The sequence below is a fragment of the Paenalcaligenes sp. DL 309 genome (assembly GCF_057475285.1).
Genome location: NZ_JBYBKW010000004.1, coordinates 1 through 112,922 on the forward strand (window position 1 = coordinate 1; position 112,922 = coordinate 112,922).

Below are 112,922 nucleotides of genomic sequence, written 5' to 3' on the forward strand. Positions count from 1 at the left end.
CTTCTGCGTAGCGAGCTTGTTGCAACGCCAAGGCCTTATTGAATACAAAACGACACGACCCAGCGAAACGACGCATTGCGCGCTGTTGCTCGCCGTTTGGCATGAGTTCGTATTTAAAGGCTTGAAGTCGTTTCATAAATCAATCATACTTTGGTCTATGGAGAAAAACAATGACATTAGGCGCGGTAGACACTGTGTTTTCAATATGCACGTTCATCTGGTCTTTGTGACTAAATACCGCCGTGACGTATTTACAAAAGCCATCCTTAACGACCTTCAGAAAATTTTCGCTAGCGTGTGCGCTGACTTTGATGCTGAGTTAGTGGAGTTTGATGGGGAGGACGACCATGTTCACTTATTAGTGAACTACCCGCCCAAAGTCGCCATATCAAAACTGGTTAATAGCTTAAAGGGTATATCCAGTCTTCTTATCCGAAAAAAGAACTACCCCAGCATTAAAAAGAAACTGTGGAAAGGGGCTTTATGGTCGCCGAGTTATTTTGCTGGGAGCTGTGGCGGCGCGCCGATTGAAATCATTCGGCAGTATATCGAGCAACAGCAAACGCCACCGTAGCCTCAAACGTAGTATCAAAGGACGGCGTTGCCGTCCGCGCTATTCTTCCTCGCCCTAAACGACGAGGCTTTCCGCGCATTTTGGTAAAAACAAAAAAGCCCTTGATTATTAACTCAATCAAGGGCTTTTTAAAATTTGGCGGACAGGGAGGGATTCGAACCCTCGATACGCTATGAACGTATACCCGCTTTCCAGGCGAGCGCCTTCAACCACTCGGCCACCTGTCCGTATTTGCTTATGTATATCAGCAAAGAAAGTAATTTTAGCATAGAAAAAGGATAAAGCAACACCTATGCCTTAAAAGAGTGGCAGCTGCATTTGGTTTTTGATTTCCTTTAAGGCCACGATGGTACGCGTTTGGCGCACTCCCGGCAAATTGAAGAAAAAACTATGCATGAAATCATCATAGCTTTCAGGGCTGGGTACCACTATTTTCAACAAAAAATCCGCATCCCCAGTAACTGCATAACATTCAAGTATCTCTGGGGTATCACGTACTGCTTGGATGAAAGTATCCACCATAGTGGCTGAGTGCCTATCCAAACTAATCTGCGTAAACATACAGCTTTGCAAACCCACTTTATTACGATCCACCACGGCGTGATAGCCCGTAATCACTTTTTGTTCCTCTAAGGCCTTGATACGGCGCCACACGGGTGTGGCTGATAAGCCCACTTGATCTGCCACCTCCTGAACTGAAACTTTAGCGTCTTTTTGTAAGATTGTTAGTATTTGTAGATTTATTTTATCCATATTAGCCTCTTTTTAGTATATTTCTCTTATTTATTAGGGATTTTACGCCATCGTTAAGCAAAATAAATCTTAAGTTTTACTCGTATGATGAAGAATAAGGAGGAGGAGGCTTCGATCATGCAATCAATAATCAATCAAAACTACCAGCTGGAAGACAATATTCATGCCAGCACAGGCCGGATTTTTCTCACGGGCACTCAGGCCTTAGTCAGAATGTTACTCAGCCAGGCTAAACGGGATGCTGATGCCAAGCTCAATACGGCTGGCTTTGTGTCTGGTTATAGAGGTTCGCCGTTAGGAGGTGTAGACACCACTCTGTGGCGCCACAGTAAGGTGCTAGATGCCGCTAAAATTCGTTTTCAACCCGCTATTAATGAAGACTTAGCTGCCACCATGCTCATGGGAACGCAGCAGCTGGATACCCATCCCGATAAAAATGTAGAAGGCGTGTTTGGTATGTGGTATGGCAAAGGCCCAGGGGTAGACCGCGCGGGTGACGCTCTACACCACGGCCATGCTGCGGGTGCCAGTCATAAAGGAGGCGTACTAGTGGTGGTGGGTGATGATCACATAGGCGTGTCTTCCTCCATACCTCACAGCAGCGAGCAAGCCTTACGCCACTTGCGTATGCCCATGATCAACCCTAGCTCTGTAGAAGAATACGAGTATTTTGGCCTTTGGGGTTGGGCGTTATCACGGTATTCCGGGGCATGGGTGGGTTTTAAAGCCATTACGGAAACCATAGAAAGTGGCCGTGCGGTAGATATTATAGATGTGCCTGATTTTACAAAAAACCTCCCCCCTTCTCCTCATGCGCGTAGTTACGATGCCAAGGATTTTTTAACGCCGCAGATTGAAGAACACATGGAAAACCGTTTACGTGCGGTGCATAGTTTTGCACTACATAATCCATTAGATAGGTTATTAGATGTCGCTCCCGAGGCCAAGATAGGAGTTATTACATCAGGAAAAAGCACCTTAGATACCTTAGATGCACTTGAAGTACTACGCTCAAAACATGCCTTGCCCCCTATACGTCACTACAAGGTGGGTTTGATCTGGCCTATGGTGCCTGAGACGCTGCTGGATTTTGCACAAGACTTAGATCACATTTTAGTCATTGAAGAAAAAGGCGATTTCATTGAAACACAGGTGAAAAATCTACTTTTTCACCTAGAAAATCGCCCTAGGGTTTACGGTAAACGGGACCAAGCCAACCAAGAGCTGATCCCTAGTTTAGGTCAACTCAGCCCCTCTATCGTAAAAAAAGCATTAGGCCTCTGGCTGCAGCTCCCAAATAAAGAGGCAGCTCCTACGGTTAAAGCGCTCAACACCTTTGGCCTGAGCCGCAAGCCGTACTTTTGTTCTGGCTGCCCGCACAGCAGTTCTACAAAAGTGCCCGAAGGCAGCAAAGCCTTAGCGGGTGTGGGCTGTCATTATATGGCCTCATGGATGGACAGAAATACCCAAGGACTCACCCAAATGGGGGGTGAAGGCACGGACTGGATAGGTGCCTCTGCTTTTATGGATAATGCCCATATTTTTCAAAATATGGGCGAAGGCACCTATTTTCACTCTGGCTACTTAGCCATTCGTCAGGCTGTGGCTGCCAAGGCGAACATCACCTATAAAATTTTATTTAATGATGCGGTGGCTATGACAGGGGGTCAGCCTGTGGATGGCCCTATTTCCGTGCCTAATATTTGCCAACAGGTTATGGGCGAAGGCGTACAAAAAGTGGTGATTACCACAGATGAGCCTGAACGCTATAAAACCCTTTCTTTGCCTACCGGCGTTGAAGTACTGCATCGCCGTGAGCTAGACCGCATACAACGTGAGTTACGAGATATTAAAGGGGTAACGGTATTAATTCATGACCAAACCTGTGCGGCCGAAAAAAGACGCATGCGTAAGAAAAACGCCTACCCAAACCCCAAGCGGAGAATTTTTATTAACCCTGAAATCTGTGAAGGCTGTGGTGACTGTGGTGTGCAATCAAACTGTTTATCTATAGTCCCTTTAGAGACGGAACTAGGCCGTAAACGAGCGATTGATCAATCCAGCTGTAATAAAGATTACAGCTGTGTAGAGGGCTTTTGCCCTAGTTTTGTGTCTGTGCTGGGCGCTGAGCCCAAAAAAGCCAGCGGTATTAACAGTGAAAAACTCGCTCACCATTTGCATAGCGCTATTCAAGCACTACCTCCACAGCAATCGCAACGCCATACCTCACCTAAAGCGAATAACCTCATTGTGGCGGGAATTGGCGGCACCGGCGTGATTACTATAGGTGCCATTGTGGCCATGGCGGCGCACCTAGAGGGCCGCGCCGCTTCCGTACTCGATATGACGGGTTTGGCGCAAAAAGGCGGTACCGTGATTAGCCATGTGCGTATTGGGGCAGATGCCAACGCTCAGGGCGCGGTACGCATTGACCACCTACAAGCAGACACAGCCATACTGTGCGACAGCGTGGCAGCCAGTAATCCCGCGGCAGCCCACTGCATTGAACCTCACCGAACTCAGGTATTTATTAATAATTATCTGGCGCCCACCTCTGAATTTACCCGTGATGCCGATGTGGTTTTACCTAAAGGCGCCTTAGTGGAACAAATTATGCAACGCAGTGGCGTAGAGCACACTCATACGGTAAACGCCCATTACCTAGCAGAGCAATTGTTTGGTGACAGCATCTTATCAAATATGCTGATGTTAGGCATGGCATGGCAACAAGGAGCTATTCCCTTACAGTTAGTCTCTATAGAGCGAGCCATACATTTAAACGGGGTGGCGGTGGCCGAGAATCAGTTGGCCTTTGAAGCGGGGCGTTTATGGGTGGCTGATCCGGACAGGATCAAACAACTGTTACAACAACCCGAACCCACGGTAGCTCAGCGCCCCCAAACGCTGCAAGAGGCGATAAGCCTTTATAAACCACGCTTAACCGCTTATCAAAATGCTGCCTATGCGCAGAAATTTATAAATAGTATTAAAAACTTACACCAAGCCGAGCAACAGCTTGACCCCGAGAGCGAAACCTTAACCGTGGAAGCCGCGCACAGCTTATATAAACTGATGGCATATAAAGATGAATATGAAGTGGCTAGACTGTATAGCTCCAGCACTTTTAAAGCGCAGTTAGCGCAACAGTTTAAAGGCGACTTTACGCTGAACTTCCATATGACTCCCCCTTGGATAAGCCAAATGGGCAGTAATGGCCGCCCTCTTAAAAAACAACTTGGCAGCTGGATGCAAACGGTTTTTCCACTCTTAAGTAAAGCCAAGGTCTTACGCGGCAGCCCTTTAGATATTTTTGGTTATCAACGTGAGCGTAAAATGGAGAGAAAACTACGCGATGACTTTATCAATACACTTAATGCTATTAGCCTAGACTTAACGGCAGACAATTACCAAACGCAGCTGCAGTACGTACGTCTACCACAAAAAATTCGAGGTTTTGGCCCCGTTAAGCAGCAGGCGATGGCCCAGTTTGCAAGCTCAGCATACGCTCTACATAACGGGCAATCGCATCCACTTCAAGATTAACCTGGCTGCCCACTTGGAGATTTTTAAGCGTAGTGACTTCTACGGTATGTGGAATCAGATTTATGCTGATTTCACAGCCGGCTTCATCGGGCAAATCCACCACTTCATTAATTGTTAAGCTCACCCCATTAACGGTAACACTGCCCTTATAGGCTAAGTATTTAGCCAAGGCTACTGGCGCCACAATGCGCAATTCATACGACTCACCCACGGGTGTAAAAGCAGAAACCGTACCCACCCCATCTACATGGCCTAATACCATATGCCCATCTAAGGTGTCTCCTAAGCGCATGGCGTTTTCCAAATTCACTTCAGCGGCCTGATCTAAACCCACCGTACGATTTAAACTTTCACGAGAAATATCAATACTGAAAGCCTGGTCATGAAAAGCCACTACTGTCATACAAGCACCTTGTATAGCAATAGAATCACCTAACTTACAAGCGTTTAAATCAAAGTCAGTACCGCTGACATCGATGCGTAAACGTAAGCCTGCATCCGTATCATGGTCTGATAAGGGTTGAACGGCAGTAATTTTTCCTACGGCGCTAACTATACCGGTAAACATATGTATTTTTAATCCTGGTCGATGTGATTTTGATGTAACTGCTTCAGTTTTACGTATAATTGGCGCCAATGCTGCGCATGGCGCATAAATAAGCGCACGTCTTTTTCTATAACTCGGCTATGCAATAACTCGAAACGCGGCGCTAACTCTAAACTCGTTATATCAGACAGATTTGCGATGGCACGCCCCTCGCCTATCAACATAGGTGCCACATAAGACACTAAAGCATCCACATAACCTGCCTGTAATAAACCGCCATTTAGGGTAGCTCCTGCTTCTACATGCACTTCATTCACATGCTGCCCACCTAACCAACTCATTAAACTGTGTAAGTCCACTTGATCGTTGTCATCGGCTGGCAGGGTGATGATCTGCGTGTTTTTATCTGCTAAGCGCTGCCTAAAGGTCTCATCTATCTGTTCTACGGTGGTGAATAACCAAATGGGATACCCATCAAACAGCTTGGCTTTAGGGGTAATACGCAATTGGCTATCAAGTACGGCGCGTATGGGCTGGCGTCGCGTATCACAATGGCGCACATTTAACAGCGGATTATCATCTAAAACTGTATTAATACCGGTAAGCACCACACAACTACGCGCCCTAAAACGCTGACCATCAGCCCTAGCGCCGGCACCCGTAATCCACTTAGATTGACCATCGTTTAAGGCGGTACGCCCGTCTAACGATGAGGCGGTTTTAAGCCATAACCAAGGCAGACCACGCAGCATGCGCGCTACAAAGCCGATATTTAAATTAAAAGCTGCTTCTAACTCTTCTTCCGCAGAAAAAAGCACCTCTATGCCTGCCGCACGTAATTTTGCGACTCCTTGCCCAGCTACCAATGGGTTTGGGTCTAGCATGGCTATCACCACCGCTTGAGGCTGCGCCGCAATGAGCGCATCCACACAAGGAGGAGTGCGACCATGGTGCGAACAAGGCTCTAAGGTGACATAAACTGTAGCCCCTTGCAGATTTTTGAAGCCCGCTTCTTGGGCTTGACGCAAGGCCATAATTTCCGCATGGGCTTCGCCCGCTACTTGGGTGACGGCTTTGGCAATGATTTGCTCTTGATAAACAATCACGCAACCCACTCTGGGATTAGGACTGGTATTGAAAAGAGCGGAGCGAGCAGCATTTAAAGCGCGCTGCATGTAATAACTGTGTGTACTCATGTGGAGGAGGTGCTGGGATCAGAAATATCATCTTGCATAGCATTGATGGCTTCAACAAATTCACGGATATCATTAAAGCTTTTATAGACTGAGGCAAAACGTACGTAAGCCACTTGGTCTAGCTTTTTAAGCTGCTCCATGACGAGATCACCAATGCGCTCTGTGCTAATTTCACGCTCACCACACACCAACAAGCCTTCGGTGATACGCGCTACGGCGGCATCCACTTCTTGGGCAGGTACCGAACGTTTACGTAGTGCTAAGTCCATACTGGCACGCAAGCGACTCTCATCAAAGCCCATGCGACTACCGCTGCGTTTTACAACGGTAGGCATCATGAGATCTGCCCGCTCATAGGTAGTGAAGCGTTTCTCACACTTCGCACAGCGACGACGGCGACGAATAGTTGCACCATCTTCGGATACACGGGAGTCAACGACCTGAGTATCTTCAAAACTACAGAACGGGCATTTCATAGGCTATATGCCCTCGAGAGGGCGAAATAATTAGCGGTAAACAGGTAAGCGTGCGGTGAGTTCATGCACGCGCTTACGTACGTCTGCCAAGTTAGCTGCATCGGTGGGATTATCTAGCACGTCAGCAATTAAATTCGCGGTCAACACACAATCGGCTTCAGTAAAACCACGCGTGGTAACAGCGGGCGTACCCAAGCGTACACCACTGGTGACGAAAGGGGATTCAGGATCATTTGGGATAGCGTTTTTATTCACAGTGATATGCGCTTCACCTAGGGCCTCTTCCGCTTGTTTACCCGTTAGGCCTTTAGAGCGTAAATCAACCAGCATTAAATGGCTTTGTGTACCGCTAGAAACGATGCGTAAACCACGTTCTACTAAGGTTTTTGCCATCGCATCGGCATTTTTTACGACTTGTGCAGCGTAATCTTTAAAACTAGGCTCTAACGCTTCTTTGAAGGCTACGGCTTTACCGGCAATCACGTGCATTAAGGGACCGCCTTGAATGCCAGGGAATATAGCGGAATTAATGATGCGCTCGTGTTCAGCTTTCATCATAATGACACCACCACGAGGGCCACGTAGAGATTTATGAGTGGTAGACGTCACAAAATCAGCGTGTGGCACGGGATTTGGGTACTGACCACCTGCCACTAAACCAGCGTAATGGGCAATATCAACCATGAATAGCGCATTGTTTTCTTTAGCAATGCGGCTGATGCGTTCAAAATCAATATGCAAAGAGTAAGCAGAAGCACCCGCTACTATAAGCTTAGGCTTATGCTCTTTAGCTAGGGTTTCGATTTGATCGTAATCGATAACTTCATTTTCATCTAAGCCATAAGAAATGAAATTATAGAGTTTACCGGAAGCATTCACCGGTGAACCATGCGTTAAGTGCCCACCCTCGGCTAAGCTCATACCTAAAACGGTATCACCGGGCTTAAGGACCGCCATGTATACGCCTTGGTTCGCTTGGGAACCGGAATTAGGCTGTACGTTAGCGGCTTCAGCACCAAAGATCTCTTTAAGACGATCGATGGCTAGTTGCTCAATCACATCTACAAATTCGCACCCACCGTAATAACGACGGCCGGGGTAACCTTCAGCGTACTTATTAGTAAGCTGTGAACCTTGGGCCTCCATAACTGCAGGGCTAGTGTAGTTTTCAGAAGCAATAAGCTCAATATGTTGCTCTTGACGCTCATCTTCTTTCTGAATGGCGTCCCAAACGGCGGGGTCAGCAATATTTAGGGTATGAGAACGATCAAACATGTAAGATCCTAACTAAAAAATGGGCAATTAAAGCACGTATTTTACCTTTTTCGCCGCATTAAATCCGAATAATTGAATGTATTGTACTTAACTAAGTATGACACGAGCAAAACGACGTCTGCCTACCTGTACCACATAACTACCCGCAGCCAGCTCTAGGCCTCGGTCTTCAATGCGTGTACCATCAACACGCACACCACCTTGAGTGATATTGCGCTGCGCTTCACTACCTGAGGCGGCTAGACCGGACTCTCGCAGTACATGGATAATACCCATAGGGGCACCCGCTAAGGTAACTTCTGGTAAATCGTCGGGGATTTGTCCATGTTTAAAACGTGCCTCAAAGCGTTCTAGGGCTTTTTCAGCCGCGGCCCGATCATGAAAACGCGCCACAATTTCTTGGGCTAAAGCCACTTTAATATTGCGTGGATTTTCACCAGCCGCAATTTGATCTTTAAAGCCCTGTATGTCTGCCAAACTGCGGAAAGACAACAACTCAAAGAATGACCACATTAAAGTATCTGAGATCGACATGATTTTACCGAACATGGAATCCGCGTCTTCAGTCACCCCAATGTAATTTTTTTTAGACTTCGACATTTTTTCTACGCCGTCTAAACCCACCAATAAAGGCATAGTCAAAATACACTGCTGTTCTTGCTCGTATTCACGCTGCAGCTCACGCCCCACCAACAGGTTAAATTTCTGATCCGTACCACCTAGCTCTAAGTCTGCGTGTAACTGTACAGAATCATACCCTTGTAGAAGGGGATAGATAAACTCATGCACAGAAATAGGCGTATTCGATTTAAAGCGTTTAGTGAAATCATCACGTTCCATCATACGCGCTACAGTATAACGTGAAGCTAACTGAATTAAGCCGCGAGAACCCAGTTGATCTAACCAAGTGGAGTTATACATAATTTCGGTTTTGGATTGATCCAAAATCAAATTGGCTTGATCGCAATAAGTTTGGGCATTGGCTTTCACTTGCTCGGGCGTTAAAGGCGGTCGTGTGGTGTTACGGCCACTGGGATCACCAATGGTAGAGGTGAAATCACCAATGAGGAAAACCACATGGTGACCCAAATCTTGCAGCTGACGCATTTTATTGAGCACTACCGTATGCCCTAAATGTATATCGGGAGCCGTAGGGTCTAAGCCCAATTTAATGCGCAACGGCTTACCGGTGGCATGGCTTCTAGCCAACTTGCGAGCAAACTCAGACTCCACAATGAGTTCGTCGCAGCCACGCTTCACTATGGCTAAATCGGCTTCTACTGCCGCGGTAATGGGAGCTTCTTGTAATGACATAATTAACCTGATGAAAACTTTCTCGTAAAATGGCTCGAAAAAGAATTGTAAATAAGCTAGGATAACGCTTGGGTGTAAAATCTGCACGTTAATGTACGTGTACGCGCTTTATTCCTACACCTAAATCATCATTTTATCAAAACGTTCTAGCAGGCATAGCCCTGATAGCAGAAAGAGCGTTTTCTTTTTAATCCCAACATCTCACAAGGTTTTGGTCACATGCTCAATACAGGGAATAACGAGTCTACTAAGACCACCCTCCAGCACGCCAGCCCCAAAAAAAGTCAGTTCATCCAAAAGTCTCTGCTGATTATGGCTTTAGGTTTGTTTGCAGGTGCCGCAGCCATTGCGGTAGTAAAACCTCAAGACGAACCCGTCATCTATCAAGCATCGCAGGCCTTAGAACTGCCCGCCGGCGTCACTCCTTTAGGTCAATTATCCAACGATCCCTTTGTTCACGAAACTCGCATCCGTCGTGGTGATACCTTATCGGCCTTGTTAAAGCGCCTGCATGTAGAAGCCCCAGGGCTACAGGCCTTTTTAACACATAACAAAGATGCTCGTTCTATTTACAAACTTTACCCAGGCCGCGCCATTCAAGTGGCTTTAAATAGTGAAAACGATTTACTTTGGCTACGCTACATACACACGCCCGCTGATGCCCAAGCGGGTGAAACCGTTTCCAAATGGCTAGAAGTACGCCCTGAGGCAGACGGCTATATAGCGCAGGAAAAATCGTTAGCGGTAGAAACGCACACAAAAATAGCTGAAGGCGTAATCAATTCCTCTTTGTTTGGCGCCACCGACGCTGCGGGTATTCCAAACAATGTGGCATTGCAAATCCCTGAAATCCTCGGTTCTAAAGTGGATTTCATGAAACATATCCAAAAAGGCGATAAATTTCGCGTAGTCTACGAAACGTATAGCCATGATGGCCAGCAGGTAGGCGCGGGTAAAATTTTAGCGGTGGAGTTTGAAAATCGCGGTCAAGTACATAATGCGCTGTGGTTTGCCCCCGATAACAAAGGCGGTGGTTACTACGATTTTGACGGCAACAGCAGCCAACGCGCTTTTTTACGTAATGCGCTGAAATTTACACGTATTAGCTCTACCTTTGGCAGTCGTCGCCACCCTATCCATGGCAATTGGCGTAATCATAACGGTGTAGATTACGCGGCACCTACTGGCACACCTATACATGCCACAGCGGACGGTACCGTGAAGTTTGTGGGTAGCCAACGCGGCTACGGCAACACCATTGAGCTAGAACACCACAACGGTTACACCACGCTCTACGCCCATCAAAGCCGTTTTGCTCCTAAACTGAAAAAAGGCGATGTCGTATCTCAAGGGCAGCTGATAGGTTATGTGGGCTCTACGGGTTGGGCCACCGGACCGCATTTGCATTATGAGTTCCGCATTAATGGTAAGCCGGTAGATCCTTTATCGGTAGATTTGCCTGTACAACGCGCACTTAGCGATGAACAGCAAGCCGCTTTTAAAGTGGTAGCTGCACAATACCAGACCCAATTAGCAGTACTTAAAGGTCTTGGTGAGCCAGCAATTGCTGCCATCAATGCCGCTAACAACGACTAGTGCTTTTTATAGGTGTTATGTCGGGCACTAGTACCGATGGCGTGGATGCGGTGTTATGCCGCATTACTCACGCTGAGTCTGTACAGGTAGTAGCCCATGAGTCTTTAACTCTGCCTGCGGCTTTGCGGGCAGAGATTTTAGCGCTCAATAACTCAACTAATGATGAGCTGCATCGTGCAGCGTTGGTGGCTAATCAATTAGCACTGCTCTACGCTCAAGCATGCAATAATTTACTGCAGCGCACAGACTATAACGCCAAAGACATTACTGCTATAGGCGTACATGGCCAAACCGTGCGTCATGCCCCTCACCTCGGCTATACCATTCAGCTTAATGCGCCTGCGTTAATTGCTGAACTGACCGGTATGAATGTGATTGCTGATTTTCGCAGCAGGGATATTGCCGCTGGAGGTCAAGGCGCTCCCTTAGTGCCTGTTTTTCATCAAGCCGTCTTTAGCTTGCCTACCGCACCGCGCTTAGTGATTAACTTAGGTGGCATCGCTAATATCAGCATTCTACGACCGCAGCAGCCTTCACAAGGCTTTGATACGGGCCCCGCTAATGCATTGATGGACGAATGGACCAAGCAGCACAGAGGCCTGGATTACGATGAACAAGGTGCTTGGGCAGCTAGTGGTGTTGTTATTCCTGAATTGCTACAACGCTTACTGTCTGAACCTTGGTTAAAACTACCTCCACCAAAATCAACTGGCAGAGATCTATTTAATACCAAGTGGTTAAAAAAACATATCACAGGCAAAGAAAAAGTTATTGATATACAGGCAACCTTAGCGGCTTTTACAGTAGAAAGCATTGGTCAGGCTATTGAAGACTATGCCGATGATGCGGAGGAGGTTATTGTGTGTGGTGGAGGTGCGTACAATACGCACTTATTACAGCTGCTAGCAGCACGCACAAAAAAACCCGTGCGCTTAAGCGACGAGCTGGGGATTGGTGCGCAGCAGGTAGAAGCAGCTGCTTTTGCATGGCTAGCTTATGCTTATTGGCATAACCTGCCTGCTGGGCAGCCGGCTATTACGGGTGCGCGCCAACGTACAATTCTAGGTGCTTTATATAAAGCCTAAAAACACTTAGATGGTGAAAGACGAACCACAACCACACGTGGTGCTGGCATTCGGGTTACGAATGACGAACTGTGCCCCTTCTAGATCATCTTTATAATCAATTTCTGCACCGACTAGGTACTGAAAACTCATTGGATCGACCAGCAACTGCACACCGCCTTTGTCAATGGTGGTGTCGTCCTCGTTAATGACGTCATCAAAGGTAAAGCCGTACTGGAAACCCGAGCAACCACCACCCTGCACAAAAACACGTAGTTTCAGCTCAGGATTGCCTTCTTCGGTTAATAATTCACGCACTTTTTCTACGGCGGAATCACTAAAGTCTAAAGGAGAAGGTGGGGTTTGAAGGTCTACTGTTTGGGCTATGGTGTTCATAGGATACTCCTGCAACAACAAATAATAAGATCAGATCTATTTTAGCTTAAATCAACTTTGTGAGTAGCACGCAATTGTTTACCTTGATAGATATGTAGGGTGACTGCGTCAATTTTCAAATCTGGCGGTATCGCAAGCAAACCCGTCTTTCGCAAAAACTGATCAAACTGAATCGCAGTACTATCAGCAGGTTCAGCACCTGCCGTGTTTAATACCATAGTAACTGAACTACCGCCTTGCTGCCCATGTGCCGTAAATTGTATGTGGCCATTAAAGCTTTCTAAGCCAGCGGGACGCTGTAAAAGCAACCTATAATGCAGCAACCCATCACTTTGTTCCGTTAGCTCTACCGCACGTATATGCACGGTGCCTTTGTCTGATAAAGGCAACAAATGCTCATAAAAGGCGAGCTGCTCATTAAGGGTGCTAATTTCATCCTGCTTTTGCCGCAGGCTTTGTTCTAAGGCATCTAGGGTGGCTTTATCTAAAGCGAGCTGCGTTTCTAAGCTTTGGTTTTGTAAACGGGCTTGGGTTAAATCCGTTTTCAGCCCTGCTAGCTCTTGGTTCAGTTGCCGATGGGTGCTGGAGATCTCTTTAGTGTAGTAATAACCTACACTTATGGCTAATACCACACCCACCACTAAGCCACTGAGCGCGCCTAACCTCCAGCCCGTGCCTAGCGTCATGGCAGTATGGCTACTTGCTCTAAGCCGGTAGATTCAGGCAAGTTAAACATCAGATTCATATTTTGTACTGCCTGACCTGATGCGCCTTTTACAAGGTTATCTTGAGCCACCATAATAATCAACTGATCACCATGACGCTGTAATGCAATGCGTAGTTTATTAGAAGCCCGAACAGAACGCGTTTCAGGCACTGAGCCAGCGGGCATTACGTCCACAAAATATTCATTGGCATAGTGCTTTTCATACAGCGCTTGAAAATCAGTATCCATGGCCTCAGGCTGAATGCGCGCATAAATGGTGGAAAACATACCACGAATCATAGGTACCAAGTGAGGCACAAAGGTGAGCTCTACCTTGGTGTTATTGTTTAAATGCTGTAACTGCTCTGAAATCTCTGGGTGATGTCTGTGCCCCCCTACTCCATACGCTTTGAAATTATCACTGGCTTCAGGAAATAAAGTACCCACGGCAGCCTTACGCCCTGCTCCAGACACGCCTGATTTACAATCCGCCACGATGCGATTTTCTACTAAGGGCGTGCTGTGACCCCACAACGGTGCCGTACCTAAAATAACCGTAACCGGATAGCAGCCAGGATTAGCAATGACTTGCGCCTGGGCAATCTTGTGACGGTTCACTTCAACCAAGCCATAAACCGACTGCTTTAAAATATCTGGACAAGCATGCGGCATGCCATACCACTGTTCAAAAACCTCTGTGTCTTGCAAACGAAAGTCTGCTGCTAAATCTATGATTTTTACGCCTTTGGCGAGCAGCTCTTTGGCTTCACTCATGGCGACCCCATGGGGGGTGGCAAAAAATACCACATCGCATTGATCTAATTGGGCATTATCTGGCGTTTGAAACACGGCATCTACATGCCCGCGCAAGCTGGGAAACATATCGGCCACCGGCATGCCGTCTTCTTGACGCGAAGTAACCGCTGTTATTTCTGCTTTTGGGTGCTGCGCCAATAAACGTAATAGCTCTACACCGGTATAGCCTGTTGCACCTACAATGCCCACTTTGATCATTATTTTTTACCTTTATGACAGTAATGATACGAATATATATCCATTACTATAATCATATAGGAAAAAAAACAAAGCCCCAACCGAAGTTGAGGCTTAGCTTGTAGCAAACAGTATGAAAACGTATTAACGCTTACTGAACTGCTTACGACGACGAGCTTTGTGGAAGCCGACTTTCTTACGTTCGACTTCACGTGCATCGCGGGTAACAAAACCAGCTTGCTTGAGCGCGCCTTTAAGTGTTTCGTCAAAGTCAATTAACGCACGAGTAATACCGTGACGAATCGCACCCGCTTGGCCGCTATTGCCGCCACCGTGTACGTTAACTTTGATGTCAAAAGACTCTAAATGTTCAGTTAACTCTAAAGGCTGACGCACAATCATGCGGCCTGTTTCACGAGCGAAGTATTCATCTACTGGCTTACCATTTACAACAATAGCGCCTGTACCTTTTTTGATGAATACGCGAGCCACCGACTCTTTACGGCGGCCTGTACCATAATTCCAATTACCGATCATGACCTGTCCTTAGATTTCCAGGGGCTTAGGCTGTTGAGCAGAATGTGGATGCTCTTCACCAGCGTAAACCTTTAATTTCTTGGCCATGGCGTAACCCAATGGGCCTTTGGGAAGCATGCCTTTTACGGCTTTTTCCAGTGCGCGACCAGGGAAACGCTGCTGCATGGTTTCAAAGTTAGTCTCGCGTATACCACCAACATAACCTGTATGACGGTAGTAAATTTTATCTTGGGACTTGTTACCAGTAACGCGCAAATCTGCTGCGTTAATAATGACAATGTAATCGCCGGTGTCAACGTGCGGAGTGTATTCAGGTTTGTGTTTACCACGTAGGCGGCGTGCAACTTCGCTGGCCACACGACCGAGGACTTTATCCTTGGCATCAATCACAAACCACTCACGACGGACTTCATGCGGCTTGGCCACAAAGGTCTTCATGATAGGTTCCTAATAAAAAGGCATTACGCCATAAAATATATAAAATTAGCTAAGCTTGCCAAGACGTTATGATTCGACCGTGCAAGCTTTTGACTAAGGGTAGGATTTTAGCATAAATCCAGCACAATACAAATCATTTACTTATTTGCGTAGCGCTTGTGCTAAATAGTTATCGTAAGAACCTTCCGCAACCCGGAACCAAGGCACTAAATCATCACGGAATGCCATGTAGTTGTCTAAGATCTTCTTAAAACGCGCGTCTTTTTCACTAAATTCTTTATATAATTCATTCGTTGCTGCAAACGACGCGTCCATGACATCACGGGGGAAAGCTTTAAGTACAGCCCCATCCGCAATTAAGCGACGCAACGCCCCTGGGCTTTGGCTGTCATAAATGGTGAGCATATTACCGCCAGCCGCACGCGCCGCTGTAGCAACAAGATCTTGATATTGCTTGGGTAAATCGTTAAACGCATCTTGGTTCACATACAAAGATACCTGCCCAGCACCTTCCCACCAACCGGGATAATAGTAATACTTCGCTACTTTTTGTAGACCGAGTTTTTCATCATCCACCGGACCAACAAACTCCACCGCATCAAGCGTGCCCTTTTCTAGAGATGGGTAAATATCCCCTGGCGGTACCTGCTGTGGGATTACGCCTAAACGTGCTAATACCTCACCGGCAAACCCGGCAGTACGCATTTTTAGACCTTTAAGGTCTTCAACGGAGTTAATTTCTTTACGATACCACCCCCCCATTTGCGTACCGGTGTTGCCCATAGGGAAGTTCACGATATTACGCGTAGCAAAAAGCTCTCGCATGAGCTTCATGCCATCACCCTGGTACATCCAGGCATCCATTTGACGGGCGTTTAAACCAAAAGGCACCGCAGTATCAAAAGAAAAAGAGGGGTCTTTACCATAAAAATAGTAAGAGGCGGTTTGCCCCATTTCTACGGTGCGATTCTCTACCGCATCCATGACCTCAAAGCCCGGCACAATCTCGCCAGCGGGATAAAGACGTATAGAGAAATTACCGCCAGATGCCTCCTCGACCATTTTAACGAATAGCTCAGCAGTAGAAAAAAGCGCCGGTAAGGACGGTCCATAAGTGGACGTCATTTTCCAGCTGATTTTGGGCTGACTTTTAGCAACCACTGGCGCTGCAATCGCAGCAGTACCTGCCGCGGCCAAGCCGGCTTTTTTTAAAAACGAACGACGCTGCATAGCATAGCTCCTATATAAGTTGAAACATAATCATACACTAGGTGTAGAAATATTTTAATTGCTTAGCCAGCGTTTAGTTTCCGGCTACCGCCATGGATTCGATAAGAATAGAGCCGGTTTCTTTACCTCCACGCACGGTACGGTCAGCGCCTACCGCTACCATTTGTTGAAACATCTGGGCTAAGTTTCCGGCAATGGTGATTTCTTCTACGGCGTGTTTAATTTCACCGTCTTCTACCCAGTAGCCAAACGCTCCGCGGGAATAATCACCTGTGAGATAATTAACGCCTTGGCCAATAAGCTCTGTTACGTAAAGCCCGGTGCCCATTTTTTTTAACATAGCTGCCAAATCATCAGTGGGCTGCGTTTGGCTAGAAACCAAACTTAAATTATGTGCTCCACCCGCATTGCCGGTGGTTTTCATACCCAGCTTACGAGCGGTATAACTGGATAAAAAATACCCATCTAAAAGTCCACCCGCCACCACAGTGCGTGCTGTAGTACGTACCCCTTCGGAATCAAAAGGAGCACTGCTTAATGCACCACGCATATGCGGCCGTTCAATAATATGAATATGCGGTGAGAAAATAGGCTGCCCTAACTTATCTAAAAGAAAGGTATTTTTACGATACAGTGCACCACCACTGGCAGCGCGTGTAAATGACCCCACTAAACCGGCTGCCAAGGTAGCATCAAATAAAATGGGATATTTACCGGTTTTAATGCGTTTGGCATTAAGACGAGAAATAGTGCGTTGTGCCGACGTGCGACCTATGCTTTCAGGTGTGTCTAATAGACGTGGTTTACGGGCCACAGAATACCAGTAATCACGTTGCATACCACTGGCATCCGTGGCGATAGGTGAAGCAGAAATACTGTAACGACTAAATGGGTAGCCCCCTAAAAACCCACGGCTATTGGCCATCACAAAGTGGCCTACATTAGTGTCTACCGAAGCGCCTTCGCTATTGGTGATTAAAGGGCTGTACTGCACAGCTGCACGCTCAGCGCGTAGTGCCAAACGTGCTGCAGTGGCAGCATCTATTTGCCATGGGGAGTACAAGGCTAAGTCGGGGTAACTGCGTGCCAAGTCGGCCTCATCAGGCAAGCCGGCCAAAGGGTCTTCAGCAGTATAGCGCGCTATGTGCCAAGCCGCGGCCACTGTTTCCTCAAGAGCTTTAACCGAAAAATCAGAGGTAGACGCCGAGCCGCGTTTATTTCCGGAGAAAACCGTTACACTTAATGAACGGTCGCGTGTTTGCTCTACGGTCTCTACGTCTTGATGACGTACTGCTACCGATAGGCCTTGGTTTTCAGCCACTTGTACGGCGACATCAGATGCCCCTAACTGCTTAGCATGGTTTAATACATCTTCTGCCAATTGGCAAAATCGCGATTGATTTTCAGAGATGGGTAAAAAAGAAATAGAAGACTGACTCATGAATACTCTTATAAAATGAAGCGATAGCTATACTAACTACTGGTACTTATTATTTTTATTATGACCGAATCTCAGCTAGAACCCGATGAAAATGGTTATTTAGGCCCAAGTAAATCACAACGCAAACGTGATATGCACTCTTTGCAAGAGCTTGGCACTCAATTACTGGATCTATCTAACAAAAAACTGCAGCAACTACAACTCAACGATAACCTTTTAGAGGCCATCAAAGAAGCTCAACATATCAATGCACGTGAGGGCAAACGCCGTTTATTACAATATATAGGCAAACTCATGCGCTTCGAAGACGAAGACGCCATACGCCACCAATTGGATGTGTGGGAAAATGGCTCTAAAGAGCAGGCCAAAGCTATGCATCGTGTTGAAGCCTTGCGTGACGTACTATTACGTGATGATAACGCCTTAACAGAGTTTTTTGATGAATTCCCTCACGCAGACCCCCAGTCTTTTCGTACTGTGGTGCGTAATGCGCGTCGTGAGGTTAAACAAAACGAAGCGCTTATTGCTGCTAATAAAGAGCCAGTACGTAAACATTATAAACAGCTATACCAAGCTGTTAAATCCACACTAGAACATAAAGAGTGAGAGTAATTAACTATGACCATGACAACCGAATTAGAATGCATTGAAATTACCACTTCTACCCAGCCGGAGTTTAGCGTTATTTGGCTGCATGGCTTGGGTGCTGACGGCAATGATTTCGCACCCATCGTGCCCCAATTAGGGGTGGATGATATTCCCATACGCTTTATTTTCCCTCATGCACCCATTATGCCTATTACTATTAATAACGGCATGCAAATGCGAGCGTGGTATGACTTATACATGCTTGACTTAGTGCGTAAAGAAGACGAACAAGGCTTGCGTGACTCTCAGCAACTGGTGAAGTCTTTAATTGCCCGTGAAAACACACGTGGCATTCCTAGCGAAAACATTGTGCTGGCAGGCTTTTCTCAAGGCTGCGCCATGGCCTTGCAAACGGCACTACGCCTTGAAGAAAAGCTCGCAGGCATAGTGTGCCTTTCTGGCTACTTGCCTTTAGCGAGTAAAATAGAAGAAGAACGTCACCCGGCCAACCAAAACACCCCCATCTTTATGGCGCACGGTACCCAAGATCCGGTAGTGCCTTTTGCGCGTGCTGAAGAATCTCGGGAAGCACTAACAGCTTTGGGTTATGACGTTGAATGGCACAGCTACCCCATGCAACATGCGGTGTGTGCCGAGGAAGTCGCTGCTATTAGCACTTTCCTAAAAAAAGTCCTAAAAAAATAAACGCTATATAAAACATATATATGACCACAACCACAACTATTCGTACTCGTTTTGCCCCTTCGCCTACTGGCTACCTGCATTTAGGTGGCGCCCGTACGGCCCTTTTTTCTTGGGCTTTTGCCAAGCATCATAATGGGGTGTTTGTATTGCGCATTGAAGACACAGACGTAGAACGCTCCACCCCCGAAGCCGTAGAAGCCATCTTAGAAGGGATGGAGTGGCTAGGCATGCATGCAGATGAAGGGCCTTTCTACCAAATGCAACGCACTGAACGCCACCGTGAAGCTATTGAGCAACTCTTGGAGCAAGGCCAAGCGTATTATTGCTACAGCAGCGCAGAAGAAGTGGAAGCTATGCGTGAGAGCGCACGCGCCCGCGGTTTAAAACCACGTTATGATGGCACCTGGCGCCCAGAGGCTGGTAAAACCTTACCTGCTGTGCCCTCAGACCGTAAACCCGTTATCCGCTTCAAAACGCCCTTAGACGGCGCCACTAGCTGGGATGATATGGTTAAAGGCCGCATCACCATTGCCAATGAAGAGCTAGATGACCTCATCATCGCTCGGGCTGATGGCACGCCTACTTATAATTTCTGTGTGGTAGTAGATGACTGGGATATGGAAATTACCCACGTGATTCGCGGTGATGATCATGTGAATAACACGCCCAGACAAATCGTTATTTTGGAAGCCCTTGGTGCGCAAGTACCTGTGTATGGTCATGTGCCCATGATATTAGGTCCTGATGGTGAAAAGCTCTCTAAACGCCATGGAGCCGTCAGCATCATGGATTACGATGAGCAGGGTTATTTACCCGAAGCCATGGTGAACTATTTAGCACGTTTAGGCTGGAGTCATGGTGATGCTGAGCTATTTTCCGTAGAACAGTTTATTGAATGGTTCAATACTAAAAACCTCAGTAAATCTGCCTCACAATGGGATCCCAAAAAACTTAACTGGGTCAATGCGCATTATATTAAACAGCGTGATAACGCTGAATTGGCGTCTTTAGTCGCTCCACGCATTGAAAAAATGGGAGGCAACCCCCAAATAGTTAACTTAAGTACCGTCATGGAACTACTAAAAGGCCGCGCTGAAACCCTCAATGATTTGGCCCAAGGCGCCTTATTATTTTGTGCACCTTTTAGCCCCGCTGCTGCTGAGCTCCAAGCTGAAGTGCTCACTGAAGAAGCCAAAACTCTACTGGCTGATTTTGCCCAGCGCGCAGCAAATATAGCAAACACAAACTGGAATACGGAAAGTGTGGCCACCGTGATTAAAGAAACACTCACGGCCAATGATGTAAAAATGCCCAAACTGGGGATCCCTTTACGGGTGGCCGTAACCGGACAGAAACAAACCCCAGCAGTAGATACGGTACTAGCCTTAATAGGCAAAGAGGACGTATTACAACGCCTCCATGCTCTTTAATAATTACGATACCCGCTAAAAAGGCAGTCTGTAGCCTGGTGAGGTGCGTTCAGTATCATAAACGATGCCATCTGAGCCACTTAAGCGCAGTTTATCTGCGCTACTGTGTTGGATGCTGTAGTGGTTTGTATAGATGGGGTCTTCATGATCCACTTCTACGCCATTGGAGTTTAAAGTTTTAAGCACTAGCTGATCGCCTTCGCGCCACCAGCAGCCGCTTTCACTTAAACCTTGTGAAGGCTGGCGTGGACGCTTGAGCTGCTCAGTGTAAAGCATTTCTCCATCGGCCTTGAGTGTGAAAAGGGTACGTAACTCACCCATCACCCCTGGCTCTTTACGCTTATTAAGCCAATTACCAATGAGCGCTTCGTCTGCCGCTACGGGCTTACATAACAGCACCTCTTTAGGCTCTGGAGCGGGCGTGGGGGCGGGTGGGTAAGAACTACACGCCGCAATCACTCCACCTAGTATGACTACCCCCAGCCTGCGTAATATACGTAATGACATCATGCCACGTCCTTTTGGATATTTAAATAGTTGGTATTTGATGTGTGTATTTTAAGCGTTTTTTTTGTTAAATGTGGCTAGACCACATGAGTTACACTTTTAGATATATTTCTTAGCACTCTTACAAGGAGACTGAACATGGCAAACACAGGAAACCAACCCGCACAACCCGTTAAAACTGAACCCAACCCGGCAGGTAACTGGCCTTACCCTTATAATCACACAGACGAAGAATAGGCAGATCACGGCACAGTATGAACGAAATACTCTACTTTATATTACAGCTAGCTTTGTCTTTATTAGGCATTGCTTTTATTTTTCGGGCCTGGCTTTATGCCGTGCGCATGCCCCCTTTTAATCCGTACTCTCAAGCTGTTATTCAAGTCACAGATTGGGCGGTGCAACCCATACGACGTCTAATATCACCTCGCAAACACCTAGACCTACCCAGTCTGACGGCGGCTTGGCTTTGTGCAGTGATTTTTCTTTTAGGTAGTTGGGTACTATTAACCGGCAGTTTAATTCCAGCTAGCTACATACCCAAGCTACTACTGGCCGGCGTATTTACGGCGTTAAAATGGGCATTAAACACGGCACTTTGGTTAATTTTAATTCAAGTGGTGATGTCTTGGGTGAACCCTAATACACCAGCCATGCCTTTGTTAATGGCTTTAACCAATCCCATCATGGAGCCAGTACGCCGACGTTTACCGGCCACTGGCGCCATTGATTTCTCACCCCTACTAGTGCTGATAGTGCTGCAAGTGCTTACTATGGTGCTGCAAACGCTAAGCTTTTCACTACTAGCCGTTTAGGTGCGATAAGAATTAACTACACTCAAAGCGGTGTGACGCGTGTGGGGCCATTGCCGCTTAGCACGCGCACTCGCTGGCCAGCGGTAAACATCACATCTGCCTCTTGAGCAATGGCACGAGTTTCACCGTTATCCATACTCACAGTGATTTCTAAGCCTTGTTTTTTATCCACTTGATTTTCAATGGCATTACCGGCTAAACCACCTAAGATGCCACCACCTATAGTAGCCAGCACATTACCGCGCCCACCGCCAATAGTGCTACCTGCCACGCCACCTAGAGCGGCCCCTGAAAGGCCACCAAAACCAGAAGGCTTATCACTTTGAATGGTGACATAGCGTACGGACTGTACGGTACCTAGACGGACGATTTGCTCATTTTGTGCTTGACCATACGTGTACACTGAACTAGAAGCCGAGCGATTAGCACAACCGGTAACTAGTAATACAGAAGCCGCCATGGTGCCGACTACAGCTAAACGCATCCAAGGTTTTACCTTAGAGGTGATTGGCTGGGTGTGTGTAACAGCTTTTACCGCTGTTTTTGTATGTGCAATTTGATTCATTATTAAACCTCAAAGGTTTTTTCAACCCCATAATTATCTTTTAAAAGCTGTTGAATATGTGTCTGAGAAGGCCTGTGATTTTGAGGGCCTTTAGAAGCTATTTTAATGCTACCCATTACATTTCCCAAACATGCAGCTTCAAAAAGTGACCAACCTTGGGATAAGCCATGTAATAAACCCGCACGGTGCGAGTCACCACAACCGGTGGGATCGGCAATGCTATCTACCGCTATGGGAGCAATTTCTGTGGTTTGCCCTTGCTCGTATAGCGTAGCACCTTTAGCGCCTTTAGTGATAAGGGCAGCTTGTAAGGATTTGGCAATTTCATCAATAGAGCGGCCAGTACGCTGGCTGATAATATCTGCCTCGTACTCATTTGCCGTTAAAACGCTACACATAGATAACATCTGCGCTAGGTCTTCACTTTCAAACAGCGGCATGGCTTGGCCCAAATCAAACACAAATGGTGTGCCCTGCGCGTGTAAGCGTTTGGCGTGCGCAAACATACCATCTTTAGAATCTGGTGCCACTATGCCCCAAACTGCGCTTTGGTCTGTGAGGTCATTATCGGCCGAATACAGCATGGCGCCAGGGTGAAAAGAAGCGATTTGATTGCTGTCTAAGTCTGTGGTGATAAAGCATTGAGCAGAAAAATGATCGTTTAGAATCTGTACCATACTGGTATCTATGCCTAGCGCTTTAAACCTATCTAGGTACTCCACCCCGTCTACACCTAAGGTACCTACCGGTACAGCATGGCTACCTAGGAGGTTTAAATTATAGGCGATATTACCCGCACAACCACCATACTCTTTGCGTAAACCCGGCACAAAAAATGACACACTCAATGCTTGCACATTATCGGCAATAATATGATCTTTGAAGTGGCCTTCAAAAACGGCAATCGTATCAAAAGCCAAAGAGCCACACACCAAAATACGTTTAGACATAAAACAACCTTTATAAATCTTTAGAGATAATCTATGGATAATATTTTTCTACGGAGAAGCCGTTAATTTTTTTGCCCTGCACCCTCACAGGAACGCGAATGGATTGTTGCGCGCCGGCCTCAAAAGGCAAAGCCTCTTTCTCTACAGGCAAGTACTCAGCCGGCTCTATAGCAATGGTGGCCATACCCGCCGCTGCGGCATCGCTAAAGCTCAACACCAAAGTTGGCCACTCTTGAGGCCAGGCTAAGTTGTTTTTCAACTGTAACTGCAACTGATAGGCGTAGGTATTGCCTGAGCTCAAAGCCGGAATTTCTTGCAAGGCGCTTTGACGTACCTCTATGGCATCAATCTCACGCATATAAGGCAAATTACAATCTATGCCCTCACACAACCACTGTAATACCGGCCGAGTTAAGGGTACGCTATTAGCTATTTGCGCTCGGTAAACATACAGGAGCTGCGCCACTATAAACAACAGGAGTAAACCAAGCAAAAGGCGCCAGAGAAAACCAGTTTTTGCTTCATTTTTCTGCCCAGCATAATAGGGTTTAGGCCTAGGTATGGATGATACTGGTGCCGATACCAGGACCGGTTCTGGGGCAGCTACAAACTCAGGCTCTGAAGCGGTTGCTTCTAAATAAACACGTATATCACTATACGCATTTAACTCTGGCTGTATGGGTTGTGAGCTACGAATAGGCTGAGGTGGTTTTATGCCACTAGCTAAAGGCGTATCCCCGATGAAATGCGTACGCAAATGCGGCACGCGTAATAGCGAGGGGGATGGGATTGAAGTGGTGGCTGTACTTGTAGACGTAGTTACCGCACATTCATAAGCGTCAAAAATATGCGCGCACTGAGCACAACGCAATAAGCCTTTACGTTGCTGTAACTGCTCTAAGCTCACATCAAAACGATGCCTACATTGAGGACACTGTGTAGTTAGCTCAATCATACCCACACCCTATACGCCTAAACAGCTGGTTTTCGTGCTACTAAACAAACCCAACCTTCACGATCACGCCAAGGCTGCAAGGACAAAAATTCTTTATAAGCATCTTTCATTTCAGGCGTTTGCCACTCAAAAACCCCCGCTAAAACCAAGTGGCCACCCGGCTTAACACGGTTAGACAACATAGGCGCCAATATTTTTAACGGGTTAGACAGAATATTTGCTACCACCACATCGTACTGTGCATCCGGGAGCTCACCGGGCAACATGGCATTGACCTCTACGGCATTGTTTTCTGCATTGGCTTGAGTCGATAAAACTGCCTGTTTATCCACATCAACGCCATCGGTTTGGGCCGCGCCTAATTTTTTAGCCGCAATCGCTAAAATACCCGAGCCACACCCATAATCCAATACGCTTTGACCTGCTTGCAGATGCTCAGCCAACCACTCTAAACATAAATGAGTAGTGGCATGGCTACCGGTACCAAAGGCTAAGCCGGGGTCTAGTTGAATACATACTTTTTGCTCTGCTTGCGCCTGTTTACTGAACTCATCATCAGCATGCCAGCTGGGCACAATAAGGATTTTTTCCCCTACCTCTATGGGGCCAAATTGCGATTGCGTTAAACGCACCCAATCATGGTCAGGCACTTCACGCACCAGCCAATCATTATTATCTAAATCAATTACGGCCTGCTCTTTTAACTCATCTACTAACTCGGCAGCATCTACACCTTCTGGCAACAAGGCCACCACACGATTTCTGCGCCATGCTAATACCTCAGGCTCTAAACCAGGCTCACCGTATAAGGCCTGTTCTTGATCGGTGTTTTCATCCGCATCTTCTACAGACACAGATAACACCCCTAACTCTAACAACACATCAGAAACGTGTTCGGCCTCTAGTTCGGCACACATCAAAACAATTTCGCGCATAGTGATTTCCAAAAAAATAAAAGCAGAGGCGAACCCCTGCTTTGTATTTTACCGCGTGTTAGAGATTAAGTGCGTTTTGCGAGCATTTCTTCTAAATAATGGATACTAAAGGTACCCGCTTTGAAGTTTGCATCTTGCAATAACTCACGATGTAAAGGAATATTTGTTTTAACCCCTTCCACCACCATTTCTGATAAGGCAATATCCATTCTGGCAATGGCTTGCTCACGGGTGTCACCGTAACTAATGACTTTACCAATCATGGAGTCGTAATTAGATGGAACGGTGTAGTCGGCAAAAACGTGTGAATCAATACGTATGCCTGGACCACCCGGCATATGCCATTTTGTAATATGACCGGGACTAGGAATGAAATTAAACGGATCCTCAGCATTAATACGACATTCAATAGAGTGCCCTCTAAACTGAATATCACGCTGGCGTAGAGTGAATTTCTCACCCGCAGCAATGAGAATTTGCTGCTGCACTAAATCGATGCCGGTCACCATCTCAGTGATAGTGTGTTCAACCTGAATACGGGTGTTCATTTCGATGAAATAAAACTCGCCGTCTTCGTAAAGAAACTCAAAAGTACCTGCACCGCGGTATTGCAGCTTTTTACACGCTTCTACACAACGCTCACCGATGCGTTCGATTTGCTTTCTGGATACCCCAGGCGCGGGCGCTTCTTCGATGACTTTTTGATGTCTGCGTTGCATAGAGCAATCGCGTTCACCCAGCCATACAGCACGACTATCGCCGTCGCCCATCACTTGAATTTCAATGTGACGGGGATTCTCGAGGTATTTTTCCATATAGAGGTCAGGATTATTAAACACTGCCTCTGCTTCAGCTCGTGTAGTGGCCACTGCATTGAGCAAAGCCCCTTCTGCGCGCACTACCCGCATCCCTCTACCACCACCACCACCCGAAGCCTTGATCATGACCGGATAGCCAATATCACGGGCAATTTGCAACACCTCTTCAGGATCTTCGGGTAAAGCACCGGCAGAACCAGGCACCACGGGCACACCCGCGGCAATCATGGTTTTTTTGGCAGTGACTTTATCACCCATTAAGCGAATGGTTTCAGGGCGAGGGCCAATGAATACAAAACCACTTTTCTCTACCCGCTCAGCAAAATCCGCATTTTCAGCCAAAAACCCATATCCGGGGTGAATGGCCTCAGCATCTGTGACTTCAGCAGCGGCGATAATAGCGGGCATATTTAAATAGCTATCACGAGGATTAGCAGGCCCTATACAAACTGACTCATCAGCAAGGCGCACATATTTGGCATTTCTATCTGCCTCAGAGTGCACCACTACGGTTTTAATACCCAGCTCGCGACAGGCACGCTGGATGCGTAGGGCGATTTCACCCCGGTTAGCGATAAGGATTTTTTCAAACATGAAATTAGCCAATCACAAACAAGGGCTGACCGTACTCTACAGGAGCACCGTTTTCAACCAAGATTTCTTTAATAATGCCGGTTTTATCTGCTTCGATTTCATTAAGCAACTTCATAGCCTCAATAATACAAAGGGCATCACCCTCTTGTACGCTTTGCCCTACCTCCACAAAGGGAGCAGCACCCGGATTAGGGGAGCGATAGAGCGTACCGACCATGGGCGCCTTAACGGCATGACCTTCAAATGCTGCAGCCTGCTCAACAACTGGAGCCGCTGGTGCGGCGGCCGGAGCTGCCGGCGCAGCACTTGGTGCTGCAGCATAGACGACTTGCTGTTGGGCTGCAGGGTCTGACTTAACAATTCTGACCTTGCCTTCGCCTTCGGTGACTTCGAGCTCAGAAATATCAGACTCCGCAACGAGGTCAATTAAGGTTTTCAGTTTTCTAAGATCCATGCATATTTCCTGCCACACCACTGCTATATAAATCTAGCTTGGGTGTTGTAAAAATTGGATAAAATTTAAGCCATGGCATAACGCAGAGCCGCTTCGTAACCATAAGCCCCTAGACCCACAATGACACCTTGTGCCAAATCAGACAAATAAGAATGCTGTCTGAATGACTCCCGCTGATGCACATTAGACAAATGCACTTCAACAAAAGGAATAGCCACCGCGGCTAAGGCATCACGAATTGCCACACTGGTATGAGTATAAGCACCCGCATTAATTAAAATGTAATCAACTTGCTCTTGAGCTGCAGCATGGATACGATCAACAAGCTGCCCCTCAGAGTTACTTTGAAAGCTATTACATACCCCGCCTAAGTCAGACGCTAGCTGCACTAGATGATGATTAATATCAGCCAGTGTTTGCGCACCATAGATGTGCGGCTCGCGTGTGCCCAGCAGGTTTAGATTTGGGCCATGTATAACCAGTATATTGCGTGCCATTGCCAAATAAAAAATGTAAATTTGTAATGATTCTTCGCTTTTTTACGCTAAAAACACGTATTTGTCTACATAAAAAAGCGTAGATAATGGCTGTAGTTTAGTCTAAAAATCAGCAAATTGCCGATACCTCTACGATTAATTTTTTAAATTGTCTAACTTTGCGTCTAACTCTGCTTTATCTATTTGTCCTAAAATAGGTTCCACCACGTTACCATCGGCGTCAATAATAAGGGTGAAAGGTAAGCCCGCTTTGGGGTTACCCAACTCACGCATGTGTTTAACGCCCCCATGTCCAGGCACATACAAATCATACGTAACGGGAATCTGCTCTAAGAATTTTTTCACATTGCGTTTGGTATCAATGGCCAAGCCTACAAACTGCACATCAGTGTGACGTTGGCTTAATTCTTCTAAGTCCGGCATTTCTTTGACGCAAGGTGGACACCATGTAGCCCAGAAATTTACCACCATAGGTTTGCCTTGATACGGTGCTAAAGCTTGCTCTGTGCCTTCCAAATCATCAAAACTCAAATCAAATAATGCCGAAGGCTCTGCTTGAGCGGGATGAAAAAGCAAAGCCATCATCATTAATACAAAAACAACAATCTTGTCTAAAATGGGATAACTGGAGATTTTATGCATATTCATATATTAGGTATTTGTGGCACATTTATGGGGGGCCTAGCGCTTATTGCCCGTGCTGCAGGCCATAAAGTAACGGGGTGCGATACAGGCGTATACCCACCCATGAGCACCCAATTGCAAGAGCAAGGCATAGACTTAATTGAAGGCTATGGTGTAGAGCAATTAGCGCTAAAACCGGATCTATTTGTAGTGGGCAATGTAGTGAGCCGTGGCAATGCTTTAATGGAAGCTATTTTAGATCAAAACCTACCCTATATTTCAGGCCCACAGTGGTTAGGTGAAAACATACTAAACCATCAGCATGTACTGGCGGTGGCTGGCACCCATGGTAAAACATCCACTAGCTCTATGCTAGCGTGGATATTGGAATATAACGGCTTCAAACCGAATTTCCTCATTGGCGGGGTGGCGCCCGACTTGAAAGTATCGGCTCGCTTTGATGCGGCGCAGTCCTTATTTGTGATTGAAGCCGATGAGTACGACACCGCTTTTTTTGATAAACGCTCTAAATTTGTACATTATCGCCCTAAAACAGCAGTATTAAATAATTTAGAATTTGATCATGCCGATATCTTTGCTGACTTAGCGGCCATTGAAACGCAATTTCATCACTTAGTGCGTACCATACCTAGCAATGGTCTTATTATTCGCCCCACTGAAGCCCCCGCATTGGATAGAGTACTTGAGCGCGGCTGTTGGACACCGGTGCAAATGCTGGAATCCGTAGAAAAAAACATTGTAGGTCTGCTGCAATGGGATCTTAGCGGTGAACACAATAGATTGAATGCTTTAGCCGCGATTACCGCGGCCCAGCACGTAGGTATCACACCTGCACAAAGTTGCGCTGCCTTAAACCGTTTTCAAGGCATCAAACGCCGCATGGAATTACGTGCTACGGTAAATGATATTTTTGTTTACGATGATTTTGCCCACCACCCCACAGCTATAGCCTTAACCATAGAAGGATTACGTAAACAGTTAGGTACAAAGAATGGCCGTATTATTGCCATCTTAGAACCGCGTTCCAACACCATGAAACTAGGTGCCATGGCCGCCCGTCTCCCCGAGGCTTTAGCTCAGGCAGACCATACTTTTTGTTATAGTGAAAATCAAGGTAAGCATGCTTTAACTTGGGATGCAGACGCCACCTTGGCCCCCTTAGGCGCTAAGGCCACCGTCATCACTGATTTGTCTTCCTTAGCACAAGCGGTAATCTCCATGGCCCAACCTCACGATCATATAGTCATTATGAGTAATGGTAGTTTTGGTGGCCTACACGAACACATCATTCAAGGCTTGCAAGTTTAAACGGTCAGGGCATATTTATGATTTTATATTTACACGGTTTTAGGTCTTCACCCGGCTCATACAAAGCAAAGGTAGTAGAGCAAGCCATTACAGAAAAAGGCTTGGCGGCGCGGTGGGTATGCCCGCAGCTACCCCCTAGCCCCGCTGCTGCCATGGCCTTGTGCAATCAACTCATTAAAGAAGCAAAGCTAACAAACCCTTCTGAAGAGCTGGTAGTGGTAGGCTCCTCGTTAGGCGGTTACTATGCCCATGTATTGGCTGAACAATGGGGTTGCAAAGCGGCACTCTTTAATCCAGCTGTACAAGCCTCCCGTGATTTAGCCACCCAAGTGGGTGAGCATACGTATTATCACTCTGAGGCGCCATTTGTGTTTAAGGCCGAATACGTGGATGAGCTTAAAAAAATGCAACCAGCCCAAGCTACCCAACTGCAGCGCTATTATTTATTAGCTGCTACGGGTGATGAAGTGTTGGACTATCAAGAAATGCTAAGCACTTTTGCGGGCAGCCAAGGTTTATTGATTTTTGGTGGTGATCACGGCATTTCTGACTTTGCTCTTTACCTACCCTCTGTTTTACACTTTATTGCTCCCTCTACTCTATAAGCAGGTAATTGCGACTTATGTATGTCCTTTTTGAAGACAGCGGCAAATTTAAAGCCGAAAAGATTTTCTCTAATGCCGAAACCACCATGCAGGTGGAGTCCGCCACAGGTAAACGCAGTAAGATTCGTAAAAACAGTGTGTTTTTTGAGTTTGCTGAGCCAGAGCCCGCCGTATTATTAGAGCAAGCTGAGGAGTTAGCAGCCGGTTTTGATATTGATTTTTTATGGGAGCTGGCGCCTCAAGAAGACTTTGTGGCTGAGGAGTTTGCTGAGGAGTACTTTGGCCATAAACCAAGCGCTGTAGAAAAAACAGGACTGATCTTTGCCTTGCATGCCGCCCCCGCCTACTTTCATAAGCGAGGCCGAGGGATTTATAAACCAGCACCGCCAGAGATCTTAGAAGCCGCCTTAGCCGCCATAGAGAAAAAACGCCTACAAGCTGAGCAACAAGAAGCCTGGACTCAAGCCATGGTTAATGGTGAGCTTCCTGAGGCCATTGCCTCCATAGCAAATAGCTTGCTATCAGCACCTGATAAAAACACCTTAGAGTGGAAAGCCTTTGATGCGGCAGTGCAGCAATTAGGTGTGAGTCCAGAAAAACTCCTACTCGATCTAAATGCCTGGTCTAGCCCGTTGGCTCTGCATCGTCACCGCTTCTTTTCGCAATACTTCCCTCGTGGTCTGGAATTTCCTGAAATAGATTTCAGCAATGGCTGGGGTGCGGATTTGCCTCTGGCTAAGGTAGAAGCCTACTCAGTGGATGATGCCGGCACCACAGAGATTGACGATGCGCTTTCTATAGTTGCTCTAGGTGAGCATCAATGGCGAGTGGGCATTCATATTGCCACCCCCGCTTTAGCCATAGAACGTGATAATGCTTTAGATGAATTAGCTCGCAAGCGTTTATCTACGCTGTATACGCCTGGGCAAAAAGTACCCATGCTACCCGCTGTAGTCATTGAACAATTCTCCTTAGACGCTGGTTTAGAGCGCCCTGCTCTTTCTTTGTATGTGGATGTGGATTTAGAAAAAGGCGAGGTGCTACACCATGAAACGCGCTTAGAGCGTATTGTGGTCAAAGAAAACCTACGTCAGCATAATCTAGACCCTATTATTACGGTAGAAGAGTTAGAAAGTCCAGACAGCGACATTCCCTATGGTGATTGGTTACGTCCTCTGTGGGCAATCACCCAATTTTTTGCCAAGCAGCGCGAAGAAATACGTGGCCGCCCTGAATTTAATAACCGCGTAGAGTATGGTTTTGAGTTAGAAGGTCCCGCCGATGATCCTAATAGTAAGGTAATACTAGTACCACGCGTACGTAATGCACCGGTAGGTCTGATTACGGCTGAAATGATGATTCTAGCGAATAATAAATGGGGTGGCTTACTGGCTGAACATGATGTGCCCGGTATCTTCCGCTCGCAGCAAAACATGCGCACTCGTATGTCTACCCACCCCTTGCCACATGAAAGCATTGGGGTACCGCAATACGCGTGGTCTACTTCTCCGTTACGCCGCTATGTGGATTTAGTAAACCAAAGGCAAATTATTGCTGCGGCTGAACACGGCGTGTCTGCACGCTTAGTGGCACCATATAAGCCCAAAGAAGCGGACTTGTTTGGCATAGTGGGTGCGTTTGAAGCACAATACAGTGCTTGGAATGACTTCCAAAATCTCATCGAACGTTACTGGGTGCTACGTTGGTTACAGCAGCAAAACATAGAACACATGCCCGCTACGGTAATCAAAGAAGATTTAATACGTTTTGATTTAGCGCCTTTTGTAACTCGCGTGCCAAGTTTGGGGCAGTTAGAACGTGGCCAGCAACTCATTGTTGACATCTTATCCATAGATGAATTGGAGCTCACTGTAGAATGCAGACTACGGGAACTCATAGAGCCTGAAACCACTGATGCAGAGCAAGAATAGACGTCTCTTTTCTGATTATTTATGGCTAGCGGTGATTATCTCATTGCTAGCTCATGGGGCGTTGGTGTATTACGCTTGGCCGCAGGCAAATAATCTAGACGCCTACTTTGCCGAACCCGAAATTGTTTTGATTAATTATAAAAATGATGAGCCCGTATTAAATGCGTTATTAGTGGCACAGTGGCAAGCAGCCGGTGGCGGGGATGGTCAGCCGGAAGACGCTGCCAGCGCGCCCTTTACTGGGCCGCATGTGCCCAGTCCCAATGATCTGGTTTTACAAGCCTTAAAACAGCAGCTGCAGCAAGTAGAAGCCGAAAAACAAACGCAACTGCTGCAATTAGAATCAGAATGGCAACGCACACAAGATCAACTTCAAAATAATGACACGCCTTTAGATACTGCCACCCGAGAGCAATTAACAGAACAAGCTCAGCATTTAGCCCAAGAGCTCCATGTTTTAAAAAGCCAAATCAGCCACTACAACTCTGAACCGCGCGTGCATTTTGATGCTCCCTCTACCAAAGCCTCCGTATTTGCCGCTTATATAGAAGATTGGCGGGCCAAAATTGAACGTTTAGGTACGGAACACTACCCAGATCAAGCTAAAGGACTGCTCTCAGATACCTTGCAATTAACAGTTTACTTAGATACCGAAGGTAACCTACTTAAAATTGATATAAATCAAGCAGCAGACAATCCCATTTTTACAGTGGCAGCACAACGCATTGTGCGTCTGGCCTCGCCTTTTGGCCCTTTTAGCCCGCAAATGCGCGAGAAAACGGACGTATTAGCCATTACCCGCAGCTGGCGTTTTACTCAAGGTAAACTAACAACCCATTAGTCGCTTTCTATTCGTTATTATTTATTATGTCTTCTCAAAAAACCATACGCTGTGCCGTTATAGGTAATCCCATCGCCCACAGCCGCTCACCTGAAATTCATCATTTATTTGCCGCTCAATTTAACTTGCCTTTGGAATATACCAAGATGCTAGCGGATAACAATGATTTTATTGATCATGTACGCGGTTTTTTTGCTCAAGGCGGCAAGGGGTTAAATGTTACTGTACCCTTCAAGGAAAAAGCCTTTGTGATGGCAGAGCAACTCAGTCCTAGTGCTCAAGCCGCAGGTGCCGTCAACACCTTATGGATGGCAGACGGTAAACTACATGGCTGTAATACGGATGGTACGGGTTTAGTTCTTGATCTACGTCGCTTAGGCTTTGACCCTAAAGGTAAACGTATATTGCTCATAGGGGCTGGAGGCGCAGCTAAAGGCGTGCTGCTACCGCTATTAACAGCCGAAGCCAGTAAGTTGCATATTGTGAACCGCACGGCCGCTAAAGCTAAAGACCTCATCACCTTGCACCCCAGCTATGACAATGCTCTCAGCGCAGGAGGCTTGGAAGCACTTAGTGGCACGTGGGATATTGTAATTAACGCAACCTCTAGTAGTTTAAATCAACAAAACCCCTTGCCCGCAGCAGCACAAAAAAACCTGCATTTCAGCGATCACTCCTTAGCCTATGACATGGTGTATGGTAGTGAGCCCAGCGTATTTATGCGTGATGCCGGCGCTCAAGGCGCTAGTCACAGCGCTGATGGTTTAGGCATGTTAGTAGGCCAGGCCGCCCAAAGCTTTATGATTTGGCATGGTCACAGCCCAGACACTGAACCCGTATTAAAGGTATTACGTCAGCCTCAAGCATGTTAAAGCCACCTAGCCCTCTCAGGCGTATTAGCGCGATTGTCATTGTGGCGCTATTGCTGTTTGTGCTCTACCAGTTCACCTTTTTAGTGCGCGTGCTTTGGTTTAATTTTTATAACCCTAGCGCTAGTGCCATTATGCGCCAAACGCTAGCCGAGCTGCGTCAAGATAACCCCAAAGCTCAATTAGTCTTTGAGTGGGCAGACTACGATCAAATTAGCAATCACTTAAAACTTGCTGTTATTAGCTCGGAAGATGCCAATTTTTTAACGCATAAAGGCGTAGAATGGGACGCTATTCGTAGCGCGTGGGAGTACAATAAACAGCAAGCGGCACAAGGCTCAGCTAAACGCCGAGGGGGCTCGACCTTAACGCAACAACTAGCTAAAAACTTGTTTTTATCTTCCTCACGCAGTTACACGCGTAAAGGCCAAGAGCTTGTATTGAGCTATATGATAGAAGCCGTGATGTCTAAACAACGCATCTTAGAGCTGTACTTAAATCTAGCGCAGTGGGGGCAAGTGGACTTTGGTGCTCAAGCCGCAGCACACCGTTATTATAAAACCACTGCCAACAAATTATCAGCCTCACAGTCTGCCCGCTTAGCTGCTATGTTGCCTAACCCCGTTTTTTATGAAAAAAAAGGCAACACCGCCTATTTACAACGCCGCACTAACACTATTTCACAGCGAATGCGCCAAGTGAGCATTCCCTAAAGACCCTAATTATGCGCATTGCCCGCCGTTATATTGCTTCTGAAATCTATAGATCTAGTACCATGGTTTTACTGGCACTCACTGCTCTTTTTAGCTTTTTTAATTTAATTGATGATTTAGATAAAATCAGCGAACAAGTGAGTCTCGTAAATCTACTTAATTTGCAGCTACTCAGTATTCCCACACAATTATATGAGCTGTTGCCCATAGGCTTACTGATCGGCTCCGTATTAGCCTTAGCGGGTTTAGCGCAACGCAATGAGCTAGTGATGCTGCGTGTGGCAGGTATTAGCGGTTTACAGTTGTTACTTGCTTTATGGGTAATTACTATTCCACTGATGGCAGGCGCCTTTGTGTTATCAGAATACATTACTCCCAAAGCAGAAATGCAATTCAGTGAGAGCAGCTTAGAAGTGTTTGGACGCGCCGGGGGTGGACGCCTGAAAAGTGGCTATTGGTTTAAAGAAAGCGATGCCACTACTCCTATGCGCATTATTAATATAGGTAGTCTTACAGATAAATCCACCGTACAAAATATAACCATTTATGAATTTGATGAGCATCAACACTTAAACGCCTTCATTCAGGCTCCGAATGGCCGCTTTACTGATAATAGCCTACTGCTGAGTGCTGCCCAGCGCAGCATCATTGCACCTAATGCCTTGGAGGCGTTAAAGGTGATAGACAATAACAATGCTATCCCCCTTATACGCCTAGAAGAGCTATCTGAACTCAATATAAGCACCACGCTCAATGCCGAGCGTTTATTAGCCCGTATACTCACACCGGAACGTATGGCCATTACCGACTTAGTGGATTACTTAGACTATTTAAATACCAACCAACTACAAACGGACCGTCAAGCCGTGGCACTATGGCGCAAAATCGCCTACCCTTTCACCTTATTAGTGATGATTACCATTGCCGCCCCCATTAGTTTTATGCAAACGCGCCAAGGCGGTATGGGCAGTAAGGTATTTTTAGGGATTATTATAGGTATTGGTTTTTTTATGGCCAATCAACTGGCGCTCAACCTAGGGATGCTGAGTCAATGGCAACCTTGGGTAACGGCATTATTGCCAAGTATCTTTGCTTTATTGTTGGCCTTAGTGGCTTTAACTATTATTGAAAACCGTCAGTACTGGCCGCGTAAACAACAGCCACACACACAGGATACCCATGCCAAATCGTGATATTTGGGTGATTGGTGATATACAAGGTTGCGCCCACAGCCTGCAACAATTACTTAGCCAACCCGACTTACAACAACCAGATGCCCAATTTATCTTTGTGGGTGATTTAGTTAATAGAGGGCCAGACTCCGTAGGGGTATTACGGCACATTCTGCGCTTAGGCGATCGTGCACAAACGGTGCTGGGTAATCACGACATCCATTTACTGGGCGTAGCGGCCGGCATACGTAAGCAAAATGCTTCTGACACCATAGACTCCATACTCAATGCGCCCGATGCCACTGAGCTTATTGACTGGTTACGCCACCAACCCTTGGCAATTCATCAAGCGGGGCATTTAATAATACACGCCGGTTTAGACCCCACATGGTCTTTGAATACCGTATTACAGCTAGCCCAAGAAGTAGAACACACGCTACAGGCGCCTAAGTGGCAGCAACACATTAATGATCTATTTGGTAACCAGCCAGATTTTTGGTCTGCAGACTTAAGCGGTTTGGCGAGGCAGCGTTACGCCATCAATGCATTTACGCGTTTACGTTACTTTGATGATCAAGGCCGTATGCATTATAAATACAAAGGCGCCCCCGACCCCAGTAAAGCATTAACCCCGTGGTTTGCCATGCCCAACCGTCGCATAGAGCTGCCGGTGGTCTTTGGCCACTGGTCTACCTTAGGCTTACATCTGCAGCCCGATGCCATGGGCATAGATACGGGCTGTTTATGGGGCGGAAAACTCACCGCTATACGGCTTAATGACCGTAAAGTGGTGCAAGTGCCTAATACTGATGGGAGCTTAAAGCCCTTTTAATACCGCCTTTTCTATCAGCTGCTGTGCGTGTTTGGCGGTGGCTATGCGGCCTACGGTTTGGTTTTGATGATGATTAAGTACCGTCAGAAATTCGCACTCTATGTGTACACCGGGTCTGGTAAGCAGTAGCCACACATTTTGCACAATAGTTTGTTCACCCACAAAAGCCACTACGGTGCAACGCTGCGTACCATGATAAAAACGTAAGGCCACCGGCTGCACATCCATTTGCGTGCGTATGGCGGTTTCAAATAAGCTGCTGTGAAAAGGCTGTACTTGCAGGCCATCAGACGTTTTACCCTCAGGAAATAGACCTACAGCTTGATTTTTATTAAGCTTTTCTTGTATTTGATTGACCACCTCTTTGATGGCATGGCGCTGTGTACGATCTATAAATACCGTACCGGCCCACGCCACCAGCCAACCTAATACGGGCCAATTGCGTATTTCTTTTTTAGCTACAAAAGAGGTAGCGCGCTGCTTGTTAATAACAAAAATGTCTAACCAAGACACGTGATTAGACACAAATAATACGGGTTTTGTCGTTACTACCGCGCCGCTATAACTAACTCTTACCCCACAAAAGCGTAATAAACAGTCAGACCACCATTGAATGATACGCTGCCGCCAAGATAGCTTCGCCCAAGGGAATATAAGGCTCATTATGGCTAAACCTACACAAACCCAACTGATCAATAATAGAGAGCGCCAGCTAAATCGAAGTAATCTACGTAACTTCATGGGGTAAAGGATCATCAAACCAGCGTTGTAAAATCACTGCTGCCGCCATGGCATCGTCCTCATCATGCGTGCCTAATAAAGACTGAGCTTCCATACTGGAGCCATATTCATTAATCAGATGCACCTTTAAGCCATAGCGCCCATGCAGCTGATTCGCAAAACGCCTACAACGCAAAGACGCATACTGTTCAGTGCCCTCAGCGGTTAGAGGCACCCCCACCACTACGGCATCGGGTTGCCATTGATCGAGCAGCTGCTCTATTTGCTCAAAGCGCTGTGCTCGAGTGACAGGCTGTAGAATAGTCAGGGGTCGCGCGTGGCGAATTAAAGTATTACCCACGGCGACCCCTATTTTTTTCAGACCATAATCAAAGGCCAACAAAGTGAGATCAGGCATTACCTGCAGCCCCAGTTAGCATAATGGGATCTATGCCTAACTGGGCTAAGGCAGCCTGATAACGCTCAGCAGCAGGTGTAACAAACAAAATATCTAAATTTTTATCTACATCCACATGCAGCCAGGCCCCATTGGCCATTTCTTCTTCGAGCTGTCCAGCACCCCACCCTGCATAACCCAATGTCACAAGGATTTGTTCTGGGCCTCCGCCAGCAGCCACTTCTTGTAGCACATCACGCGAGGTGGTTAAGGCCACTTCACCCAGTGCAATACTGGAGCCGTAATCACCCACGGGCGTATGCAACACAAAACCTCTATCGGTTTGTACTGGCCCACCAAAATGCACAGCAGACTCTTGACGCACCCCTATTTCTAAAGATAACTCTAAGTCTATACGTTGCAGTAAATCGCCTAATGTTAAATCAGTAGGACGATTAATGACCACGCCTAAGGCGCCTTCATCATTGTGCTCGCAAATATAAATAACGGTATCTGCTAGAGAGCCGCCCACCATGCCAGGCATGGCCACGAGCAACTGACGGGAAAAATCAACAGAGTGGGTAGTCATCACACCTCAATCATTTCAAAATCTTCTTTACGGGCGCCACACTCTGGACAAACCCAGTTTGGTGGCACATCAGCCCATTTAGTACCAGGCTCTATACCTTCTTCAGGCAGGCCGGCCTCTTCGTCGTAAATCCAACCACAGATTAAACACATCCATGTACTCATAATAATACTCTCTAAACTAAAAAAAACTTAATAAAACAGTATTGCCCGTAAAGTGAAGCAATCTACTAAAATGGAGTGGTACCTACGCTACTACTAAGACTAGTATTTATACTAGTATTATTTGCTAGTACTACTTTGATTAACGACGTATCGTATACGATATTTACTTTAATGGCTGTTATGTTAACAACCCCTCCGCCCGTGGTGCTAGTTTTTGCGCCGTTAGACCCTACAGGGGCCATGTACTTGCCGGCTGACGCCATTACGTGTGCGGCACTAGGTTGCCATGCACTTAGCATCATTAGCGCTCATCATATCCAAGACAGTACTCACACCGAACAAATCACCTTAACATCACCACGCCTTATGCACGATCAAATGCGTTGTGTATTAGAGGACATTCGCGTTCAATGCATTAAGTCTGGCCCCATTTATAGCATTGATGCTGCCAGTGTATTAGCACAAATCGCCGCAGATTACGCGCATTTACCGTTAGTGCTGCACTTACAGTCCATTCCAGACCATAGCATTCTAACCAATGATGCCGATGTGGATGAAATCACGGATGCCATCTTAGAGCTGGTACTACCCCAAACCAATGTGGTGGTAGCAGACCAAACCTTATTAACTCAATGGCAAGCGGATGGCTTACTGCCTGAAAAGCAAAACCCAATTAATAGTCTTTTAGACTCAGGTTGTGAATGGGTTTTCTGTTCTTTACCTGGCACACAACAATCGGGGGTTTTGCATCAGCTCTATAACCAAGACGGGTTACAGCAACAATGGAGCAGTACCGCCCAACCCGACAGACTGCAAGATACCGAAGGGCTACTAAGCACTGCTATTAGCGCCTACTTGGCTAGCGGGCATAAAGTACCAGACGCATGCGCTGCAGCCATCTCTCATACAGATAAGGCTGCCAGTCGCGCTTTTCAAGCCGGCATGGGAGCTAAAATCATAAATCAAAGCTGTTAAAACATGAAAAAAACCCTACGTTTTCCTCGTGGTCTCTATGGCATCACTCCTGAATGGGAAGATACCGCTCGGCTCTTAGACGCCATTCGTGCTGCCCATGCGGGCGGTATGCAGGTATTACAATGGCGCCGTAAAAACAGCCCCATCACTAGCACCTTGCATCAAACGCAACGTCAAGCGGTGGTTGATCTTTGCGCTGAAATAAACCTACCGCTTATGATTAACGATGATTGGACTTTAGCCCGTGATTTGCACACCGCCGGCGCTCATTTAGGACGAGATGACGGCGAGTTAGCTGAGGCCAAAGCAAGCTTAGCGCCTGAGCAGTGGTTAGGTTGCACCTGCTATAACCAGCTGGCTTTAGCGGAACGAGGCTTAAAACTGGGCGTAGATTATGTGGCCTTTGGAACGGCTTACGTGTCTGCTATTAAGCCAGATGCCCCTCGCGCCACCTTCGATATTTACCGCCAAGGCCGTCAGCTCTGCGAGCAATACAGCTCTGATCAATCCCGCGCAGCCGTGGTGGCCATTGGTGGCATCACTGCCGATAATACCGCTGCACTTATTGAAGCGGGAGTCGATAGCGTGGCGGTAATTAGTAGCTTATTTGAAGCCGCTGATGTGTACGCCGAAGCCCAAGCCTTTAGCCGTCTTTTTCTTTGAGACAGCAATCGCCTACAATAACTATATCCATTTTTAGAATTTTTCAGGATTTTTTATGTCTACCAACCAAGAACTTTTCGATCGTGCTTGTGAGCATATTCCCGGTGGCGTGAACTCACCCGTACGCGCTTTTGGCTCCGTGGGCGGTACACCACGCTTTATTGAGCGCGCTGAAGGTGCCTATGTGTGGGATGTGGAAGGCAAAAAATACATTGATTATGTGGGTTCTTGGGGCCCTGCTATTTTAGGTCATGCTCACCCAGAAGTGGTCAAGGCCGTACAAGAGGCGGCAGTTAAAGGCCTATCGTTTGGTGCACCTACCGCAGGCGAAGTCGAACTAGCAGAATTGATCTGCAAACGCTTGCCATCTATAGAAAAAGTACGTCTCGTTAGCTCCGGCACCGAAGCTACCATGAGTGCTATTCGTTTAGCACGTGGCTATACGGGTCGCAACACTATCATTAAGTTTGAAGGTTGTTACCACGGTCATGCCGATAGTCTACTGGTTAAAGCGGGCTCAGGGCTGCTTACATTTGGCAACCCAACTTCCGCGGGTGTGCCGGACGATTTTATTCGTCATACGGTAGTTTTAGATTTTAATAATATAGATGCCGTTAAAGCCGCTTTTGCTAAACATGGTGATGACATTGCGTGTGTGATCGTAGAACCCATGGCGGGTAATATGAATCTCATCAAACCCATACCCGGTTTTTTAGAAACCTTACGTGAGCTGTGTACTAAAAATGATTCCGTACTGATTTTTGATGAAGTGATGACGGGCTTTCGTACTGGCCCACAAGGGGTGCAAGGCTTAACCGGTATTACTCCTGATTTGACCACACTCGCTAAGGTCATTGGTGGTGGCATGCCCGTGGGGGCTTTTGGTGGTCGCAAAGAGATCATGGACGTGATTGCTCCTTTAGGGGGCGTGTATCAGGCCGGTACGTTATCTGGTAATCCCGTCGCAGTCGCTGCAGGCATTACGACTTTAAAGCTACTTGATAACGAAGCTTTTTACGAGCAACTTACAGCGCAAACCACAAAACTTGCCAAAGGCCTAGAAGCCGCAGCCAAAGAGGCGGGCGTTACTTTCTGTACAGATAGTGTGGGTGGTATGCTGGGACTGTATTTTAGTGAGCGCATTCCCACTTCCTTCGCTGAGGTATCTGCAAGTAATACCGCAAAATTCAATGATTTCTTCCATGCCATGTTAGGCGAAGGCGTGTATTGGGCGCCCTCAGCTTTTGAGGCTTCTTTCACTTCAGGCGCGCATGATGATGCCGTCATAGAAGCAACCTTAGAAATAGCCGCCAAGGTATTTTCTAAAATTAAAGCGTAGTTTTTCCCCCATTATTTAGATAGGTGTGCCATGGCAGTTAATCTCGTTATTCCGTCTCAGTCTGATATTCATGCCGTCAAAGGTGTGCAAATAGGCATTGCCGCAGCTGGCATTAAAAAAGCTGATCATCCTGACCTTACGGTATTTAAGTTTGCTCCTAATACCGTAGTAGCTGGCGTATTTACAACTAACCGTTTTCGCGCTGCGCCAGTACAAGTGTGTGAGGCCAATATGGCTTCAGACAATGAAACTCGCGCCTTAGTCATTAATACCGGCAATGCCAATGCCGGTACGGGTGAGCCCGGCTTAGTAGATGCTCGCAACACATGCAGCAATCTAGCTAAGCTTTTGGATTTACGCCCCTCGCAAGTGCTGCCCTTTTCTACGGGGGTTATTTTAGAACCCCTGCCGATGAATAAGCTGTTAGGCGCTCTGCCCACAGCGGTGTCTGATTTACAAGACAACAATTGGTTTGCCGCTGCTCACAGCATCATGACCACTGATACGCAGCCTAAGATCTACTCCACCCAAATTGATCTGGACGGTGAAACCATCACCATTACTGGTATTAGCAAAGGCTCGGGCATGATTCGCCCTGATATGGCCACCATGCTGGGTTTTTTGAGCACGGATGCTGGCATTTCCCCTGAGCTACTTCAAGAGATCACTAAAGAGATTGCCAACAAGTCTTTTAATCGCATCACAGTAGATGGAGACACCTCTACGAATGATTGCTTTATAATTGCTGCTACGGGGCAGAGCAATGTGCATGTGGATTGCGTGGCCAATCCGCATTACAACACGCTTTTCCAAGCTTTACGTGATGCGGCTATAGATTTAGCACAAAAAATTGTCCGAGATGGCGAAGGCGCAACAAAGTTTATTACCATTACCGTAGAAGAAGCAGCTAGCTCTGAAGAGGCTCGAAAAATTGCTTATGCTATTGCGCACTCTCCCCTCGTGAAAACCGCTTTCTTTGCCTCAGATCCAAACTTAGGGCGTATTTTAGCTGCCATTGGTTACGCTGGTGTGCATGACTTAAACGTCAATAAGCTGCGCTTATGGCTAGGTGATGTGTTGGTTGCTACCCACGGTGGCCGTAACCCCGATTACGTGGAGGCCGATGGTAAACGCGTAATGGAAGAAAGTGAGATTTTGGTGCGCGTGGCATTAGACCGTGGCGAGCATACCGAAACGGTATATACTTGCGATTTTTCACATGAGTATGTGACGATTAATGCAGATTATAGATCGTAGTTGGGGGTAGATTGAAGGGGAGAGATTGGGCATGGCCCAATCTCTACAGGGGGAATTGGTAATATTGGTGGCGACGCCCCCTGTAGATGTCGGGCCGTGCCCGATATAATTATCCCCGACCCGCTATTTAATCAACCCTCTTAACAGTGATAGCACCGCCAAGACCAAAAACACAAAAAACAACACCTTGGCAATAGATGCGGCACCAGCCGCTAGGCCACCAAATCCTAAAACGGCAGCTACTATCGCTACGATAAAGAACAACAATGCATAGTTAAGCATACTATCTCCTTTGCTTTTTTGTTTTCAGTTAGATTAGGCATGGCCCAATCACTACCTCTACAGTTACATCTCAACTGTACGTGACTACAAAAAACATTGCCGTTGTAAAAGGTTTCAACTGTAAGCAAATAATTCGATTAGGTGCAGGGTTCCCCCTGTAGAGGTTGGGACATGCCCAATCTGATATATCGGGCACGGCCCGACATCTACGGGGAGAATTGGTAACAGACGTTGCTTTTTCTGGATGTTTCAATTTATAATCCTAGGCTTAGTCTACTTTTTTAATAGGAATACCCTATGTACGCGGTTATAAAAACCGGCGGCAAACAATATCGTGTTTGCGTCGGCCAAAAATTGAAAATAGAACAGATACCGGCAGACATTGGGCAAGAAATCTCGCTAGACCAGGTTTTATCCGTAGGCGAAGGTGAATCACTGCAAATTGGTGGTCCTTTCGTTGATGGTGCAACGGTTACAGCTACAGTTCTTGCACAAGGCCGTCACGACAAAATTAAAGTTTTTAAGATGCGCCGTCGCAAGGGCTATCGTCGTACCCAAGGTCATCGTCAAAACTACACCGAAATCCGTATTGATGCCGTTAATGCCTAATTGCTAATTAATTCGCATTATTGTTGCATTACACATTACATTTTTCGGGTAATACCTAAATAGGAGTGCATAACCATGGCACAGAAAAAAGGCGGCGGCTCTACGCGAAACGGACGCGACTCACAGGCTAAACGTCTAGGCGTCAAAGTTTACGGTGGTCAGGCTATTTCAGCCGGCGCCATCATTGTTCGTCAACGTGGTACTCAGTTTCATGCTGGTGCTAACGTAGGCATGGGTAAAGACCACACCTTGTATTCTTTGGTAGATGGTCAAGTTAACTTCAGCACCAAAGGCGCCCTCAATAAGCGCACCGTTACAGTAGTTGCTGCTGAGTAATAACGCATAAATAACCCTCGGGTTATACCAAACAAAAACTGCACCCTAGTGGCCGGAAGTCTATTCCGAGGCACAGGTGCAGTTTTTTTATTGGCGATTGCTTTATTAGTTATTTCTATTAAAAAAGAGAACAGATATGAAATTTGTAGACGAAGCCACTATTGAAGTACAAGGCGGTAAAGGGGGCAATGGCTCTGCTAGCTTTAGACGCGAAAAATTTATTCCTAAAGGCGGTCCAGACGGCGGTGATGGGGGGCGCGGTGGTGCCGTTTATGCCATCGCAGACAACAACATCAACACCCTCGTTGATTATCGTTATGCGCGTTTGCACAAAGCCCGTAATGGCGAAAATGGCCGTGGCTCTGATCAATACGGGGCGGCGGCTGATGACATCATTTTACGCATGCCGGTGGGCACGAGCATTTACGATGCGGACACCAACGAGCTGTTATTTGATCTAGACCAACACGGTCAACAAGTCACTCTAGCTGAGGGCGGCAAAGGCGGATTGGGTAATTTACACTTTAAAAGTAGTGTGAATCGCGCGCCGCGCCAATTTACTCCCGGCGAAGAAGGTGGCCAGCGCCGCTTACGTTTGGAGCTTAAGGTATTAGCCGATGTAGGTCTATTAGGCTTACCAAATGCCGGTAAATCCACCTTTATTAGTAAAGTATCTAATGCGCGCCCACGTATTGCTGATTACCCTTTCACCACCCTACACCCCAATTTAGGCGTAGTACGTACTTCCCCCGGTCACAGTTTTGTGATTGCAGACTTACCAGGTTTAATTGAAGGTGCCTCTGAAGGTGCAGGTTTAGGGCATTTATTTTTAAGACATCTTTCTCGTACTCGTCTATTGTTACATATAGTGGATGTAAGCAATTTAGACCCGGAGATCGATACTCTAGATAAAGCAGTAGCGGACGTAGAAACCATCGTGGATGAATTACGTTTATATAGCGCAGATCTTTATGAAAAACCCCGTTGGCTAGTGCTTAATAAACTAGACATGGTGGAAGATGCTGAAGACTTTATAGAGCAATTAGTGATGCGCTTAGATTGGCAAGGCCCCATATTTGGCATTTCTGCCTTAACAGGTGAAGGCACCAAGCCGCTAATCTTAAAAGTGCAAAGCCACCTTGATCAACAACAAGCCAAACTTCAACAAGCCGAAGAAGAAGCCGCGGCAGATTTTGAACCCGATGACCCCCGCTTTAAGTCAAACCGTCAAAACATTGATCTTGATGAGGAATAAGGATTTATTTCCCTATGGCTACAAATAAAAATGACAAAACTAAGACCACCCCTCCCCCCTCTGTAGTGGCAGACTCAGAGCGTATTGTGGTGAAAGTAGGATCCTCTTTGGTCACTAACCAAGGCAAAGGCATAGATCACCATGCGGTTAAGCATTGGTCTGCCCAAATTGCACAACTGCACCAACAAGGCAAACAAGTAGTACTTGTATCTAGTGGCGCCATTGCCGAAGGCATAGTGCGCCTAGGCTGGACACGCCGCCCTACTGCTATGCACGAGTTACAAGCCGCTGCCGCAGTTGGGCAGATGGGTTTAGTACAAGCCTATGAAGTGGCTTTTGCTGAGCATGGTATACGTACCGCACAGATTTTATTAACTCATGAAGACTTAGCCGATCGCACCCGTTACCTAAACGCCCGCAGCACTATCTACACCTTATTAAAACTGGGTGTGGTGCCTATAGTGAATGAGAATGACACCGTCATCACCGATGAAATTCGTCTGGGGGATAACGATACGCTAGGGGCGCTAGTTACAAACCTCATCGAAGCCGAATCCTTGATTATCTTAACGGATCAAATCGGTCTCTTTAGCGCCGACCCGCGTAGTCACCCAGATGCCAAGCTTATTACTCACGCCCAAGCCGGTGACCGCGCCTTAGAAAAAATGGCAGGTGGTGCTGGCAGCAGCGTAGGCACAGGGGGAATGCTCACGAAAATTTTAGCTGCAAAACGCGCCGCCAATAGTGGCGGGCATACCGTGATTGCTTCAGGCCAGGAGCCCAATGTATTACTGCGTTTGGCGGCGGGTGAAGCCATAGGCACCGAGCTACGTGCAAAACTGCCTGTGCAATCGGCGCGCCAACGTTGGCTCTCCAGCCACCTACACGTGAAAGGTCAAGTACGCTTAGACGCCGGTGCTATAGAAGCTCTAACTGCTGGTCACAAAAGCTTATTAGCCATAGGTGTCACAGAGGTATTAGGCCATTTTAATCGGGGTGATCTAGTGGCCTGCATAGATGAAGCTGGCTATGAGTATGGCCGAGGACTCATTAATTATTCTAGTGAAGACACGCAGCGTATACTGGGAGAACCCAGTTATCGTATTGCAGAAATTCTAGGCTCTATGTCTGATGCTGAGCTTATTCACCGCGATAACATGGTGATTATCAACACGCCAACCCAAACCTAAGGAACTTTTGATGAAAGTACTTGTGCTAGGCGCAGGGGTGACTGGAGTAACCAGCGCCTATTATTTAGCCAAACAAGGTCATAGCGTTACGGTTATAGATAAGCTGGGCGCTTCTGCCACCGAAACCAGCTACGCTAATGCAGGGCAAGTTTCTTTTGGCTATGCTTCACCGTGGGCGGCTCCCGGCATCCCCTTGAAAGCCGCAAAATGGCTGTTTGCCGAACACCCCCCTTTTAGTTTTAGTCCTGATGGCACATTATTCCAATTGAAATGGATGTTGCAAATGTGGGCTAACTGCACGGCTGCTAAATACAAAATAAACAAAGAGCGCATGGTGCGTATTTCTAATTACAGCCGTCAGTGCTTAGGTCAATTACGCGCTGATACAGGCATAGATTACGAAGCCCGCCAAAAAGGCACTCTACAGCTTTTTAGAACTCAACAGCAAATGGACGGCTCAGATGCGGATATGCGTATCTTAGAAGAAATGGGGGTGCCCTTTGAGTTACTACAGCGTGATGAACTTTATAAAGCCGAGCCCGCCCTAGAACTAGTAAAAGATAAATTAGCCGGTGGCTTGCAGATCCCTGAAGATGAAACCGGTGACTGTTATATATTCACCACTAAACTTGCAGAAATGGCCAAAGAGCTAGGTGTAGAATTCAAACTCAATGAGTCTATTCAACAAATTCAACGCCATGGTGACACCATCACAGGTGTGATAAGCAACAATCAACTTATTACAGCTGATGCCTATTTAGTGTGCTTGGGCTCTTGGTCTAGACCTTTAATGCGTAACATTGCCTCCATACCGGTTTATCCGCTTAAAGGCTACTCCATCACCGTACCCATAGCCGATGCCGAGTTTGCTCCGCAATCCACCATGCTAGATGAAAGCTATAAAATTGCGATTACGCGTTTTGATGAGCGTATACGTGTGGGTGGGATGGCTGAGGTGGCAGGCTTTGATAAAACGTTAAACCCTAAACGCCAAGACACCCTACTGATGGTGCTTAACGATTTATTTCCTAAAGCCAGCACTGAAACTAAGGATGTTAATTTCTGGACTGGTTTGCGCCCTAAAACACCCGATAGCGTACCTATTATTGGTAAAGGACCTGCTAAGAATTTATATTTAAACACAGGACACGGCACCTTAGGCTGGACGATGAGTGTGGGCAGTGCAAATGTGATTGCTGATATTATTTCAGGTAATGAAACCGCTATACGTAGTGATGATTTGAATTTATCGCGGTATAAATAGGTAGGTCGGGCATGGCCCGACCTCTACGGGGGGATCTTTATGGATGTTACCAATCCTCACCGTTGGTATTGGGCCAGGCCCAATACTTATTTTGGCGCGTAAAGGTATAGTTCCACACGACGGTTCATGGCGCGGCCTTCGGCGGTGTCATTACTGGCTACGGGGTTATTAGGACCACGGCCTTCGGCGCTTAAATAGCTGCTATTCACACCATGTTGGGCGAGATAATTAGTGACGGCTTGTGCACGTTCCACTGATAAGCGCTGGTTTAACTGAGCACCACCGGTACTATCGGTATAACCAATCGCATAAGCACGCAACTCGGGATGCTGCACCAAAGCACGAGCTACACTATCCAAAACGGGATAAAGGTTGGGATTAAGCTGGGATTGGCCTGAAGCAAAAGACACATGGCTAGGGATATTAACGCGTAAAGAGCCATCGGGCATTTCAGTTACGTCTACGCCCAGACCAGTGGCGCCAGACTGCTGCACATCTTCTTTAATACCAGACCAGTTATAACCAGCTACTCCACCCACTAAGGCACCAATACCTGCACCAATCATGGCAGATTTACTGCTATCGCCAATCAAAGCACCTAAACCCGCACCTACGGCAGCACCCGCTCCCGTACCCACGGCAGTGCGACCACCTTGAGTCGTGGGTGCAGCACAACCTGCTAGAATGACAGCCATGCCTAAAGCAGCGGCTGTTTTGGTGAAATTTGTCATTTTCATATTCTTCTCCTGATTTCTACTAGCTAAATTGCTAAATTATTACTTAGTTTTTTTACATCTTAGTTAAAATGTAACCTAAGTTAGCCCTCCAGTCTGTACGTTAATGTTACAAAGCCCATTTACTGCTAGATCTTTTACTATACTTAACCAATGATCGAATTCAAGCACGTTTTTAAATCCTATGGCCGTAGTCAAAATATCTTGGCTGACATTAACTTCCACATTAATGCCGGTGAGTTTGTGTTTGTATCCGGGCCTTCAGGGGCAGGAAAATCCACCTTACTGCGTTTAATAGGAGGCTTAGAAAGCCCCACGCGTGGCGCTGTGCATGTGAAAGGTAACCGGATTGATCAACTGCCAGCCCGAGCCCAGCCTTATATACGGCGCTCTATAGGTCTTATCTTACAGGATGTGCACCTCTTGCATGACCGTACCGCCATACATAATGTCATGTTGCCCCTAGAAGTGGTGGGCGTAGAGCGCACTAGAGCAATAAAACGTGCGCGTGCTGCTATGGAGAAAGTGGGCTTAGCCGGTAAAGAGGAACAATACCCGATTGAAATGTCGGGTGGTGAGCAACAGCGTTTAGCCATTGCACGTGCCATTGTGAATAGACCGGCCATTGTGATTGCTGATGAACCTACTGCTAACTTAGATGCCGAAAGTGCGACCCGTATTATGGATGTTTTTAACGAATTTAACCGTGTGGGCGTGACCACACTTATTGCTTCGCACGATCGCGAGCTCATGGCTAATTATGCGCGCCGTACCTTGTTAATTGAATCAGGCCGCTTTACCGATATGGCAGGAACTCCTCTATGAAAAGCTGGCTGCGTCAACATCAATACGCTTGTAGAGTAGCCCTTATTCGACTACTCACTCAACCCTTCTCTTCACTTACCAATATTATCGTTGTGGCTTTAGCGCTTTGCGTCCCACTTATCAGTTGGACCTTACTCTTAGCAGCACAACCGGTAGTACAGCAAATCCCCATGGCCACTGAAATTACGGTGTATTTGCGCACAGAACTTAGTACCGATGAGAGCAAAGCTATACAGCAGCAATTAGCAAAACGGTATGCTGAACAATTAGAAGGCATAGAGTCTCTTGATAAAAATCAAGCTATCAAGGCCTTAAAACAAGATCCTACATGGGCCGATGCGCTCAGTGCTTTACCTTCCAACCCCCTACCCGATGCGCTTATTTTAAAGCTCAAAAATGGTAATGAACAAAGCCAGCAGGCGGCAATCTTAGCTAATGATATTCAAACTATGGCTGAGGTGGATAGGGTGCAATTAGATCGTGAATGGTTACAGCGTTTAGATGCATTACTTAAGTTTGGGCAAGTGGCTCTCCTTTTATTGAGTTTAACGATAGGAATTATTGTGGTGGCCACGGTGTTTAATACAATTCGTTTGCAGGCACTTAACCAACGTCAGGAAATCGCAGTAGCCCGTTTAGTAGGTGCTACGGAGAGCTTTGTGCGTCGGCCTTTTTTATATGTGGGGGCCATTAGTGGGGGTATTTCATGTTTAGTGGCAGCACTTTTAAGCTTATTAATATTGACACCCTTAAATACCGCATTGAATAAGCTGGCTATTAGTTACGATACACAACTCACCTTACACCTTCCTCCTACAATGGATCTATTGGTGGCTATGCTGTTTATTATGGTGATTTCAGCGCTGGCAGCGCGGTGGTCGGTAACGAGGTATCGCGGCCATGGGCCGCTTCCCACTGAAGGAGTCGGTTAAGGTGGGGAGAGATGTGAAAGGAATTAGTAATTTTGCGCAGCGGGTGGTGGAATGGCAGCAGGTGCAGGGGCGACATCATTTGCCGTGGCAAAACACCCAAGATCCGTATAGGATTTGGCTGTCAGAAATTATGCTGCAGCAAACGCAGGTGGCTACGGTATTGGGCTATTACCAGCGTTTTTTAGAACGTTTTCCTACAGTAACCGTCTTGGCAGTCGCCAGCCAAGATGAAGTGATGCCCTATTGGGCGGGCTTGGGCTATTACGCTAGAGCCAGAAATTTACATAAATGTGCTCAAACTATTCAACAGCAATATGACGGGGAGTTTCCGCGCAGCAGCACTTTATTAGCTGAATTACCCGGCATAGGCCCTTCTACAGCCGCCGCCATTGCGGCCTTTGCTTATGGCGAGCGGGCGCCCATTATGGATGGTAATGTAAAGCGCGTGTTTTGTAGGTACTTTGGGATTTATGGTCTCACGCATTTACGTGTCACCGAAAAACAACTATGGGATCTGGCACATGAAGCCTTAAAAGCAGCCCCTTCAGATTTAAATATGGCAGCTTACACACAAGGACAAATGGATTTAGGCGCGCAAGTCTGTACCCGGGGCCAGCCCAATTGTGCGGCTTGCCCGCTACAAAAAGGTTGCTATGCCTTTAGCCATCAAGCTCAAACTGAACTGCCTACGCCTAAACCGCGAAAAAGCACACCCGAGCGCAGCTGCCATATGTTAATTTTACAACAAGGCCATCAGGTGCTGGTACAACAGCGGCCTGATAGCGGCATTTGGGGTGGGTTATTAAGCTTGCCACAATTTGAAAACCAAGCACAGCTACACCAGTTTTTACAACAACAAGGCTTAAAACCTTTGGATTCAGCGCAAAAAATGGCAGAGCTTAGCCATGTTTTCAGTCACTTTAAGCTGCATATTACGCCGTGGTGGCTACAACAAACCACAAGCGATCTGCGCGAACCTCCCTCATCTTATGCCACACAGACCTCTCAACAATGGCTAGCTTTAGCAGACATTCATCAAGCGGCCTTACCCGCACCGGTATTAAAGCTACTACAAGGCATTAATAGTAATGCGGGTTATTGAATCATTATTGATGTTATTCGCTTTTAGCAGGTCTATAGCGGCTAATACCCATCAACATGCCACAAGCCACCCCTAAGGTTAATAACGCCGTCCCCCCATAGCTCATAAAGGGCAAAGGCACTCCCACCACGGGCAGTACGCCCGTAACCATACCCACATTTACCAACACATAAGTAAAGAGCATCATAGACATAGCACCAGCCACTAAACGGCTGTATTGAGTACGTGCATACAAGGTGATGGCTAAACCACGGAAGATAATTAGCCCATATAGCACTAACAACATAATGCCGCCGTAGAGCCCAAACTCTTCAGAAAACACAGCAAAAATGAAGTCTGTAGTGCGCTCAGGAATGAAATCAAGACGGGACTGGGTGCCCAACATATAGCCCTTACCGTAAACGCCCCCTGAACCTACAGCAATCATGGATTGAATAGTGTGAAAACCTTTGCCTAACGGATCTATGCCAGGATTCAATAAAGTACAAACACGATGTTTTTGATAATCCCGCAGCACTACCCAATCAAAATCCGGAGCGCACAATATATCTTCGTAATACAGCACCACCCCTAACCCTATGATGAGCGCCAAAGCCGCAGGTATCAGTAGCTTGAACGACAAACCTGCAAAGTACATCACAAAAAAACCGGCCATCAGCACCAGCAGCCCAGTGCCTAAATCGGGCTGTCGTACAATCAAAACAAAAGGAATGGCTAATAAAACAATAGCAATAAAAAAGTCAATAAAACGTAGGTCAGTATTTTGACGCCGGTGAAAATACCACGCCAACATAATAGGTACCGTAATTTTCAGCATCTCAGAGGGCTGTATGCGGGTAAAACCCAAATTCAACCAACGCGTAGCCCCTTTGCTCGTTTCACCTATTAACTCCACACCTAACAGCAATATTAACGCCACTATATAGACATACGGGGCGGCTCGCATAATCCAAGGTGGCGGTATGATGGCCACTGCCCACATCACAAAAAAGGCCACTAAAAAGTGTTTGGACTGTTCGGCAAAACGCCAATCGGTGCCGCCCACCGCAGAATGCATCACCGTTAATCCTAATATTGCCATGAGCGCTAATAAGATTAAAAGTGGTAGATCTAGGGAGTAAAACGCGCGTAGTATGCCGTGCCAAATGCGTTTCATAAGCTGGCCTGCTCAAACACGACTTGCTCTTCTAGTTCTACGTTCACATCAACAGCTTCTCTTTTTTTAGGTAGATGACCTTTATCTATAAGCCAATAATCAAAGATTTTACGGGCGATGGGAGCGGCTACTGTGGCACCCCACCCCCCATTTTCTACAATTAGCGCTATGGCAATTTGTGGCTGTTCAGCCGGCGCATAAGACATAAATAAGGCATGATCACGCAGGCGCTCATCGATAGCGCTAGCGTTATATTTGGCGCCACGTAAACTAAATACTTGCGCCGTACCGGTTTTACCGGCGGCTTGATAGGTTGCATCGCTAAAAGCGCGCCGTGCTGTACCGCTACGGGTCACATCAACCAAGGCATTCTTCACCACATCTATATGCTCTTTTTTTAGAGGGATAATATGCGAGGGCTCTGTCACCGTGGGCTGCTCTTCGGCGGTAATGGAATTAACGATATTACGCACTAAGTGCGGTTTCATATAAATCCCGTCATTAGCCAGCACAGAGGTGGCTTGAGCTAATTGCAATAAAGTAAAGGAATTATAGCCTTGGCCCACCATCACTGAAACGGTTTCACCTGCATACCAACGCTGTTGCTCTGCGGTTTTATACGCCTGACGTTTCCATTCACGTGATGGCAAAATGCCTTTACGTTCACCGTCTAGATCAATGCCCGTTAGCTGACCAAAACCAAATTGTTTACTGAAGTCATGTAGACCATCCACCCCAATCTCTAAGGCTAAAGAATAAAAATAAGTATCAGAAGACACCACTAAGGCACGGTGCATATCGGTCATGCCATACACGGCACCGCCTGCATTTCTAAAACGTTGATTGCCCAGCTCATAATAACCAGGATCGTATAAGCGCTCTTTGGCTTGACGCTTACCTAAGTCTAAAGCGGCTAAGGCTACAAAAGGCTTATAGGTGGAACCTATGGGGTAAGTGCCAAATAATGGCCTATTAATAAGAGGGTGATCAGGGGACTCGTTAAGCTTGCGCCAACTCTCTACATCAATACCATCAATGAATAAATTAGGATCAAAAGACGGCGCAGATACAAAAGCCAACACTTCACCTGTAGCAGGCTCTATAGCCACTAAAGCACCGCGTTTACCTTCAAACTGTGCTTCCGCGAATTTTTGTAAACCTATGTCTATAGAAAGTCGTAAATCTGCTCCAGGGATGGGATCTATACGACTCAGCACCCGTACAGGCCGCCCTCTGGCTGTGACTTCAACCTCTTCCACACCCGTTTGACCGTGCAACACCTCTTCCCAAGTTTTTTCTATGCCTTTTTTACCAATAATATGGGTGCCACGGTAATTTCCCATGCGACCTTGCTCCTCAAGCTGCTCTTCATCTGCTTGAGATATACGCCCTACGTAGCCAATGACATGAGCGGCAGATTCACCCTGAGGGTATTCACGCACCCAGCGGGCCTGCAACTCTACTCCGGGAAACTTAAAAGAATGGGCAGCAAACCAAGAGGCTTCCACCTCATTGAGATTATTTCGTAATAACGTCTGGGCATAGCGGCTACTTTGCCCTAAGGCTTGTTTAAAACGTTGTCTATCACGCGATGAAATATAAACCAGACTGGCGAGCTCATCGAGCATCTCTTCCATATCGCCTTCTACATCCGCGGGCACCACCATTAATGTGTAATCCCGGTAATTACGTGCTAACACCACCCCAGTCCGATCTGTGACCTCACCACGGCGCGGTGGAATGGGCACCACCGCAATACGGTTTTGATCTGCTCTGGCGGCAAAGCCTTCATAACGCACCACCTGCAAATACCACAAACGCCCAATCAACGCACTTAACAATAAAACCACCACTATGCCCGCTACCGTAGCGCGCACTAAGGTGCGTTTACGTAATAGCTGTGAGGTTTTCTTAAACTCAAACATAATGCGAGGCTAGTGAAAAATAATTAAGGGGTGTTTTCTTCTGCTTCATCCCGAAGCCGATGCGGCAATAACAGTAAAAAATCCACAATAGGCCATAAAGCCGCCATAAGCGCTGCTGACCATAGCCACGCCCAACCCGCCCACTCTCCTGCAAACCAGGCGTGTATAAAGCGTGAAACCGCTAAGGCCAGTACCCAAATGGGGAGTAAGTGAATTAGTTGTACCAAGGCGCTAAACATCAAAAGCCGGCGCTGCAATAATCCCACGCCATAAATAGCGAGCACATAACTCAAGGCGTGCTCACCCAGTAAAGCACCACCATGTACGTCTAGCGTTAGACCTAACAAAAATCCTGCCAGCATATTGACGCGATGCGGTTCGTGCAAAGTCCAAAAACATAACACCAATAGCAACAAATCTGGCGCCATAGGCCATAAGCGCCAGGGCAGCAGAGACAGAATCCACATTAAAAATACTGAACCCCAAACCATCCATGCACTGGATGCCGGTTTGAAAGGAGAGCTATCAATGGGCTGCAAAGAGCTAAGCGGACGGTTGTGAAAGCTGCGCTCGTCTTTAGGTTTAGATGAATGCTGACGGTACGGTGACTTACTCATTGAGCCATTCTACTTCCTGTTTTTGTCTCTGTGGTTCCTCTTGGTCTATTAGTAAGACCAAGAAATGCCTATAACGTTCCGGATGGGATAAAGGCTGCCCTATTGCCACTGCAAAGCCCGTAGCAGGATCAAAATCAATGCTTTCTACTTGAGCTACCGGTAACCCGGCTGGAAATAAGCCCCCTATACCACTGGTGACTAAGGTATCGCCGACTTCTAGATCCACTTCATTGGTTAAATAACGGGCCTCTACCTTAGAGGCCGCATTACCGCCAAAAGCCACTAAACGTAAGCCATTACGTAATACTTGTACAGGTATGGAAACCTTGTCATCGGTGATGAGAGCTGCTTCGGCGGTATTAGAAGTGACGCGTACAATTTGGCCCACCACACCGCCTTCATCAATAACTGGCATGCCGGCTAAAATACCGTGTTTTGCGCCTTTATTTAGTACTAATCGCCTATTAAACGCATTTGGAGGCTCATAAAAAACCTCTACAGCTACCGCAGGTTGGGTCACGGTGTCTGCCACTTGTAATAAGCGACGTAACTGTTCATTTTCAGCGGCCAGCTGAGCAGCATGCGTGGTGATTTGTGCTAATTCAATGCGTTGACGCTGCAAGGCTTCTTTTTCACTATGCACCAAAGCGGTGGCATTAAGCCACGTATCCACATACTGTGCCATATCAGCAGGTGCCATGGCCACACGTTGAAACGGATAAATAGCCGTCGCGATGGCTTGGCGCGCCGGCTCAAGTACGGGCCAGCGAGCATCAGTAATTAACAGCACTACCGATAACAAAACGAAAACAGCTAAGCGAACTTCTGCGGCGGGACCGCGTCTAAATAGCCGAATAGAACGTTGTTCTTGCATGAGACGGGCTTAGTCGTAAATAAATACGGCTCCCAGCTTCTCTAAGTGCTCTAGGGCCTCACCACAACCACGCACCACACAAGACAGTGGATCTTCAGCCACAATTACTGGCAAACCGGTTTCTTCTTGCAGCAATCGATCTAAATCATGCACTAAGGCACCACCACCGGTAAGAGCAATCCCCTTTTCGGTAATGTCTGCTCCTAACTCGGGAGGCGTTTGCTCTAAACCCGTTTTAACGGCAGATACAATTTGATTGAGTGGATCGGTAAGTGATTCCAGAATTTCATTGGAGGAAACGGTAAAGCTACGGGGTACGCCTTCAGATAAATTACGCCCTTTAACTTCAATTTCACGCACTTCAGTACCGGGAAAGGCGGAGCCAATTTCTTTTTTAATGCGCTCAGCTGTAGGTTCACCAATAAGCATACCGTAATTACGACGAATGTAATTAATAATGGCTTCGTCGAATTTATCACCACCTACCCGTACCGAGCCTTTATAAACCATTCCCCCTAAGGAGATAACAGCCACCTCAGTGGTACCACCACCAATATCAACTACCATAGAGCCACTGGCATCAGAAACGGCTAAGCCTGCACCTATGGCTGCTGCCATCGGCTCTTCGATCAGGTAAACTTGGCTAGCACCAGCGCCCAGTGCTGATTCACGAATAGCACGGCGCTCCACCTGAGTGGAGCCACATGGCACACACACTATAATACGAGGGCTAGGCGCAAACATACTGCGCGGATGCACCATACGTATGAATTGTTTGAGCATTTGCTCCGTGACGGTGAAATCAGCAATCACACCATCTTTCATGGGGCGAATGGCTTCGATATTACCCGGTACCCGCCCCAACATTTGTTTGGCTTCATGACCAACTGCTTGAATAATTTTTTTGCCGTTAGGGCCGCCATCGTGGCGAATGGCTACAACAGATGGCTCGTCCAGTACAATACCTTTACCCCGTACATATATGAGGGTGTTAGCCGTACCTAGATCTATAGCCATGTCGCTTGAGAAATAACTGCGTAGGAATCCGAACATGGGTGCGCAATGTAGATAAAAATGGGTATAAATGAAGAGGTGTAGGTTCTAATAAAAACCTGACAACGAAACGATCAATGATAACTTATAATTAAGCTCAATTCAGACTGAATTACGGTCTAAACCTTAACTAGGCTGTATTTTGAACTAAAATCGCCCCAAAATGGGAGCAACGCACCAATTTTTTAATTTTAATACTGACACTGGGACTTTTTATGGCAATTACACAGCAGGATGTAGCACATATTGCACATCTAGCACACATAGCACTTACCCCCGAGCAAACCGCTGCAGCGGCACAAGATTTCGGCCAAATTATTGAACTCTTTGCACAGTTACAAAGCGTAGATACCAGTGGCATAGAACCCTTAGTGCAGCCCTTAGCGGCTAGACAAGAAATGAGTCTACGCCTACGCAACGACGAGCCTGCCCCCACTAATACGACTGAAGAGCGTGCTGCGCTCATGAGCAACGCCCCCGCCCAAAGTGAAGGGCTGTTTTTGGTTCCCACGGTTATAGAGTAAGTCCAATAATTATGTCTTTATTTAACGAATTTCCTGATCTAAACGCATTAAGTCATGCCTTACGTGAGGGTAAAATAAGCGCTAGAGAGCTAGCTCAAGATGCGCTTCGCCGCACTGCACAAAACAACCTCAATACCTTTACGCATATAGAGGCCGATTTAACTTTAGCCCAAGCGGATGCCGCAGATGCTTTATTAAAAAATGGCACTGCTACTACTTTAACCGGTATTCCCATTGCTCACAAAGACGTATTTGTGACCAAAGGTTGGCGCACCACCGCCGGCAGTAAAATGCTGGAAAATTACATTAGCCCTTTTGATGCCACCGTGGTGGCCAAATTGCAGCAAGCAGGCGCCGTCTCTTTAGGTAAACTCAATTGTGATGAGTTTGCCATGGGCTCAGATAGCACCACCTCCTACTTTGGCGCTATACAAAACCCTTGGGATACCACGCGCACTCCTGGCGGTTCGTCGGGTGGTTCAGCCGCCGCCGTAGCCGCTGGCTTTGTGATGGCAGCCACGGGTTCTGATACGGGCGGCTCTATACGCCAACCCGCCTCCCATTGTGGTTTAACCGGCTTAAAACCCACTTATGGCACCATCTCTCGCTTTGGTATGATTGCTTATGCTTCCAGCATGGATCAAGCAGGCCCTATAGCGCGTAGCGCCCGGGACGTATTAGCGGTATTGAACCATATGGTGGGCTTTGATGAAAACGATCCTACCAGCCTAGAAAAATGTGGCGCTAACTCCAATAATGCTGAACGTATAAACCAACAGTTCGCTGAGCTGAACACACATTTTGACCATCAAGCCGAACAACCGCTTAAAGGTTTACGCATTGGAGTGCCAGAAGAATACTTCACCGATAATTTATCCGCTGAAAGTACTGCAGCCATTGAAGAAGCCTTAAAGCTCTATGAATCTTTAGGGGCTACGCGTGTAGATATCTCTCTGCCTTTAACGCAACAATCGGTAGCCACCTATTATGTAATTACCCCCGCTGAAGCTTCAAGTAACCTTTCACGTTTTGATGGTGTGCGCTTTGGTCACCGTGCGGCTGAATATACCGACGTAGAAAGCATGATTAGCAATACGCGTGCCGAAGCCTTTGGTACAGAAGTGATACGCCGTATATTAACCGGCACCTATGTGCTGTGTGAAGGCTACTACGATGCGTACTACTTGCAAGCACAACGCGTACGCCGTCTGATTGCCAATGATTTTCAAGCGGCTTTTGAGCAGTGTGATCTGATTATAGGCCCCGTAGCACCTCGCTCAGCCCCACGCTTAGACCGCAAAGACGCTGACCCCACCGCTGACTGGCGTAATGATGTGTATACCTTAGGCGCAAACTTAGCCGGATTACCCGCTATGTCTGTACCTTGCGGCTTTGGTCTGAACAACATGCCTGTAGGCTTACAGCTCATTGGTAATCACTTTAACGAAGGTCAGCTGCTTGCCATTGCCGACCGTTTTCAACAGCACAGCGACTGGCACCAACGTTTAGCAGGAACAAAATAATGGAATGGGAAATTGTGATTGGGCTAGAAACACACGCCCAGCTATCAACCAAATCGAAAATCTTTTCTAACAGCAATACCGCTTACGGTGCTGAGCCAAATACGCAAGCCTCCGCCATTGATATGGCGTTGCCCGGCACTCTGCCTTTATTTAACAAGGCTGCCGCAGACAAAGCCATTTGCTTTGGTTTGGCAGTAGGAGCAGAAATTACACCGCGCTCCGTGTTTGCGCGTAAAAACTATTTTTACCCTGATTCGCCTAAAAACTACCAAACCAGTCAATTTGATTTACCGGTGGTAGTGGGTGGCAGTATTTCATTTATGGTGGGCGATACCGAGCACACCGTGAATTTAACCCGCGCCCATTTAGAAGAAGATGCCGGAAAATCCTTGCATGAGAACTTCACCGGCCCCCATGGTGAGTCGTCTACCGGTATTGATCTAAACCGTGCTGGTACGCCACTTTTAGAAATTGTGTCTGAGCCCGAAATGCACTCAGCGGCCGAAGCCGTAGGCTATGCGCGTGCCATGCATTCTTTAGTGATGTGGCTAGGTGTGTGTGATGGCAACATGCAAGAGGGTTCTTTCCGTTGTGACGCTAACGTTTCTGTACGCCCTAAAGGCCAAGTCGAGCTGGGTACACGCTGTGAGCTAAAAAACATCAACTCTTTCCGTTTTTTAGAACGTGCCATTAATTATGAAGTACGCAGGCAAATTGAGCTCATCGAAGACGGCGGTAAAGTCGTGCAAGAAACTCGTCTTTATGACTCCGATCTAGATGAAACTCGCAGCATGCGTACCAAAGAAGATGCGGATGATTATCGCTATTTCTCCGATCCGGATCAGGCACCTTTGGCTATTAGCTCAGAGTGGATTGAGCGCGTGAAAGCCACTATGCCTGAGTTACCCGCACAAAAGCGCGCCCGCTTTGAAAGCGAGTTGGATCTAAGTGCGTATGATGCCAATCAGCTCACCACCTCACGCGAAATAGCGGACTACTTTGAGCAAACCTACTCAGCTCTCAATAATGGGCATGCTAAGCTAGCAGCCAACTGGATTATTACAGACTTAGCCTCCGTATTAAACCGGGATGATTTAACGATTGCTGAGTCAAAAATCAGCGCTCAGCAGCTGGCTAAACTGATTAGCCGTATTGCTGACAACACCATTTCTAACAAAATGGCCCGCGAGGTATTTGCCGCCATGTGGGAGGGGGAAGAAAATAGCGATGCCGATGCCATTATTGAAAAGCGCGGCTTAAAGCAAATTAGCGATAGTGGCGCTATTGAAGCCATGGTAGATGAAGTGATTACTGCTAATCCAGATATTGTGGAGCAATACCGCGCTGGCCGCGACCGCGCCTTTAACTCCCTCGTAGGCCAAGTCATGAAGGCCGCACGAGGTAAAGCCAATCCAAAACAAGTGTCGGATATTTTGAAAGAAAAGCTGGGTTAAATGTCCCTCAAGGCATGTAGCTGCCATCACATCAACTAATGATGGCAGCTAACTAAAGCTGATTACTTGGACGCCGCCACCACTTCAATCTCCACTAGCCACTCAGGCATAACCAAACCCGCTACCTGCATCGCAGAGCGGGCGGGTAGATTAGGCTGTGTCTCAGTACCAAAAAACTGAGTATAGCCTTTCATAAAGCCGTCAAAATCCATTTTGTTATCTTTATTGGGGTCTGCTACCAAGTAAACCTGCATCTTGACGACATCTCCCATGGTTAAACCCATGGATTTTAGATTCTTCTCAATGTTTTGTAACACATTCACTGTTTGGGCTTCGGTATCACCATACTGCCCGGCTTCATTTTTACTAGGAACCGTGCCGCTAAGATAATGCAGCTTTGTGTTAGCGGGCAGAGTTACCGAGGTGGCTATAGGAAAATCATTAGCGGCTGGCACACGTTGAATCTCATCAGCTTGTAGCGTAAAAGCCATAAAAGTGCCCGCTACTACAGCGGCCACTTTCAAGGGTAATTGATTCATTTTCACTCCTTAATCTAAAGTACCGTAATCGGCATCCGGTTTACGCATTTCAGCCACTTCTGCAGCGGAAAAGGCCGGTTCAAACTCATTACCGAAATGGGTACGTATGTAATTGACTATAGCGGCTACTTGATTATCATTAAAGTAATTCCCAAAACCGGGCATACCCTTTTGTCCATACAACACAACATAAGCGGGATAGCCGCCAGCCGCTAAGCTAGGATTGTTTTCAAAGGCAGGAAACCTTGCTGTAGCACCTTGAGCGCCTTTGCCTTCTGCCATATGGCAACTAATACATATCGTTTCGTAAATCTCTTTTCCGGTTTGGGCTTCTATGCCCGTTGGCGCCTCTAGGCCTGCTGAGACGCTATTCATTGCCGCACTGTCATTAGTACTGTCATTGGCACTGTCGGCAAAACTAAAAGCTGAAAACACAGAAAGAGCCGTAGCAACAACGTAAATGAATGATTTTTTCATGATGCGCTCCTTTTTATTTAGCTAACGCTTTTTCGTGAATCTGTTCAATAGCAGCTAAACCGGATAACAAAGAGCCTTCCATCCAAGCCGGAATATAAGAGGCGTGCTCACCCGCCAACACAATGCGACCATCCATACGGCATAAGTTATCGTAATGTTCTTCTCGTTTTTGATCAGTCCACACCCCAAAGCACCCTAAGGTCCAGGGCACGCGACTCCAAGCCATCGTCATGCTGCTTTCAGCCTCCTCTTTAATTTGAGGATGAATTTGCGCACTATACTCCAAGGCTTTTGCAATACGTTCTTCAGGGGGCAAGGCGGTAAAGTTGAGCGAATCCACCCCAAACAAATAACCATTTAGCAATATGCCCTTACCGGAGCTAAACAGGTTGTCACTAGGATAGGAGATTTGCGTGATGGGTAAATCCGTGTAACTAATTCCGCCGTAAATATGGTCATCTTCTTCCCAGAAGCGGCGTTTGTATTGTGTACCTACTTTTACTGCTGGCGCATAAGGAATAGCATTAATGGCATTTTGCATTTTGCTATCTACATTAATGGGGATCTGACTCAATATAGATAAAGGTAAGGTACACACGCACCAGTCTGCACTTGCTGTATGTATCTCATCACCGCCATCACGATCTTTATAGCTTACCGTTACGCCATTATCATCTTGTTTTATTTCTACTACCTGAGCATTGAGCTGAATAAGATCTTCTAACTCATGGTGAAAAGCTTCGCTAATTTTACCCATACCTCCTACGGGCTGGAACATGGTGTTTTGGAACTCTTCTAGAAAGTGCACCTCCATATTGGCCCAGATATTAGAATTAATCAGCTCTTTGAAATTAATGGGATCGGAGGGTTCGGGGCGGCCGTTTAAGCCGCCGCCTGGAGATTTGGCATAACCTCGTCGTGCACTAGATTGCAAACCTTTAACGTACTTGTATTCATTATCTAAGGCGCCATGACTTTTCAAAGCGGCTAATAACATTTCTTTATCTTCGTCTGTTACTGGCATATCGAGCTGATTAGCATTCACTGCTTTGGCTAATAATTCACTGACGCCCCCACGAAAATCAGAGATCACATCTCTGTAGCGCTGCGGCTTACCACCGAAAGCGTTTTTTACATGCAAATAACTGTTGAAGTTCAGCTCTATAAACGGCTCTAGCTTCACATTAAGCCGCTTACAATAATCTAAAACCGCGTGATGGTGATACGGAATGCGCCAAGGCCCAGGGTTAAAGTAAAGCCCCTTATCAAATTTAGCTACTTGTTTAGTGCCACCTAACTCGGTGTATTCGGTGCCGTCGTACCACGTCCAAGCCCGGCCACCGGCTCGGTCTTGATACTCAAGCACTTTAACCTTATAGCCGGCGTCTCGTAACTCTAAAGCGGCCACCATACCCGCTAAACCCGCTCCTAATATAACAACTGAAGAGCCCTCCTTAGGCGTGCCTTGCAGCTTTACCGCTCCTCTGTAGGGGGATTCTGCTGCATAACCTAAGCTTGTCATTGACTGATACATCACCGAAGCGCCAGCTGCATAACCAATCATGGATAAGAGCTGGCGTCTAGTCATAGGTAGACCTTTTTTCATATTGTCACCTCGCGTTGTAATATTTCGTTTTGACTTAAATCCACCTTACTACAACATGAAAAGAGCTCTTATAAAAATAAGTTATTAAATGCCGTACTTCTGCCTATAAGCCGCCACCGCCTGCTGGTGTACTGCCAGCTCTTTTTGCTTTTCTAAATAGAACATAATGTCGCTTAAAGAGGCGATGCTAATGACGGGCATACCGTATTTCTGGCTGACTTCTTGTACTGCTGAATGAGGCGATAGAGCATTATCGGGGCCTGCACGTTCCATACGATCTAGAGCTATAAGCACACCAGCGGGCTCAGCGCCAGCGGCGCGTATAATCTCTACGGACTCGCCCACAGAGGTGCCAGCAGTGATAACATCATCAATAATAATGACTTTGCCTTGGAGCGGTGCGCCTACTAGTGAACCGCCTTCGCCGTGCGCCTTCGCTTCTTTACGATTAAAAGAAAAAGGCACATCGCGCCCGGCCATCTGTGGATGGTTAGCTAAAGCCACAGCAGTCGCCGTAGCCAAAGGAATACCTTTGTAAGCCGGGCCAAACAACATATCAAAGGGCACTTTGGAGTCAAGGAGGGCTTGGGCATAAAACTGCGCCAAACGCCCTACTGAGGCGCCGCCATTAAAAAGGCCGGCATTAAAAAAATAAGGGCTTAAACGGCCCGATTTCACTTTGAACTCACCAAAGCGCAATACGCCTTGGTCTAAAGCAAACTTCACAAACTCATGATGTTGAGATGACATAACGCGATTTCCAAAATATTTAAACTATTCAATATATATATAAAACTTAAGGTACTGCTATGACAATTAAAATGCCCGTCTATTATCTCTCCCATGGTGGTGGCCCGTGGCCATGGATGGAAGAAAGGCGTGAATCCCATGCTGATTTAGAAAAAAGCTTAGAGCTCATTCCTTCTGAATTACCACATGCGCCCACCGCTATATTAATGGTTTCGGCGCACTGGGAAAGTCAGGGGGAGTTTTTAGTACAAAGCCACCCAAAACCGCCTATGGTCTACGACTATTATAACTTTCCCGCTCATACCTATGAGGTGGTTTATCCAGCACCTGGGCAACCTGAATTAGCACAACAGGTACAACAATTACTGCAATCTGCAGGCATCAAGGCCTCTTTAGATGCCGAACGTGGCTTTGATCATGGTGCTTTTGTAACCGCTTTTATCATGTATCCGGAAGCCAGCATCCCTATAGTGCAGCTATCTATTGATGCTAACTACGACCCCACGCAGCATATAGCGCTAGGCGCCGCCCTCCAGCCCCTACGCGAACAAGGGGTATTAATTGTAGGCAGCGGAGCCAGCTATCATAACTTGCGCTTGATGGGGCCTGAAGGTGCTGTGCCTTCGACAGAATTTGACGACTGGCTGGAGGCCGCGCTACTAAACACCACACAGACTGACCGCATTGCGCACATGAAAAACTGGGCAAACGCACCCAGCGCACGTATTGTACACGCCCGTGAAGACCATTTAGTGCCACTTTTTGTGGCGGTAGGCGCCAGCACGGTTGAAGATACGGTGAGTCGCACCTTAACCACTACCAGTGCCAGTGGTATTAAAAATGCCAGCTATAAGTTTGGTTAATCTTAATCATCATTAATTAATAATTTAATAATTTATTTTATAAAGGTTTTTTTGTGTTACGAATTTGTAGTTTAAACATGAATGGCATACGTGCCGCTTACCGCAAAGGTTTTGCTGATTGGCTGGCGGAATACAATCCCACTATGGTGTGTATGCAAGAGGTACGCATTCAAGATAAAGACCTCAAAGAGCCCATGCGTAACCCCGAGGGCTACTACGGCTATTTCAACCTAGCTGAAAAACCCGGTTATAGCGGTGTGGCTTTATACTTAAAAGATGAGCCTAATACAGTGATATCTGGCATGGGTTGCTCAGAATTTGACCCAGAAGGCCGCATTATTAAGGCCAAATACGATAACTTAAGTATTATTAGCGCCTACCTACCTTCAGGCACCACAGGCACGGAACGCCAAGAAGCTAAATACCGTTTCCTAGACCATTTTGAAGCGTGGATTAGTGCGTTTATGGCAGATCACAAAGCCACTGGTCGAGAATATATTATTTGCGGTGATTGGAACATTGCACACCATGAAATCGACCTTAAAAACTGGCGCGGCAACAGAAAAAACTCCGGCTTCTTACCCGAAGAGCGCGAATGGTTAACTAAAGTGTTTGATGAAATAGGTTGGGTGGATGTGTATAGAACCCTTTACCCTGAACATACGGGTGAAGCCTACACCTGGTGGAGCAACCGCGGCCAAGCTTGGGCTAATAACACCGGCTGGCGCATTGATTACCACATTGCCACCCCCGGTGCTGCGGCGGCCGCCAAAAAAGCTTGGGTATACAAAGATGAACGCTACAGCGATCATGCCCCTCTTCTTGTGGATTACGATTTATGACGAACCCAGATTACAGCAAATATAGAACAGATTGGAGTGGTGAGGTGGGAGAGGAGCCGTTAGCGGTGCACAGACCCCAGACCACCGAGCAGGTCAGCCAAATTTTAGCGCTGTGCAACGAGCAGCGCCGTGCCGTGGTGCCTCAGGGTGGATTAACGGGCTTAGCCGGTGGCGCTACGGTGCGCGGTGAAGCCGTGGTGTTGAGCATGGAGCGCATGAGTGGCATCATAGAAGTGGATACCGAGTCTGCCACCATGACGGTATGGGCCGGCACACCCCTAGAAACCATTCAACAAGCGGCCAATGAGGCTGGCTATGAATTCTCTTTAGATCTAGGGGCGCGTGGCTCCTGCCAAATTGGTGGTAATGTGGCCACCAATGCCGGTGGTAATAGAGTGATTCGTTATGGCATGACGCGTGATTTAGTGCTGGGGATGGAAGTGGTACAAGCCGATGGTACCGTGCTTTCTATGCTAAATAAAATGGCAAAAAACAACGCGGCTTTTGACCTTAAACATTTATTTATAGGCTCAGAAGGCCTCTTAGGAGTCATTACCAAAGTCGTACTACGCCTGCACCCAAAAGTAAATGGTGCAAATACCGCCTTAGTGGCATTACCTAGTTTTGATGCCGTTATTAGCCTATTACGTTATGCACAACAAGAGTTGTCTGGCCTAGTGAGCGCTTTTGAAGTGATGTGGCAAGATTACTATCAAAGTGCTATTAGGCTTGGCGGCAGTCGTGCACCTATTAGTGATGAGTACCCTCTGTACGTGCTCATGGATATGCAATCTGCTAATCCTGTTGCGGTAGCCGATCAGTTTGAAGGTGTGTTAGAGCATGCCTTTAATGAAGGCTGGGTGGTTGATGCGACTATTGCACAGTCACACAGCGATGCGGAAGACTTCTGGGCCTTACGAGACGCCGTAGCAGAGATTTTGCCGCACATTGCGCCCACCATTAATTTCGATATTTCCTTCCCCATTTCTAAAATGGGTGAAGGCGTTGAAAGGTTACGAGCCTCTTTGGCGGAGTTTGATAGTGAGATTAATGCGCTGTATTTTGGCCATGTGGGTGATGGCAATATACACGTACTCGTCGGCCCGATACCCCATGGTGATAAAGCCATAGAAACGGCGATTGAAAAACGCTTTTATGAAATTACCCAAGATTTAGCAGGCTCGGTTTCGGCCGAACACGGCATCGGTTTACACAAAAAACCGTGGCTGCACTACAGCCGCACCGAAGCCGAAATCGCGCTCATGCGTAGCCTGAAAAAAACCCTGGATCCAAATAATATTTTGAATCCAGGGAAGGTGATTGATTGATCATCGCGGTTGTCAGATCGGGCCTGGCCCGATCTCTACAGCGGCTGCTGCTACCAATTTACCCTAATCGAGGAGGGTTATACGTCTCTTCGTCCTGCACAGTGGCATTCACATCTACCGTATCGCCTAGGTTAAAGGCAGACACATAGCTAACTAGCTGGTCTGCCTGCTCGCGCAGGGCGTTAGAGGCGGTGCTGGTCTCGCTAACTAGGGTGACGTTTTGATGCGTCATGTCATCCATCAGAGCCATGGCTTGGTTAATCTCATTTAGACCAATAGACTGCTCCTGGCTAGCCGCAGCAATCTCACGAATCAGCACCATCATGCGCTCGTTATTGCTCACAATTTCTTCCATGGTACTACCGGCTTGAGTTACCTGACCGCTACCATTATTCACTACCTCTACCGAGCTATCTATCAGGTCACGCACCTCATGTGCTGCCGATGCAGAACGTTGAGCTAAAGCGCGAACCTCAGAAGCTACCACGGCAAAACCACGCCCTTGCTCACCGGCACGGGCGGCTTCTACGGCGGCGTTAAGTGCCAAGATGTTAGTTTGGAAAGCGATGCTATCGATAATACCTACAATATCTGATATTTTCTGCGAAGCATCACTGATCTCATTCATAGTGCTAACCACACTATTTACCGCCTCACCACCGCGGCGTGCCACAGCATCTGCTTGGTCAGCCATGTCTTCAGCCTCACGGGCATTGGCGGCATTTTGATGTACGGTGCTGTTTAGCTCCTCAGTTGCCGCAGACGTTTCTTCTAGTGATGCCGCCTGCTGATCGGTATGGCTAGACAACAAAGTAGAGCCTTCCGCCACACGGCTAGACACTGTGGCAATAGCACTTGCACTACGTGTGATCTGAGAGATAAGAGTGCGTAGATTTTGCTGCATATGGCGTACTTGGGTCAGCATAGCGGTAATCTCATCATTACCATCAGGGTGTATATGATGCGTAAGATCCCCCTTCGCAATGGCTTGGGCTGTATTATTTGCCTGCTCAAAACCTGCTGACATACGACGTAAAGTCAGCACCATAAACCAAGTCACGGGAATGACGCCAAAAAGCACAATCAAAGCAAAATAAATCTGCGCATTACGGTAACGATTTTCAGCCTGCAGGGTTTCTAAATCGGCTTGGTCTGCTTGGAATTCTACTGCCTCCCGTATAGCATTTAATACCGCAGTGCCTTCAGTACGACCCGCTACTAAAAAGGCTTGCATAGCATTCGCGCTGAAGTTACCCATTTCTAGGGCGCTAATGGCTTTATCTAGCTGCTCTCTCCATTTTGCTTGAGCGGCAAACACATTATCTAAGCAGGCCCGTTCTTGATCACACAGTGCTATGTTTCTCAACTCTGCCGAAGCTAAGCGATTAGATTCTTTATTTTTTTCGATGGCATCAATGTGCAAACTAATGGGGTGATCGTGCAGCTCGTAAAGACGGCTACTTGGGTCATGTTGAAAACCCAATAAAATATTTAAACGACTGTCGTAAAAATTCACTTCCATATCGTTTAAAAGCTCTACGGAATGCATGCGATTATCATGCACCGTATGCAGGCTGTCTCTAGCTTGCATTAAACCCACAATGCCTGTGCCCATAGAAAAGGCGAATACCACCCAATAGACGCACACGGTGATCCAAAAACGACGCGTTAACGTTAAGCGATTAAACATATAATATTTGCTTTATTTTATACTTGTATCTGTTAAAGAAAAAAACACTAAAAACACTTGCTTACATTGATTGCTTACACTGCTTACATCTTACTTTATTTCATTACTTTAAAAAACTAATAAAGCTCGTAATTGTTACGGCATTAAAGAAATCAATGAACAAAGATCCTACTAAAGGGATCACAAAAAACGCTTTGGGTGAAGGACCGTTAGCATCGGTAAATGATTGAATATTGGCCATCGCATTTGGGGTAGCGCCTAAACCAAAACCACAATGACCAGTAGCGATCACTACGGCATCGTAATCCTTCCCCATCAGCCGAAAAGTGACAAAATAAGCAAATAGAAAAACCAAAGCGGTTTGTGCCAGCATGATAATCAATAACGGTCCCGCCACACTGGCAAGTTCCCAAAGCTTCATAGACATCAGCGCCATCACTAAGAAAAAGGCCAATGACACAGAGCCAATGGTTTCCATCTCTGCGCGGGGAAATTTAAAACCGCGCCAATCAATAATGTTACGCGCTATGGCGGCTACTAACATGGCACCTAAATAACTCGGAATGGTGATGTCTATTTTTTGAGTAATAAAACAATAATCGAACCTATGCCTATGCACACCGTTAATAAAATAGCGCTGTACATGGAGATATCAAAAAGTTTACCGTCTGCTTCAAGTTGAGGTTTAGCGTCTGCTGTTGCTACTTCTTCTAGATGAATTTCTTCTTGAAAAGCTTCAAAATCGGGCTTTTTTATGTTGTGTTTACGCAGCAACCGGGAGCCCAAGGGGCCGCCAATAATACAACCAGCTACTAAACCCCATGTAGAAGCTGCCATGGCGGCAGGTAGAGCTCCTACAGCGCCATATTGCTCTAATAAGGGAGCAAAAGCCGCAGAAGTCCCGTGTCCACCGGTAAGAGAAATGGAACCCGCGGCCATACCGAGCAAAGGGCTTTCTCCTAAAAGAACCGCTACCCCCACTCCTGTTACATTTTGCAACACCATCAACAACACTGCTGCTATTGACATCCTCCCCTAGCTAAAGCAAGGGGATTCCTACGGCGTTCAAGCGACTATTGCCTGACTCACTTCGGTGGGTTCCTGCTGCTGGCGGCCTTGCTGCACCACTCACTTCACAGGCGAACTGGGCGTGTCCCGCCCTTAGAACATTAATCGCGCCGACTCGATCGGCGTTTTCTTCAAAACCACAACCCATGCACTGGAACTGGGCTTGATTGGGTCGATTCTCTTTACTGCAATGCCCGCACTCAGGGCAGGTTTGGCTGGTGTAGTGCGGCGGCACGGCGATCAGCCAGCCGCCTGCCCATGCCAGTTTATAGTCCAGTTGACGGCGAAATTCATACCAGCCTTGATCCAAAATGGCCTTGTTTAAACCTGATTTGGCTCGAACGTTTTTTCCCGGTGCCTCTACGGTACCGGTCGCTGACGTAGATAGGTTGCGCACCGACAAGTCCTCAATACACACCATCGCGTGGTTTTGGCTGATTGCGGTTGAGGTTTTGTGCAGGTAATCGCAACGAGCGTTAGCGATACGGGCATGGATTTTTTGAACGCGGGCTTTGGTTTTATGCCAATTTTTACTGAATTTGGTTTTGCGGCTCATGGCCTGTTGCGCTTTGCGCAAGGCCGCCTCATGCCGCTTGAAGCTGTTTAAAGGCGCATAGAACGTACCGTCGGACAAGGTGGCAAATCGCGCAACGCCCATGTCGATACCCACGGCGCTCGTGGCGGAGGGCACAGGGGAGGCGATTTCACGCTCGGTTTGGATGGAAACAAACCACTTGCCTTGTTTACTGGACACGGTGACATTTTTAACAGTACCCAGTACCTCTCGGCTGTTGCGATAACGCACCCAGCCCAGCTTGGGCAGAAAAATACGACTCGTGTTTTGATCGAGTTTGCAGCCTTGCGGGTAGCGAAAGCTGTCACGTTGGCCTTTTTTCTTAAAACGGGGAAAATCAGCGCGTTTGGCAAAGAAATTCTCATACGCACGTTCTAAGTCTTTGAGGGCTTGTTGCACAACTTGGGAGTGAACTTCAGCCAGCCACGGGGTTTCACTGCTTTTACGCCACTGGGTCAGATGCTTACATAATTCAGTGTAAGAGAGTTTTTTTTGACCCGTAGCGTAACGCTCTTTTTGCAACGCCAATGCCTTGTTAAAGACGAAACGGCACGAGCCCGCAAAGCGGCGCATTTGCCGCTCTTGCTGGCCGTTTGGCATGAGTTTGTACTTAAAGGCTTGCAAGCGTTTCATTAATTAATTATACAATAACAACATCATGAACAGCAAAGGACAGCTTCGCTGCCCGCGCTATCCATCCTCGCCCTGAACGGCGAGGCCTTTCGCGCATTTTGGTAACAGCAACACAACGCCTACCCCGCCCTTTTTTAACAGTTCAAAACTGGCGGAGAAACCAATGGTAGTAAAAAAAGCCATGAGAAGAAAATCACGCATATAGCTATCAAGCTCTAAGGTGAAATAACCACTCATATAGCCAAACAAAGTGAAAAAGGAGAACAGCACACCGCCGATAATAGGGCTAGGAATGAAATAGCGCGATAGCACTGGGATTTGATTTTTTACTAATTTCCCAATAACTAAAAAAACAGCAGCTAAGCCCACTGTTTGCGCAATATCAAAATCTATATGCATACGATCACCTTAAGTACTGCAAAATAAAAGCGGCTACGCGGTGAGGTTTATTTAAAGGCAAACAGGGCAAACTGACATTTTCTAAATCTTCATCTGTAGCAATAGCCACCACCTGCTCAGTGCTTTCGTAAACCGGCGCAATACCTCGCGAAGGTCTATATACCTCAATGCGGGGTATGGAGGCTTGCCTGTACCCCTCCACCAAGATGATATCAGCCCCTTCAATACGCTGCACTAGCTCAACGAGCCTAGGTTCCTCTTCATTTGTTAAGTTATGAAAAAGTGCGTAGTGGTACGGTGAGGCCACAATCACCTCACGTGCGCCAGCCGTTCTAAAGCGCGAACTGTCTTTTTGGGGAGGTTCAAACTGTAGATTATGGTGACTATGCTTAATTACAGCAACTTCTATGCCTTGCTCATTAAACCAAGGGATCATAGTCTCTATGAGAGTGGTTTTACCACTACCCGACCTGCCCACCACACCAAAAACACGTTCCATCTTAACGGTCTCGCTGTACGGCCACCGCACAAAAATCAATAAGAGTTTGCTTATAAATGCTGTCAGGAAAGGCGTGAATAGCTGCTAAGGCTAACTCGGCTTCGGCATCGGCCACTTGACGCGTATAGGCCACGGCATCTGTGTTAGCAATGGCCTCAGCCACCGCCACAAAATCTGCATCACCGGTTTCAATCGCGGTTTTAATTAGATTTTGCTCGGCAGGCGTGCCGGTTTCCATCACGCGGATTAAAGGTAAGGTAGGTTTACCTTCACGTAAATCATCGCCCACGTTTTTACCTAAGGCCTCGGCATCGCCGCTGTAATCTAATACATCATCAATCAACTGAAAGGCGGTGCCTATATGACGGCCATAAGCGGTAGCAGCGGCTTCTATTTCTGCTGTGGCTCCAGAGAGAATGGCACCCACTTGAGCAGCAGCCTCAAACAGCTTTGCGGTTTTGTAACGTACCACTTGCATGTAACGCGCTTCAGAGACGTCTGGATCATGCACATTTAAGAGCTGCAGCACCTCGCCTTCGGCAATAATAGTGGTGGCTTCAGAGAGCACTGCCATGGCACGCATAGAGCCGGTTTCTACCATCATCTCAAAGGAGCGTGAGTACAAGTAATCACCCACCAGTACACTCGCTGCATTACCGAACACCGCATTCGCCGTGTCACGGCCGCGGCGTAGATCCGACTCATCAACCACATCATCGTGCAATAAGGTAGCGGTGTGAATAAACTCCACCACACCCGCTAATAAATGGTGATGTGAGCCTTCATAACCTAAGGCTTTAGCGATTAATAACAACATGGCGGGGCGCATACGTTTGCCACCCGCGCCCACAATATATTCCCCAATAGTGCGAATTAAAACGACTTCTGAATTAAGACGCTCGCGGATAACAGCATCCAGAGCGGCCATATCATCGGCAATGGGGGTCATTAGATTTGGGATTTTCAAAGCGCGTTCCGAACTAAAAAATTGGTAAAAAGCCGAAGCTAAAGCCATAATTATACGGTGTAGTACTATTTCTGCCGAATTAAGTTGGCTGTTAGCTGCACTATACCTAAATGGAGAGAATTTTGGATTACGATTTACCGCGTATTTTACAACGCGCTGAAGGCGTTTTAGAACAATTAGCCGCTTATTTACCCCCTGTGCCCCCCGCCATAGACTGGGAGGCACAGGCTTTTATTTGGCGTCGCCGCGGTGCACGGGGTTGGTTAGATGCGGTAAAATATATCGCCCCCTTAAACCCAGATGATCTACAACACATAGAACAACAAAAAGACATTATCACTCGTAATACAGCGAATTTTGTTGCTGGTAAACCGGCTAATAATGTGTTGATGACTGGCGCCCGCGGCACGGGTAAAAGCTCTTTGGTTAAAGCCATGCTTTCGCAGTTTGCTGATCAAGGCTTACGTCTAATTGAAATAGACAAAAACGACATGGGCGATTTGCCCGATATTATTGCTCTCATTGCCGAGCGCCCAGAATACTTTATTATTTTTAGTGATGATCTGTCTTTTGAAGACGGTGAAAGTGGTTATAAAGCGTTGAAATCCGTCTTAGATGGTTCCGTGGCTGCCCCTAGCGCAAATGTGCTGATTTATGCCACCTCCAACCGCAGACATCTGATGCCCGAATACGCTGCAGATAATTTAGCCACTACCACACCCGCTTCCGGTGAGCTGCATTATGGCGAAGCCGTAGAAGAAAAAACCTCACTGTCTGAGCGTTTTGGTATTTGGCTATCTTTTTACCCCTTCAAACAAGACGACTATTTAGAAATCGTGTATTACTGGCTAGAGCAACTAGGCTGCCCGCCAGAGCGAGTGGAAGAGTCCCGCCGCGAAGCGCTGCAATGGGCCTTACACCGTGGCTCACGTTCGGGCCGCGTAGCGCAGCAATTTGCACGAGATTGGGCCGCAAATCATGTTAAATAATAAACCGTATGTGCGTGTGGCCGTAGGCGTAATTTTACGTGAAGATGGCGCGGTGCTGCTTAGCAGCCGCCCGGCCGATAAGCCTTGGCCGCTCTGGTGGGAACTCGCCGGCGGTAAAATCGAAGGCGATGAAAGCGTATTTGATGCGCTCGCACGTGAGCTGAAAGAAGAAATAGGCATCAACATCACCACTGCCACCCCTTGGGTAAAATACGTGCACGAATACTCCGTTAATATCGTGGAACTTAATTTCTACAAAGTCACCGCGTGGGAAGGGGAACCTACGCCTTTAGAAAATCAACAAGTGGCGTGGCATTACCCCGGGCAACCCATACCGCTAAACATAGGCCCGGTACTGCCCGCTACCTTTCCCGTGTTACGTTGGCTGCAACTCGCTGATCGTTACCTAATCAGCAGCATTGGTAATGTGGCCGGCATTGCTCCTTGGCTACTTCGTTTAAAAGAAGCCCTAGAAAATGGCGTGGGCTTGGTGCAATTCCGTGAGCCTGCGTGGGCAGCAACAGCCACTAGCGAAGCGGAACAAGCTGAGCTTTTTGAAGTGCTGCAACAAACCGTGGCGCTGTGCGATCAATACGGCGCCTATTGCTTATTAAACAGCGTGCACCCTACTGAGTGGCTGCCCCATACGGATGGATTACATCTGCGTAGCAGCGATGCCGCAGCACTGGTAGCACAACAACAATCTGCCCCCATTACTGAAGGACAATTATTAGCAATGTCTACCCATAATGCCGCCGAAATTACCTTAGCCAAGCAGTTGAATTGTGATTTTGTGGTGTTGGGCCATGTGCTGCCTACCCCTTCGCACCCTGATGAAAAGCCTTTAGGATGGGAAAGGTTTGCGGAGTTGGCGGCGGAGGCTGGGAGACCGGTGTTTGCTTTGGGGGGGATGGATACAGATATCGCGGGCAAGGCCCGCTCCAACGGGGGGCATGGGGTAGCAGGAATAAGGGGGATTTACTAATGGAAGAAGTGACTATTTCAGTATATGAAGGCGTGCGCTATTTGCACTTAGGTACACCGTGGGTGCAAGGCGCAATGCGACTTGATGACCCGAATGCCTTAGAGCTGCAGTATGTGCAGCAGATGATGATGTGGCAGCTTTTTATGGATCAACCCACCCACATTATGCAGCTAGGCTTAGGCGCGGGCTCATTGAGTAAATTTTGTTATCAACATTACCCTGAAGCCAAAGTGACGGCCGTGGAGCTGAATCACGATGTGATTCGTGCGGCCAGATTGTTGTTTGAGCTGCCTAGCGACGATACACGCCTACCGGTGATTAACAACTGTGCCTTTGAGCACATTAAGCAATGCGCGGCAGGCAGTGTGGATGTATTACAAGTGGATTTATACGGTGCCACAGCCGATAACCCCGCCCTGGAATCACTTGATTTTTATCAAGAATGTGCGCGTGTGCTCAATGATGAGGGCATGTTAACGGTTAATATTTTGGGCAATGAACACGTACATGCTCGTAATCTGCATTACCTACAGCAAAGCTTTGCTGCCGTCGCCTGGCTACCGGAATCGCACGACGGCAACATAGTCGCCATCGCCTTCAAAAACCCACCCGCCGTGGATTTTGAAGACCTCTACACCAAAGCCACCCAAATCACCATGGCCTACGGGCTGCCAGCGGCGGAATGGGTGGAGGGGTTGGAGGAGTGGATGCGGGGGGATTAATCCCACCTTCCCCCTAAAGACGCAATCAACTTCGTCGCGGTGATAAACAATTCATTTTGTAGCGCCAAGGTGGCACGTTCAGTCGATAAGGCATTGGTTTCAACTTGGACTACGGCTAAATAATCAATGAGCCCGGCGTCAAACTGATTCCGTGTGAGGCGTAAGGATTCGCGGGCGGCGGCTAGGGCGCTTTGTTGGGTGATGAGTTCTTGGTGCAAGCCATGCCACTGCACTAGGTTATCTTCCACCTCACGTAGGGCATCCAATACCGTTTGTTTATAGGCTGCAGCCTGTAAATCGTAAGTGGCGATGGCTTCATTCACGCGAGCGGTACGGGCGCCGCCATCAAAAATCGTTAAAGCTAGCGCTGGCCCCAAAGACCAAAAACGCGCGGGCGCACTAATCCAATCCGACCACGACCCACTTCTATAGCCCCCTTGGGCTGACAGCGTTAAGTTTGGCAGCCACGCGCTTTTGGCTACGCCTATTTGGGCATTGGCTGCGGCCACACGGCGCTCCGCGGCGGCTACATCGGGCCTGCGCGTTAAAAGTTGCACTGGTAAGCCCACCGGCACGGTAGGCAGCACATCGGCGCCATCATTCATGTTTGATGGTAAGTCGAAGGCAGACGGTGGCAGCCCTAAAAGCACCGCCATGGCATTACGCAATTGCCCCCATTGCCTATTTAAGGCTAAACGTTGCGTGCGGGCATTATCTAACTGTGCCTGTGCGATGGCCACATCCGCCGGTGATACCAAGCCCACTTCAAAACGGTTTTTGTTGTTTTGTAGACTACGTTCATAAGCGGCAATGGTTTCATCATAGAGACGCTGTGCATCTAACACATTTTTCGCTTGAAAATAGCTTTGTACAAAGGTGGACTCTAAGCTCAGACGCGTTGCTAAAATATCGGCAGCACTGGCAGCCACAGTAGCATCCGAAGACTCCACGGAACGGCGCACGCGGCCCCAGAGATCCACCTCCCACTGTGCAGCCGCATTAAGATTGTATTGATTCTGCGGGCTGCTTTGCCCTGAGCCGGAGCGCTGACCCGAGACATCACTACCCAAGGTGGGAAAGAATCCGGCACGCGCTTGGCCCAAACTGGCTTGCGCTTGACGATAACGCGCTTCGGCTTGCTCTAAGTTTGCATTGGCCTCATGCAGCTGCGCTATCCACCCGTTGAGTTGTGGATCATTAAATACCAACCACCACTGCCCTGCCCCTTGCTCATCTACAGGGATTACTGGCTGCCACGCACTGGGCTCAGCGGCAGCGGGGCTAATCACATCATCATAGGCATACTCCGCACCCACATCGATGACTGGACGCTCATAATCAGGCCCTACGGCACAGCCTGCCAAGATAAGCGCGGCACTGAGTACTGAGAATTGATTTCGCCATGTTTGCATTATGCTGCCTTCGTTTTAGAACGGAATCGTCCGGCTATTTTTTCTAAATAAATGTAAACCACCGGCGTAGTATAAAGCGTCAGAATTTGACTAAGCACCAAGCCGCCTACAATAGTAAGTCCCAAAGGCTGACGCATTTCTACCCCGGGACCGGTAGCAATAATCAACGGTATTGCGCCTAAAATGGCGGAAAGCGTGGTCATCATAATGGGTCTAAACCGTATTAAACAGGCTTCAAAGGCGGCCTTTTCTACGCTATAGCCCAAATCACGCTGCGCATGCAGGGCGTAATCCACCATCATAATGGCGTTTTTCTTTACTATACCAATGAGCAAAAACACCCCAATCATGGCAATAATAGAGAATTCTTCACCCACTAACATCAATGCCAATAAAGCCCCTATACCCGCTGAAGGCAAAGTAGAAAGTATAGTTAATGGGTGCATATAACTTTCATACAGCATGCCGAGCACAATATACATCACAGCCAAGGCCGCAAAAATTAGCATGGGTTGTTGTGCTAAGGAGTCTTGCATCATTTTTGCTGAACCCTCATACCCCCCTTGTATATCGCGTGTGGGTAAACTAATTTGTGCCATGGCTTCATCGATGGCGGCAGTGGCTTGATCTAAAGACACGCCTTCGGCCAAACCAAAAGACACCGTTTCAGCAATGAACAGCCCTTGATGGCTCACACTCAACGGGGCGGTACCATGCTCAAAATAGGTAAAGGTAGATAAGGGCACGCGCTCACCTTCTGCCGTCACCACCTCCAGTTGTTTTAAAGATTCAATATCACGCGCAAAGCGCGGCTCTACACCCATCACCACATAATATTGATTTAAACGACCATAAATCACCGCGGCTTGGCGCTGGCTAAAAGCGTTATTTAAGGTATTAGCCACTAAGGCCATATCCACGCCCAAGGCAGTGGCTTTTTCACGGTCTATGCGCAGTTCTATACGTGAGCCTTTATCATCGGCATCGGCGTCTACGTCTACCAGCTCAGGCAGCTTTGCCATGGCGCGCTGCACCTTGGGCTGCCATTGTTTAAGCAGCTGCATATCGCTGGCTAAGAGACTGTAATTGTAGGAGCCGGAACGCCCCAAACCGCCCCCTACAAAAATATCTTGCTGTGGTGTTAAAAATAACCGCGCGCCCGGTTCGGATTGTAACTGGTTGCGTAGCCGAGCCACGATTTCAAAGGCACTGGCTTGACGCTCTTCCATGGGCAGCAGCTCTACTAAGATAAAGGACGAATTACTGCCACCACGCCCACCGGCAAACACCGCCACACTGTTTACATCCGGATCGGCCACTAAAACTTTTCTAAAGTGATCCAGCTTCGGCGTCATGGCTTCAAAGGACATACCCTGATCCACACGGAAAAAGCCCATGAGCTGACCCGTGTCTTGTTGGGGAAACAAGCCCTTGGGTATGGCCGTATATAAATAGCCATTCAGTACAATAGTAGCCACTAAGGAAATCAGGGTCAGAAACTTATAGCGCAGCGCCCAACCTAAGCTACGCCTATAACCATTCATAATCTTTGTACCCGACCACTGTAAAAACCGTGCCGTACGCCCCATGGCTTCATCAGCTAAGCGGGTTTTAATATTATGGGTACGTAGCAGCTTAGAGGCCATCATGGGCGTTAAAATAAGGGAAATCAGCCAAGAAATCATCACCGCCACCGAAAGCGTAACAGCAAACTCTTTAAACAACCTACCCACTAAGCCCCCCACTAACCACATGGGAATAAATACCGCTACCAAAGACAGACTCATGGCGGTGACGGTAAAACCTACATCCCGCACACCGCGCGCGGCGGCTCGTAACGGGCTGTAGCCGCGCTCCATATAACGCATAATACTTTCTAGCACCACAATGGCATCATCCACCACAAAGCCGGTGGCCACAATCAGCGCCATTAATGAAATAGTATTTAAACTAAAACCAAAAGCATACATGAGGGCAAAGGTACTGATTAAGGAGGCCGGCACCGCCACCGCCGGAATCAACGCCGCCCGCCAATCCCGCAAAAACAGCAGCACCACCAGCACCACCAAAATAACCGCAATAAATAAGGTTTTTTGCGCCTCTTCCAGAGAAGCACGAATACTGGGCGTGCGATCTTGGGCCACTTGTAAGTTCACATCGGCCGGCATCATGGCCTCAAACTGCGGAATACGCTCGCGGATGGCTTCTACGGTTTCAATAATATTGGCATTGGCCTCACGACGCACTATCAGCAACACGCCGGGCTTATCATTAATAAAGCCGATATTATTGCGCTCTTGTACGGAGTCTTCCACGGTGGCCACGTCTTGCAGCCGTACCGCACTGCCTTCATTCCAACGAATAATTAAGGGGGCGATTTGCGCTGCGGTATTCATTTGTTTACCGGAGTTCAACCACCACTGCTCATCGGCATTTTCCACATATCCATTGGGGCGTAATTGATTTTCATTGACCAATACCCGCTGCACCTCATCTAAGGCAATGCCTTCTACGGCTAGCAGCTGCGGATTCAAATTCACTCGCACCGCCGGTAAAGAACCGCCCCCTACCGACACCTCGCCCACCCCTTTCACCTGAGATAGCTTTTGCGCCACAATGGTGCTGGCTAAATCATAAAGCTGTGCCTGAGTGGCCACCGGCGAGGTCATGGCCAACACCATAATGGGGGCAGAGTCTGGATTGATTTTTCTATAGGAGGGCACACTGCGCATGCCTGAAGGCAGCATAGGACGCGCTTGGTTAATAGCCGCTTGCACATCGCCTGCGGCCTCATTAATGTCGCGGTTTAACTCAAAGATTAATGTAATACGAGTAGAGCCCTCAGAACTACGAGAACTCATCTCCCCCACACCGGAAATAGCACCTAAGGCCTGCTCTAAGGGCATAGCTACACTAGAGGCCATGGTCTCCGGACTAGCGCCCGGTAAACTCGCCGTAATGGAAATCATAGGGAAATCCATTTGCGGCAAAGGTGCCACCGGCAGCTGTTTTAAGGCTAAAAGGCCGGTAAACACCATGGCCAAACAAATCAAGGTGGTGGCCACAGGTCGCATAATAAAAGCGGTTAGCCAGCGTCTCATGAGGCCCTCGGTGCGTCTTTTTTATGCCTATATTGCTGCCACCGTTGACCCCATTTATCAAAAAACAGATAAATTACCGGTGTGGTAAATAAGGTGAGCAGTTGGCTACAGATCAGCCCACCCACCATCACTAAGCCCAACGGCTGCCGCATTTCTGCCCCTGAGCCCGTAGCCAGCATTAAGGGCACAGCACTAAATAAGGCGGCAAAAGTGGTCATTAAAATAGGCCTAAAACGTAATAGCGCGGCTTGATGAATGGCTTCTAAGGCCGGTAGCTTGTCTTGGCGCTGCGCCACCAAGGCAAAATCAATCATCATAATGGCGTTTTTCTTCACAATACCAATGAGTAAAATAATACCAATAATGCCCACCATATCGAGCTCATGCCCGGTCAACAATAAGGCGGCTAAGGCACCAATGGTGGCCGAAGGCAGTGTAGATAAAATGGTGATGGGATGGATATAACTTTCATATAAAACACCCAAAACGATGTACATAGTCACCACAGCCGCCAGTAACAGCCACAAGCTACTAGATAAAGAGGACTCAAAGGCTTGGGCTGCCCCTAAAAAGCGTAACTCAGTGGACTGTGGCAAATCCATTTCTACGGCACTTTGATTGATGGCCGCCACGGCATCTGACAAGGAATAACCCTTGGCCACATTAAACGACAATTGCGTAGCGGGAAACTGATCTAAGCGATCTATAGACAATTCCACATTGCTCATCTTAGGCGTGGCAATTGCTAATAGTGGCGTGACCTCACCACTGCCAGTGGGCAGATAAATACTACGCAGATTTTCTGGACTTTGTCTGAAACGATCACCCACTTCTAAGACCACGCGGTATTGGGCAGATTGGGTATAAATAGTGGAAATAAGGCGCTGTCCAAAAGCGTCGTACAACACATCATCAATGGTGGATTTGGTAATGCCTAAACGCGCGGCAGCGTCTCTATCTATATCTAATACCACTTGCTGGCCGTGGCTTTGCAGATCCGTGGCTATCTCAGCTAACTGCGGCAACTGTTGCAATTGCCTTTGCCACTGTGGCACCCAGTCATACAACAGCTCAGGATCTGGATCGGATAACGCCATTTGATAAGCCGTGCGGCTGATTTGATCGTCTACAGTGAGCTCTTGTGTTGGTTGCAAATAAATACGAAAGTCAGGATCTTCACCAAACTGGGCGGCAAGTTGTTCAATAATTTGGGGGGCTGTTTGACTACGCTCACTGTGTGGCAACAAAGCGATTTGCATACGTCCGGTATTTAAGGTGGCATTACTGCCATCTACCCCTATAAAAGAAGTGACGGTGGCCACATTTGGGTTTTGTAAAATTTTATCGGCAGCCTGCGTTTGTAGTCCTGACATCGCCGTAAAAGACGCCGCTTGCGGGCCTTCGGTAATGGCCTGTATCATGCCGGTGTCTTGCTGCGGAAAAAACCCTTTAGGCACCATCAGATACATGCCTGCCGTCAACACCAAAGTGCCTACCGCAACCAGTAATGTTAAAACCTGGCGCTGCAGCACCCAATCCAGCCCACGCTCATAAGCGTGCGTTAAGCGCTGCATACCCACATCGGCCAAGCGTATAAAACGCCCTTGCTTTTCTGGCTCAGCATCGGGCGCCCGTAATAGCCGGGCACACATCATAGGCGTAAGACTAAGAGAGATAAGCAGTGACAGCCCAATAGCCACCGCTAAAGTGACAGCAAATTCCTGAAACAACCGCCCAATCACATCACTCATGAACAAGAGGGGAATTAACACAGCAACTAAGGAGACGGTAAGAGAGATCAGCGTAAAGGTAATTTGCTGCGCCCCTTTGAGTGCCGCTTCCATGGGGCTAAGACCTTTTTCAATATAACGCGCGATGTTTTCAATCATCACAATGGCATCATCCACCACAAAACCGGTGGCAATAGTAAGCGCCATCAACGTGAGATTATTGATACTGTAACCAAAGAAAAACATCAATCCAAACGTGCCAGCTATAGACAAAGGCACCACTACCGATGGGATAAAGGTGGCCGTCCAGGTGCGTAAAAACACAAAAGTTACCAATACCACCAGTGCAATAGCCATCAGCATTTCGAGTTGTACTTGCTTGACTGAATCACGGATAGTTAAAGTACGATCAGTGGCCACCTGCAAATCAATACCCGTGGGTAATGAGCGCTGCAAATCCGCTATTTGTGCTTTGATGCTGTCGGCCACTTCGATCACATTCGCGCCGGGTTGGCGCTGCACATTCAGTAATATCGCCGGGTCTGTGCCTAACCAAGCTGCTTGACGTATGTCTTCCGCATCTTGCACCACAGTAGCAATATCACCTAAGCGTAAGGGAGATTCGTCTACGTATTTGATGATGAGATCTTCGTATTCTTGACTGCTGCGCAACTGCTCATTAGCACTAATAGTGGTGGAACGTTGTGGCCCATCTAAACTGCCTTTAGGCTGATTGACGTTAGCTGAAACCACCGCCTGACGCACTGCGGCCAGGGATAAATTACGCGCCGCTAAAGCTTCAGGATTGACTTGAATACGCACCGCGGGCCGCTGCCCACCAGCAATACTTACCAATCCCACGCCTGTTACCTGAGACAGCTTTTGTGCCACGCGCAGATCAATAAGATCACGCACTTCCGGCAAAGGAATGGTGGGTGAGGTAACAGCAATACTAATTACGGGCTGATCAGCGGGGTTTACCTTGTTGTAAAGCGGGGGCGCAGGTAAATCGTTTGGCAACATGGTAGAGGCGGCATTAATGGCCGCTTGCACCTCTTGCTCAGCAATGGTGAGCGATAAATCCAAATCAAACTGTAAGGTTATGCGTGAGGCTCCCCCTGAACTAGAGGAACTCATTTGCGCTAAACCCGGCATCTGTCCAAACTGCCGCTCTAAAGGAGAAGTTACCAAAGATGCCATCACACTTGGACTGGCCCCCGGGTACAAGGTAACCACTTGAATAGTGGGGTAATCCACTTGCGGCAAAGCCGCTACTGGCAAGGCCTTATACCCCATTAATCCTGCCAGTAGCAGTGCCACCATCGCCAAGGTGGTAGCAACGGGGCGCAAGATAAATATTCGGGAAACATTCACCGCTAAATCCCTTTAAGGTGTAGCGATTTGTGGCACATCCTGAGCCGGAGTCGCCGCGGGTATAGCTTCAACGGCGCTACCTTCGCGCAGTCTATCAGTCCCCTCAACCACTACCTTATCTCCCACTTTTAACCCTTCTGCAATTAAGCTTTTGTTATCTGTTACCAAGCTCACTGTAACTTTTTGAATGTGTACTTTTTGATCTTTATCCATTAAATAAACAAAATTACCAATAGAACCCGTTTGTACGGCTTCGCTAGGTATAACTATGCCTTGGCGCTGGGCTAACAGCACATTCACACTCACAAACTGATTGGGGAAAAGGCGATTATCTAAGTTAGGCATAGAAGCCTTCACCCGTATGGTGCCGGTATTTACGTTTATTTGGTTATCTACAGCCAGCACTGAACCTATGCTTATCAGCTTATTTTGCCTATCACGCACCTGCACCAGAAGAGATTCTTCAAGCTGTAGACGCTCTAAAAGACGTTGCAAGTCGTTTTCAGGTAGGGCAAAACTCACAGCGATGGGTTGCGTTTGCGTGATAACCACCAACCCATCGGTATTACTCGCAGAAACTAAATTACCTTCATCTATATTGCGTAAACCTAAACGACCATTAATGGGTGCCGTAATTTTAGTGTAATCCAGCTGCAGCTTGGCATCGTCTACCGCCGCTTGGGCGCTTTCTAAGGAACCTTTGAGCTGCTGCACTAGGGCGCGTTGGTTATCCACTTGTTGCTTAGCGATGGATTGCTGTTTTTCTAAAACCACAAAACGCTTGAGCTCACTTTCAGCCTGTTTGAGCTGTGCTTGGGTTTGTTTTACTTGGCCTTGAGCTTGATCCAATTTAGCTTGAAAAGGGCGAGGATCAATTAGCGCCAACACCTCACCTGCCTGCACAAATTGGCCATCTTTGAAATACAGTTTATCTAAGGTGCCTTCGACTCGAGAGCGCACCGTAACCGTATTAAAAGCCTGTACCGTCCCTACCGCATACAGGCGCTCTTCTACTACGCCCTGAACAGCATCAGCTATGCGTACAGGGGTTTTAGGAGCTCGCATCGCCGCGGCTAAAGCCGCATTCCCCTTATTGTTTGCGTATTGACTTTGATACCAATACCAACCTCCTACCACTACAATAAGAACGATTAATAGCCACCACCAGCCTTTTTTTGAAGTGGTGGTAGATGAGTTTACCGCCATGCTTGAGCTCTCCAGCTAAATAGTTAATTAACCTATATTACAACGTGCTAACTGAAAAGGTATGTTTTGCTTAATAGTTAAGGGTTTGTGCTCACCATCCATCTGAGCAAAGCGCACTAAGATAACGTATTTATTTGCACTCATTTCAGGAAATACCTCGTACTTAGGGTCTACCCAAACACGCAGCAGCTGGAAAGACTTACCTTCTAGCATTTCCTGAAAAGCACCTTGTTTGGCCTCTTTATCAGCCACATCACCGGCACCGCGTAAAATACGCAGCGCTAAACGCACAGCATTACCTAAAGGTATAAAAGAAGCGCTCCAGCGTTTAAGATCAGCCTGCCGTTTAACCACTGACTGATTCTGCCAGCCATGAAAAGAAGGCATATCAACTTGAGATGAGCCGCCGGGCACAGCCAAGCGGCCTCGTAAACTCGCAAGCCATTCATTATCACGCAAAGTCTGAGCAATACGACCTTGATCAGCCAACTCAGCCATCACCGCTTTCATCTCTGCGAGCATATTATCTAACATAGCGGCGGATACATCAGGATGCTCTCGCAAGCCCGATAACACCATGCGTTGACGTTCTAGATCTTGGAGCGCCATACCTCGTAAATCCGTGCGCTCTGTCATGTCTAATAAATCAAATAAGGTATTTACCGCCACATGATGCAAGGGGGGCTCTTGCCCTGCGGCAAAATAGTCTAGGCGATCAAATAAGGCCTCGACGCGTAAAAAAGTTCGTATTCGTTCGTTACAGGGGTATTCGTATAAAATCACATTAATTATCTTCTGATGAGAACGCAGTTAACCAAGATTGATGCAGCTGTTTTGTTTGTGCTTCGAGCTCTGCTAGGGAGGTATTGGCGTCATTCAAAATAACGTAATCAGCTACCGCCAATCGCTGCTCTCGTGTGGCTTGAGCCTCCATAATACGCCGGATTTGAGTGGGCGTCAGCCTGTTGCGCTGCATCACTCGCTTAATTTGTGTGGCTTCATCGCAATCCACCACACAAACTCCATCTAAGTGAGCGCTCCACAAACCTGTTTCTACTAATAGTGGCACCACCACTAAAACATAACAGCCTTGCGCTTGAGCGACCTCCTTAAATGTAAGGTCTCTAATCAGTGGGTGCAAGATATTTTGCAAACGCTCACGTTGTGAAGGTTCATTAAAAACCAATTCACGCATGCTTTCTCTACACATCGCCCCCTTGGCATCTATGTATTCAGGCCCAAACTGCTGCCTAATGGCGTCTATGGCAGCGCCTCCGGGCTGCGTGAGTGCATGCGCAATCACATCGGTATCCACCACCGCCGCGCCCCACTGCTCACACAGATCCGCCACATACGACTTCCCCGAACCTATACCGCCCGTTAAACCTATTTTGATCATCCTCCCCCCCAAATCACTAAAGTCCCCAACACCAAATAGGGCCCGAAAGCACACGCCCCGCTAGGCCGCCAACGCCGTTGTCGTACGGCCTCTACAAGCACACAACTACAACATGCCCAAAACAACAGCGGTAATATCGCCTGTGCGCCTAACCATGCAGTAACAGCTGCTACTAATTTAACATCCCCTAGCCCAAAGAATGGCTGCCGCAACCAAAAAAACCCCACGGCATTGATAACGCGCCCCACTATATAGACTGCACTTATAGCCATTAAGGTTTCAGCTAAGGGTAAGGAAGTAATGAATAATCCTAGCCAAAGTAAGGCTTGGGTAATCACATCTGGCAATAAAAAGCATAGTCTATCAATACGCGCTAATAGCCCTAAAGCGCCTAACCATGCCGCCATTACGGCAATATTTATATCTAATGCCCCGTGAGGCAACCACGGCCTAAATAACACCGCCACACTAAGAGCCACACCAAAGCTAAGTGCATACACGTAGAGCCGTACACTTGGCTTTAGACCCAGGTTTTCACGTATAGCAGTCCACCATAAGTGCTCATTCGCCTCAGCGCCTTGATTGATTTGCAGAGCATAAAAAGGCACCACTATTAAATAAAGATAACTCACTGCAGTGGCTGCCAGCCCAATATATAATGCATACATCTATACGTACTCCATCAAATAAAGGACAAGCCCATGTTTACAACAGCACCCTCTGTTTTACGCCCCCTCAGCTATGCTGCCGCCCTGTTAGCCATTAGTTTAGCTGCTGGTTGTGCTCAAACTCCCACCGCGAATACAGAGGCACGCGCGACTACGTTGAGTGATGCCCAAGAAAAAGCCCGCGGTGGCCGTGATCGTGCTCACGCGGGCTCTCAGGTTTCTTTAGGTTTTGGGGGCACTAAGCCCCAAAGGGAAACATCCGCACCAGACGCAATAGCAGGGGGTATACATGAATTAACACAAGCACAAACCTTTATAGGTACTATTGCTTGTGGCCCCACTAACGCAAATTGTATTCCAGTACGACTAGTCATTACCTTGCACCCCGATGGCGTATGGCGTTTGCGTGCTAGTGGTATGGACCAGAGCCGTACCCCTACGGTAGATCAAGGCTGTTGGCACCAAATAGGCAGCAATCCAAACCGCATCCTTCTACAAACTCAAAACGATACGGTTTTAACGGACCTAAGCTTTACTAATCCCAATCAAGTACGGGTGAATGTCTTTAATTACGTGGACCCAAAACTAGAAACTCACCTGAGCCGTCAGCCTGATTTGGATATTATTTCTGAGTTAGAAAACCAAACCGGCCCCACTTGCCGTCCATAAGCCTTACGGCTTTTAATTCTAAAAAAAGGCGAACTGGGTAAGATTCTGGTGAGTTCTATGGCATTGCGCACCCGCATTTTTTGAAATGCGTTGGCGCGATGCGCTTCTATGGTGCGCTGCGATAAGATTAAATCACTGGCAATATTTTTATTTGCTTTGCCACGTAGTACTTCACCAACCACTACGTTTTCCATTTGGGTTAAATGACTGACCAATATCGACTGATGCATTCTCTCCTCCACAAAAGCATCTATTCCACTTAGTTAAACGCTGTCTTAAATAATACTAATTACTAGAAATTGTTAAAGATTGTTAACTTTTAATAAGCGGATTTTATTTTATGGAGTTTTTAATTAAATGTAAGCTGCTAAATTTAGCAGCATATAAACCCTAATAGACAAAAAAGACATTATATTTCTAAGTTATCAATCAGTCGTGTATCACCTAAATGCGCTGCCCCTAAGGTTACCACTGGCTCGCCATTTATAAGATCTTGTGGCGTAGGCAATAACAGGTCTCTTTGACGACGTAACGATAAATAGTCTACCTCCCAACCCTGCATTTCTAAATGCTTTGCGGCTTCTTGCTCTATAGCAAGTACATCTGTCTCTCCAGCTAGAACCCGTTCACGCACGGCCTGTAAACAGGCATAGAGTTGCGGTGCTTGGGCGCGCTGCGACGCAGTTAAGTAACGATTACGTGACGACATGGCTAAGCCATCGGTTTCACGTACGGTTTCATGAGCGAGTATTTCTACGGGTAGCTGGAACTGTCTACACATTTGACGCACTACCATCAACTGTTGGTAGTCTTTTTTTCCAAAAACAGCTACGCGCGGCTGCACACAAGAGAATAGCTTCATGACTACCGTGGTCACCCCTTCAAAAAATCCCGGGCGAAACTCCCCTTCCAAGATACCGCCTAAATCAGCGGGTGGCTGCATTCTAAAACTCTGCGGTTCGGGGTACATTTCTTTTTCATTGGGGGCAAACAGCACATACACATCACGTGCTTTTTCTAATTTTTCTATGTCTTGCTCTAAGGATCGCGGGTATTCAGTAAAATCCTCATCGGGACCAAACTGCAATGGATTAACGAAAATACTCGCAACCACTGGATCACCATGCTGACGCGCCATTTTCATGAGCGCTAGATGCCCCTCGTGTAAATTACCCATCGTAGGCACAAAGGAGGCTCGCAACTGACCTTGTAGTTGATCTCGTAATTCTTGGATGGTATGTACAACTTTCATTCGGCACTCCGGTGGGTTAAACGTAAATAAATAGGTTCATAGGGCGCTGATTGAGTGAGCTCAATCAAAGCCTCTTTAACTAATTCAAGCATGGCTAAAAAATGCACTACCAGCACGGCCACCCCATCTTGAGCAGTGGAAAATAACTGTTGAAATTCTACAAACTCATTGTGTGAAAGATGCCGTAAAATTTGGCTCATGTGCTCTCGTACAGATAACTCTTCGTGCCTGACTAAATGCGACTGATTTAATTTAGCGCGCTGCAACAACGATTGCCAAGCTTGACGTAAATCCTCGGCGCAAACATCAGGTAAAATTTCTTCTATATGTAAATCGACTTGCGCTTGCCCTATCCAGAAGTCACGCTCTACACGCGGTAACTCATCTAAGGCCAAGGCCGCTTGCTTCATTTGTTCATAAGCCAGTAAACGCCGCACTAGTTCAGCGCGTGGATCATCTACCTCCTCACCTGTATCTGCCGTTTTAACCGGCAAAAGCATACGCGATTTGATCTCTATGAGCAAGGCAGCCATCAGTAGATACTCAGCCGCTAGCTCTAGATTGGATTGTCGTATTTGCTCCACATAACTCAAATACTGCGCCGTCACTTGCGCCATGGGAATATCCAACACATTGAAGTTTTGCCTGCGAATTAAATACAGCAATAAATCCAAAGGCCCTTCAAAGCTATCTAAAAACAGCTCTAAAGCCTGCGGTGGTATGTATAAATCAGTAGGAATGCTAAATAGCGGCTCACCATATAACCGTGCGTAAACCGCTTTATCTTCTACCGTATTCAATCTGCTTTAATCTTCTTGGTAATACACATAAGGGGGCTGTGGCACTTCTGCCTCTGCAAAACCTTCTTCCAGTTCGGGGTCAATATACTTATCCCATAAACGACCACGACCTTTGCGCTGATTGGCTTCGGTCTCGGGGTGCTGTTTTTTATATTGATTTAAAAACTGAGTAATTTCTGATTCGTAATTCTTTGCCATAGCAATTGCCCACGCACAATAAACATTAATGAAATAAGACCTATACTACAGTGTACTGCAAACCTCATTTAAACGAATAGTTAAGGAGCTATTACTATGGAAAATATCCCAGCTTGTCCCAAATGTGCCATGGAGCACACCTATCCCGATGGCGATCATTACATCTGCCCTGATTGCGCGCACGAGTGGCCCATTAACCCGCCTGAGGTGGTAGAAGAGGTACGTGAAGTGCGCGACAGCCTAGGCAACATACTCCAAGACGGCGATGATGTGCTCATCATCAAAGACCTCAAAGTCAAAGGCGCCGCCACCCTCAAAAAAGGCACCAAAGCCCGCAGCATCCGTATTATTGAGGGCGATCACGACATTGCCTGCAGGATTGATGGGATTTCGCTGGAGCTAAAATCGGAATTTTTGCGGAAGGCTTAAACCCGAAACTGCGCCACAATATTTTTCAACCGCGCGGATTGCTCGGCTAGACTCTGCGCCGCGGCGGTGGCTTCTTGCACCAAGGCGGCGTTTTGTTGGGTGGTGTCGTCAATTTGACGCACCGCTTGGCCAATTTCACCAATGCCAATGCTTTGTTCTTGGCTGGCGCTGGTGATTTCATCCATAATCAGCGCCACGTCTTTAATGGATTGCGTGAGGCCGCTCACAGAGTCACCGGCAACGGTGATTTGATCATTCCCTATGGCAATACGCTCTACGGAGTTATCAATTAGCTGCTTAATATCGGCGGCAGCCGAGGCTGAGCGCTGGGCTAAGGTGCGCACTTCGGAGGCCACCACGGCAAAGCCTCGGCCTTGCTCCCCGGCGCGGGCGGCTTCTACGGCAGCATTCAGCGCCAGAATATTGGTCTGGAAAGCAATGCTTTCAATGGTGCCTATGATTTCCACCATACGGCTGGAGCTGTCACGGATTTCATTCATGGTGCTCACAGCACTTGCCACAGCCCCACCACTTTGCGTGGCCATCTGCGAGGCTTTGTTAGCCACACGATTACCTTCAGCGGCGTTATCGGCGTTTAAGCGTACGGTGCTGGTGATTTCCTCCATGGCGGCAGCGGTTTCTTCTAAGCCTGCGGCCTGTGATTCGGTACGCGCCGATAAATCCACGTTGCCTAGGCGAATTTCATTGGCGGCCACATCAATGGCGTCAGCGGCCTCTTGAATGTTACCTGTCATGGCAGCTAAGCTGCTTTGCATATGCGCCATGGAATACATCAAACTGCTGTTATCACCGGGCTGCAGCGCTACAGTTTGCGTAAAATCCCCTGTGGAAATAGTGCGCGCTACCTCAGCCGCATGGGTCGGATCGCCTCCTAATTGGCGTAGAATACCTCGGCCAAATAGCACCATCAGTATCACGCCTAACAGCGTACCTATAACACCAATTATTGCGCTAATCATGGCCGTACGCCCCATGAATGCAGACAGTTCGCTTTCTGCCTCAAACATTTTTTGACGCCTATCCTCTATAGATTTGGTAACCAGCAGGCGGATTTCTCGCCAAATAGGGGTTTCTTCTTTGGCAATTTTATTTACCGCCCACTCTAAATTAGAAGCATTGGCTACGATTTCATCATGCACTTTTTTCTGCTGTGCACGTAAATCTAACAGCCTAGTGACCATAGCCTGCGTTTCCGGCTCATGGGTGGCGATCTCCCGCAGTTTCAAAGCCGCCTCTTCGATGATTTTCCCTGAGAGCTGCAATTGCTCATGTGCCATCTTATTAGCAGGGTTCATCACAATATTACGAATGGCGGTAGCAGTTTGTAAGCCACGGCTATAGATCAAATTTTCTTGTAAAGAGATCACTTGATCTACGGCTAAAAACTGCTCGGTACGTTGCTTGGCTTTTTGCAAGCCAAATAAGGAAAAAAGTAAGGCTATAATTAAAACTACAAGGGCTATGCCAGCACTAAGACTAAGGCGGTGACTAAATTTCATAAAACTTCTCCTGTGTGGAGCGATAAACTCTTCTGTGTGTATGTATATGTGTATTGTATTAAAGCAATACTGATACCATAGACCACTTGTGGTTATTTACATTTGATATTTGCTAAATTAGTACTTAAGCAGGCATTATGTTACATAATGAAATAATACCCCGCATTCGACTCGAAGGAATTTAGAGAAAATGAAGTTACGCCAACGAATTTTAACCACTACGGTGGTTACTTTAATACTGTTCGCCTTAGCCATAGGTATTGCACTCTTTGGCATGAAAAGTGCACAAAATCGATTTCAACAGTTTGTTAATGTAGAGCAAGCCTTGCTCCAAGAGCAAAACCACATGTATGCCCAAGGCTTACAAATGGGGCAAGCTTTACGTAATTTAGCTATTGACCCAAGTAATGAAACACTCTTTAAAACTATTGAAACTGCCTCCGCTGCCTTTGATAGAGCCCTAGAAAATGCGCGTAAAGCTGCCATAGATCACCCTACTACCTTACAGCTACTGGCGTCTATTAGCAGTATCCGTGAACGTCATATTAAAGAACAGAATTATGTATTAAGTATTATAAATAATCAACCAATGGCCCTAGAGGCAATACGTACACGTGAGACTCCCATTTGGCGTGAAATGCGCACGGTGTTAATGGAGTCTATAGAAAGACGCCAAGATGATGTCAATATTGCTACCGCAGCAATGCAATCCACCACACAAAAAGTGCTCACTTTTAGTATTATTATGGGTTTACTAGGGCTAATTGCTAGTAGTACGCTAATGTTTTGGCTTGGGCGCAATATCTTACGCCAAATGGGGGGTGAGCCCGAAGAGGCGTTACGCGTGGCGAATGCCATTGCTACCGGCGATTTCACCCAAACAATTCGGCTGCGACCTAACGATACAAGTAGCCTGTTAGCGACTATGAGCTACATGCAGCAAAGCTTAACGGCCGTGACACGTAATATCCAAGCCGCCGCTGACGCCATCGACGTGGCCGCCAATGAAATTCGCTTAGGCAACGTGGATTTATCGGCGCGTACCGAATCACAGGCCGCAGGCTTAGAAGAAACCGCTGCCGCCATGGAAGAAATCACCAGCACCGTACGCTTAAACGCCGATAACGCCGCTGAAGGCAATCAGGTGGCTAACAAAGCCTCGCAGATGGCCACGCAAAGTGGTGGGGCTGTGGCAAGTGCTGTGAGCACCATGAATGAAATCCGTGACAGCTCCAGCCGTATGGTGGAAATCATAGACACCATTGAAAGCATTGCTTTCCAGACTAATATTCTGGCGCTGAATGCTGCCGTAGAAGCCGCCCGCGCCGGGGAGCAAGGCCGAGGCTTTGCCGTGGTGGCTTCAGAAGTGCGTACCTTAGCGCAGCGCTCGGCCGCTGCTGCGGCCGATATTAAGCAGCTCATTGATAGTTCGGTGGAACGTATCAAGGTAGGTAATGATCAGATTACGGTGGCCGGCGATTCCGTCACCGGTTTGATGCAATCCATTAAAGACGTGGCACTCATCATGGACGAAATCACCAGTGCCAGCCAAGAGCAAAGTGTGGGTATTGGCCAAATAGATCAAGCGGTACACCAAATCGACGACACCACCCAACAAAACGCCGCCTTGGTGCAAGAAGCCACCGCCGCGGCGCAAAGCTTGGCGGAGCAATCGGCCCGATTGAAAGAGGTGGTGGCGCAGTTTAGAGTGTCAGGGCAGGGAAATGCCAGATCGGGCAGTGGGAATCAATTATTAATTGGTTGAGCCGCACACCGCACAATCGGGATCTTTACGGAACCGCACAGTGTGCCACTGCATGGTGAGGGCGTCTACGCTGAGTAGGCGGCCTACCAAGGGCTCACCAAAGCCGCCTAGCAGCTTTAAGGCTTCGGCGGCTTGTATGCAGCCCACCATACCCACCAAAGGCCCTAGTACGCCGGTGGTGGCGCAGCGTAGCTCTTCGATGTCATCAGCTTCAGGAAACAGGCAGTGATAACACGGCGCGTCAGAATTGCGCAAATCATACACACTGATTTGACCAGAAAAACGTATGCCTGCTCCCGATACCACCGGCACCTTATGCTGCACTGCCGCACGATTAATAGCGTGACGAGTAGCGAAGTTATCAGTGCAATCTAAGACTAAATCGTGCTGTGGCACTAGGCGATTTAACGCCGCATCATCTAAACGAACCGTAATAGGTTCAATGCTAATAGTGGGATTCAATGCCTGCATAGTTTGCTGGCCAGAGAGAGCTTTATTAACGCCCACACGACTGGAATCGTGCAAGATCTGGCGCTGTAAATTGCTCAGCTCCACCTCATCATCATCTACCAGAGTGATATGGCCAATGCCTGCAGCGGCTAAATAAAAACTGGCTGGCGATCCCAACCCTCCGGCACCTACAATAAGCACGCGGGCAGCGGAAATACGTTCTTGGGCCTCGATACCAAACTCATCGAGCAGAATATGACGGGCATAGCGCATTAATTGCGCATCATTTAAAGACAAATCTTCTAGCATGAATACTCTGCTTAATACGTTTAATTAACAGACTGTATGCCCTGTGGGGTAATCCTAAAACGCTCTACTTTCTCAGCGGAGTTATTCACTTTTGCTGGAGTTTTTTTTTGAGCGGCATCGGTTTCTACGGTGGTAACGGTTTGATCTTTTTTCTCAGACTCAGCCTGTGCCAACATGGGGTCTGACTTTTTCACTGGCTTGCCTTTTAAATGATTAATGGCTTGCAGTAACTGGAAATCATCGTCACCACCTAGCTCAAACATTTTGGGATCTTTGACGTAATCCTCATCAGCTTCCGTACCCTCTGCACCAGGGATTTCATCACTACCATTACCGTTATTTAAATGACGCTGCAAATCACTCTCGCGGGGGATGCGGAAGATATTGCCTTCGGCCGTGTCATTGACGTAAATATCAGGCTCTACCCCAGTGGCTTGAATGGAGGTGCCATTGGGAGTGTAGTAAAGCGCTGTGGTTAGTTTAATGCCTGCTTCGGGCCCTAAAGGCAATACACTTTGTACTGAACCCTTACCAAAGCTGCGATTACCTAATACCGTGGCTCTACCATGGTCTTGCAGCGCACCCGCTACAATCTCAGAGGCCGAGGCCGAACCCGCATTAATTAACACCACTACGGGGGTTTCTTTGAGCCAAGCTAACTGCTTAGCCACTTCACGATCGTTATTACCCAAGACCTGCGTAAGGGGTTTTACGTAGTACTCACGATTAGAAGAGGGAATGCGACCTTTAGTGGAGACTACTAAATCGCCACTATTTAAAAAGGCCGAAGACACGCCAATAGCACTGTCTAATAAGCCACCTGGATCATTACGTAAGTCTAAAATAAGACCTTTAGGAGGCCCATCAGCGCTGAGAGTTTTTATTTGGTTGATTAAATCGGCAGCAGTACGCTCTTGGAACTGCGCAATACGCACGTAAACGATGTCATCTTCAAGACGTTTACCGCGAATGCTTTTAACTTTGATGTGATCACGCACAATAGTGACATCAAAAGGCGCTTGCTCACCGCGCTTAATACTAAGATCAATCGCGGTTTGAGGCTCACCACGCATCATTTTAACGGCATCACTTAGCGGCATGCCTTTAGTGGGCTTGCCATCTATGCTGACGATTACATCACCAGCTAACAGGCCAGCCGCCGCGGCAGGTGTGTCTTCGATGGGAGAAATAACGGTGGGGTAATTATTTTCGTAACCGATCTCAATCCCTAGACCACCAAAGCCACCTTGGGTCATGGATTCCATGTCTTTAAATGCTTCAGCATCTAAATACGATGAATGAGGGTCTAAGTCATTAAATAACCCTTTGATGGCTTCGTTAATGAGGGGTCCGTCTTCAAGCGGCTCTACATAGCTGCTTTTAATAGCAGAATACACATTGGCAAACTGCTGCAACTCACGCAGAGGTAAGGGCTCACTACGCTGCGCCACAGCGCTAATCGCCATACTGGCTAATACGCCCCCTACTCCACCTAATAAAATTAACCCTACACGGTTTAGCCTACGAGTACTCATGCACAGAGTCCTATTTATATAATATTTAACTAATCAATAGCATTATGCCATTATACGCTCAACACGTCTTAGCTACCTAACCAAAGCTGTGGATTAATGGGCTGGCCATTTTGTCTTATTTCAAAATAAACACCCGGCTCAAGCTGCCCACCCGTAGCTCCCACTCGTGCCACCGCATCACCTGCGGCTACATGGTCTCCTACTTGTTTTAACACGCTTTGGTTATGGCCATACACACTTAAATAGCCTTTACCATGGTCAATAATTAATAAGTTACCAAAACCCGCCATCCAGTTGGAAAACACCACTTGGCCATCAGCAATAGATTTAACTGGCGTACCCGCTGCGGCTCTAAAAATAATGCCACGCCATGGCCCCCCTTCGGGACGCTCCGTTCCAAACCGACCTTGAATCTCACCGCGTACCGGCGGCGCCATGCCTTTATGTAAGCCGGCTAATTCTGCACTAGGTGGCGTGGTAATAGACGCGGCAGGCGCGGGCGTAGGTCGAGTCGCGGGTTTTGGAGGTGGGGGCGCAGGCGGCGCAATGGCAATACGCACTGGTTTTTCCTCTGTCTCAGTCTCTAAGGCAGGCTGCGCCGGAGTATGTGCTAAGGCATAAAGACGTTGCTCTTCTGCCTCACGGGCAGCGGCAAGCTTTCGTTCTTCGGCTAAGCGTTGTTTTTCAGCGGCTAAACGTTTAGCTTCTTCGGCTTGACGGCGTGCCTCCTCTGCTTTGCGACGCGCCTCTTCGGCTTTACGCCGGGCTTCGGCCTGCCTACGCAACTCGGCTTGATGAGCAATTTCTTTTTCTAAGCCGCTAATTAAACTCCCTAAGCGCGCATCATTATTAGCTAAAGTTTGCGCTTCTTTTTGTTGCGTTTTTAATTCATTTTCAATGTTGGCTAAAACGGTTTGACGTTCAGCTTGCTGCGCTTGCAACTGCTGCTTTTGTTGCTCGGTGTCTTCGGCAAGTTGTACTAGCTCCGCTTGATTGGCTTTTTCAGCTGCATGCAGCTGCTCTAAGCGTTTTACCCCCTGCTGTAACTCACGTACTTGTTTGGTTTGTGCTTGAGATACATAAGCCAAATATCCCAACTCTCGCTGAATTTGCTGGGGATTATTACCGGAAAGCAAGGCCGTCCAAGGCGATAGACCACTGGCATATTGGGCACGTAATTGTTCGGCTAATTGCTGCTGACCTTGCGCTTGCTTTTGCTGCTGTTGGGCAATTTGTTGGCTCAGTTCGCCTATTTGTTGCTGCACCTGCTTTTGGCGTTGTGCCAAGGCAGCCAATTCCTTATCTGTGGCGGAGATACGACTCTCCACATCACGTAAAGCAGTGGTTACGTCTTTTTTGTCTGATTGAGTGTTTTCAATGTGTTTTTGTAAGGTGCTGATGCGTTGTTGCAAAGCAGCCCGCTCTTTTTTAGCGAGGGCTTGCTGCGCGCTTAGGTTTTGCTCAGCACTAACCAAGCCATAACTATTGGCTACTGCTATAGTGATGCCCACCACCCAAGCGCGTAATCTCATAATAATTAATGCCTACTCTTTTTTAGCTTGACCTTGACTCGCTACGGCGGCCATTTGTTCAGCAATTGCATCATCATCGCCCAAGAAATAATGGCGAATAGGTTTCAGATCTTCATCTAACTCAAATACCAAAGGCTGGCCGGTAGGCAGATTTAAATGCACAATATCTTCTTCGGAGATGTTATCTAAGTGTTTTATGAGCGCACGTAAACTATTGCCATGGGCTACCACTAGGGCATTACGGCCTGAGCGAATGGCCGGGGCAATGGAATCATTCCAAAAGGGCACCACACGCTCTACGGTTTCTGCTAAGCACTCGGTGGCAGGCAGCTGCTCAGGTTTGAGATTGGCATAGCGGGGGTCATTTTGTGGATGACGTGGATCATCGGCGGGCACGGGGTCTGGGCCCGTAGCATAGGCTCGGCGCCAGATCTGTACTTGCTCGTCACCGTACTGTTCTGCGGTTTCCGCTTTATTCAAACCTTGCAACATACCGTAATGACGCTCATTGAGACGCCAGCTTTTGCCCACCGGCACATACATGCTGTCCATGGTATCTAAAACAATCCATAATGTACGAATAGCTCGCTTTAAAACCGAACTAAAGGCAATGTCAAAATGAAAACCATTGGCTTTAAGTAGCTCACCGGCTTCTTTGGCTTGCTCACGGCCCGCTTCGGTAAGATCTACGTCAGTCCAACCAGTAAAACGGTTTTCTAGATTCCATTGGCTTTCGCCGTGACGCATTAATACAAGTTTATACATAGCAAATATAGCCCTTAGCTGTAAGATTATTAGGTGTTTCTCTACTATAATCAGTCAAATTCATTACTATACCTAGTTATATTCCTATTTCTAGACCAAGTTAACATTTATCATATTCATCATTTATTACGCATTACACAGGATCCATCGTGGACTTTTTAACCGATACCAATAATTTACTGATTTTAGTCGTGGCGTTTATTTCCGGCATGATGTTGATGTTTCCTTCCTTGTCTGCACGCGGCGGAAAGCTCATCAATCCAAGTCAAGCCGTTCAACAAATGAACCAACGTCAAGCTATTTTAATCGATATACGCTCTGCAGAAAGTTATAAAGCGCATCATATACCCCAAACGCGTAATATACCGGCTGCCGAAGTGGTAGAAAAAACCGCTAAAATCGATAAAGAGAAACCCATTATTCTCGTTTGTAATACTGGACGCTCAGCTAATGCGCCGGCTGCTGCACTGCGTAAAAATGGCTTTACCGATGTGTCAGTATTAGAAGGTGGTATTGTGGCATGGGCGAATGCCGGTTTGCCGACGAAAAAATCCTAAGTAATATTCCTAAGTAATATTTTTATATTTTATATTTTTTATATAAGGTTATTTATATGGCTAAAGTCACCATGTATAGCACAGCCGTGTGTCCGTTTTGTACCCGTGCCGAAATGTTGCTTAAACAACGCGGCGTAACAGAAATCAATACGATATATATTGACCAAGACCCCGCTCAACGCGATCACATGATGGAAATCACGCAACGCCGCACGGTGCCGCAAATTTTTATCGATGATAAGCACATTGGTGGCTATGATGACTTAGCGGCCTTGGATCAGGCTGGCGGCTTAATGCCCTTACTTGAAGCTTAATTATTTTTATTCCTCACTGGAGACACGAATGGCAGAAAACCAAAACACCCCAAACCCCACAGATGGCCAAACAGCTGCCGCAGCAGATTCGGAGCAAAAAGCTAGCCCCGTATTTAATTTACAGCGCAGCTATGTAAAAGATATGTCTTTAGAAATGCCCAATGCGCCTGAAATCTTCTTAGAGCAAGAAGGCCCCACGGTGGCTGTAGACATTAACGTAGGCGCCCAACGTTTAGCCGAAACCGTGTATGAATCCACGGTAACCGCTACCGTAACCACCCGCATTGAAGACAAAGTGCTGTATTTGGTGGAAGTGACCCAAGGCGGTATTTTTGAAATTGCTAATGTGCCTAATGAGCAACTAGATCCGCTCATCGGTATTGTGTGCCCCACCATGCTATACCCTTATTTACGTGCCGCCATAGCAGACCTCATCAACCGCACTTCCTTGCCTGCGCTACACCTTAGCGAAGTCAACTTCCAAGCGCTCTACGAGCAGCGTGTGGCTGAGCAACAAGCGGCAGCTGGTTCTGAAGCCGGTGAAGAAGGCGCAGGCGATCAGCCTCTACAATAATGCCAAAGGCCCTATCTACTGTTCCCGTTTTGGTGCTGGGCGCAGGCAGCTGGGGTACCGCATTAGCGGCGCTTGCCTGCCAACGTGCTCCTACACGCCTTTGGTCGCGTAATGCAGACAGCGCTGCTCGCATCAATGAGCAGCATCAGCTGCCGGCTTATTTACCTAATATCCCCCTCCCTTCTCACCTAAAAGCCACATCAGACTTTGTAGAAGCCATGCGGCATGTGTTGGGCGATGACACCCAGCCCGGACTGATTATTCTTGGTGTGCCCATAGCGGGCTTAGCAGCTGTGTGTGCTCAAATCACCGCGCATTTGCCAGCGCAACGCCAGCACCCTCTCTACATTTTACGCACCAGTAAAGGCTTTGAGCCCACTACGGCCGAGCTCCCTCATCAGATCACCGCACAACACCTCCCCCCCCACGCGTGGTTACACAGTGGCACCTTATCGGGCCCTTCTTTTGCGCTAGAAGTGGCACAGGGTTTACCGGTGGCTTTAACGGTGGCCAGTCCAAGCGCGGAACTGGCGGCGTGTACGGTAGACATTTTGCATGGGAAAACGGCCCGTATTTACGCCAGCACTGACCTCATTGGTGTAGAAATAGGGGGTGCACTGAAAAACATCATTGCCATCGCTTGTGGTATTTCCGATGGCTTAGCCTTAGGCACCAATGCCCGGGCTGCGTTGATTACCCGCGGTTTAGCTGAAATACAGCGCATAGGCATAGCGCTAGGCGGTGAAGCCGCTACCTTTATGGGGCTTACCGGCTTAGGTGATTTGGTGTTAACCACTACGGGTGATCTTTCCCGTAATCGTAGTGTGGGCTTGGCACTGGCTAAGGGCCAGAGCTTAGATGATATTCTGGCTTCTGGCCTGACGGCTGAAGGCGTGCGTTGCGCTCAAGCTGCTTTAAAAATCGCCCAAAACCATAACATCGATGCTCCCATCACCCAAGCTGTTTGTGATGTGCTTTTTAGTGGCATTAGCCCTCAAACAGCCGCTCAACAGTTATTAACTCGGGTGGCTAGATCAGAATAAGGAAAAATCATGAAATATGTATTAAGTAGTACCGCCGCCGCGCTGGCCTTGGTCTTTGCAGGTAGTGCAGTGGCGGCCGACTGGCCCACTAAAACCATCCAAATGGTGGTGCCCTTCCCGGCGGGATCGTCGCCGGATATTTTAGCGCGCACCTTGGCCGAACCCATGTCTAAGGAGCTGGGTCAAACCATTATTGTAGAAAACAAACCCGGTGCGGGCGGCAACATAGGTACGCGTTACGGCGCCCAGGCTAAGCCCGATGGATACACGCTATTGATGACCATCAACGGCCCCATGGTGACCGCACCCACGCTATACAAAAACTCCTTAGGCTATGATCCCTTCACCGATTTACAACCTATTTCACTGGTGGGTACTAGCCCTAATGTGCTCATTGTGCCTACCGATTCTGAAGCCACGACTTTGCAAGAGTTCATTGATTTAGCCAAAGCCGAACAAGGCGCGTTGAATTATGGCTCTGTAGGGGCTGGCAGTGCCTCACATTTAAGCATGGCTATGTTAGAGCATGAAGCCGACATTGAGCTGGCTCACATTCCTTACAGCGGTTTTCCGCAAATTATTTCTGGCGTGATTTCGGGTGATATTGATGCCAGTTTTATGGTGCCCGGCATTGCTATGCCGCAAGTGGAAGCAGATAAGATTCGTGCTTTAGCGGTGACCAGTCTCAGCCCTAGTGAGCTGATGCCTGATTTACCTACGGTAGCCAGTGAAGACGGTTTTGATGATTTTGAAGCTATCTCTTGGAATGGCCTTTTTGTGCCCGCCGGCACCCCCGATAACATCGTGGTGCGCTTAAACGGTTTGGTCCAAGATGTCTTAGAGCAGCCAGAAACCCAAGAGAAAATCCACGCCCTCTACTTCACCCCTCAATGGTCCACCCCCGCGGATCTCACGGAATTGATGAAAACCGATAAAAAACGCTGGGATGAAGTGATTGAGAGATTGGAATTATCTTTGGATTAATGCGTGATATCGGCCATGGGCCGATATCTACAGGGTGATTAGCCCAGCCACCTCACCACCCCTAACGATATCACCGGCAGCATGACCAGCAATATAATACGGATTACATCGGAAGCGAGGAAAGGCACGATGGATTTGAAGATGGTACCGGCGGAGATATCGCGGGCAATGTTATGAATAATAAACACATTCATGCCCACCGGCGGCGTGATTAGTCCGATTTCCATGACCACTAAGGCGATGATCCCAAACCAAATGGCTTTTTCATCCATGCTCAAGCCCCAAATATCCATACCTAAAATAATAGGTAAGAAGATGGGGATGGTCAGCAGTATCATGGATAAACTATCCATCACACAGCCTAATAAGATATAGACAAAAATAATGGCAAAAACCACAACTAAGGGATTTAAACCTAGGCCTTGAACCCATGTGGCGAATTCAGCAGGGATTTGGCTCACGGCTAAAAACGCATTAAGCATATCTGCGCCTAATAAAATTAGGAACATCATGCCCGTACCAATGGCAGTACCTAACAGACTACGCAATAATCCGCCATTTTTTAAGCCGCCTGATTTCCACGCCGCTAAACCCGTAGCAATAGTACCTACCGAAGCTGCCTCAGTGGGGGTGAATATACCAGCGTAAATACCCCCAATTACCGCACCGAAGATCAGCAATACGGGCCAGGTTTCAATTAGGGTCTGTAAACGTCTTGACCAAGGCTGACGGCTAGAGCCTGGGCCGGCAATCTCAGGATTGCGCCAGCACATAAATGCCACCACCCCTATATAACCAAATACCGCTAATACGCCTGGTATAAAGGCCGCCATGAAGACCTTAGCGATGTTTTGCTGGGCCAAAATGGCATACACCACTAAAGGCACAGAAGGGGGAATAAGCATACCTAACGTGCCACCCACAGCTAAAGAAGCCCCCGCTAAACCGGGATCGTATTTATGCCTACGTAACTCGGGCAACACCACGTGTGACATGGTGGCAGCCGTAGCTAAGGAAGAACCTGAAATAGCCCCAAACCCCGCACACGAAGCAATACCGGCCATGGCCATACCGCCACGCCAGTGCCCTATAAATGAATTAGCCGCTTTAAAGAGCGCTTGTGACAACCCACCTTGAGTAGCAAACTGCCCCATCAGTAAAAACAGCGGAATCACCGATAAATCATAAACAGAAAAACGCCCGTATACCGCATGCTTAAGGTGCGCTAAAAGCGGGTCATAGCCACTGACCCAAATATAACCAATGGCTCCGGCTAAAAACATCGCTACGCCAATATGCACTCGAATAATGAGCATGGCGAATAATAAAACGGTGATGATTAAGCCTATAGTGGTGCCGCTCATACTAAGACCTCATCTTCGTCATCGGCTTTATTAAGCTTTTCTTCCCAACCCGCAAACATGGTGTAAACCGCCGTCATACCTAAAACAATAAAAGCCGGTGTAATAGGCGCATACCCCCACCACACTGGCAATGCAATAACCATAGAGGTTTCTTGATACTCATACATATCAAGTAAGCCTTCCCAGCTACGCCATGCTAAAAAGAAAGCACAGATAGCGAGTAAGAAACAGGCAAAACCGTCTAAATAACGCTTTAAACGATCGGGTGCCCAAATAGTAAAAAAGTCCACAAAAACATGGCCTTTTTTAAGCTGACAATAAGGTAAACACAAGGCAATACCAATCACGGAAAAAAGCTGAATCAGCTCGTAATCCCCCGGAATAGGCAGTGAAAAGAACGTACGCCCCAACACACTGATCACGGACATGAGTGCTTCGATAATAAACAGCGCACCACCTATGCAGGCCAAAACAATGCAAAGCGCTGAGATCAGTCGACCTAGGCGGCTAACTGATAATTGATTTTCAAAATTGGACATAATTATGATGGCATCGCCTTTGATAGCGCTATTTTTGCGTATCAAAGGCGATTTAAGGGAATGCGTAAATGAATGTGACTAACTTTACTCAGTAGCGGCCGTGTATTTATTAACTAACTCACGTGCCTCATCAACGAGTTTTTGACCATCAAGCCCTTTTTTGCTCACTTCCGCAGCCCACTCCGTTACTACGGTTTCAGAAGCGTCTTGCCATTTAGCGGTTTCTTCGGCTGATAAAACAATCACTTCATTACCACGATTTTCTGCTGCCTCTTTTCCAGCCGCATCCGCATTTCTAAAGCGTGAAGAAATCCAAGCAGACACATCACGGCCACTGTTATTGTCTATCACTGTTTTGAGGTGATCTGGCAAGCTGTTATAGCGCTTTTCATTCATGACGTACACCATGGTGGCGGTGGTCATGGCTTGGCCTTCCGCTGTATCGGTGTGGTATTTGGTGAGCTCATGCGCTTTGGTAGCAGGTAACACTTCCCATGGCACTAAGGCACCATCAATCACCCCTTTAGACAGGCTTTCAGCCATTTGTGGTACGGGCATACCCACTGGGGTCGCACCTAAAGCAGTTAAAAGACGATTGCCTAAACGAGAGGGAGCACGTACTTTTAGACCTTGTAGATCATCTAAGCTACGCACCGCTTTATCACGCATATGCAGCTGATTAGCCCCATTTACCCATGCACCAATGAGTTTGACGCCTCTGTACTCTTGCTGTGCGTTATTTTGTACAAAATCCCATAAAGCCATAGAAGACGGCTCATGGGTGGTGGTCATGAAAGGCAACTCAAAGGCTTCAGAAATAGGGAAACGACCGGCGGTATAACCCGGAAGAGTCCAAACAATATCGGCTACACCATCACGGGCCTGATTAAAAAGCTGCGTGGGAGTCCCACCTAACTGCATGGCAGGATAAATCTGACATTGCAGCTCGCCCTTAGACTCTTCTTGAATTTTCTCACACCAGGGCACAATAAACTGTGCATGACCCGGCGCACTAGGTGGTAAAAAGTGCGAAACTTTTAACGTAATAGGATCTGCCGCTTGAGCAGTAAAAGCCGTTAAGGTAGATGCCGTAATAAAAGCGGCTAAGGCTAGGCGTTTAACACGCATGGGGGTTCTCCGGAGTATTCATCTCTAAGCCTGAAACGGCTAAATAACGATGGCAGTATACCCTGCCATCATTTTTTATTATCCCAATTGCTTCTCTAGCTGGTCTAATGTTTGATAGCAAGCCAGCACAGAGGCCACACTGGAGTTTGGTTCGCGCCCTTCTAAGATAGCGGCAATAAACTCACGATCTTGTAGCTCAATACCATCCATAGACACGTCTACTTTAGACACATCAATGGGCTCATCTTTACCGGTGAGTAAATCATCATAACGCGCTAAATAGGTGCCATTATCACAAATATAACGAAAGAAAGTCCCTAGCGGACCATCGTTATTAAAGGATAAAGACAAGGTACAAATGGCGCCATTTTCTGCCTGTAGCTGAATGGACATATCCATGGCAATACCCAGCTCAGGATGGATAGGACCTTGTACTGCATTGGCTTTAACGACTTTAGAACCGGTTTGGTACTGGAATAAATCCACCGTGTGGGCAGCATGGTGCCACAGTAGGTGATCTGTCCAAGAACGTGGTTGGCCTAAAGCGTTTGTATTGGTGCGACGGAAGAAATACGTCTGCACATCTAACTGTTGAATGGCTAGCTCGCCGGCTGTGATTTTATTATGAATCCACTGGTGGCTGGGGTTAAAGCGACGTGTATGGCCTACCATTGCTACTAGGCCCTTTTCCTTTTGTAAGGCCACCACTTCTTCGGCATCGGCTAAGTTATCGGCTAGAGGGATTTCTACTTGCACATGCTTACCGGCTTTTAAACAAGCCAAGGTTTGAGCAGCGTGCATTTGGGTAGGGGTACATAAAATTACCGCATCCACTTCATCGGAGGCTAAAACTTCCTCTAAGTCTGCCGCCACATTTGGGATGTTGTATTTATCCGCAACCACCTGGGCCTTTTCTTTGGTACTAGAAACCACGTGCGTTACGTTAGCCTCTGGAATACGGGCTAAGCCGTCTAAGTGCTTAATACCAAAGGCGCCTGCGCCAATTAAAGCAATATTCACTTGTTTCATGTTTTCTCCCGCTAAATTTCTCGTTTTATTCGTCTTTATTACCAAGAATCAGGTGCCCTACTGCCGTATTCGAGGCAGGCACGTGATAGAAACGGTGAATCACATCTACCGCTTTTTCAGGCGCCATAGCACCACGAGCAATTAACCACATTACGAGCTCAATACCCTCAGAGCCGGCTTCACGCACATACTCAATGTGATCTTTTTTAGAAAGCTCTTCCGGATTTTCGATTAAATCATCGAGGAATTGGTTATCCCATTCTTGGTTAATCAATCCAGCACGCGGGCCTTGGAGCTGATGGCTCATGCCGCCCGTACCCCAAACTTGTACGTTGAGGTCTTCACCGTAGCTTTCTACTGCACGACGAATAGCTTGGCCTAGCGCAAAACAACGCTGGCCGGAAGGTACCGGGTACTGCACTACGTTTACGTGTAGGGGAATAACAGGGCAAGGCCACTCTTCAGGCTGCCCAAACATTAGGGAAAGCGGTACGGTTAAGCCGTGATCCACTTCCATTTTATTGCATAAGGTGAGATCAAAATCGTCTTGAATAACCGAGTGTGCAATATGCGCCGCTAATTCAGGGTGCCCCTTGACCGTGGGCACAGGGCGTTTACCCCAACCTTCATCGCTGGGCTCAAAGGACTCACCGGTGCCAAGGGCAAAGGTGGGAATTAAGTCTAAGCTGAAGTTATTGGCGTGATCGTTATACACCAAAATAATCACATCAGGCTTATTTTCTTTTTCCCATTGTTTGGAAAATTCGTAGCCATCAAAGACTTTTTTCCAATAGGGCTCGTGATCTTTTCCTAGATCTAAGGCCGCACCAATAGCGGGAACGTGAGAGGTATAAACTGAATGCGTAATTTTCGCCATAACCTACCCTTTACTTAAATTCTTTAATTCTTTAATTGATCTGCTGCGTTCTGCTGTTATTTTTCGTCTATATAACGATTGCCATCAGCAGAACGACCGCCTTTGAGCATCATTTCACGGTATTCTTCTTCGCTCATACCGGTCATGCTGCCTGCCATTTGTTGGAAGGATTTGCCATCCGTCGCACCGATTTTAGCGAGGAAATAAATGTTACCGCCTAGCTCCATACAACGATTCAGATCTCTATCTAATACCGCTTGTTTTTGTTCAGGCGTCATGGGCCATTCATCTAAATAGGCGGATTCGTCAGCTTTAAAGCGTTCACGATTCTCAGCCTTCATCAATGACATACAAAATTGATTTAAGTGATAGCCTTTACGGGACTGTTCCGAATCAAAAATGATGGTACCCGGAATATCTTTATAAGGTTTATCTAATGCCATCGTTATCTCCATTAATAATTTACAGCTCTTCAGGCCAATATAAGCGCATGGGGTTATCCACTAATAACTGCTGCTGCTCAGCGGCCGTGGGAGCAATTTGTGCGATGTAATCCACTAAAAGACCATCATCAGGCATATGGTCTTTGAGGTTAGGGTGAGGCCAATCGGTACCAAATAACACACGATCAGGAAACTGCTCTAGGAGGCGGCGCGCAAAAGGCACCACATCTTGATAAGCATTTTGCTCACCATCTAGCGCTTTAGGTCCCGTTACACTGAGACGCTCTGGGCAAGAAAGTTTGGACCAAATAGTGGGATTCTCTGCCATGAGTCGCACAAACAAATTGAACTGTTCACCGTCTACGGGTTGAGTCACATCAGGCCTCCCCATATGATCTACCACTACGGTAGTGGGTAGGCCCGTGAAAAAGTCCCATAGCTCGGGAAGGTCTTGAGCTTCAAAGTACACCACAATATGCCAGCCTAAAGGGGCAATTTTCTCAGCCACTTTAAGAAGCTCTTCTTTGGGGGTGAAATCGACTAAACGTTTCACAAAATTAAAACGCACACCACGCACACCAGCCGCGTGCATGTCTTGTAACTCCGCATCAGAAATATCTGACGATAAGGTGACAACGCCACGGGCCTTACCCTCTGCAGAGCGCAGTGCATCAATTAAAGCGCTGTTATCTTTGCCGTGGCAGGTGGCTTGCACAATCACATTACGACTAAAACCCAGATGATCGCGCAGAGCAAACAACTGCTCTTTGCTGGCATCACAGGGCGTGTACTTACGCTCAGGGGCATAAGGAAACTCAGCACCGGGGCCAAATACATGACAATGTGCATCGACTGCGCCTGCGGGAAGCACTAACTTGGGTTTACTTGGGTTAGGGTGAAAGGGCAACCAGCCGGGGGTGATTTCAAACGCCATCATCTGCCTTTATTTTGTTGAGTTAAATGAGTGTTAATTTTGTTAATTGTGCTTAATCGATGTATTTCAAACCGGCTTTAGCAAGCGGCTCGCGCATGTTGTACATATCTAAACCCAGTACGCCATTTGCAAGCTTTTCGCGCTTTTCACCTTCATTGGCTTCGCGTTTTTCAGCGTTTTCTGCCACCAAAGCAGCAACAGCCTTAGGTACCACCACCACACCGTCAGCATCGGCAATAACCACATCACCCGGATTAACGGCAGCACCGGCACATACCACAGGAATATTTACCGAGCCTAAGGTGGCTTTAATGGTGCCTTTGGCAGAAATGGCAGTGCTGAAAACGGGGAAATTCATTTGCTCTAAGTCTTCAACATCACGCACACCGCCATCAATCACTAGGCCTCTAGCGCCTCGGGACTGTAAAGAAGTGGCGAGCAAATCACCAAAGAAGCCGTCAGTGCATGTGCTGGTGCAAGCGGCAACCACCACATCACCGGGCTGCACTTGCTCAGCGGCCACGTGCATCATCCAGTTATCGCCGGGCTGTAACAGTACGGTTACTGCCGTACCGCAGATTTTGGCACCCTTATACACTGGACGCATATTGGGCTGCATTAAGCCTAAGCGGCCTAAGGCCTCATGAATGGTGGCCACACCAAACTGTGATAAGCGCGCCACGGCATCGGCATCAGCGCGTTCAATATTTTGCTTAACTACACCTAATTCATTTAACTGTACAGACATAATTACTTCCCTTGAGCGTTGAGTCTAGCGTCTAAACGTGGAAACACTTTACGCACGTTTTTTTCGTAAATCACACGCTTTTGCTCTGCATCTAAATTGCTGGCTTCTATATAGCGCTTGGTGTCATCAAAATAATGGCCAGTGCGTGGATCTACTGTACGCACCGCACCAATCATTTCCGAACCAAACAGTACGTTTTCTTGAGGCACCACGTCTAGGAGCAAATCTACACCCGGCTGATGGTACACGCAGGTATCAAAGAAGATGTTTTTCAACAAATGCTCTTCAATCTCTGGTTTATCAAGCATCATGGCTAAACCGCGGAAGCGACCCCAGTGGTAGGGTGCAGCACCACCACCGTGCGGTACGATTAAACGTAACTCGGGGAAATCTTTGAACAGATCGCCTTTAAGTAGTTGCATAAAGGCCGTGGTATCGGCGTTAAGGTAATGGTCACCCGTAGTATGGTGGCACTCATTACATGCGGTACTTACATGCACCATGGCGGGCAAATCGTACTCCACCAGCTTTTCATATAAGGGGTACCAGTATTTATCTGTCAGAGGTGGGGAAGTCCAAGCGCCACCAGACGGGTCTGGGTTGAGGTTTACCCCCACATTACCAAATTCATTCACGCAACGCTCTAGTTCAGCAATGCACGTTTCAGTGGGTACACCGGGGGACTGCGGTAACATAGCCACGGGTACAAAATGCTCGGGAAACAACTCAGATACGCGGAAGCACATTTCATTACAAATGGCGGCCCACGTAGCAGAAACGTTGAAATCACCAATATGGTGTGCCATAAAGCTTGCACGTGGCGAAAATAAGGTGATATCAATGCCGCGATCTTTCATTAAGCGCAACTGGTTTTTCTCAATACTTTCGCGAATTTCGTCATCGCTGATAGTGAGCTCTGAGACCTTGGGCATCTCACCTTGGCCATTAACCGCTGCAATCTGTCTTTCTCTCCACTCGGCTAATGCGGCCGGCGCCGTGGTGTAGTGACCGTGACAATCAATAATCAAACTCATGTCTATTCCTTATAGTCGTTACTTATACAATCCATTATCTATAACCCGCTATGATTGATATAGCTCATTATGGCTCTAAGAGCTATGCATAAACGGCATAACCTACTGCTTAGACGTTAATGGCTGCAGCAGGCACATATACCTCGCCCGCCATCAGTGCTCTGGCAGTACGTAGTAGCGCAGCACGCACTACTTCTGTGGGGTTATCGGGGTTTAAGCCTAGGTCTACAGAAAACTCACCGGTAGGGTGTTCAATGGAATACAGTTGGCGTAAACCACTACCCTTTTTCGCAATGCCTTCAGCTACGGTATCAGGCAAGATGCAAGCGGTAGCAACGGTTACCGCCGCCAACACCCCAATGGCTTCATGACACATATGCGGAATATAGCAACGCGTATGCACGGCTCCGCCATCAATGGGCTCACTGAGTAAACACATTTTGGGGAAGTTCTTGCTGCTCACATCGCCCAAGCCCATTTTCTCCGAGGCCACTAAACGCAACTTTTCTATGATGTCTTTGAGTTCGGTATCTTGGTTTAGCTCATCCACACTTTCATAAGCGGTGCGATGCACATCTTTGGCTCGCACCAAAATCATGGGCATACCATTATCAATACACGTGGCCTCTAAGGGACCAAAGCCTTCAATTTCAAAGGTGTCTATGTGATTGCCCGTGGGTAATAATGAACCACAAACCGAACCCGCCACATCTAAAAAGTTAATAGTAATGGGGGCACTGGTGCCGGGCACGCCATTAATACTGGCATCGCCCTCATAGCTAATGCGGCCATTCGGGGTTTGCACCTCTATTTCACTTACCATATTCGTGTTTAGGGTTTTTACCTTGAAGGTAGAGGTATCACCTTGGGCTTTGACTAGGCCTTTTTCTAAGGCATAGGGCACTACCGCTGCCAGCATATTGCCGCAATTGGGGGTGGTATCTACGGTGTCATTATCGGGCTGCAGCTGCGCAAATAAAAAGGTGAGATCGGCTTCGTCTGTTTCACTCACATCTACAATGCCCACCTTACTAGTAAGAGAATGCGCCCCCCCCACCCCATCGATTTGACGCCTATCGGGTGAGCCCATGGCTCCTAATAACAAGGCATCACGTGCTGCGATATCTTTAGGTAAATCTTTTGCATAAAAAAAGGGCCCCTTAGAGGTGCCTCCACGCATTAAAATACAAGGAATGCTATATTGATTAGCCATAGATACTCCATAATATCTGTAGTGTATTCTGTGGTGTATTTATGAATACATTTATATACCCATACCTTTATCCCATGCTACGCAGAAATTAACAATGCAATCCCCCTCTATCAGCTATGCCAAAAATACATAGCTCCGTACAACAGCGCACAGAGAACATCATGGATTTAAAACAGCTTCGATACTTTACTCATGTGGCTGAACTGGGTAGCTATACACGTGCTGCAGAGCTTATTGATGTGGCTCAGCCGGTATTAAGCCGCCAAATACGCAAACTAGAAACCGATTTACATCAAAATTTACTCATTCGGCATGGCCGAGGTGTGGTCTTAACCGATGCCGGCAAGACCTTACTCAAACACAGCCGCTTAATTTTGCAACAGTTAGAACAAGCCCAAGAAGACTTGTGCCTTTCTGATGGCAAGCTTTCAGGCCATATGAATTTAGGGCTGCCACCCACCTTTGGTCGTATTATTTCTTTAGATGTGGTGAAACGTTTTAGGAGCGACTTTCCTGATGCGCAGCTCACCCTCATGGAAGCTTTAACTGTTAATTTAGAAGAGGCCATTCATTTAGGACGCATTACTATTGGCGTACTTTATAATCCCTCCTCTTCACAGCACTTGGAAACTGAGCTACTCGCCGAAGAAAGCCTCTATTTAATTAGCAGCCAAAATAGCCCCTACAGCAAAGGCAAAGATCATATCACTCTGAAAGAACTAGCTGATGTACCACTGGTTATGCCCAGCGTCTCTAACAGTTTCAGACTGCTTTTAGAACGTGAAATGCTAAAAATTAATTTAAAACCGCATGTGGAATTAGAGGTCAACAGCGTGGGGGTGATTACGCAAATCTTAGCCGAAGGCATGGGAGCCGCTATTTTATCTAAATCTGTGCTGGATTTTATCCCGCAACGCCGGCTGCTGCGCGCTATTCCTATTGTGGAACCCACCCTTATCAATCGTATTTATCTTGCTTACTCCTCCAAACGCTTGCCCTCAAAGCTACAAACTAAAACCGCACAAGTGATTAAAGAGATAGCCGCTAAACATTATCCGCAGCCTACCAACTAAGCTTAATGATTGCGCTGTGCCATGGCATCGCCATCCCAACGATGCAAGCGGCTAAACACCCAAGCCGAACTCACCGTAATCAACCCTATGATGACAAACGTGAGTTGAAAGGCTTTGTAGCTATCATCCCCCACCCAAGGCAAATCATGACTCAAACGCAAAAACATAGCACCCAAGGCCGTGCCTAAGCCCATGGCCAGCTGCTGATTGACCGCCATTAAACTATTACCACTGCTTTTTTGCGCGGGGCGTAAATTCGCCAAGGTTAACGTACTCATGGCGGTAAACTGAATGGAATTGGCTAAACCCATCAACAATAAATGGGCCACAATGAGTGCCTTAGGCGTGTGCTGCCCAATAGTAGACAAAGACACAATAAGCAGCCCTATAAGGAAAGTATTCCAAATAAGGACTTTTCTATAGCCCACCGCATGGAGTAGAGGCCCCAATAACGGTTTACCCACCATGGCAGCAACAGCCATAGGCACTAATAACCAAGCGGCCTCTATGGGGCTGTAGCCAAAGATCACCTGAAACAACAAAGGCAATAATAAAGGAATGGAGGCAATACCAATACGGGTAATCAGATTACCGTTTAAACCCACCCTAAAGGTGCGTACCGCTAAGAGGTTAAGCGGATAAATGGCATCGGGTTTATGGGTGGCGTATTTTTTATAAAGCCACAGCAACGCCAAGCCCAGCGCAATCACGCCTAAAGACACGGCCACCGGCCATTGCTCACCGCTGAGCTCCACCCCTAGCGTGAGTAAAAAAGCACTGCTAGCAAATAGCAGCATACCCACTCCATCTAAACGCGTGCTGTTATCCGTAAAGTTAGGCATCACCTTCCAGCCTACCGCCATTGCCAGCAGCCCAATGGGCAGATTCATAAGAAAAATCCAATGCCAGCTGGCGTGCTCTACTAAATAGCCGCCCACCAACGGCCCTAACATGGGCCCGAGTAACGCCGGCATCACCGCATAATTTAAGGCTCGCATCAGCTGGGCTTGATCAAAGCTTTTCATTAAAGCTAAGCGTGCTACGGGGGTTAATAATGCGCCCCCTAAACCTTGCACCACCCGCGCTGCCACTAGCTGATTGAGGCTCATGGCTAAAGCACAGAGCAAAGAACCCAACACAAACAGCCCTATAGCCAGCGTAAAAATCCGCTGCGTTCCAAAGCGATCACTTAAATAACCACTAATGGGGATAAATAAGGCCACCGTTAACACATAGCTCACAATGACCGACTGCATATTGAGGGCAGACTGGTTTAAATCACGAGCAATAGCGGGCAAGGCCGTATTTAATACAGTGACATCTAGCATTTGCATAAAAATTGCTACCGCTAAAAGAGCCGGTAGCAATAATTTATGCCGTGCCGATAATTCTACGGGCGGCGTGGTTTTCATAAAAAGTACGGCTTATAGTGGGTACTGACGCGGCTCCGTCTGGA

117 protein-coding genes, 1 tRNA gene and 1 pseudogene (1 of these 119 running past the window's edge) are annotated in these 112,922 nt (G+C 47.4%); 46 read left to right on the forward strand and 73 right to left on the reverse strand.

The genetic code is table 11. From position 1 onward, the window contains the following. Positions 1-136: helix-turn-helix domain-containing protein (locus AC2UZJ_RS06285; protein ID WP_486949544.1), on the reverse strand; the 136-nt coding region annotated here is incomplete at its 3' end. Between the two features lie 21 nt (positions 137-157). Between AC2UZJ_RS06285 and tnpA the strand changes: the two genes are divergently transcribed. Next, on the forward strand, positions 158-574 hold the full coding sequence (gene tnpA, locus AC2UZJ_RS06290) for an IS200/IS605 family transposase (RefSeq protein WP_486949283.1): 417 nt from the start codon (positions 158-160) through the stop codon (positions 572-574). 136 nt (positions 575-710) lie between these two features. Here the strand turns inward: tnpA and AC2UZJ_RS06295 are convergent. Both AC2UZJ_RS06295 and AC2UZJ_RS06300 read right to left on the reverse strand, forming a co-directional pair. Then, a tRNA-Ser gene (locus AC2UZJ_RS06295) sits at positions 711-801 on the reverse strand. A gap of 70 nt (positions 802-871) precedes the next feature. After that, positions 872-1,327 (reverse strand): Lrp/AsnC family transcriptional regulator, encoded by a 456-nt coding sequence (locus AC2UZJ_RS06300; RefSeq protein WP_486949284.1) that lies wholly within the window; start codon positions 1,325-1,327, stop codon positions 872-874. Between the two features lie 117 nt (positions 1,328-1,444). Between AC2UZJ_RS06300 and AC2UZJ_RS06305 the strand changes: the two genes are divergently transcribed. Beyond that, positions 1,445-4,870 (forward strand): indolepyruvate ferredoxin oxidoreductase family protein, encoded by a 3,426-nt coding sequence (locus AC2UZJ_RS06305; RefSeq protein WP_486949285.1) that lies wholly within the window; start codon positions 1,445-1,447, stop codon positions 4,868-4,870. Here the strand turns inward: AC2UZJ_RS06305 and AC2UZJ_RS06310 are convergent. The 5 genes from AC2UZJ_RS06310 to tyrS form a co-directional block, all read right to left on the reverse strand. Next, a complete protein-coding gene (locus AC2UZJ_RS06310; RefSeq protein ID WP_486949286.1) occupies positions 4,791-5,438 on the reverse strand; it encodes a riboflavin synthase in 648 nt (215 codons plus the stop codon). The two genes, AC2UZJ_RS06305 and AC2UZJ_RS06310, sit on opposite strands and share 80 nt — an antisense overlap. An 8-nt stretch (positions 5,439-5,446) precedes the next feature. Continuing rightward, positions 5,447-6,613 (reverse strand): bifunctional diaminohydroxyphosphoribosylaminopyrimidine deaminase/5-amino-6-(5-phosphoribosylamino)uracil reductase RibD, encoded by a 1,167-nt coding sequence (ribD, locus tag AC2UZJ_RS06315; protein WP_486949287.1) that lies wholly within the window; start codon positions 6,611-6,613, stop codon positions 5,447-5,449. Next, a complete protein-coding gene (nrdR, locus tag AC2UZJ_RS06320) occupies positions 6,610-7,089 on the reverse strand; it encodes a transcriptional regulator NrdR (RefSeq protein WP_486949288.1) in 480 nt (159 codons plus the stop codon). The genes ribD and nrdR overlap by 4 nt, the downstream gene beginning before the upstream one ends. 30 nt (positions 7,090-7,119) lie before the next feature. Beyond that, entirely contained in the window at positions 7,120-8,364 is a 1,245-nt protein-coding gene (glyA, locus tag AC2UZJ_RS06325) for a serine hydroxymethyltransferase (RefSeq protein WP_486949289.1), read from the reverse strand. Positions 8,365-8,451: 87 nt separating this feature from the next. Further along, positions 8,452-9,678 carry a tyrosine--tRNA ligase gene (gene tyrS, locus AC2UZJ_RS06330; RefSeq protein ID WP_486949290.1) on the reverse strand — a complete coding sequence of 409 codons (1,227 nt, stop codon included), beginning with the start codon at positions 9,676-9,678 and terminating at the stop codon, positions 8,452-8,454. A 219-nt stretch (positions 9,679-9,897) separates the two neighbouring features. Here tyrS and AC2UZJ_RS06335 point away from each other — a divergent pair, with 219 nt between their 5' ends. Both AC2UZJ_RS06335 and AC2UZJ_RS06340 read left to right on the forward strand, forming a co-directional pair. Next, a complete protein-coding gene (locus AC2UZJ_RS06335; RefSeq protein ID WP_486949291.1) occupies positions 9,898-11,274 on the forward strand; it encodes a peptidoglycan DD-metalloendopeptidase family protein in 1,377 nt (458 codons plus the stop codon). After that, a complete protein-coding gene (locus AC2UZJ_RS06340) occupies positions 11,274-12,359 on the forward strand; it encodes an anhydro-N-acetylmuramic acid kinase (RefSeq protein ID WP_486949292.1) in 1,086 nt (361 codons plus the stop codon). Before AC2UZJ_RS06335 ends, AC2UZJ_RS06340 begins: the two co-directional genes overlap by 1 nt. Before the next feature lie 6 nt (positions 12,360-12,365). On the opposite strand, the gene erpA is transcribed toward AC2UZJ_RS06340, so the two are convergent. The 7 genes from erpA to pmbA all read right to left on the reverse strand — a co-directional run bounded on the left by erpA (position 12,366) and on the right by pmbA (position 18,079). After that, positions 12,366-12,734 (reverse strand): iron-sulfur cluster insertion protein ErpA, encoded by a 369-nt coding sequence (gene erpA / locus AC2UZJ_RS06345; protein ID WP_486949293.1) that lies wholly within the window; start codon positions 12,732-12,734, stop codon positions 12,366-12,368. A 41-nt stretch (positions 12,735-12,775) separates the two neighbouring features. Beyond that, positions 12,776-13,420: a DUF6776 family protein gene (locus tag AC2UZJ_RS06350; RefSeq protein WP_486949294.1), complete on the reverse strand. Its 645-nt coding sequence runs from the start codon at positions 13,418-13,420 to the stop codon at positions 12,776-12,778. Continuing rightward, positions 13,417-14,454, reverse strand: a complete 1,038-nt coding sequence (gene argC / locus AC2UZJ_RS06355) for an N-acetyl-gamma-glutamyl-phosphate reductase (protein WP_486949295.1) — start codon at positions 14,452-14,454, stop codon at positions 13,417-13,419. Before argC ends, AC2UZJ_RS06350 begins: the two co-directional genes overlap by 4 nt. 123 nt (positions 14,455-14,577) lie before the next feature. After that, complete coding sequence (gene rpsI / locus AC2UZJ_RS06360; protein WP_486949296.1) at positions 14,578-14,970, reverse strand: 30S ribosomal protein S9; 393 nt, start codon at positions 14,968-14,970, stop codon at positions 14,578-14,580. A gap of 9 nt (positions 14,971-14,979) precedes the next feature. Then, positions 14,980-15,408 (reverse strand): 50S ribosomal protein L13, encoded by a 429-nt coding sequence (gene rplM / locus AC2UZJ_RS06365; RefSeq protein ID WP_486949297.1) that lies wholly within the window; start codon positions 15,406-15,408, stop codon positions 14,980-14,982. A 141-nt stretch (positions 15,409-15,549) separates the two neighbouring features. Beyond that, positions 15,550-16,638: a TRAP transporter substrate-binding protein gene (locus tag AC2UZJ_RS06370; protein WP_486949298.1), complete on the reverse strand. Its 1,089-nt coding sequence runs from the start codon at positions 16,636-16,638 to the stop codon at positions 15,550-15,552. A gap of 73 nt (positions 16,639-16,711) precedes the next feature. After that, positions 16,712-18,079: a metalloprotease PmbA gene (gene pmbA / locus AC2UZJ_RS06375; RefSeq protein WP_486949299.1), complete on the reverse strand. Its 1,368-nt coding sequence runs from the start codon at positions 18,077-18,079 to the stop codon at positions 16,712-16,714. 60 nt (positions 18,080-18,139) lie between these two features. Here pmbA and yjgA point away from each other — a divergent pair, with 60 nt between their 5' ends. Genes yjgA through gltX form a run of 3 tightly spaced genes read left to right on the forward strand, consistent with a single transcriptional unit; the run spans position 18,140 to position 20,802 of the window. Beyond that, positions 18,140-18,685 carry a ribosome biogenesis factor YjgA gene (gene yjgA, locus AC2UZJ_RS06380; RefSeq protein WP_486949300.1) on the forward strand — a complete coding sequence of 182 codons (546 nt, stop codon included), beginning with the start codon at positions 18,140-18,142 and terminating at the stop codon, positions 18,683-18,685. A gap of 12 nt (positions 18,686-18,697) precedes the next feature. Further along, a complete protein-coding gene (locus AC2UZJ_RS06385) occupies positions 18,698-19,372 on the forward strand; it encodes an alpha/beta hydrolase (RefSeq protein WP_486949301.1) in 675 nt (224 codons plus the stop codon). Positions 19,373-19,392: 20 nt separating this feature from the next. Continuing rightward, the gene (gene gltX, locus AC2UZJ_RS06390) at positions 19,393-20,802 is read left to right on the forward strand and encodes a glutamate--tRNA ligase (RefSeq protein ID WP_486949302.1); all 1,410 of its coding nucleotides are present in this window, start codon (positions 19,393-19,395) and stop codon (positions 20,800-20,802) included. Positions 20,803-20,817: 15 nt separating this feature from the next. Here gltX and AC2UZJ_RS06395 read toward each other — a convergent pair whose 3' ends face one another. Next, a complete protein-coding gene (locus AC2UZJ_RS06395) occupies positions 20,818-21,312 on the reverse strand; it encodes a hypothetical protein (RefSeq protein WP_486949303.1) in 495 nt (164 codons plus the stop codon). A 251-nt stretch (positions 21,313-21,563) separates the two neighbouring features. On the opposite strand from AC2UZJ_RS06395, the gene AC2UZJ_RS06400 reads away from it, so the two are divergent. Then, positions 21,564-22,124, forward strand: a complete 561-nt coding sequence (locus tag AC2UZJ_RS06400; protein ID WP_486949304.1) for a YggT family protein — start codon at positions 21,564-21,566, stop codon at positions 22,122-22,124. A gap of 22 nt (positions 22,125-22,146) precedes the next feature. Here AC2UZJ_RS06400 and AC2UZJ_RS06405 read toward each other — a convergent pair whose 3' ends face one another. The 8 genes from AC2UZJ_RS06405 to AC2UZJ_RS06440 form a co-directional block, all read right to left on the reverse strand. Beyond that, positions 22,147-22,608, reverse strand: a complete 462-nt coding sequence (locus AC2UZJ_RS06405; protein ID WP_486949545.1) for an outer membrane lipoprotein — start codon at positions 22,606-22,608, stop codon at positions 22,147-22,149. A gap of 83 nt (positions 22,609-22,691) precedes the next feature. Continuing rightward, complete coding sequence (locus AC2UZJ_RS06410; protein ID WP_486949305.1) at positions 22,692-23,639, reverse strand: carbohydrate kinase family protein; 948 nt, start codon at positions 23,637-23,639, stop codon at positions 22,692-22,694. 31 nt (positions 23,640-23,670) lie between these two features. Beyond that, on the reverse strand, positions 23,671-24,594 hold the full coding sequence (locus AC2UZJ_RS06415) for a zinc-ribbon and DUF3426 domain-containing protein (RefSeq protein WP_486949306.1): 924 nt from the start codon (positions 24,592-24,594) through the stop codon (positions 23,671-23,673). A gap of 17 nt (positions 24,595-24,611) precedes the next feature. Beyond that, on the reverse strand, positions 24,612-25,529 hold the full coding sequence (prmA, locus tag AC2UZJ_RS06420; RefSeq protein ID WP_486949307.1) for a 50S ribosomal protein L11 methyltransferase: 918 nt from the start codon (positions 25,527-25,529) through the stop codon (positions 24,612-24,614). A gap of 65 nt (positions 25,530-25,594) precedes the next feature. After that, positions 25,595-26,941 carry an acetyl-CoA carboxylase biotin carboxylase subunit gene (gene accC, locus AC2UZJ_RS06425; protein ID WP_486949308.1) on the reverse strand — a complete coding sequence of 449 codons (1,347 nt, stop codon included), beginning with the start codon at positions 26,939-26,941 and terminating at the stop codon, positions 25,595-25,597. Positions 26,942-26,945: 4 nt separating this feature from the next. Beyond that, entirely contained in the window at positions 26,946-27,395 is a 450-nt protein-coding gene (accB, locus tag AC2UZJ_RS06430) for an acetyl-CoA carboxylase biotin carboxyl carrier protein (RefSeq protein WP_486949309.1), read from the reverse strand. 65 nt (positions 27,396-27,460) lie between these two features. Beyond that, positions 27,461-27,892 carry a type II 3-dehydroquinate dehydratase gene (aroQ, locus tag AC2UZJ_RS06435; protein WP_486949310.1) on the reverse strand — a complete coding sequence of 144 codons (432 nt, stop codon included), beginning with the start codon at positions 27,890-27,892 and terminating at the stop codon, positions 27,461-27,463. A gap of 135 nt (positions 27,893-28,027) precedes the next feature. Then, on the reverse strand, positions 28,028-28,540 hold the full coding sequence (locus tag AC2UZJ_RS06440; protein WP_486949311.1) for a TlpA family protein disulfide reductase: 513 nt from the start codon (positions 28,538-28,540) through the stop codon (positions 28,028-28,030). Here AC2UZJ_RS06440 and mpl point away from each other — a divergent pair. From mpl to AC2UZJ_RS06480, 8 genes are read left to right on the forward strand one after another with little or no spacing between them, the layout of a single operon-like run. Then, the gene (gene mpl, locus AC2UZJ_RS06445) at positions 28,529-29,845 is read left to right on the forward strand and encodes a UDP-N-acetylmuramate:L-alanyl-gamma-D-glutamyl-meso-diaminopimelate ligase (RefSeq protein WP_486949312.1); all 1,317 of its coding nucleotides are present in this window, start codon (positions 28,529-28,531) and stop codon (positions 29,843-29,845) included. The two genes, AC2UZJ_RS06440 and mpl, sit on opposite strands and share 12 nt — an antisense overlap. Positions 29,846-29,862: 17 nt before the next feature. After that, positions 29,863-30,450 carry a YqiA/YcfP family alpha/beta fold hydrolase gene (locus AC2UZJ_RS06450; RefSeq protein WP_486949313.1) on the forward strand — a complete coding sequence of 196 codons (588 nt, stop codon included), beginning with the start codon at positions 29,863-29,865 and terminating at the stop codon, positions 30,448-30,450. Positions 30,451-30,467: 17 nt separating this feature from the next. Further along, the gene (locus AC2UZJ_RS06455; RefSeq protein WP_486949314.1) at positions 30,468-32,381 is read left to right on the forward strand and encodes a ribonuclease catalytic domain-containing protein; all 1,914 of its coding nucleotides are present in this window, start codon (positions 30,468-30,470) and stop codon (positions 32,379-32,381) included. Continuing rightward, positions 32,365-33,222: an energy transducer TonB gene (locus AC2UZJ_RS06460; protein ID WP_486949315.1), complete on the forward strand. Its 858-nt coding sequence runs from the start codon at positions 32,365-32,367 to the stop codon at positions 33,220-33,222. Before AC2UZJ_RS06455 ends, AC2UZJ_RS06460 begins: the two co-directional genes overlap by 17 nt. A 26-nt stretch (positions 33,223-33,248) precedes the next feature. Then, positions 33,249-34,094: a shikimate dehydrogenase gene (gene aroE / locus AC2UZJ_RS06465; protein WP_486949316.1), complete on the forward strand. Its 846-nt coding sequence runs from the start codon at positions 33,249-33,251 to the stop codon at positions 34,092-34,094. Then, positions 34,088-34,804, forward strand: a complete 717-nt coding sequence (gene mtgA, locus AC2UZJ_RS06470) for a monofunctional biosynthetic peptidoglycan transglycosylase (RefSeq protein ID WP_486949317.1) — start codon at positions 34,088-34,090, stop codon at positions 34,802-34,804. The genes aroE and mtgA overlap by 7 nt, the downstream gene beginning before the upstream one ends. Before the next feature lie 11 nt (positions 34,805-34,815). After that, positions 34,816-35,997: an LPS export ABC transporter permease LptG gene (lptG, locus tag AC2UZJ_RS06475; protein ID WP_486949318.1), complete on the forward strand. Its 1,182-nt coding sequence runs from the start codon at positions 34,816-34,818 to the stop codon at positions 35,995-35,997. Continuing rightward, positions 35,984-36,808 carry a symmetrical bis(5'-nucleosyl)-tetraphosphatase gene (locus tag AC2UZJ_RS06480; RefSeq protein ID WP_486949319.1) on the forward strand — a complete coding sequence of 275 codons (825 nt, stop codon included), beginning with the start codon at positions 35,984-35,986 and terminating at the stop codon, positions 36,806-36,808. Before lptG ends, AC2UZJ_RS06480 begins: the two co-directional genes overlap by 14 nt. Here AC2UZJ_RS06480 and AC2UZJ_RS06485 read toward each other — a convergent pair. The 4 genes from AC2UZJ_RS06485 to AC2UZJ_RS06500 form a co-directional block, all read right to left on the reverse strand. Further along, positions 36,794-37,471, reverse strand: coding sequence for a lysophospholipid acyltransferase family protein (locus tag AC2UZJ_RS06485; RefSeq protein ID WP_486949320.1), 678 nt, complete (start codon positions 37,469-37,471; stop codon positions 36,794-36,796). The two genes, AC2UZJ_RS06480 and AC2UZJ_RS06485, sit on opposite strands and share 15 nt — an antisense overlap. A gap of 64 nt (positions 37,472-37,535) precedes the next feature. Then, the gene (gene ruvX / locus AC2UZJ_RS06490; RefSeq protein WP_486949321.1) at positions 37,536-37,946 is read right to left on the reverse strand and encodes a Holliday junction resolvase RuvX; all 411 of its coding nucleotides are present in this window, start codon (positions 37,944-37,946) and stop codon (positions 37,536-37,538) included. After that, the gene (locus AC2UZJ_RS06495) at positions 37,939-38,514 is read right to left on the reverse strand and encodes a YqgE/AlgH family protein (protein WP_486949322.1); all 576 of its coding nucleotides are present in this window, start codon (positions 38,512-38,514) and stop codon (positions 37,939-37,941) included. Before AC2UZJ_RS06495 ends, ruvX begins: the two co-directional genes overlap by 8 nt. Beyond that, positions 38,514-38,678, reverse strand: coding sequence for a rubredoxin (locus AC2UZJ_RS06500; RefSeq protein WP_486949323.1), 165 nt, complete (start codon positions 38,676-38,678; stop codon positions 38,514-38,516). Before AC2UZJ_RS06500 ends, AC2UZJ_RS06495 begins: the two co-directional genes overlap by 1 nt. Positions 38,679-38,858: 180 nt before the next feature. Here AC2UZJ_RS06500 and AC2UZJ_RS06505 point away from each other — a divergent pair, with 180 nt between their 5' ends. Genes AC2UZJ_RS06505 through argJ form a run of 4 tightly spaced genes read left to right on the forward strand, consistent with a single transcriptional unit; the run spans position 38,859 to position 42,912 of the window. Beyond that, entirely contained in the window at positions 38,859-39,653 is a 795-nt protein-coding gene (locus AC2UZJ_RS06505; protein WP_486949324.1) for a bifunctional hydroxymethylpyrimidine kinase/phosphomethylpyrimidine kinase, read from the forward strand. A 3-nt stretch (positions 39,654-39,656) separates the two neighbouring features. After that, a complete protein-coding gene (locus AC2UZJ_RS06510; protein WP_486949325.1) occupies positions 39,657-40,316 on the forward strand; it encodes a thiamine phosphate synthase in 660 nt (219 codons plus the stop codon). A gap of 55 nt (positions 40,317-40,371) precedes the next feature. Next, on the forward strand, positions 40,372-41,655 hold the full coding sequence (gene hemL / locus AC2UZJ_RS06515; protein ID WP_486949326.1) for a glutamate-1-semialdehyde 2,1-aminomutase: 1,284 nt from the start codon (positions 40,372-40,374) through the stop codon (positions 41,653-41,655). Positions 41,656-41,685: 30 nt separating this feature from the next. Beyond that, on the forward strand, positions 41,686-42,912 hold the full coding sequence (gene argJ / locus AC2UZJ_RS06520; RefSeq protein ID WP_486949327.1) for a bifunctional glutamate N-acetyltransferase/amino-acid acetyltransferase ArgJ: 1,227 nt from the start codon (positions 41,686-41,688) through the stop codon (positions 42,910-42,912). A gap of 123 nt (positions 42,913-43,035) precedes the next feature. Here argJ and AC2UZJ_RS06525 read toward each other — a convergent pair whose 3' ends face one another. Beyond that, positions 43,036-43,194: a DUF1328 domain-containing protein gene (locus AC2UZJ_RS06525; RefSeq protein ID WP_486949328.1), complete on the reverse strand. Its 159-nt coding sequence runs from the start codon at positions 43,192-43,194 to the stop codon at positions 43,036-43,038. Between the two features lie 297 nt (positions 43,195-43,491). On the opposite strand from AC2UZJ_RS06525, the gene rplU reads away from it, so the two are divergent. From rplU to AC2UZJ_RS06550, 5 genes are all read left to right on the forward strand, one after another. Then, positions 43,492-43,803, forward strand: coding sequence for a 50S ribosomal protein L21 (rplU, locus tag AC2UZJ_RS06530; protein ID WP_486949329.1), 312 nt, complete (start codon positions 43,492-43,494; stop codon positions 43,801-43,803). Between the two features lie 75 nt (positions 43,804-43,878). Next, entirely contained in the window at positions 43,879-44,139 is a 261-nt protein-coding gene (gene rpmA, locus AC2UZJ_RS06535; protein WP_486949330.1) for a 50S ribosomal protein L27, read from the forward strand. A gap of 136 nt (positions 44,140-44,275) precedes the next feature. Continuing rightward, a complete protein-coding gene (obgE, locus tag AC2UZJ_RS06540) occupies positions 44,276-45,394 on the forward strand; it encodes a GTPase ObgE (RefSeq protein ID WP_486949331.1) in 1,119 nt (372 codons plus the stop codon). A gap of 14 nt (positions 45,395-45,408) precedes the next feature. Further along, positions 45,409-46,584 carry a glutamate 5-kinase gene (gene proB, locus AC2UZJ_RS06545; protein WP_486949332.1) on the forward strand — a complete coding sequence of 392 codons (1,176 nt, stop codon included), beginning with the start codon at positions 45,409-45,411 and terminating at the stop codon, positions 46,582-46,584. A 10-nt stretch (positions 46,585-46,594) separates the two neighbouring features. Next, positions 46,595-47,848: a D-amino acid dehydrogenase gene (locus AC2UZJ_RS06550; RefSeq protein WP_486949333.1), complete on the forward strand. Its 1,254-nt coding sequence runs from the start codon at positions 46,595-46,597 to the stop codon at positions 47,846-47,848. Positions 47,849-47,934: 86 nt separating this feature from the next. On the opposite strand, the gene AC2UZJ_RS06555 is transcribed toward AC2UZJ_RS06550, so the two are convergent. Then, positions 47,935-48,585 (reverse strand): YiaD family glycine zipper/OmpA-like lipoprotein, encoded by a 651-nt coding sequence (locus AC2UZJ_RS06555; RefSeq protein WP_486949334.1) that lies wholly within the window; start codon positions 48,583-48,585, stop codon positions 47,935-47,937. A gap of 150 nt (positions 48,586-48,735) precedes the next feature. Between AC2UZJ_RS06555 and AC2UZJ_RS06560 the strand changes: the two genes are divergently transcribed. From AC2UZJ_RS06560 to mutY, 3 genes are read left to right on the forward strand one after another with little or no spacing between them, the layout of a single operon-like run. Then, positions 48,736-49,407: a cell division ATP-binding protein FtsE gene (locus AC2UZJ_RS06560; RefSeq protein ID WP_486949335.1), complete on the forward strand. Its 672-nt coding sequence runs from the start codon at positions 48,736-48,738 to the stop codon at positions 49,405-49,407. Continuing rightward, positions 49,404-50,339, forward strand: a complete 936-nt coding sequence (locus AC2UZJ_RS06565; protein WP_486949336.1) for a cell division protein FtsX — start codon at positions 49,404-49,406, stop codon at positions 50,337-50,339. The genes AC2UZJ_RS06560 and AC2UZJ_RS06565 overlap by 4 nt, the downstream gene beginning before the upstream one ends. Before the next feature lie 13 nt (positions 50,340-50,352). After that, positions 50,353-51,441 carry an A/G-specific adenine glycosylase gene (gene mutY, locus AC2UZJ_RS06570; RefSeq protein WP_486949337.1) on the forward strand — a complete coding sequence of 363 codons (1,089 nt, stop codon included), beginning with the start codon at positions 50,353-50,355 and terminating at the stop codon, positions 51,439-51,441. A gap of 13 nt (positions 51,442-51,454) precedes the next feature. On the opposite strand, the gene rodA is transcribed toward mutY, so the two are convergent. The 5 genes from rodA to AC2UZJ_RS06595 are packed head-to-tail and all read right to left on the reverse strand — an operon-like array spanning position 51,455 to position 57,066. Next, on the reverse strand, positions 51,455-52,597 hold the full coding sequence (gene rodA / locus AC2UZJ_RS06575; protein WP_486949338.1) for a rod shape-determining protein RodA: 1,143 nt from the start codon (positions 52,595-52,597) through the stop codon (positions 51,455-51,457). Continuing rightward, a complete protein-coding gene (gene mrdA, locus AC2UZJ_RS06580; RefSeq protein WP_486949339.1) occupies positions 52,594-54,522 on the reverse strand; it encodes a penicillin-binding protein 2 in 1,929 nt (642 codons plus the stop codon). The genes rodA and mrdA overlap by 4 nt, the downstream gene beginning before the upstream one ends. Positions 54,523-54,545: 23 nt before the next feature. Then, positions 54,546-55,139 carry a rod shape-determining protein MreD gene (gene mreD, locus AC2UZJ_RS06585; RefSeq protein ID WP_486949340.1) on the reverse strand — a complete coding sequence of 198 codons (594 nt, stop codon included), beginning with the start codon at positions 55,137-55,139 and terminating at the stop codon, positions 54,546-54,548. Beyond that, positions 55,132-56,013 carry a rod shape-determining protein MreC gene (gene mreC, locus AC2UZJ_RS06590; RefSeq protein WP_486949341.1) on the reverse strand — a complete coding sequence of 294 codons (882 nt, stop codon included), beginning with the start codon at positions 56,011-56,013 and terminating at the stop codon, positions 55,132-55,134. The genes mreD and mreC overlap by 8 nt, the downstream gene beginning before the upstream one ends. 9 nt (positions 56,014-56,022) lie before the next feature. Continuing rightward, positions 56,023-57,066: a rod shape-determining protein gene (locus AC2UZJ_RS06595; protein WP_486949342.1), complete on the reverse strand. Its 1,044-nt coding sequence runs from the start codon at positions 57,064-57,066 to the stop codon at positions 56,023-56,025. 215 nt (positions 57,067-57,281) lie between these two features. On the opposite strand from AC2UZJ_RS06595, the gene gatC reads away from it, so the two are divergent. Genes gatC through gatB form a run of 3 tightly spaced genes read left to right on the forward strand, consistent with a single transcriptional unit; the run spans position 57,282 to position 60,567 of the window. Then, positions 57,282-57,590, forward strand: coding sequence for an Asp-tRNA(Asn)/Glu-tRNA(Gln) amidotransferase subunit GatC (gene gatC, locus AC2UZJ_RS06600; RefSeq protein ID WP_486949343.1), 309 nt, complete (start codon positions 57,282-57,284; stop codon positions 57,588-57,590). A gap of 11 nt (positions 57,591-57,601) precedes the next feature. After that, positions 57,602-59,113 (forward strand): Asp-tRNA(Asn)/Glu-tRNA(Gln) amidotransferase subunit GatA, encoded by a 1,512-nt coding sequence (gatA, locus tag AC2UZJ_RS06605; protein ID WP_486949344.1) that lies wholly within the window; start codon positions 57,602-57,604, stop codon positions 59,111-59,113. After that, positions 59,113-60,567, forward strand: coding sequence for an Asp-tRNA(Asn)/Glu-tRNA(Gln) amidotransferase subunit GatB (gene gatB, locus AC2UZJ_RS06610; RefSeq protein ID WP_486949345.1), 1,455 nt, complete (start codon positions 59,113-59,115; stop codon positions 60,565-60,567). Before gatA ends, gatB begins: the two co-directional genes overlap by 1 nt. Positions 60,568-60,629: 62 nt before the next feature. Here the strand turns inward: gatB and AC2UZJ_RS06615 are convergent, their stop codons facing one another. The 4 genes from AC2UZJ_RS06615 to pyrE all read right to left on the reverse strand — a co-directional run bounded on the left by AC2UZJ_RS06615 (position 60,630) and on the right by pyrE (position 63,939). After that, a complete protein-coding gene (locus AC2UZJ_RS06615) occupies positions 60,630-61,106 on the reverse strand; it encodes a RidA family protein (protein ID WP_486949346.1) in 477 nt (158 codons plus the stop codon). Positions 61,107-61,115: 9 nt separating this feature from the next. Beyond that, positions 61,116-61,583 carry a c-type cytochrome gene (locus AC2UZJ_RS06620; RefSeq protein WP_486949347.1) on the reverse strand — a complete coding sequence of 156 codons (468 nt, stop codon included), beginning with the start codon at positions 61,581-61,583 and terminating at the stop codon, positions 61,116-61,118. A gap of 13 nt (positions 61,584-61,596) precedes the next feature. Further along, entirely contained in the window at positions 61,597-63,189 is a 1,593-nt protein-coding gene (locus AC2UZJ_RS06625) for a flavin monoamine oxidase family protein (protein ID WP_486949348.1), read from the reverse strand. An 84-nt stretch (positions 63,190-63,273) separates the two neighbouring features. Continuing rightward, positions 63,274-63,939, reverse strand: coding sequence for an orotate phosphoribosyltransferase (pyrE, locus tag AC2UZJ_RS06630; protein ID WP_486949349.1), 666 nt, complete (start codon positions 63,937-63,939; stop codon positions 63,274-63,276). 59 nt (positions 63,940-63,998) lie between these two features. Between pyrE and AC2UZJ_RS06635 the strand changes: the two genes are divergently transcribed. The 3 genes from AC2UZJ_RS06635 to AC2UZJ_RS06645 are packed head-to-tail and all read left to right on the forward strand — an operon-like array spanning position 63,999 to position 66,972. Beyond that, positions 63,999-64,802 (forward strand): DODA-type extradiol aromatic ring-opening family dioxygenase, encoded by an 804-nt coding sequence (locus AC2UZJ_RS06635; RefSeq protein WP_486949350.1) that lies wholly within the window; start codon positions 63,999-64,001, stop codon positions 64,800-64,802. Positions 64,803-64,855: 53 nt separating this feature from the next. Beyond that, positions 64,856-65,644 carry an exodeoxyribonuclease III gene (locus tag AC2UZJ_RS06640; protein WP_486949351.1) on the forward strand — a complete coding sequence of 263 codons (789 nt, stop codon included), beginning with the start codon at positions 64,856-64,858 and terminating at the stop codon, positions 65,642-65,644. After that, complete coding sequence (locus tag AC2UZJ_RS06645) at positions 65,641-66,972, forward strand: FAD-binding oxidoreductase (RefSeq protein WP_486949352.1); 1,332 nt, start codon at positions 65,641-65,643, stop codon at positions 66,970-66,972. The genes AC2UZJ_RS06640 and AC2UZJ_RS06645 overlap by 4 nt, the downstream gene beginning before the upstream one ends. A gap of 58 nt (positions 66,973-67,030) precedes the next feature. On the opposite strand, the gene AC2UZJ_RS06650 is transcribed toward AC2UZJ_RS06645, so the two are convergent. The 6 genes and pseudogenes from AC2UZJ_RS06650 to ispB form a co-directional block, all read right to left on the reverse strand. Beyond that, positions 67,031-68,662: a methyl-accepting chemotaxis protein gene (locus AC2UZJ_RS06650; protein ID WP_486949353.1), complete on the reverse strand. Its 1,632-nt coding sequence runs from the start codon at positions 68,660-68,662 to the stop codon at positions 67,031-67,033. A 103-nt stretch (positions 68,663-68,765) separates the two neighbouring features. Next, a pseudogene (locus AC2UZJ_RS06655) lies at positions 68,766-69,691 on the reverse strand (sodium/glutamate symporter). A 10-nt stretch (positions 69,692-69,701) separates the two neighbouring features. Continuing rightward, positions 69,702-70,937, reverse strand: coding sequence for an RNA-guided endonuclease InsQ/TnpB family protein (locus AC2UZJ_RS06660; RefSeq protein ID WP_486949354.1), 1,236 nt, complete (start codon positions 70,935-70,937; stop codon positions 69,702-69,704). A gap of 57 nt (positions 70,938-70,994) precedes the next feature. Next, positions 70,995-71,336, reverse strand: coding sequence for a sodium/glutamate symporter (locus AC2UZJ_RS06665; RefSeq protein WP_486949355.1), 342 nt, complete (start codon positions 71,334-71,336; stop codon positions 70,995-70,997). A 4-nt stretch (positions 71,337-71,340) separates the two neighbouring features. Next, positions 71,341-71,835: a molybdopterin-guanine dinucleotide biosynthesis protein B gene (gene mobB, locus AC2UZJ_RS06670; protein WP_486949356.1), complete on the reverse strand. Its 495-nt coding sequence runs from the start codon at positions 71,833-71,835 to the stop codon at positions 71,341-71,343. Between the two features lies 1 nt (position 71,836). After that, positions 71,837-72,763, reverse strand: a complete 927-nt coding sequence (ispB, locus tag AC2UZJ_RS06675) for an octaprenyl diphosphate synthase (protein WP_486949546.1) — start codon at positions 72,761-72,763, stop codon at positions 71,837-71,839. Between the two features lie 149 nt (positions 72,764-72,912). On the opposite strand from ispB, the gene AC2UZJ_RS06680 reads away from it, so the two are divergent. The 3 genes from AC2UZJ_RS06680 to AC2UZJ_RS06690 are packed head-to-tail and all read left to right on the forward strand — an operon-like array spanning position 72,913 to position 75,498. Beyond that, positions 72,913-73,791: an ATP-binding protein gene (locus tag AC2UZJ_RS06680; RefSeq protein ID WP_486949357.1), complete on the forward strand. Its 879-nt coding sequence runs from the start codon at positions 72,913-72,915 to the stop codon at positions 73,789-73,791. Continuing rightward, a complete protein-coding gene (locus AC2UZJ_RS06685) occupies positions 73,781-74,776 on the forward strand; it encodes a Nudix family hydrolase (protein WP_486949358.1) in 996 nt (331 codons plus the stop codon). The genes AC2UZJ_RS06680 and AC2UZJ_RS06685 overlap by 11 nt, the downstream gene beginning before the upstream one ends. Then, positions 74,776-75,498, forward strand: coding sequence for a spermine/spermidine synthase domain-containing protein (locus AC2UZJ_RS06690; protein ID WP_486949359.1), 723 nt, complete (start codon positions 74,776-74,778; stop codon positions 75,496-75,498). Before AC2UZJ_RS06685 ends, AC2UZJ_RS06690 begins: the two co-directional genes overlap by 1 nt. Here the strand turns inward: AC2UZJ_RS06690 and AC2UZJ_RS06695 are convergent. Genes AC2UZJ_RS06695 through AC2UZJ_RS06725 form a run of 7 tightly spaced genes read right to left on the reverse strand, consistent with a single transcriptional unit; the run spans position 75,495 to position 86,388 of the window. After that, positions 75,495-76,910, reverse strand: a complete 1,416-nt coding sequence (locus AC2UZJ_RS06695; RefSeq protein WP_486949360.1) for an efflux transporter outer membrane subunit — start codon at positions 76,908-76,910, stop codon at positions 75,495-75,497. The genes AC2UZJ_RS06690 and AC2UZJ_RS06695 overlap by 4 nt on opposite strands. Then, positions 76,910-80,011 carry an efflux RND transporter permease subunit gene (locus tag AC2UZJ_RS06700; protein ID WP_486949361.1) on the reverse strand — a complete coding sequence of 1,034 codons (3,102 nt, stop codon included), beginning with the start codon at positions 80,009-80,011 and terminating at the stop codon, positions 76,910-76,912. Before AC2UZJ_RS06700 ends, AC2UZJ_RS06695 begins: the two co-directional genes overlap by 1 nt. Further along, positions 80,008-83,115, reverse strand: a complete 3,108-nt coding sequence (locus AC2UZJ_RS06705; RefSeq protein ID WP_486949362.1) for an efflux RND transporter permease subunit — start codon at positions 83,113-83,115, stop codon at positions 80,008-80,010. Before AC2UZJ_RS06705 ends, AC2UZJ_RS06700 begins: the two co-directional genes overlap by 4 nt. Positions 83,116-83,127: 12 nt before the next feature. Further along, on the reverse strand, positions 83,128-84,321 hold the full coding sequence (locus AC2UZJ_RS06710) for an efflux RND transporter periplasmic adaptor subunit (protein WP_486949363.1): 1,194 nt from the start codon (positions 84,319-84,321) through the stop codon (positions 83,128-83,130). Between the two features lie 27 nt (positions 84,322-84,348). After that, the gene (gene zapD, locus AC2UZJ_RS06715) at positions 84,349-85,104 is read right to left on the reverse strand and encodes a cell division protein ZapD (RefSeq protein ID WP_486949364.1); all 756 of its coding nucleotides are present in this window, start codon (positions 85,102-85,104) and stop codon (positions 84,349-84,351) included. Between the two features lies 1 nt (position 85,105). Further along, positions 85,106-85,720: a dephospho-CoA kinase gene (gene coaE / locus AC2UZJ_RS06720; RefSeq protein WP_486949365.1), complete on the reverse strand. Its 615-nt coding sequence runs from the start codon at positions 85,718-85,720 to the stop codon at positions 85,106-85,108. After that, positions 85,717-86,388, reverse strand: coding sequence for a prepilin peptidase (locus AC2UZJ_RS06725; RefSeq protein ID WP_486949366.1), 672 nt, complete (start codon positions 86,386-86,388; stop codon positions 85,717-85,719). Before AC2UZJ_RS06725 ends, coaE begins: the two co-directional genes overlap by 4 nt. A gap of 33 nt (positions 86,389-86,421) precedes the next feature. Here AC2UZJ_RS06725 and AC2UZJ_RS06730 point away from each other — a divergent pair, with 33 nt between their 5' ends. After that, positions 86,422-87,057, forward strand: coding sequence for a hypothetical protein (locus tag AC2UZJ_RS06730; protein WP_486949367.1), 636 nt, complete (start codon positions 86,422-86,424; stop codon positions 87,055-87,057). On the opposite strand, the gene AC2UZJ_RS06735 is transcribed toward AC2UZJ_RS06730, so the two are convergent. From AC2UZJ_RS06735 to AC2UZJ_RS06750, 4 genes are all read right to left on the reverse strand, one after another. Beyond that, positions 86,994-87,287 carry a LuxR C-terminal-related transcriptional regulator gene (locus AC2UZJ_RS06735; protein ID WP_486949368.1) on the reverse strand — a complete coding sequence of 98 codons (294 nt, stop codon included), beginning with the start codon at positions 87,285-87,287 and terminating at the stop codon, positions 86,994-86,996. The genes AC2UZJ_RS06730 and AC2UZJ_RS06735 overlap by 64 nt on opposite strands. A 179-nt stretch (positions 87,288-87,466) precedes the next feature. Further along, positions 87,467-88,309 carry a pantoate--beta-alanine ligase gene (gene panC / locus AC2UZJ_RS06740; protein ID WP_486949369.1) on the reverse strand — a complete coding sequence of 281 codons (843 nt, stop codon included), beginning with the start codon at positions 88,307-88,309 and terminating at the stop codon, positions 87,467-87,469. Continuing rightward, the gene (locus AC2UZJ_RS06745; RefSeq protein WP_486949370.1) at positions 88,306-89,109 is read right to left on the reverse strand and encodes a segregation and condensation protein A; all 804 of its coding nucleotides are present in this window, start codon (positions 89,107-89,109) and stop codon (positions 88,306-88,308) included. Before AC2UZJ_RS06745 ends, panC begins: the two co-directional genes overlap by 4 nt. A gap of 6 nt (positions 89,110-89,115) precedes the next feature. After that, a complete protein-coding gene (locus AC2UZJ_RS06750) occupies positions 89,116-89,307 on the reverse strand; it encodes a DUF3460 family protein (RefSeq protein ID WP_486949371.1) in 192 nt (63 codons plus the stop codon). Positions 89,308-89,403: 96 nt separating this feature from the next. On the opposite strand from AC2UZJ_RS06750, the gene AC2UZJ_RS06755 reads away from it, so the two are divergent. After that, positions 89,404-89,736: a zinc ribbon domain-containing protein YjdM gene (locus AC2UZJ_RS06755; protein WP_486949372.1), complete on the forward strand. Its 333-nt coding sequence runs from the start codon at positions 89,404-89,406 to the stop codon at positions 89,734-89,736. On the opposite strand, the gene AC2UZJ_RS06760 is transcribed toward AC2UZJ_RS06755, so the two are convergent. Continuing rightward, complete coding sequence (locus AC2UZJ_RS06760; RefSeq protein WP_486949373.1) at positions 89,733-91,256, reverse strand: methyl-accepting chemotaxis protein; 1,524 nt, start codon at positions 91,254-91,256, stop codon at positions 89,733-89,735. The two genes, AC2UZJ_RS06755 and AC2UZJ_RS06760, sit on opposite strands and share 4 nt — an antisense overlap. A gap of 190 nt (positions 91,257-91,446) precedes the next feature. Between AC2UZJ_RS06760 and AC2UZJ_RS06765 the strand changes: the two genes are divergently transcribed. Beyond that, positions 91,447-93,021, forward strand: coding sequence for a methyl-accepting chemotaxis protein (locus AC2UZJ_RS06765; RefSeq protein WP_486949374.1), 1,575 nt, complete (start codon positions 91,447-91,449; stop codon positions 93,019-93,021). Here the strand turns inward: AC2UZJ_RS06765 and AC2UZJ_RS06770 are convergent. The 4 genes from AC2UZJ_RS06770 to gpmA form a co-directional block, all read right to left on the reverse strand. After that, a complete protein-coding gene (locus AC2UZJ_RS06770) occupies positions 93,010-93,780 on the reverse strand; it encodes a HesA/MoeB/ThiF family protein (protein WP_486949375.1) in 771 nt (256 codons plus the stop codon). The two genes, AC2UZJ_RS06765 and AC2UZJ_RS06770, sit on opposite strands and share 12 nt — an antisense overlap. Before the next feature lie 20 nt (positions 93,781-93,800). Next, the gene (locus tag AC2UZJ_RS06775; protein WP_486949376.1) at positions 93,801-95,315 is read right to left on the reverse strand and encodes a S41 family peptidase; all 1,515 of its coding nucleotides are present in this window, start codon (positions 95,313-95,315) and stop codon (positions 93,801-93,803) included. A 68-nt stretch (positions 95,316-95,383) separates the two neighbouring features. Then, positions 95,384-96,847, reverse strand: a complete 1,464-nt coding sequence (locus AC2UZJ_RS06780; RefSeq protein ID WP_486949377.1) for a murein hydrolase activator EnvC family protein — start codon at positions 96,845-96,847, stop codon at positions 95,384-95,386. A 12-nt stretch (positions 96,848-96,859) separates the two neighbouring features. After that, complete coding sequence (gene gpmA / locus AC2UZJ_RS06785; RefSeq protein WP_486949378.1) at positions 96,860-97,612, reverse strand: 2,3-diphosphoglycerate-dependent phosphoglycerate mutase; 753 nt, start codon at positions 97,610-97,612, stop codon at positions 96,860-96,862. A 149-nt stretch (positions 97,613-97,761) separates the two neighbouring features. Here gpmA and AC2UZJ_RS06790 point away from each other — a divergent pair, with 149 nt between their 5' ends. From AC2UZJ_RS06790 to AC2UZJ_RS06810, 5 genes are read left to right on the forward strand one after another with little or no spacing between them, the layout of a single operon-like run. Further along, the gene (locus tag AC2UZJ_RS06790; protein WP_486949379.1) at positions 97,762-98,169 is read left to right on the forward strand and encodes a rhodanese-like domain-containing protein; all 408 of its coding nucleotides are present in this window, start codon (positions 97,762-97,764) and stop codon (positions 98,167-98,169) included. Between the two features lie 56 nt (positions 98,170-98,225). Beyond that, positions 98,226-98,483 (forward strand): glutaredoxin 3, encoded by a 258-nt coding sequence (gene grxC / locus AC2UZJ_RS06795; RefSeq protein WP_486949380.1) that lies wholly within the window; start codon positions 98,226-98,228, stop codon positions 98,481-98,483. 28 nt (positions 98,484-98,511) lie between these two features. Then, a complete protein-coding gene (gene secB / locus AC2UZJ_RS06800; RefSeq protein ID WP_486949381.1) occupies positions 98,512-99,057 on the forward strand; it encodes a protein-export chaperone SecB in 546 nt (181 codons plus the stop codon). Beyond that, on the forward strand, positions 99,057-100,100 hold the full coding sequence (locus tag AC2UZJ_RS06805) for an NAD(P)H-dependent glycerol-3-phosphate dehydrogenase (protein ID WP_486949382.1): 1,044 nt from the start codon (positions 99,057-99,059) through the stop codon (positions 100,098-100,100). Before secB ends, AC2UZJ_RS06805 begins: the two co-directional genes overlap by 1 nt. Positions 100,101-100,109: 9 nt before the next feature. After that, positions 100,110-101,084 (forward strand): Bug family tripartite tricarboxylate transporter substrate binding protein, encoded by a 975-nt coding sequence (locus AC2UZJ_RS06810; RefSeq protein WP_486949383.1) that lies wholly within the window; start codon positions 100,110-100,112, stop codon positions 101,082-101,084. 38 nt (positions 101,085-101,122) lie between these two features. On the opposite strand, the gene AC2UZJ_RS06815 is transcribed toward AC2UZJ_RS06810, so the two are convergent. The 10 genes from AC2UZJ_RS06815 to AC2UZJ_RS06860 all read right to left on the reverse strand — a co-directional run bounded on the left by AC2UZJ_RS06815 (position 101,123) and on the right by AC2UZJ_RS06860 (position 110,393). Next, positions 101,123-102,448 carry a TRAP transporter large permease gene (locus AC2UZJ_RS06815; RefSeq protein WP_486949384.1) on the reverse strand — a complete coding sequence of 442 codons (1,326 nt, stop codon included), beginning with the start codon at positions 102,446-102,448 and terminating at the stop codon, positions 101,123-101,125. Next, a complete protein-coding gene (locus AC2UZJ_RS06820) occupies positions 102,445-102,987 on the reverse strand; it encodes a TRAP transporter small permease (protein WP_486949385.1) in 543 nt (180 codons plus the stop codon). The genes AC2UZJ_RS06815 and AC2UZJ_RS06820 overlap by 4 nt, the downstream gene beginning before the upstream one ends. 84 nt (positions 102,988-103,071) lie before the next feature. Continuing rightward, the gene (locus tag AC2UZJ_RS06825) at positions 103,072-104,115 is read right to left on the reverse strand and encodes a TRAP transporter substrate-binding protein (protein WP_486949386.1); all 1,044 of its coding nucleotides are present in this window, start codon (positions 104,113-104,115) and stop codon (positions 103,072-103,074) included. A 78-nt stretch (positions 104,116-104,193) separates the two neighbouring features. Beyond that, positions 104,194-105,144: a Gfo/Idh/MocA family oxidoreductase gene (locus AC2UZJ_RS06830; RefSeq protein ID WP_486949387.1), complete on the reverse strand. Its 951-nt coding sequence runs from the start codon at positions 105,142-105,144 to the stop codon at positions 104,194-104,196. Between the two features lie 25 nt (positions 105,145-105,169). After that, positions 105,170-106,021 carry a class III extradiol dioxygenase subunit beta gene (locus tag AC2UZJ_RS06835; protein ID WP_486949388.1) on the reverse strand — a complete coding sequence of 284 codons (852 nt, stop codon included), beginning with the start codon at positions 106,019-106,021 and terminating at the stop codon, positions 105,170-105,172. Positions 106,022-106,077: 56 nt separating this feature from the next. Further along, the gene (gene ligA, locus AC2UZJ_RS06840) at positions 106,078-106,464 is read right to left on the reverse strand and encodes a protocatechuate 4,5-dioxygenase subunit alpha (RefSeq protein WP_486949389.1); all 387 of its coding nucleotides are present in this window, start codon (positions 106,462-106,464) and stop codon (positions 106,078-106,080) included. Positions 106,465-106,483: 19 nt separating this feature from the next. Further along, a complete protein-coding gene (locus tag AC2UZJ_RS06845; RefSeq protein WP_486949390.1) occupies positions 106,484-107,401 on the reverse strand; it encodes an amidohydrolase family protein in 918 nt (305 codons plus the stop codon). 49 nt (positions 107,402-107,450) lie between these two features. After that, on the reverse strand, positions 107,451-108,146 hold the full coding sequence (gene ligK, locus AC2UZJ_RS06850; RefSeq protein ID WP_486949391.1) for a 4-carboxy-4-hydroxy-2-oxoadipate aldolase/oxaloacetate decarboxylase: 696 nt from the start codon (positions 108,144-108,146) through the stop codon (positions 107,451-107,453). A 2-nt stretch (positions 108,147-108,148) separates the two neighbouring features. Further along, positions 108,149-109,180, reverse strand: coding sequence for an amidohydrolase family protein (locus AC2UZJ_RS06855; protein WP_486949392.1), 1,032 nt, complete (start codon positions 109,178-109,180; stop codon positions 108,149-108,151). A 109-nt stretch (positions 109,181-109,289) separates the two neighbouring features. Continuing rightward, positions 109,290-110,393 (reverse strand): 4-oxalomesaconate tautomerase, encoded by a 1,104-nt coding sequence (locus AC2UZJ_RS06860; protein ID WP_486949393.1) that lies wholly within the window; start codon positions 110,391-110,393, stop codon positions 109,290-109,292. A 116-nt stretch (positions 110,394-110,509) separates the two neighbouring features. Between AC2UZJ_RS06860 and AC2UZJ_RS06865 the strand changes: the two genes are divergently transcribed. Continuing rightward, on the forward strand, positions 110,510-111,466 hold the full coding sequence (locus AC2UZJ_RS06865) for a LysR family transcriptional regulator (protein ID WP_486949394.1): 957 nt from the start codon (positions 110,510-110,512) through the stop codon (positions 111,464-111,466). Positions 111,467-111,468: 2 nt separating this feature from the next. On the opposite strand, the gene AC2UZJ_RS06870 is transcribed toward AC2UZJ_RS06865, so the two are convergent. Together AC2UZJ_RS06870 and AC2UZJ_RS06875 are read right to left on the reverse strand one after the other, a co-directional pair. Then, positions 111,469-112,878: a DHA2 family efflux MFS transporter permease subunit gene (locus AC2UZJ_RS06870; protein ID WP_486949395.1), complete on the reverse strand. Its 1,410-nt coding sequence runs from the start codon at positions 112,876-112,878 to the stop codon at positions 111,469-111,471. 12 nt (positions 112,879-112,890) lie between these two features. Next, positions 112,891-112,922: the final stretch of an aldehyde dehydrogenase gene (locus AC2UZJ_RS06875; RefSeq protein ID WP_486949396.1), read on the reverse strand. 1,420 nt of this gene lie beyond the right edge of the window; 32 of the gene's 1,452 nt are visible here — the last part of the coding sequence; its start codon lies off the right edge, out of view; its stop codon occupies positions 112,891-112,893.

What these genes read in the sequence shown, in the direction of transcription:
- tnpA (WP_486949283.1), top strand. Translation starts at nt 158, where the DNA reads ATGGAGAAAAACAATGACATTAGGCGCGGTAGACACTGTGTTTTCAAT.
- AC2UZJ_RS06300 (WP_486949284.1), bottom strand. Translation starts at nt 1,327, where the DNA reads ATGGATAAAATAAATCTACAAATACTAACAATCTTACAAAAAGACGCT.
- AC2UZJ_RS06305 (WP_486949285.1), top strand. Translation starts at nt 1,445, where the DNA reads ATGCAATCAATAATCAATCAAAACTACCAGCTGGAAGACAATATTCAT.
- AC2UZJ_RS06310 (WP_486949286.1), bottom strand. Translation starts at nt 5,438, where the DNA reads ATGTTTACCGGTATAGTTAGCGCCGTAGGAAAAATTACTGCCGTTCAA.
- ribD (WP_486949287.1), bottom strand. Translation starts at nt 6,613, where the DNA reads ATGAGTACACACAGTTATTACATGCAGCGCGCTTTAAATGCTGCTCGC.
- nrdR (WP_486949288.1), bottom strand. Translation starts at nt 7,089, where the DNA reads ATGAAATGCCCGTTCTGTAGTTTTGAAGATACTCAGGTCGTTGACTCC.
- glyA (WP_486949289.1), bottom strand. Translation starts at nt 8,364, where the DNA reads ATGTTTGATCGTTCTCATACCCTAAATATTGCTGACCCCGCCGTTTGG.
- tyrS (WP_486949290.1), bottom strand. Translation starts at nt 9,678, where the DNA reads ATGTCATTACAAGAAGCTCCCATTACCGCGGCAGTAGAAGCCGATTTA.
- AC2UZJ_RS06335 (WP_486949291.1), top strand. Translation starts at nt 9,898, where the DNA reads ATGCTCAATACAGGGAATAACGAGTCTACTAAGACCACCCTCCAGCAC.
- erpA (WP_486949293.1), bottom strand. Translation starts at nt 12,734, where the DNA reads ATGAACACCATAGCCCAAACAGTAGACCTTCAAACCCCACCTTCTCCT.
- AC2UZJ_RS06350 (WP_486949294.1), bottom strand. Translation starts at nt 13,420, where the DNA reads ATGACGCTAGGCACGGGCTGGAGGTTAGGCGCGCTCAGTGGCTTAGTG.
- argC (WP_486949295.1), bottom strand. Translation starts at nt 14,454, where the DNA reads ATGATCAAAGTGGGCATTGTAGGTGCAACAGGCTATACCGGTGTAGAG.
- rpsI (WP_486949296.1), bottom strand. Translation starts at nt 14,970, where the DNA reads ATGATCGGTAATTGGAATTATGGTACAGGCCGCCGTAAAGAGTCGGTG.
- rplM (WP_486949297.1), bottom strand. Translation starts at nt 15,408, where the DNA reads ATGAAGACCTTTGTGGCCAAGCCGCATGAAGTCCGTCGTGAGTGGTTT.
- AC2UZJ_RS06370 (WP_486949298.1), bottom strand. Translation starts at nt 16,638, where the DNA reads ATGCAGCGTCGTTCGTTTTTAAAAAAAGCCGGCTTGGCCGCGGCAGGT.
- pmbA (WP_486949299.1), bottom strand. Translation starts at nt 18,079, where the DNA reads ATGAGTCAGTCTTCTATTTCTTTTTTACCCATCTCTGAAAATCAATCG.
- yjgA (WP_486949300.1), top strand. Translation starts at nt 18,140, where the DNA reads ATGACCGAATCTCAGCTAGAACCCGATGAAAATGGTTATTTAGGCCCA.
- AC2UZJ_RS06385 (WP_486949301.1), top strand. Translation starts at nt 18,698, where the DNA reads ATGACCATGACAACCGAATTAGAATGCATTGAAATTACCACTTCTACC.
- gltX (WP_486949302.1), top strand. Translation starts at nt 19,393, where the DNA reads ATGACCACAACCACAACTATTCGTACTCGTTTTGCCCCTTCGCCTACT.
- AC2UZJ_RS06395 (WP_486949303.1), bottom strand. Translation starts at nt 21,312, where the DNA reads ATGATGTCATTACGTATATTACGCAGGCTGGGGGTAGTCATACTAGGT.
- AC2UZJ_RS06400 (WP_486949304.1), top strand. Translation starts at nt 21,564, where the DNA reads ATGAACGAAATACTCTACTTTATATTACAGCTAGCTTTGTCTTTATTA.
- AC2UZJ_RS06405 (WP_486949545.1), bottom strand. Translation starts at nt 22,608, where the DNA reads ATGCGTTTAGCTGTAGTCGGCACCATGGCGGCTTCTGTATTACTAGTT.
- AC2UZJ_RS06410 (WP_486949305.1), bottom strand. Translation starts at nt 23,639, where the DNA reads ATGTCTAAACGTATTTTGGTGTGTGGCTCTTTGGCTTTTGATACGATT.
- AC2UZJ_RS06415 (WP_486949306.1), bottom strand. Translation starts at nt 24,594, where the DNA reads ATGATTGAGCTAACTACACAGTGTCCTCAATGTAGGCATCGTTTTGAT.
- prmA (WP_486949307.1), bottom strand. Translation starts at nt 25,529, where the DNA reads ATGCGCGAAATTGTTTTGATGTGTGCCGAACTAGAGGCCGAACACGTT.
- accC (WP_486949308.1), bottom strand. Translation starts at nt 26,941, where the DNA reads ATGTTTGAAAAAATCCTTATCGCTAACCGGGGTGAAATCGCCCTACGC.
- accB (WP_486949309.1), bottom strand. Translation starts at nt 27,395, where the DNA reads ATGGATCTTAGAAAACTGAAAACCTTAATTGACCTCGTTGCGGAGTCT.
- aroQ (WP_486949310.1), bottom strand. Translation starts at nt 27,892, where the DNA reads ATGGCACGCAATATACTGGTTATACATGGCCCAAATCTAAACCTGCTG.
- mpl (WP_486949312.1), top strand. Translation starts at nt 28,529, where the DNA reads ATGCATATTCATATATTAGGTATTTGTGGCACATTTATGGGGGGCCTA.
- AC2UZJ_RS06440 (WP_486949311.1), bottom strand. Translation starts at nt 28,540, where the DNA reads ATGAATATGCATAAAATCTCCAGTTATCCCATTTTAGACAAGATTGTT.
- AC2UZJ_RS06450 (WP_486949313.1), top strand. Translation starts at nt 29,863, where the DNA reads ATGATTTTATATTTACACGGTTTTAGGTCTTCACCCGGCTCATACAAA.
- AC2UZJ_RS06455 (WP_486949314.1), top strand. Translation starts at nt 30,468, where the DNA reads ATGTATGTCCTTTTTGAAGACAGCGGCAAATTTAAAGCCGAAAAGATT.
- AC2UZJ_RS06460 (WP_486949315.1), top strand. Translation starts at nt 32,365, where the DNA reads ATGCAGAGCAAGAATAGACGTCTCTTTTCTGATTATTTATGGCTAGCG.
- aroE (WP_486949316.1), top strand. Translation starts at nt 33,249, where the DNA reads ATGTCTTCTCAAAAAACCATACGCTGTGCCGTTATAGGTAATCCCATC.
- mtgA (WP_486949317.1), top strand. Translation starts at nt 34,088, where the DNA reads ATGTTAAAGCCACCTAGCCCTCTCAGGCGTATTAGCGCGATTGTCATT.
- lptG (WP_486949318.1), top strand. Translation starts at nt 34,816, where the DNA reads ATGCGCATTGCCCGCCGTTATATTGCTTCTGAAATCTATAGATCTAGT.
- AC2UZJ_RS06480 (WP_486949319.1), top strand. Translation starts at nt 35,984, where the DNA reads ATGCCAAATCGTGATATTTGGGTGATTGGTGATATACAAGGTTGCGCC.
- AC2UZJ_RS06485 (WP_486949320.1), bottom strand. Translation starts at nt 37,471, where the DNA reads ATGAGCCTTATATTCCCTTGGGCGAAGCTATCTTGGCGGCAGCGTATC.
- ruvX (WP_486949321.1), bottom strand. Translation starts at nt 37,946, where the DNA reads ATGCCTGATCTCACTTTGTTGGCCTTTGATTATGGTCTGAAAAAAATA.
- AC2UZJ_RS06495 (WP_486949322.1), bottom strand. Translation starts at nt 38,514, where the DNA reads ATGACTACCCACTCTGTTGATTTTTCCCGTCAGTTGCTCGTGGCCATG.
- AC2UZJ_RS06500 (WP_486949323.1), bottom strand. Translation starts at nt 38,678, where the DNA reads ATGAGTACATGGATGTGTTTAATCTGTGGTTGGATTTACGACGAAGAG.
- AC2UZJ_RS06505 (WP_486949324.1), top strand. Translation starts at nt 38,859, where the DNA reads ATGTTAACAACCCCTCCGCCCGTGGTGCTAGTTTTTGCGCCGTTAGAC.
- AC2UZJ_RS06510 (WP_486949325.1), top strand. Translation starts at nt 39,657, where the DNA reads ATGAAAAAAACCCTACGTTTTCCTCGTGGTCTCTATGGCATCACTCCT.
- hemL (WP_486949326.1), top strand. Translation starts at nt 40,372, where the DNA reads ATGTCTACCAACCAAGAACTTTTCGATCGTGCTTGTGAGCATATTCCC.
- argJ (WP_486949327.1), top strand. Translation starts at nt 41,686, where the DNA reads ATGGCAGTTAATCTCGTTATTCCGTCTCAGTCTGATATTCATGCCGTC.
- AC2UZJ_RS06525 (WP_486949328.1), bottom strand. Translation starts at nt 43,194, where the DNA reads ATGCTTAACTATGCATTGTTGTTCTTTATCGTAGCGATAGTAGCTGCC.
- rplU (WP_486949329.1), top strand. Translation starts at nt 43,492, where the DNA reads ATGTACGCGGTTATAAAAACCGGCGGCAAACAATATCGTGTTTGCGTC.
- rpmA (WP_486949330.1), top strand. Translation starts at nt 43,879, where the DNA reads ATGGCACAGAAAAAAGGCGGCGGCTCTACGCGAAACGGACGCGACTCA.
- obgE (WP_486949331.1), top strand. Translation starts at nt 44,276, where the DNA reads ATGAAATTTGTAGACGAAGCCACTATTGAAGTACAAGGCGGTAAAGGG.
- proB (WP_486949332.1), top strand. Translation starts at nt 45,409, where the DNA reads ATGGCTACAAATAAAAATGACAAAACTAAGACCACCCCTCCCCCCTCT.
- AC2UZJ_RS06550 (WP_486949333.1), top strand. Translation starts at nt 46,595, where the DNA reads ATGAAAGTACTTGTGCTAGGCGCAGGGGTGACTGGAGTAACCAGCGCC.
- AC2UZJ_RS06555 (WP_486949334.1), bottom strand. Translation starts at nt 48,585, where the DNA reads ATGAAAATGACAAATTTCACCAAAACAGCCGCTGCTTTAGGCATGGCT.
- AC2UZJ_RS06560 (WP_486949335.1), top strand. Translation starts at nt 48,736, where the DNA reads ATGATCGAATTCAAGCACGTTTTTAAATCCTATGGCCGTAGTCAAAAT.
- AC2UZJ_RS06565 (WP_486949336.1), top strand. Translation starts at nt 49,404, where the DNA reads ATGAAAAGCTGGCTGCGTCAACATCAATACGCTTGTAGAGTAGCCCTT.
- rodA (WP_486949338.1), bottom strand. Translation starts at nt 52,597, where the DNA reads ATGAAACGCATTTGGCACGGCATACTACGCGCGTTTTACTCCCTAGAT.
- mrdA (WP_486949339.1), bottom strand. Translation starts at nt 54,522, where the DNA reads ATGTTTGAGTTTAAGAAAACCTCACAGCTATTACGTAAACGCACCTTA.
- mreD (WP_486949340.1), bottom strand. Translation starts at nt 55,139, where the DNA reads ATGAGTAAGTCACCGTACCGTCAGCATTCATCTAAACCTAAAGACGAG.
- mreC (WP_486949341.1), bottom strand. Translation starts at nt 56,013, where the DNA reads ATGCAAGAACAACGTTCTATTCGGCTATTTAGACGCGGTCCCGCCGCA.
- AC2UZJ_RS06595 (WP_486949342.1), bottom strand. Translation starts at nt 57,066, where the DNA reads ATGTTCGGATTCCTACGCAGTTATTTCTCAAGCGACATGGCTATAGAT.
- gatC (WP_486949343.1), top strand. Translation starts at nt 57,282, where the DNA reads ATGGCAATTACACAGCAGGATGTAGCACATATTGCACATCTAGCACAC.
- gatA (WP_486949344.1), top strand. Translation starts at nt 57,602, where the DNA reads ATGTCTTTATTTAACGAATTTCCTGATCTAAACGCATTAAGTCATGCC.
- gatB (WP_486949345.1), top strand. Translation starts at nt 59,113, where the DNA reads ATGGAATGGGAAATTGTGATTGGGCTAGAAACACACGCCCAGCTATCA.
- AC2UZJ_RS06615 (WP_486949346.1), bottom strand. Translation starts at nt 61,106, where the DNA reads ATGAATCAATTACCCTTGAAAGTGGCCGCTGTAGTAGCGGGCACTTTT.
- AC2UZJ_RS06620 (WP_486949347.1), bottom strand. Translation starts at nt 61,583, where the DNA reads ATGAAAAAATCATTCATTTACGTTGTTGCTACGGCTCTTTCTGTGTTT.
- AC2UZJ_RS06625 (WP_486949348.1), bottom strand. Translation starts at nt 63,189, where the DNA reads ATGAAAAAAGGTCTACCTATGACTAGACGCCAGCTCTTATCCATGATT.
- pyrE (WP_486949349.1), bottom strand. Translation starts at nt 63,939, where the DNA reads ATGTCATCTCAACATCATGAGTTTGTGAAGTTTGCTTTAGACCAAGGC.
- AC2UZJ_RS06635 (WP_486949350.1), top strand. Translation starts at nt 63,999, where the DNA reads ATGACAATTAAAATGCCCGTCTATTATCTCTCCCATGGTGGTGGCCCG.
- AC2UZJ_RS06645 (WP_486949352.1), top strand. Translation starts at nt 65,641, where the DNA reads ATGACGAACCCAGATTACAGCAAATATAGAACAGATTGGAGTGGTGAG.
- AC2UZJ_RS06650 (WP_486949353.1), bottom strand. Translation starts at nt 68,662, where the DNA reads ATGTTTAATCGCTTAACGTTAACGCGTCGTTTTTGGATCACCGTGTGC.
- AC2UZJ_RS06660 (WP_486949354.1), bottom strand. Translation starts at nt 70,937, where the DNA reads ATGAAACGCTTGCAAGCCTTTAAGTACAAACTCATGCCAAACGGCCAG.
- AC2UZJ_RS06665 (WP_486949355.1), bottom strand. Translation starts at nt 71,336, where the DNA reads ATGCATATAGATTTTGATATTGCGCAAACAGTGGGCTTAGCTGCTGTT.
- mobB (WP_486949356.1), bottom strand. Translation starts at nt 71,835, where the DNA reads ATGGAACGTGTTTTTGGTGTGGTGGGCAGGTCGGGTAGTGGTAAAACC.
- ispB (WP_486949546.1), bottom strand. Translation starts at nt 72,763, where the DNA reads ATGGCCGCTCTGGATGCTGTTATCCGCGAGCGTCTTAATTCAGAAGTC.
- AC2UZJ_RS06680 (WP_486949357.1), top strand. Translation starts at nt 72,913, where the DNA reads ATGGAGAGAATTTTGGATTACGATTTACCGCGTATTTTACAACGCGCT.
- AC2UZJ_RS06685 (WP_486949358.1), top strand. Translation starts at nt 73,781, where the DNA reads ATGTTAAATAATAAACCGTATGTGCGTGTGGCCGTAGGCGTAATTTTA.
- AC2UZJ_RS06690 (WP_486949359.1), top strand. Translation starts at nt 74,776, where the DNA reads ATGGAAGAAGTGACTATTTCAGTATATGAAGGCGTGCGCTATTTGCAC.
- AC2UZJ_RS06695 (WP_486949360.1), bottom strand. Translation starts at nt 76,910, where the DNA reads ATGCAAACATGGCGAAATCAATTCTCAGTACTCAGTGCCGCGCTTATC.
- AC2UZJ_RS06700 (WP_486949361.1), bottom strand. Translation starts at nt 80,011, where the DNA reads ATGAGACGCTGGCTAACCGCTTTTATTATGCGACCTGTGGCCACCACC.
- AC2UZJ_RS06710 (WP_486949363.1), bottom strand. Translation starts at nt 84,321, where the DNA reads ATGGCGGTAAACTCATCTACCACCACTTCAAAAAAAGGCTGGTGGTGG.
- coaE (WP_486949365.1), bottom strand. Translation starts at nt 85,720, where the DNA reads ATGATCAAAATAGGTTTAACGGGCGGTATAGGTTCGGGGAAGTCGTAT.
- AC2UZJ_RS06725 (WP_486949366.1), bottom strand. Translation starts at nt 86,388, where the DNA reads ATGTATGCATTATATATTGGGCTGGCAGCCACTGCAGTGAGTTATCTT.
- AC2UZJ_RS06730 (WP_486949367.1), top strand. Translation starts at nt 86,422, where the DNA reads ATGTTTACAACAGCACCCTCTGTTTTACGCCCCCTCAGCTATGCTGCC.
- AC2UZJ_RS06735 (WP_486949368.1), bottom strand. Translation starts at nt 87,287, where the DNA reads ATGCATCAGTCGATATTGGTCAGTCATTTAACCCAAATGGAAAACGTA.
- panC (WP_486949369.1), bottom strand. Translation starts at nt 88,309, where the DNA reads ATGAAAGTTGTACATACCATCCAAGAATTACGAGATCAACTACAAGGT.
- AC2UZJ_RS06750 (WP_486949371.1), bottom strand. Translation starts at nt 89,307, where the DNA reads ATGGCAAAGAATTACGAATCAGAAATTACTCAGTTTTTAAATCAATAT.
- AC2UZJ_RS06755 (WP_486949372.1), top strand. Translation starts at nt 89,404, where the DNA reads ATGGAAAATATCCCAGCTTGTCCCAAATGTGCCATGGAGCACACCTAT.
- AC2UZJ_RS06760 (WP_486949373.1), bottom strand. Translation starts at nt 91,256, where the DNA reads ATGAAATTTAGTCACCGCCTTAGTCTTAGTGCTGGCATAGCCCTTGTA.
- AC2UZJ_RS06765 (WP_486949374.1), top strand. Translation starts at nt 91,447, where the DNA reads ATGAAGTTACGCCAACGAATTTTAACCACTACGGTGGTTACTTTAATA.
- AC2UZJ_RS06770 (WP_486949375.1), bottom strand. Translation starts at nt 93,780, where the DNA reads ATGCTAGAAGATTTGTCTTTAAATGATGCGCAATTAATGCGCTATGCC.
- AC2UZJ_RS06775 (WP_486949376.1), bottom strand. Translation starts at nt 95,315, where the DNA reads ATGAGTACTCGTAGGCTAAACCGTGTAGGGTTAATTTTATTAGGTGGA.
- AC2UZJ_RS06780 (WP_486949377.1), bottom strand. Translation starts at nt 96,847, where the DNA reads ATGAGATTACGCGCTTGGGTGGTGGGCATCACTATAGCAGTAGCCAAT.
- gpmA (WP_486949378.1), bottom strand. Translation starts at nt 97,612, where the DNA reads ATGTATAAACTTGTATTAATGCGTCACGGCGAAAGCCAATGGAATCTA.
- grxC (WP_486949380.1), top strand. Translation starts at nt 98,226, where the DNA reads ATGGCTAAAGTCACCATGTATAGCACAGCCGTGTGTCCGTTTTGTACC.
- secB (WP_486949381.1), top strand. Translation starts at nt 98,512, where the DNA reads ATGGCAGAAAACCAAAACACCCCAAACCCCACAGATGGCCAAACAGCT.
- AC2UZJ_RS06805 (WP_486949382.1), top strand. Translation starts at nt 99,057, where the DNA reads ATGCCAAAGGCCCTATCTACTGTTCCCGTTTTGGTGCTGGGCGCAGGC.
- AC2UZJ_RS06810 (WP_486949383.1), top strand. Translation starts at nt 100,110, where the DNA reads ATGAAATATGTATTAAGTAGTACCGCCGCCGCGCTGGCCTTGGTCTTT.
- AC2UZJ_RS06815 (WP_486949384.1), bottom strand. Translation starts at nt 102,448, where the DNA reads ATGAGCGGCACCACTATAGGCTTAATCATCACCGTTTTATTATTCGCC.
- AC2UZJ_RS06820 (WP_486949385.1), bottom strand. Translation starts at nt 102,987, where the DNA reads ATGTCCAATTTTGAAAATCAATTATCAGTTAGCCGCCTAGGTCGACTG.
- AC2UZJ_RS06825 (WP_486949386.1), bottom strand. Translation starts at nt 104,115, where the DNA reads ATGCGTGTTAAACGCCTAGCCTTAGCCGCTTTTATTACGGCATCTACC.
- AC2UZJ_RS06830 (WP_486949387.1), bottom strand. Translation starts at nt 105,144, where the DNA reads ATGAAACAAGTGAATATTGCTTTAATTGGCGCAGGCGCCTTTGGTATT.
- AC2UZJ_RS06835 (WP_486949388.1), bottom strand. Translation starts at nt 106,021, where the DNA reads ATGGCGAAAATTACGCATTCAGTTTATACCTCTCACGTTCCCGCTATT.
- ligA (WP_486949389.1), bottom strand. Translation starts at nt 106,464, where the DNA reads ATGGCATTAGATAAACCTTATAAAGATATTCCGGGTACCATCATTTTT.
- AC2UZJ_RS06845 (WP_486949390.1), bottom strand. Translation starts at nt 107,401, where the DNA reads ATGATGGCGTTTGAAATCACCCCCGGCTGGTTGCCCTTTCACCCTAAC.
- ligK (WP_486949391.1), bottom strand. Translation starts at nt 108,146, where the DNA reads ATGTCTGTACAGTTAAATGAATTAGGTGTAGTTAAGCAAAATATTGAA.
- AC2UZJ_RS06855 (WP_486949392.1), bottom strand. Translation starts at nt 109,180, where the DNA reads ATGAGTTTGATTATTGATTGTCACGGTCACTACACCACGGCGCCGGCC.
- AC2UZJ_RS06860 (WP_486949393.1), bottom strand. Translation starts at nt 110,393, where the DNA reads ATGGCTAATCAATATAGCATTCCTTGTATTTTAATGCGTGGAGGCACC.
- AC2UZJ_RS06865 (WP_486949394.1), top strand. Translation starts at nt 110,510, where the DNA reads ATGCCAAAAATACATAGCTCCGTACAACAGCGCACAGAGAACATCATG.
- AC2UZJ_RS06870 (WP_486949395.1), bottom strand. Translation starts at nt 112,878, where the DNA reads ATGAAAACCACGCCGCCCGTAGAATTATCGGCACGGCATAAATTATTG.